The following is a 115,343-nucleotide window of genomic DNA, read 5'->3' on the forward strand; positions in this document are numbered from 1 at the left end:
CGGCACCCACAGCAGCGCGAACACGAAGAGCAGCCCGAACGGGGCGAACGGCTCCACCTGCCGGCGGACGCCGTACGACAGCCACGGTTCCAGCACGCCGTAGCCGTCCAGGCCCGGCACCGGCAGGAAGTTCAGGATCGCGGCCGTCACCTGGAGCAGCGCGAGGAAGGCCAGCGCGAACCGGAAGTCCGCCGGCACACCGTCCAGCGCGTCCAGCCAGAACGGCGCCGTGCACACCACCGCGAACGCGACGTTGGTCAGCGGGCCCGCCGCCGAGATCAGGCTGTGCCGCCAGCGGCCCCGGATCCGGTGCCGCTCGATGAACACGGCACCGCCCGGCAGACCGATCCCGCCCATGATCACGAACAGCACCGGCAGCACGATGCTCAGCAGGGCGTGCGTGTACTTCATCGGGTTCAGCGTGAGATAGCCCTTCGCGCCCACCGATATGTCGCCGCCGTGCAGGGCGGTGCGCGCGTGCGCGTACTCGTGCAGGCACAGGGAGACGATCCAGGCGGCCGTCACGAACAGGAAGACGGCGACCCCGGGCTGCGCGGCGAACCCGGTCCAGGTGGCCCATCCGGTGACCGCCGTGACGGCCAGGATCCCCAGGAAGACGGGGCTGATCCGGCGGTCGCCGTGGCGGGTGGTGGCGGTGGTCATGGGACTCCCTGGACGGTCGGGCACGCGGTGGGGCACGCGGGGGACTGCCCGACGGTACCCGGCGCACCGGGAAAACGTCTCGCGCGGGCGCCCGGTTCCGTGCAGGGTGGGACGGCCCGCCGCCCGAACCCGGGCGTCCCGGCGGCCGAACCCGGGCGTCCCGGCGGCCGAACCCCGGCGTTCCACCGGCCGAACCCGGGCGCCCCGGCGGCCGGTCGGCCGCCTCCCCGCCCGCCTCCCACCCGCAGGAAGACGCCGCCGCGCCGCCCGGCCCCTGTGACCGAGCGGACCGCCACCGGAGAGAATGGACCCCGTGCGCTACCGCATCCTCGGCACCACCCAGGCACTCCGCCCCGACGGCACCGCCGTCCCGGTGGGCGGAGCGCGACTGCGTGCGCTGCTGACCGTGCTCGCCCTGCGGCCCGGACGCACCGTGCCCGTGGCACTGCTGGTCGACGAGGTGTGGGACGGCGACCCGCCCGCCGACGCCACCGGGGCGCTCCAGGCCCTCGTCGGGCGGCTGCGCCGGGTCCTCGGCGCGGACGCGGTGGCCTCCGCCGACGGCGGCTACCGCCTGACCGCCGCCCCCGACGACATCGACCTGCACCGCTTCGAGCGGCTGGCCGGCGAGGGCCTGCGCGCCCTCGCCGACGGCGACCCCGCGAAGGCCGCCGCCGTACTGGACGACGCCCTCGCCCTGTGGCGCGGCCCCGCCCTGGCCGGCCTGCCCGACCGGACCGCCGAGGCGGCCCGCGTCGAGACCCGGCACCTGGACGTGCTGCGCGCCCGGCACGCCGCCGCCCTCGCCCTCGGCGACGCCGAACAGTGCCTGCCCGAACTGACCGCGCTCTGCGACAGCCACCCCCTCGACGAACCCCTCCAGGCACTGCGGCTGCGCGCCCTGCGCGACACCGGCCGCACCGCCGAGGCACTCGCCGCCTTCGACGACGTACGACGCCTGCTCGCGGACCGCCTCGGCTCCGACCCCGGCGCCGAACTGCGGGCCCTGCACGCCGAACTGCTGGACGGATCGGCGGCCCCCGCCGCCGACCCGCAGCCCTCCCGGCCCGGCAACCTGCGCGCCCGGCTGACCTCGTTCGTCGGCCGGGAGACGGACATCGAGACCATCCGCGCGGACCTCACCACCGCCCGGCTGGTCACCCTCCTCGGGCCCGGCGGCGCCGGCAAGACCCGCCTGTCGCAGGAGGCCGCCGAGACCGTACGGCAGACCATCCCGGACGGCGTGTGGCTCGCCGAACTCGCCCCGGTGGACGCCCCCGAGGCCGTCCCCGAGGCCGTCCTCACCGCCGTCGGCGCCCGCGAGACCGTCCTGTACGGCGCCGGCGCCGAGAGCATGCGGGCCGTCTCCGACCGGCCCGCCGACCCGGTGGAACGGCTCGCCGAGCACTTCGCCCGCCGCCGCGTCCTGCTGATCCTGGACAACTGCGAACACGTCGTCGAGGCCGCCGCCCGGCTCGTGGAGACGCTGTTGCAGCGCTGCCCCGGCCTCACCGTCCTCGCCACCAGCCGCGAACCCCTCGGAGTGCGCGGCGAGTTGCTGCGCCCGGTGGAGCCGCTGCCCGAACCGGTCGCGCTGCGCCTGCTCGCCGACCGCGGCGCCGCCGCCCGCCCCGGCTTCCGCACGGACAGCGACGAGGACACCGCGGCGGCGTGCGCGGAGATCTGCCGCCGCCTCGACGGACTGCCGCTCGCCATCGAACTCGCCGCCGCCCGGCTGCGGATGCTCACCCCGCGCCAGATCGCCGACCGGCTCGACGACCGCTTCCGCCTGCTCACCTCCGGCAGCCGCACCGTCAGGCCCCGCCAGCAGACCCTGCGCGCCGTCGTCGACTGGTCCTGGGACCTGCTCGACGCCGACGAACGCGACGTACTGGGCCGCCTGTCGGTCTTCGCCGGCGGCTGCGGCCTCGCCGCCGCCGAGGCCGTGTGCGGGCCGGTCGCGCTCGAAGCACTCGGCTCCCTGGTCGACAAGTCCCTGGTGGTGGCCGCGCCCTCGGGCGACGGCGAGATGCGCTACCGGCTCCTGGAGACCGTCGCCGAGTACGCCCGCGAACGCCTCGACGAGACCGGCCGGCGCGCCGAGGCCGAGCGCGCCCACCTCACCTACTACCGCGAACTCGCCCGCACCACCGACCCACTGCTGCGCGGCCCGGGCCAACTGGCCGCCATGGGACGGCTGGAGCGGGAGTACGAGAACCTGCGCACGGCGCTGCGGCACGCCCTCGCCCTGCGCGACGAGCAGGAGGCGCTCTGCCTCGCCCTGTCGCTGGCCTGGTACTGGCAGATGCGCGACCTGCGGATCGAGGCCCGCAACTGGTGCGCCGAGGTGATGGCCCTCGGCCCTGACCCGTTCACCGAACCGGTCCAGCCGGCCGCCCCGCTGTGGCAGCGCTGCACCGACGCCCCGCCCCCGATGACCGGCGAGGTCCTCGCCGAGGCCCGGCGCGGCGTGCACCTGGCCCACATGGCCTGCATGGACACCGAACTGGACGACTGGCAGACCCCGCAGGCCCAGCGCAAACTCCGCCTCATCGCGGCGACGTACGAGCCCGGCATGCCGCAGACCTGCCGTTCGCCCGGCATGCTCTGGACGTTCGCCGTGATGCTGACCGGCGACATGAAACGGCTGTACGCCGTCACCGAGGCCGCCGTCCGCACCTGCCGGGAGACACCCGGCTACGAGTGGGAACTCGCCGCCAACCTCCAACTGCGTGCCAACCTGCTGGCCAACCGCAGCGACTGGGCGGGCGACGCCCTGCGCGACGCCGACGAGTCGCTGCGGACCTACCGCCGCCTCGGTGACGCCTGGGGCACGGCGGAGGCGTACTCGGCGCGCGGCGAGGCCAACGAGCGCGGCGGCGCCTACGAGGCCGCCGCCGCCGACTACGAGGCGGCGATCGAGCGCGCCGAACGCCTCGGCGCCCGCTCCCAGCGGGCCGTGCTCATGGCCCGCCTGGGCAGCGCGCTGCTGGAGGCGGGCCAGGAGGAACGCGGGGAGCGGCTGCTGCGCGAGGTCATCGACAGCCGCCCGGGCGGCCACAACGAGGCGCTGCCCGCCGCCCGGCTGTTCCTGGCCGGCTGGCTCGGCACGGTCGGCCGCACCGCCGAGGCGCGGGAGCACCTGCGCCTGCTGCGCGAGGAGTTCCGCATCGCGCACTACGTCGTCTTCGACGCGTTCATCCTCGGCGCCGAGGGCTGGCTCGACGTGGTCGACGGCCACGCGGAGCGGGCCCTGGCCACCGTCCACCAGGCGCTCCGCCAGGCCGAGGACCCGGTGTCGGCCGCCATCGCGCCGCACATGCGGTCGGCGTTCGTCAGCATCGGCGCGGCCGCCCTCGCCGGACTGGACGGCGGCCGCCGCGCCCGCGACGCGGCCCGCTGCCTCGGCGCCGCCGACGCCTGGCTGCCCGCCGGCCATGTGAGCGGCCGCACCGAACGCGTGGTCCGCGACTACGTCAGGGCCCGCATCCGCGCGGTCCTCGACGACGCGGCCTACGCGAGCGCGTACGCGGAGGGCGCCGCCCTCACCGTCGAGGAGGCCGTCGCCCTCCTGTGACCGCGGCCGTCCGGCCGGTCAGCTCTTCGTACGGAACTTGTGGATGGCGACCGGCGCCATCACCGCCGTGATCCCCACCGACCAGGCCAGCGTCATCCACAGGTCGTGGGCGACCGGGCCGCCCACCATCAGCCCGCGCGCGGCGTCCGCCAGCGCGGACAGCGGGTTGACCTGGGTGAAGGACTCCAGCCAGCCCGGCATCGACTGGGTCGGGGCGAAGATCGACGAGCCGAACTGCAACGGCATCAGCACCAGGAAGCCCATCGCCTGCACCGACTGCGCGTTCTTCATCACCACACCCAGCGTGAGGAAGATCCACATCAGTGCCGAGCCGAACACCGCGGACAGTCCCACCGCCGCGAACAGCCCCGGCCAGTTGGTGATGTCGAAGCCGACCAGCACACCGACGACCATCAGGATCGCGGTGGCGATCAGCATCCGCATCATCTCGACCGAGATCTTGGCGAACAGCACCGAGCCCCGCCCGATCGGCAGCGACCGGAAGCGGTCCATCACCCCGGTGTTGAAGTCCTGGTTGAACCCGGTCCCCACCCCCTGGGCCATGTTCATGCCCATCATGGCCATCAGTCCGGGCACGATGTACTGCACGTACGCCTCCTGCCCGCCGCCCAGCGACTGCCCGATCGAGCCGCCGAAGACGTACACGAACAGCAGGGTGAAGACGATCGGGAAGAGCACGGCGTCGAACATCGACTCCGGGTCCTGCCGGATCCACAGCAGATTCCGGCGTATCAGCGCGCCGGTGTGGCGCAGATGACCGCGCAACGGGATACGGGCGTCCGCGCGCGGGCCGGCGGTGTTCAGGGTCGTGGCACTCATACGGCGACCTCCTCGCGGGTCCCGGCGGGCACGGCGTCCTGCGGCGCACTGGCGCGGTGGCCGGTGAGGGACAGGAACACCTCGTCCAGGCTGGGCAGTTCGGTGGTGAGGGAGCTGAGCGTGATGCCGCGCGCGGTGACCGCGCCGACCACGGCCGTCAGCTGCTCGTCGCTCAGCACCGGGACGAGCACCGACGCCCGCTCGGCGTCCACGGTGGTGCCCGCCAGCCCGGTGATGCCCAGTTCGTCCAGGGCCCCGGCCAGCGGCCGCAGTTCACCGGGGTCGGCCGGACGGATCCGCAGTGTGCGGCCGCCCACCTTGGCCTTCAGCTCCTCGATGCCGCCGCCGGCGATGACCTTGCCCCGGTCCACCACGGTCAGCTCGTGGGCGAGCTGCTCGGCCTCCTCCATGTACTGGGTGGTCAGCAGTACGGTCACCCCCTCGCCGACCAGCCGCTTGACCTCCTCCCACACCTCGTTGCGGGTACGGGGGTCCAGTCCCGTGGTCGGCTCGTCCAGGTACAGCACGGCCGGCCTGCCGATCATGGACGCGGCCAGGTCGAGGCGCCGCCGCATGCCGCCGGAGTACGTGGCCGCCGGGCGCCGGGCCGCCTCGGTGAGCGAGAACCGCTCCAGCAGCGCGTCGGCGCGGGCCCGCGCCTCCTTGCGGGACAGGTCCAGCAGACGCCCGATCAGATAGAGGTTCTCCCAGCCGGGCAGCTTCTCGTCCACCGAGGCGTACTGCCCGGTCAGCCCGATCACCCGGCGCAGCTGCCGCGGCTGGCGGACCACGTCGTACCCGGCGACGACCGCGTGGCCGGAGGTCGGCGCGAGCAGCGTGGACAGGATCCGGACCAGGGTCGTCTTCCCGGCCCCGTTCGGCCCGAGCACCCCCATCACGGTGCCCTCGCGCACCTCCAGGTCGACCCCGTCCAGTGCCTTGGTCGCGCCGTAGTGCTTGACCAGCCCCCGCACCGTGACGGCGCTCCCCGCGCCGCCCAGGTCCTTGTCGTTTCGTGTCATGCGTACGACGGTGACAGCCCTCACCGACAAACCGCCGACATCCCGCCGACACTCCGCCCCGCGGCACCGACAGCGAGCCGACGGTCCCCGGAAAGGGGTCGGCCCCGCCGACGGGGGAAGATCGGCGGGGCCGGCCGTGGTGCGGCAGTGGCTCGAACGGCGGCGGCGCTGCCCGGGTGGCAGCGCGTCCGCTCAGTGCACGGAGTGCTCCTCCTGCGGGAACGTTCCGCCGACGACGTCCTCGGCGAACGCCTTCGCCGCCCCGCTCATGACCTGGCGCAGGTCCGCGTACTGCTTCACGAACTTCGGCACCCGCCCGCCGGTCAGCCCGAGCATGTCGGTCCACACCAGCACCTGGGCGTCGGTCCCCGGCCCCGCGCCGATCCCGACGGTCGGGATGTGCAGCGTCCGGGTCACCTCGGCGGCCAGCTCGGCCGGCACCAGCTCCAGGACCACCGCGAAGGCGCCCGCGTCCTGCACGGCCTTGGCGTCCCGCAGCAGCTGCTGGGCCGCCTCCTCGCCGCGCCCCTGCACCCGGTAGCCCATCGCGTTCACCGACTGCGGCGTCAGCCCGATGTGGGCCATCACCGGGATCCCGGACTCCACCAGCAGCTCGATCTGCCGGTGCGACCGCTCGCCGCCCTCCAGCTTCACGGCGCCGACACCGGCCTCCTTGACCAGCCGGGTCGCCGAGCGCAGCGCCTGCACCGGACCCTCCTGGTAGGAGCCGAACGGCAGGTCGCCCACGATCAGGGCGCGGGAGGTGCCCCGGACGACCGCGGCGGACAGCATCGTCATCTCGTCGAGGGTGACGGGCACGGTGGTCTCGTACCCGAGGTGGCAGTTGCCCGCGGAGTCGCCGACGAGCATCACCGGGATGCCGGCCTCGTCGAACACGGACGCGGTCATCGCGTCGTAGGCGGTGAGCATGGGCCACTTCTCGCCGCGCTCCTTGGCGGCGGCGATGTCGCGGACGGTGATGCGCCGCGTGCCCTTGCCCCCGTACAGCGCCCTGTTGCCGCCAGAGGGACCCGACGTCCCGGTCTGGGCAGCCGAAAGCTGCGTCATTGCAACGTCTCCCAACACGTCATCTCGAGGCGCCCTGACGGCGTCCCCGGACCACGTCCATGGTGGCACCTCGGCCCGGCGAGGGCCAGAGGCCCCCCTGTGAGTTCCGCCCCGCGCCCGGCCGCGGCCCTCCGGGCAATATCCCGGCAAGGACTCGGCAAAGCACTTCCGATACGAGACGGTCTCGTATCGAAACTGGCTACGCTGGCCCCATGACTTCTCCTGCCGCCCCCGCCCGCCGGGTCCCGGAGGCCGTGCACCGGCGCCGCTGGGCGATCCTCGGCGTGCTGATGCTGAGCCTGCTGATCGTCGTCCTGGACAACTCGATCCTGAACGTCGCGATCAAGACGATCTCCACCCCGGCGCCCACCGGCCTGGGCGCCACCCAGAGCGAGCTGGAGTGGGCGATCAACTCCTACACGCTCGTCTTCGCGGGCCTGCTGTTCAGCGCGGGGCTGCTGGGGGACCGGCTCGGCCGCAAGAAGGTGCTGATCGGCGGCCTCGTCGTGTTCGGCGTCGGCTCGGCGCTCGCCGCGTTCTCCGGCTCCCCGGCGGAGCTGATCGCCTTCCGCGCGGTGATGGGTCTGGGCGCCGCCTTCGTCATGCCGGCCACCCTCGCCGTCCTGATGAACGTCTTCGAGCGCGAGGAGCAGCCCAAGGCCATCGGCATCTGGGCGGGCGGCGTGGGTCTGGCCATCGCCATCGGCCCGATCACCGGCGGACTGCTCCTGGACCACTTCTGGTGGGGCTCGGTCTTCCTCGTCAACGTGCCCATCGTCGCCCTCGCCGTCGGCCTGATGCTGTGGCTGGTCCCCGACTCCCGTGACCCCAGCCCCGGCCGGATCGACCCCGTCGGCGTCGTGCTGTCCGTCACCGGCCTGGTCCTGCTGGTCTACGGCATCATCAAGGGCGGCCAGCTCGCCGACTTCACCGACGTCACGGTGCTGTCGACCATCGGCGCCGGTCTCGCCGTGCTCGCCGCCTTCGTGTGGGCCGAGAAGCGCAGCGACCATCCCTCGATCGACATCTCCTACTTCCGCGACAAGGTCTTCTCCGCCGCGATCGCCGCGATCGCGCTGGTCTTCTTCGCGCTGATGGGCGTCACGTTCTTCGCGGTGTTCTACACCCAGAGCGTGCGCGGCTACTCGCCGCTGGAGACCGGCCTGCTGATGCTGCCGCTGGCCGTCGCGCAGCTGGTCTTCGCGCCCCGGGCCCGCCTCCTGGTGGACCGCTTCGGCAACAAGGCCACCACCACCGCAGGACTGGTGGTGCTCGCGGCGACACTGGCCGCGTTCGCCGCGCTGGACGCGGACACCCCCATCTGGATCCTGGAGGTCGTCTTCTTCCTCATGGGCGCCGGCATGGCGCACGTGATGACCCCGGTCAGCGTCGTCATCATGCAGGCCCTGCCGCGCGAGAAGGCCGGCTCGGCCTCCGCGCTCAGCAACACCTTCCGCCAGGTCGGCGGCGCCCTCGGCATCGCCGTACTGGGGTCCGTGCTGTCCACCGCCTACCGCAACGGCATCGAGGACGACCTCGGCGCGCTGCCGCCCGGCGCCCGCCACTCCGCCGGCGAGTCCATCGAGGCGACCCTGGCCGTGGCGGACCGGCTGGGCGCGCGCGGCGAGGCCCTGGCCGGCCGGGCGAACGACGCGTTCCTGCACGCGATGCACGTCACCGCGCTGTGGGGAGCGGCCGTCGCGGCCCTGTGCGCGATCGTCGTCGCCGTGTTCCTGCCCGGCCGCGACAGGACGCCCGAAGGGACGGAAGGGGACAAGGAGTTGGTGTCGGCGGGGGACTGAAAACCCACGGGCGGCGGCCCGCCGCCACCGCCCGCCGGGGAGAATCGTCCCAGCCCACCGAAAGGACCCAGCGACGTGAGCCCGGCCGACACCGAACCCCGGCAGGACGGCACCGCACGGGGCCGCCCCCGCAGCGAGGCGGTCGAACGCGCCATCATCGAAGGGGTGATGAAGCTCCTGGAGGACGGCGTGCCCCTCGCGGAACTCTCCATCGAGCGCATCGCCCGCACCGCCGGCGTCGGCAAGGCCACCATCTACCGCCGCTGGAGCGGCAAGGAGGAACTCTTCGTCGACGTCATGCGGGCCGCCGAGCCCCCGGACCCCCAACTCCCCGGCACCTCCATGCGCGACGACCTCGTCGTCCTGCTGGAGGCCCTGCGCCGGCGCGGACTGGCCGGCCGGACCTCGGCGATCCTGCACAACGTGCACGCCCAGATGAAGAGCAGCCCGAACCTGTGGGCCGCCTACCACGACACCGTCATCCTGCCGCGCCGCCGGCTCGGCCTGGACGTGCTGCGCCGGGGACGGGAGAACGGCGAACTGCGCGCCGACGTCGACCTGGAACTCCTCAACGACATCGTGGTGGGCCCCGTCCTCGTCCGCACCCTGATGCGCCCCGACGCCGACCTGCCGGACGACCTCGCCGAGCGCGTCGTCGACACCCTCCTCCAGGGCCTGCGCCCCGTCAACGGCTGATCCCCGTGTGCGCGTTTGGTCACAGAGGGCGCTTTCTCCCCGCCCGTGCGGAACTCCCCGAGCGGCCCCGTACGTCCTCGCCCCCGTACGGCCGTCGAGGGGCGGCAGGAACGGAACCGATCATCCCCTAATGTCTTACGGACACAGGGGCGACGGTGTGCACGGCAGGTTGTGAGGCGACGGTATGGCGCAGCAGGCGTACATGACGGAGACGGACGGCGGAAGCCCGGGGCCCGAGCCCCGGACCTCCGGGCTTCGGCGCCTGCTCGACCGCCTGGGCCGGGGCTGGCGCGGCGACCGCCGTATCTGGCGCCGCGGCCTGGTCCTGGCCGCGTTCGCGGCCGTGCTGGCCCTGGTGATGCTGGCCCACTCCCACATCCCGAACGCGATCGGCAACCTGGGCAGCCTGATCGAGACGTTCCTGCCCTGGCTCGGGCTGTTCGTCCCCGTCCTGCTGCTCCTCGCCCTGCTGCGCAGGTCGGCGACGGCACTGATCGCGACCGTCCTTCCGGTGGCCGTCTGGCTGAACCTCTTCGGCGGCCTGCTCACCGACAAGACCGCCGGCGGCGGCGACCTGACGGTGGCCACGCACAACGTCAACGCCGACAACCCGGACCCGTCCCGCACCGCCCGGGACGTGGCCGCCTCGGGAGCGGACGTGCTGGCCCTGGAGGAGCTGAAGGCGACCGAGGTCCCCACGTACGAGGCGGCGCTGGCGGGGACGTACCGGTACCACGAGGTGGTGGGAACCGTCGGCCTGTGGAGCAAGTACCCGCTGAGCGACGTGAAGGCCGTCGACATCCGCCTGGGCTGGAAGCGCGCCATGCGCGCCACGGTCACCGCCCCGGCCGGACAGGTCGCGGTGTACGTCGCCCACCTCCCCTCGGTCCGCGTGAAGCTGGAGGCGGGCTTCACGGCCCGCCAGCGCGACAAGAGCGCCGACGCCCTGGGCGAGGCCATCGCCGCCGAGCCCCTGCACAACGTCGTCCTGCTCGGCGACCTGAACGGCACGATGAACGACCGCGCCCTGACCGCCGTCACCTCCCAGATGCGCTCCACCCAGGGCGCCGTGGGGAGCGGCTTCGGCTTCAGCTGGCCGGCGTCGTTCCCGATGGCGCGCATCGACCAGATCCTGGTCAGGGGCGCCGAACCGGAGACCTCCTGGACCCTCCCGGCCACGGCGAGCGACCACCTCCCCATCGCCGCCCGTGTGAAGGTCACCACACCGGACGGCTGAACCCCCAGGTCAGCCCCATTTCTTCCACGGCGGGAAACCCCGGCGCAACCGGATGGAATACAGGACCTGGGACACTTTGTTCCGCAAGTGAACATACAAAGTGCGCTCCACCGTTCGAAAGGTCCCCCGTTCCATGCCCCTGGCCCTGCTCGCCCTTGCCGTGGGTGCCTTCGGCATCGGTACCACCGAGTTCGTGATGATGGGGCTGCTCCCCGACGTCGCGGACGACCTGGGCATCTCCCTCCCCAGCGCGGGCCACCTGGTCTCGGCCTACGCCCTCGGCGTGGTCATCGGCGCCCCGCTGCTCGCCGCCGCGACGGCGAGGATGCCCCGCCGCACCGTGCTGATCGCCCTCATGGTCCTCTTCGTGGCGGGCAACGCCCTCTCGGCGCTCGCCCCCGACCACGGCTGGCTCCTGGCCGCCCGCTTCCTCAGCGGCCTCCCGCACGGCGCCTTCTTCGGCGTCGGCGCGGTGGTGGCCATGACGATGGCGACCCCGGAACGCAAGGCCCGATCGGTCTCCCTGATGTTCCTGGGCCTCACGACGGCCAACGTGGTCGGCGTCCCGGCGGCCACGCTCATGGGCCAGCACTTCGGCTGGCGGGCGACCTTCCTCGGCGTGAGCGCGATCGGCCTGGCGGCCATCGCCTCCCTGGCCCTGCTGATTCCCCGCGACGACAGCCCCGCCCCGCAGCAGGGCCTGCGCGGCGAACTGGCCACCCTGCGCTCCCTCCCGGTCTGGCTGGCCCTCGGCACGACGGTCGCCGGCTTCGGCGCGCTGTTCGCGGCGTACAGCTACATCACCCCGATGCTCACCGACTCCGCGGGCTACAGCGAGGCCAGCGTCACGCTGCTGCTCGCCCTCTTCGGAGTCGGCGCCACGGCCGGCAACCTCCTGGGCGGCCGCCTGGCCGACCACTCCCTGCGCGCGACCCTGTTCGGCGGCCTGGCCTCACTGACGGCCATCCTGGCCCTCTTCCCGCTCCTGATGCGCACGGAGATCACCGCGGCGGTGGCCGTCACCCTGCTCGGCACGGCGGCCTTCGCGACGGGCTCACCCCTCCAGCTGATGGTCATGGAGAAGGCCGCCGCGGCCCCCTCCCTGGCCTCCTCCGCCAACCAGGCGGCCTTCAACCTGGCCAACGCGGGCGGCGCGTGGATCGGCGGCCTGGCCCTGGCAGCGGGCTTCGGCCCGACGTCCCCGGCGCTCGCGGGCGCGCTGCTCGCCGCACTCGGCATCGGCGTGGCGGCGGTGGCGTACGTGGTGGACCGCGGGGGGAGGCGGACAGCGGGCCGCGAGCGGGTGGTCGCCGGACACGTGCCGCGGCAGACGGACGCACTGGACGGCGTCAGCGGAACGCCGTAACGGCGCAGGGCGAGGGGGAACGCCCCCTCGCCCCGCGGCCCGACTGCCCACCGTGGGCGAGGCAGGCGATGTGCCGCGTACGGCGAGGAGGGGACGGGGCGGGGGTGCCCGCCCGCAGCGGCCGGCGCGTCCGCACCCCACGCTTCTCGAGTGACCGATTCCGCGCCGGTCCGAGGACGGACACCCCCGACCCGGCCCCGCCCCACCCCCCACCCGTGGGCGCTACCCGCACCCCCACCGAAGAGCCCCCTGCGCCGCAGGCATCCCCCCGCTCACCCCGCCGGAGGCACCTGCTCCCGCCACCCGCTCGTGATCGGCAGCCGCCGGTCCTTCCCGAACCCCTTCGGCGAGATCTTCGTCCCCGGCGGATACTGCCGCCGCTTGTACTCCGCCCGGTCCACCATCCGCAGCGTCTTCGTCACCAGCTCCGCGTCGAACCCGGCCGCGACGATCTCGTCCGCCCCCCGGTCCCGGTCCACGTACAGCTCCAGGATCGCGTCCAGCACCGGATAGTCCGGCAGCGAGTCCGTGTCGACCTGCCCCGGCCGCAACTCCGCACTCGGCGGCTTCGAGATCGAGTTCTCCGGAATCGGCGGCGTCTGCCCCCGCTCCACCGCCGCCCGGTTGCGCCACCGCGCCAGCCGGAACACCGACGTCTTGTACACGTCCTTGATCGGCCCGTACGCCCCCACGGAGTCCCCGTACAGCGTCGAGTACCCCACCGCCAGCTCCGACTTGTTCCCCGGCGCCAGCACGATGTGCCCCTCCTGGTTGGAGACCGCCATCAGCAGCGTCCCCCGCAGCCGCGACTGGAGGTTCTCCTCCGCGAGCCCCGTCAGCCCCAACGCCCCCATGTACGCGTCGAACATCGGCTCGATCGCCACGGTGCGGAAGTTCAGCCCCGTCCGCCGCGCCAGCTCCGCCGCGTCGTCCTTCGAGTGCTCGGACGAGTACTTCGACGGCATGGACACGCCGTACACGTTCTCGGCGCCCACCGCGTCACAGGCGATCGCGGCGACCAGCGCCGAGTCGATCCCCCCGGACAGTCCGATCAGCACGGACCGGAACCCATTCTTCGCGACATAGGCCCGCAACCCCACGACCAGCGCGGAGTACACCTCCTCGTCGTCGTCGAGCCGCTCGGCGTACTCCCCGGTCACCTCGGCCTCGTACGCGGGCACGGGCGCCTCCGACAGCACGACCCGCTCGATCCGCAGCCCGTCGTCCACGACCCCCGTCGGGGCCTCCTCCACCGCGGCCGGCAGCTCCAGGTCGACCACGACACACGCCTCCGCGAACTGCGGAGCACGCGTCACGACCGCGCCGTCACGGTCGACGACGATCGAGTCCCCGTCGAAGACGAGCTCGTCCTGCCCGCCCATCATGGCGAGGTAGGCGGTGGTGCACCCGGCCTCCTGGGCCCGCTTGCGCACCAGCTCCAGCCGGGTGTCGTCCTTGTCGCGCTCGTAGGGCGAGGCGTTGATCGACAGCAGCAGCCCGGCCTTCGCCGACCGGGCGGCCGGCACCCGCCCCCCGTCCTGCCACAGGTCCTCGCAGATGGCGAGGGCGACGTCGACACCGCGCACCCGCACCACCGGCATGGTGTCGCCGGGCACGAAGTACCGGAACTCGTCGAAGACGCCGTAGTTCGGCAGGTGGTGCTTGGCGTAGCTCAGCACCACCTCACCGCCGTACAGCACGGCACCGGCGTTCTGCGGCGCGCCGGCCGGCTGCCCGTACTTCGGCTGGGCGGCGGCGCTGCGGTCGAGGTAGCCGACGATCACGGGAAGCTCCCCGAAGCCCTCCTCGGCGAGCCGCGCGGCGAGGGAGCGCAGGGCCGCGCGGGAGGCCTCCACGAAGGACGACCTGAGCGCGAGGTCCTCGACGGGATACCCGGTCAGCGCCATCTCGGGGAACGCCACGAGGTGGGCCCCCTGCTCGGCGGAGTGCCGGGTCCAGCGGACGATCGTGTCGGCGTTGCCGTCGAGGTCGCCGACGCGCGAGTCGATCTGATTCAGGGCGAGACGTAGTTGAGGCACGGGCCCAGTGTAATCGTCAAACCGACACGATGTAGGCGAGGCCCCACAGCGAGACCCCACCGAAGCCCCAGCGAGGCCTCAGCAAGACCCCACCGAAGCCCCACCGAGACCCCAGCCACCCCTCCACCCGGCCCCGAAAGAACCCCTACCCCTGTCCCTCACTCGCCGCGAGGCGCGGCCCCCCGCTCCCGCAGCATCCCCGCCATCAGCCGGATCTCCGACTCCTGCCCCTCGACCATCCCCCGGGCCAGCCGCTTCTCCACCCCCACCTCGCAGGCACGGACACACGCCTGCGCCATGTGCACCCCACCCCTGTGGTGGTCCGTCATGAGCTGCAGGTAGAAGACCTCGGCCCGCTCACCACCGAGCGAGGCGAGCCGCTTCATCTCGGCGTTCGTCGCCATCCCCGGCATCAGCGCGCCGTCCTCGCCGGAGCCCGCCGCCCCGCCCATGTCCATCCATGTCATCGGTGGCTCGGCGGACACCTTCGGCAGCTCCCACAGATCGAGCCAGCCCAGCAGCATGCCCCGCTGGTTGGCCTGCGTCTGGGCGATGTCGTAGGCGAGCCGCCTGACCTCCTCGTCGTCCGTCCGGTCCCGCACGACGTACGACATCTCCACGGCCTGCTGATGGTGCACGGCCATGTCCCGGGCGAACCCGGCGTCCGCGGAGGCGGCGGACGGCACCCGGTCCGACCCCTCGTCCCCGGCCACCGCGTAGGTGATCGCACCGGCCGCGACGAGCGCCGTCACCGCGGCCCCCGCGATCAGACCCACCTGCCTCACTTGGAGAGCCCGTTGGTGCAGGCGGCCCCCGGCTCGGGGGTCTGCTGCCCCTGGACGAACTTCTCGAGGAACGCGTCCACGGCCGGGTCGTTGGCCCCGGTCACCGCACGCTGGTGCCCCCAGGCGGTGAGCATGATCGGGTCCTTCTGGCCGTCGACCGGGCTCATCAGCGTGTACGGCGTCTTCTTCACCTTCGCCGCGAGCGCGTCGACGTCGGCCTTGTCGGCCGAGGCGTTGTACGTCACCCACACCGCGCCGTGCTCCAGCGAGTGGACGGCGTTGGTGTTGTTGATCTCGTCGGTGTAGACGTCGCCGTTGCAGTTCATCCACACGGGGTTGTGGTCACCGCCGACCGGCGGCGAGACGGGGTAGCTCACGGCCTTGGTCACGTGGTTGCGGCCCAGCGTGCCCTCCCACTTCCGCACGCCGTCGTCGCCGGTGACGAACCGGCCGGAGTTCTTGGAGTCCCCCGACGCGCTGCTGCTGTCGTCGTCCGACTGCGACTGGACGAGCACCACACTGCCGACGACGAGCCCGGTGACGACGACCACGCCGGCAACGATGGTGAGGATCCGGGTACGGCGCTCGCGGGCCTTCTCGGCGCGCCGCATCTCCTCTATGCGCGCCGTGCGGGACGCGCTGCTCTTCTTGGCGGAGCCCATGGGGAGTGTCCTTCGGGAGAGAAGTGTGACGAACGGGTGAGCTGATCGTAAGGGGGAAGGTGGGGCGCGACGTAGGGGGCGACGGGAACGGCCGGATACGACCCGGCCCGCGTCCGCCCGCCTCCCCGCCGGAGGAACGTCACGGACGTCGGGGCCGGAAGTCCGCTTGAGGAGCCCGCTTGGAAGGACATCGTGAAGGTCCGGAAGGTCCGGCCGGATAATTTGCAGCTGGAATGCCGAATACCTACGCTGCCCGGTATGCGGCTGCTGCGCTCCACCGACCTGGCCCTGCGGGTCCTGATGCGCCTCGCCGTGGCCGGCGACTCCCGTCCGACGACGCGTGACGTCGCGGCGGCCGTGGACGTGCCGTACACCCACGCCGCGAAGGTCGTGGCGGAACTCCAGCATAGAGGGCTGCTCATCGCCCGGCGCGGCCGTGGCGGCGGGCTGTCCCTCACGGAGAAGGGCCGTGGTGCCTCCGTGGGCGCCCTGGTCCGCTCCTTCGAGGGAGAGGGCGACGTGGTCGAGTGCGAGGGCGGCTCCTCCGTCGCCCCCTGCCCGCTGCGCTCGGACTGCCGCCTGCGCGGCGCCCTGCGCCGGGCTCAGGAGGCGTTCTTCGCCTCGCTGGACCCGATCACGGTGGCGGACATCGCCGCGGACCCCACGGGCCCGCTCCTGCTCGGCATCCCGCGGGCCCGCTAGCAGCCTGCCCCCGCGGGCCCGTCAGCAGCCCGCATCCCGCGGGTCCGCCGGCAGCCTGCCCCCGCGGGTCCGCCGGCAGCGGGTGGCTGTCCGGCGGATCCGCCGGACAGCCACCCGCCCGGATACAGCCCGGCCCCTGGTGCCGTCGGCCTGCCCCTGGTGCCGTCGGCCGGACCAGGCTCCGGCGGGACGCCGCCGTCCACCCAGCCGCCCCCGGCCCGCCCGAAACCGGCCGCCCACGGCTCCCGGCTCCCGGCTCCCGGTCCAGCCTGTGGGGGCGTCGCTCGGGTCGTGCCGCGGGTCACGGGGTTCGGCACGCCCCTCCGCGGCGTTGCCGTTGCGCGCCGGCACTCCGCGTCGACTCCCTCCTCCGCCTCGCGGGCGCACGCACCGGACCCCGCTCGACGGGGCTGCGAGGCACCCCCCGCCCGGGACCGGTCTGATCCCAACGGAACCCCCTGGCTAGCTGGCCAGCCACAGGTCGGGGCCGAACACCTCGTAGTGGATGTGGGCCGGCGCCACGCCCTTGCCGATCAGCTGCTCGCGCACCGCCCGCATGAACGGCAGCGGACCGCACAGGTACGCGTGCGTGGCCGGCGCGACCGGCACCTGCGCGAGGTCGACGTAGCCGGTGTGGGCACCCTCGGGGGCGTCCTGCTCGTACCAGAAGCGCACGGTCGCGTCCGGCAGCTTGGCCGGGAACGCCTCATGGTCCGCGCGCAGGGCGTGGTCGGCGGGGGAGCGGTCGCCGTGCACGACGGTGACCGGGGCGCGGTGCCCGCTCTCGGCGAGGTGCGCCAGCATCGCGGTGATCGGGGTCACGCCGATCCCGGCGGAGGCCAGCAGCAGCGGGGTGTCCGCGTCGGTGTCGAGGACCAGGTCGCCGTGGGCCTCGGACAGCTCCAGAACGTCACCGGCCCGCACGCGGGCGTGCAGGTGGTGGGACACCTCGCCCTCGGGGGCCGGGTCCGCGTGCACGCGCTTGACGCTGAACTGCCGCGCGTCGGGGTCGGGGGCCCCGGAGAGGCTGTACTGCCGTATCTGCCGGGCGCCGTCCGCGAGGGTGACGCGGACGGAGACGTACTGCCCCGCGCGGAAGGCGCGCACCGGGCCGCCGTCGGCCGGGCGCAGCCGGAAGGTCACGACGTCGGCGGTCTCGGTGATCCGTTCGACGACCTCCCAGGTCCGCCACTGGTGCCCGCCGCGCTCCTCGTACAGCCGCTTCTCGATGGCGGTCAGGGCGTTCGCCATCAGCCAGTAGACCTCGTCCCAGGCGGCGGCGACCTCGGGGGTGACGGCCTCGCCCAGGACGTCGGCGATGGCGGCGAACAGGTGCTTGTGGACGATCGCGTACTGGTCCGGGGTGATGCCGAGGGAGGCGTGCTTGTGGGCGATGCGCCCCAGCATCGCGTCGGGCCGCTGGTCCGGGTGGTCCAGCAGGTGCGTGGCGAACGCCGCGATCGATCCAGCGAGGGCCTGGCGCTGGGTGCCGGAGGCCTGGTTTCCGCGGTTGAACAGGTCGCGCAGCAGCTCGGGGCGGGCGGCGAACATCCCGGTGTAGAAGCGCTCGCTGATCTCGCCGAGGGACGCGCCGACGGCGGGAAGGGTAGCGCGGACGACGGTGGCGGACTGCTCGGACAGCATCGGGTCTCCTCATGGCTGGGTACCTGTGCCCCCATTAAAACTTGCATCCGAAATTCCAATTTAGGGGGGGGTGGGTTTCGCGGAGCCGGAAGGGGAGCGGCGGGGCGGGTGGGGGTCGGGCGTTACGGATGCCTGCCCGAAAGGGCAAGATGGGCAGCGGAGCGGTACACCTGTCGTGTGCCAGGCGTTCAGGCCGCGGCCAGCCGCCCGATCAAGGTCGGCAACGCGTATGAAACGCTCGTGTGGTGGGATGCTCGGGAGCCCGACCGCCTCCCGTGGTGCGGGAGCGGACAGGCGGCCTGACCGGCAAGGATGGGGAAGCGGAAGATGGACAAGCAGCAGGAGTTCGTGCTCCGGACGTTGGAGGAGCGCGACATCCGGTTCGTGCGCCTGTGGTTCACCGACGTGCTGGGCTTCCTGAAGTCCGTGGCCGTCGCCCCCGCCGAGCTGGAGCAGGCGTTCGACGAGGGCATCGGCTTCGACGGCTCCGCCATCGAGGGCTTCGCCCGGGTGTACGAGTCCGACATGATCGCCAAGCCGGACCCGTCGACCTTCCAGATCCTCCCGTGGCGCGCCGAGGCCCCCGGTACGGCCCGCATGTTCTGCGACATCCTGATGCCGGACGGCTCCCCGTCCTTCGCGGACCCGCGCTACGTCCTCAAGCGCGCGCTGGCCCGCACCTCCGACCTGGGCTTCACCTTCTACACCCACCCGGAGATCGAGTTCTTCCTGCTGAAGAACAAGCCGGTCGACGGCAGCCGCCCGACCCCCGCGGACAACTCGGGCTACTTCGACCACACCCCGCAGAACGTGGGCATGGACTTCCGCCGCCAGGCGATCACGATGCTGGAGTCGATGGGCATCTCGGTGGAGTTCTCCCACCACGAGGGCGCCCCCGGCCAGCAGGAGATCGACCTGCGCTACGCGGACGCGCTCTCGACGGCGGACAACATCATGACGTTCCGCCTGGTCATGAAGCAGGTGGCGCTGGAGCAGGGCGTCCAGGCGACCTTCATGCCGAAGCCCTTCTCCGAGCACCCGGGCTCCGGCATGCACACCCACCTCTCCCTCTTCGAGGGCGACCGCAACGCCTTCTACGAGTCCGGCGCGGAGTACCAGCTCTCCAAGGTCGGCCGTTCCTTCATCGCGGGCCTGCTGCGGCACGCGGCGGAGATCTCGGCGGTCACCAACCAGTGGGTCAACTCCTACAAGCGCATCTGGGGCGGCACCGAGCGCACGGCCGGCGCCGGCGGCGAGGCCCCGTCGTACATCTGCTGGGGCCACAACAACCGCTCGGCCCTGGTCCGGGTGCCGATGTACAAGCCCGGCAAGACCGGCTCCGCCCGCGTGGAGGTCCGCTCCCTGGACTCCGGCGCCAACCCTTACCTGGCCTACGCGCTGCTCCTGGCGGCCGGCCTGAAGGGCATCGAGGAGGGCTACGAGCTCCCGCCGGGCGCCGAGGACGACGTGTGGGCCCTCTCCGACGCGGAGCGCCGCGCCCTCGGCATCGAGCCGCTCCCGCAGAACCTGGGCGAGGCCCTGACCCTGATGGAGCGCAGCGACCTGGTCGCCGAGACCCTCGGCGAGCACGTCTTCGACTTCTTCCTCCGCAACAAGAAGCAGGAGTGGGAGGAGTACCGCTCCGAGGTCACCGCGTTCGAGCTGCGCAAGAACCTGCCGGTGCTGTAGGCGCGCCCCGGAGCGAACGGGTGTCCCCGTCGGCGCGGCGGGGAGAGAGGGGCCGGCGGTCGTACACCGCCGGCCCCTCTCGCGTACCCCGTCCCCGCCCTCCTCAGAAGGCGAGCACGCAGGCGACGGCCACGTCGACCGTGAGGACGGGCAGGTGGACCATCATCACCGAGTCGGAGAACAGCGCGCCCGTCCACGGGACGCTCGACAGATAGGGCCGGGTGTCCATGCTGAAAAGGGGGACGCGCGGCGGCCGGTGCAGGGCGGCGTCGTCGTAGAGCCGTCGGAACATGCGCTCGCGCCGCAGGTAGAAGCCGTCGAGCGCCCAGAAGCCCAGGCCGATGAGGAGCGCCAGGGTGGCGATGCGCCACTGGTCGACCTGGACCGAGACGGCCAGGAGGACACCGGTCGCGGTGACGCTCCACCCCCGGATCAGGAAGACGTTGTTGCCGAGCCGAGCGATGGTCGCCTGGATGAACTCGAGATGCTTGATCCTTTCGTTCTCCGACCTGACGTCCGCCTCCACGTCGTCCCTTCCTTCTCCGGGTTCGTCGGGCCGCCGCCCCCGGCGTTGGGGGGAGCGGTCGCCGCACGGCCGCCGTCCCGTCCGGCGGGCCGCCGAGCGAGCCCGCGGCGGAACGGTCCGCTGTGCGTCATGGCGTCATCGTGCCCCACGTTCCGCTCGCCGTACGGCCACTCTCCGCGACCCGGGGCCCCGCGGCGGCGGTGAGCCGGGGGACGGCACGTTCCCAAGAACCGGAAGGCGACCGTCCGTAACTGCGCGGAACCTTGTCAGCCCCGAGGACGTAGCTTTACTGTCACGACAACAGAAAGCGCTTTCCCGCCGATGGGTCCGGCCCACCCCCGCCCTCCCTCATCGGTTCTACTGACATGCCCATGACATGACCGAAAGGCGAGACGACAATGAGACGATCAGTCGCAGTACGGCTCTCGGCGTTAGCGGCCACGGGAGCCGTCGCGGCCGCGACGGGGCTGGCGATGTCCACGGCCGAGGCATCCGCCGGAGCATCCGCCGGGACGTCCGCCGCGGTGGCCGCCGCCGGCGCCACCGGTTACGCGACCCAGAACGGCGGCACCACCGGAGGCGCGGGCGGCCAGACGGTCCGTGCCACCACCGGCACCGCGATCCACCAGGCGCTGTGCAGCCGCGCCAGCAGCTCCACCCCGATCGTCATCCAGGTCGAGGGCACCATCAACCACGGCAACACCAGCAAGGTGTCGGGCGGCAGCTGCAGCACCGCCGACGGCGTGATCGAGCTGAAGCAGATCAGCAACGTCACCATCGTCGGCGTGGGCAACGGCGCCGTCTTCGACCAACTGGGCATCCACATCCGGGAGTCCAGGAACATCATCATCCAGAACGTGACGATCCGGAACGTCAAGAAGTCCGGCTCGCCCACGTCGAACGGCGGTGACGCCATCGGCATGGAGAGCGGTGTGCGCAACGTGTGGGTCGACCACACCACGCTGGAGGCGTCGGGCGGCGAGTCGGAGGGCTACGACGGCCTCTTCGACATGAAGGACAACACGCAGTACGTCACCCTCTCCTACAGCACCCTGCGCAACTCCGGCCGCGGCGGCCTCATCGGCTCCAGCGAGAGCGACACCTCGAACGGCTACGTCACGTTCCACCACAACCTGTACGAGAACATCGACTCCCGTACGCCCCTGCTGCGCGGCGGCATCGCGCACATCTACAACAACCACTACAAGAGCCTGAACGAGTCCGGGATCAACTCCCGCGCCGGGGCCCGCGCCAAGGTGGACAACAACTACTTCGAGGACTCCAAGGACGTCCTCGGCACGTTCTACACGGACGCGGCCGGCTACTGGCAGGTCAGCGGCAACATCTTCGACAACGTGACCTGGTCCGAGCGGGAGGGCGACCACAACCCGGCCGGTCCGAACCCGACGTCGAACACCTCGGTGAGCATCCCGTACGCGTTCACGCCGGACGCGGCGAGCTGCGTGCCGAGCGTCGTGAGCCAGACCGCGGGCGCCAACAAGGGCCTGAAGGTGTCGGACGGCAGCTGCACCCCGCAGACCCCGGACCCGACCGAGCCGGACCCCACCGAGCCGGACCCCACGGACCCCGACCCGACCGACCCGCCGAGCGGCACCAACCTCAGCCTCGGCGCCGGCGCCGACGGCAGCAGCAAGGCCGACGGGACGAGCTACGGCAACGTCCGTGACGGCAGCATGAGCACCTACTGGTCGCCGGCCGGCTCGACCGGCTCGGTCTCGGTCAAGTGGGGCACCGCCACCACCGTCTCCAAGGTCACCATCCGCGAGGCGGCGGGCGCCGAGGGCGCCATACGGTCCTACCGGGTCGTCAACCACGACACCGGAGCGGTCCTGGCCTCCGGCAGCGGAGCGGGCGTCATCGGCTTCCCCGCGACCTCCCTGAAGAAGATCACCTTCGAGATCACCGGCTCCTCGGGCACCCCGCGGATCGCCGAGTTCGAGACGTACGCGAGCTAGCACGGGCCGGGGGCCGTCCCCTGACGGGCGGCCCCCGGCGCGCGCCGCCCCCGGCGCGCCCGTCACCCCGTGCGGTGACCGCCTTTCACCGGCACCGCCCGCCCGGTTACGCCCCCGCCAGGTCCCCCAGCACCTTGTGCAGCGGCTCCTCCGCACGGCGCCGGTACTCCTGGACGGACCAGCCGTTGCCGTCCGGGTCCTTGAAGTACATGAACGTGGCGCCGTCGGACGGGGCGTACTGGACCGGTTCGGAGACGTCCAGGCCCCGCGCGACCAGTTCGGCGTGGGCCGCCCGGATGTCGGCGACGCAGAGCTGGAGCCCCTGGTAGGAGCCGGGCTCCGGGGTGGGACCGGGGGTCATCTTCCACAGGCCGTCGCCGAGGGCGATCGAGCAGCCGGAGCCCGGCGGGGTCAGCTGGACGATGCGCAGGCCCGGCATGACCTCCTGGTCGATGTCGACGTGGAAGCCGACCTTGTCCCGGTAGAAGTCCCGGGCCCGGTCGATGTCGCTCACCGGGAGCGGGATCACTTCGAGGGTCATGTCCATGAACTGCGGCTCCTTCGTCGACTCCGGCGTCACGCGAACCGCCGCCCCGTCCGGCTCAACGGCTCCCCCCCACCGAAGCCGAAAACGGCGCCCTCCGCCACCGAAAACGGTGCCCTTCGCCACCGAAAACGGCGTCCTTCGCCACGGCCACCGAAGTCGGCCCCCACGGCCACCGAAGTCGGCCCCCACGGCCACCGAAGTCGGCGCCCTCCGCCACCGAAACCGGCCCCCTCCGCCACCGGCCACCGACGTCGGTCCCCTCCGCCACCCGAGTCGGCCCCCTCCGCCACCGAGAACACGTCGGCGGACCCCCGACCGACCCGGGCCGTGCACCGGTACTCCGGTTAGGCTCATGGCCGTACGACCCGATCCGACCCGGTGCGACTCGATCCGGGTCGAGAGGCACGAGGGAGGCCGGGGATGACGTCGGCGCCGGGGCGCAGGAGCAGTACCTTCACGCGGCTGCTGCGGCACGGCTTCACCGATCCGTCGGCCGCCGAGCGCCTGCTCGACACCGACGGGCTGACCGCCCTGCGCAACGACCCCGTGCTGCTGGAGGCCCTCGGCGCCACCGCCGACCCCGATCTCGCGCTGCTCGGGCTGGTGCGGCTGCTGGAGGCGCAGAGCGGCGCCACCGCACGGCAGGAGCTGCTGGACACGCTGATAGCGGCCAAGCCGCTGCGGGACCGGCTGCTCGGGGTGCTCGGCGCCTCCGCCGCGCTCGCCGAGCACCTGGCCCGGCACCCCAGCGACTGGCAGGCGCTCGTCACCTACGAACCCCGCGACCTGCACCCCGGGATCGAGGAGTTCGAGCGTGGCCTCGCCGGTGCCACCGACCCGGTCTCGCTGCGCGTCGCCTACCGCCGCTGTCTGCTGTCCATCGCCGCCCGCGACGTCTGCGGCACGATCGAGGTCGCCCAGACCGCCGCCGAACTCGCCGACCTGGCCACCGCGACCCTGCGCCGCGCGCTGGGGCTGGCCGCTGCCGCCGCGCCCGAGGACGCCGCCCTGTGCCGCCTCGCGGTGATCGCGATGGGCAAGTGCGGGGGACACGAGCTGAACTACGTCTCCGACGTCGACGTGATCTTCGTGGGGGAGGCCGTCGACGGGGGAGACGAAGGCAAGGCGCTGCGCGCCGCCGGCCGGCTGGCCGCGCACATGATGCGGATCTGCTCCGAGACCACCGTCGAGGGCTCCATCTGGCCCGTCGACGCCAACCTGCGGCCCGAGGGCCGCAACGGCCCGCTGGTGCGCACCCTCGCCTCCCACCTCGCCTACTACCAGCGCTGGGCCAAGACCTGGGAGTTCCAGGCGCTCCTCAAGGCCCGTCCCGTCGCCGGTGACCCCGCGCTCGGCGAGGAGTACACGACCGCGCTCCAGCCACTGGTGTGGCAGGCCGCCGAGCGGGAGAACTTCGTCGCCGACGTGCAGAAGATGCGCCGCCGCGTGGTGGAGAACATCCCCGCCGCCGAGATCGACCGCCAGCTGAAGCTCGGGCCGGGCGGCCTCAGGGACGTCGAGTTCGCGGTGCAGCTGCTCCAGCTGGTGCACGGCCGCGCCGACACCTCCCTGCGCAGCGGCACCACCCTCGACGCGCTGAAGGCGCTCGCCGCCGGCGGGTACGTCGGCCGCTCGGACGCCGCCCAGCTCGACGACGCCTACCGCTTCCTGCGCTCCATGGAGCACCGCATCCAGCTCTACCGGCTGCGCCGCACCCACCTCGTCCCCGAGGACGAGGCCGACCTGCGCCGCCTGGGCCGCTCCCTGGACCTGCGCACCGACCCGGTCGCCACCCTCCACCGCGAATGGAAGCGGCACGCCTCCGTCGTACGGCGGCTGCACGAGAAGCTGTTCTACCGGCCGCTGCTCGACGCGGTCGCCGCGCTCGCCCCCGGCGAGGCCCGGCTCAGCGCGGAGGCCGCCCGCGAGCGCCTGGTCGCCCTCGGCTACGCGGACCCCGCCGCCGCGCTGCGGCACCTGGAGGCGCTGGCGTCCGGGGTCAGCCGCAAGGCGGCCATCCAGCGCACCCTGCTGCCGGTGCTGCTGGGCTGGTTCGCGGACTCCGCCGACCCGGACGCCGGACTGCTCACCTTCCGCAAGGTCTCCGACGCGCTCGGCAAGACCCCCTGGTACCTGCGGCTGCTGCGCGACGAGGGGGCCGCCGCCGAGAACCTGGCCCGCGTGCTCTCCGCCGGGCGGCTCGCCCCCGACCTGCTGATGCGCGCCCCCGAGGCGGTCGCCCTGCTCGGCGACGGGGACGGCGGGGGACTCACCCCCCGCTCCCGCGCCCACCTGGAGCAGGAGGTCCTCGCCGCCGTCGGCCGCGCGGACAACGCCGTCCAGGGCGTCACCGCCGCCCGCGGGGTGCGCCGCCGCGAGCTGTTCCGCACGGCGGCGGCGGACATCGTCGGCTCCTACGGCACCGAGTCCCAGCCTGCCGAGGCCGACCAGGGCGCGCTGGTGGACCTGGTCGGCGGCGCCGTGTCCGACCTGACCGCCGCCACCCTCGCCGGCACGCTGCGCGCCGTGGTCCGCGAGGGCTGGGGGGACACCCTGCCCACCCGGTTCGCGGTCATCGGCATGGGCCGCTTCGGCGGGCACGAGCTGGGCTACGGCTCCGACGCGGACGTCCTGTTCGTGCACGAACCGCGCGAGGGCGTGGACGAGCGGGAGGCGTCCGAGGCGGCCAACAAGGTCGTCTCCGAGATGCGCCGGCTGCTGCAGATCCCCAGCGCCGACCCGCCGCTGCTCATCGACGCCGACCTGCGCCCGGAGGGCAGGTCCGGCCCCCTGGTGCGCACCCTGAAGTCGTACGAGGCGTACTACCGGCGCTGGTCGCTGGTGTGGGAGCGGCACGCGCTGCTGCGCGCCGAGCACGTCGCCGGGGACGAGGACCTGGGCCGCCGCTTCATCGAGCTGATCGACCCGCTGCGCTACCCGGCCGACGGGCTCGACGACGAGGCGGTGCGGGAGATCCGGCGACTGAAGGCCCGGATGGAGTCCGAGCGGCTGCCGCGCGGTGCCGACCCCAAGCTGCACGCCAAGCTCGGCCCGGGCGGGCTGTCCGACGTGGAGTGGACCGTGCAGCTGCTCCAACTGCGGCACGGCGCTCGGGAGCCGGGACTGCGCACCACCAGGACGCGCGAGGCGCTGGCCGCCGCCCGTGCCGCCGGGCTGATCTCCGAGGAGGACGCCGCCACCCTCGACGAGGCCTGGGTGCTCGCCACCCGGGTGCGCAACGCGGTGATGCTGGTCCGCGGCCGGGCGGCGGACACCTTCCCCACCGTCCCCCGGGAACTGGGGGCCGTCGGCCGCTACCTGGGCTACGGCCCCGGCCACGCGGGCGACATGCTCGACGCGTACCGGCGTACGGCGCGCAGGGCGCGGGCCGTGGTGGAGGAGCTGTTCTACGGCGGGTCGTAGCGCCCGGCGGGCGGGCCGGCCGGTCCGGACGGGCGGACCCGCCCGGCGTCTCAGCCCTGCTTCGGCACCGGGACGGTGCCCTGTTCCCGTTTCTCCCGGCCGGGCACCAGCCTCGGCAGCGAGTACGGCCGGCTGCCGTACCAGACCCGGGCGACCCCGTAGCCGAAGGCGAGGCACAGCACGCCGCCCACCGCGTCCATCCAGAAGTGGTTGGCGGTGGCGACGATGACCACCAGCGTGGCCACCGGGTACAGCGCGCCCAGGACGCGCGCCCACGGGACCGCGGCCAGCGCGAAGATCGTCAGTCCGCACCAGACCGACCAGCCGATGTGCATCGACGGCATCGCGGCGTACTGGTTGGACATGTTCTTCAGGTCGCCGGAGGCCATCGACCCCCATGTCTCGTGCACCAGGACGGTGTCGACGAAGTCCTGGCCGTTCATCAGCCGGGGCGGGGCGAGCGGATACAGGTAGTAGCCGGCCAGGGCGATGCCGGTGGTGGTGAACAGGACCGTCCGGGTCGCCGCGTACCGGCCGGGATGACTACGGTAGAGCCACACCAGGACACCCAGCGTCACCACGAAGTGCAGGGTGGCGTAGTAGTAGTTCATGCCGACGACGAGCCAAGTCACCGAGTTCACGGCGTGGTTGACGGACTGCTCGAAGGCCGTGCCGAGTTGCTGCTCCAGCCGCCAGATCCAGTCGGCGTTGCGCAGCGCCTCGGCCCGCTGTTCCGGCACCGCGTTGCGGACGAGCGAGTACGTCCAGTAACTCACCGCGATCAGCAGGATCTCGAACCACAGCCGGGGCCGGCGGGGGACGCGGGGGCGGCGCAGGAAGGTCCGCCCCGTTTCTTCCGCGACGGGATGCGGAACGGCCCTTTCCAGGCCTTCCAGCGTTGTCACGGTCGTGTCACCCATGGGCACAGAGTCTGCCAGAAAAGCCCCACCCCTCAGATCATCCCCCGGTCCCGTCCCGCCCGCATGTTCTCCCCCGACGACAGGCGGGTGCCCTCCTACCGTGGCAGTGCGCGGGACGTCGTTTCCTCCACCCTAGGGACGATTCCGGTCCCCAGGGGCCGAAGCGGTCGAACCGCGCACCACCAGTTCCGGCATGAACACGAACTCGCTGTGCGGGGCGGGCGTTCCACCGATCTCCTCCAGCAGCGTGCGCACCGCCGCCTGACCCATGGCCGGGACGGGCTTGCGGACCGTGGTGAGCGGCGGATCGGTGAAGGCGATCAGCGGGGAGTCGTCGAAGCCGACCACCGAGACGTCCTTCGGCACGTCCAGGCCGCGCTGCCGCGCCGCCCGTATGGCGCCGAGCGCCATCATGTCGCTCGCGCACACCACCGCGGTGCAGTCGCGGTCCATCAGCGCGTTGGCGGCGGCCTGGCCGCCCTCCAGGGTGTAGAGGGAGTGCTGGATCAGCTCGGTCTCGACCGTGGCGGCGCTCAGCCCCAGCTGTTCCTGCACAGTGCGCACGAACCCCTCGATCTTGCGCTGCACCGGCACGAACCGCTTCGGCCCGAGCGCCAGCCCGATCCGGGTGTGGCCGAGGGAGGCGAGGTGGGTGACCGCGAGCGCCATCGCCGCCCGGTCGTCGGGGGAGATGAACGGCGCCTGCACCTTCGGCGAGAAGCCGTCCACGAGCACGAACGGCACGCCCTGGGCGCGCAGTCGCTCGTAGCGCTGCATGTCGGCGGTGGTGTCCGCGTGCAGTCCGGAGACGTAGATGATGCCCGCCACCCCGCGGTCCACGAGCATCTCCGTCAGCTCGTCCTCCGTCGACCCGCCCGGGGTCTGGGTGGCGAGCACCGGGGTGTAGCCCTGGCGGGTCAGCGCCTGCCCGATGACCTGGGCCAGCGCCGGGAAGATCGGGTTCTCCAGCTCGGGGGTGATCAGACCGACCAGGCCCTCGCTGCGCTGCCGCAGCCGCACCGGGCGCTCGTAGCCCAGTACGTCGAGCGCGGCGAGCACGGACTGGCGGGTGGTGGAGGCGACGCCCGGCTTGCCGTTCAGGACCCGGCTGACGGTCGCCTCGCTCACCCCCGCCTGAGCAGCGATATCAGCAAGCCTTGTGGTCACAGGACTGGACTGTAGCGGCCGGGTTCCGCCTTGCACACCGACGGGACGCCTGGTGCGCGCCGTCGGACGGCCCGTTGCGGGCTGCTGGGTCATCGCGGTCCCTCACGTGGTGGTCGGCGTCCGGTCGCAAGGGATGATTCCCCCGGCGGCAACGGATGGCAAGTGCTTGCAGAGTCTTGCACAACGGTCCGAACCCCCGCCGTACGGGCGGAAACCCGGGTCGCGCGGGGGTCGAGAGCAGGTCACGGCGGCATAACTCTCGGCGCTGCTTGCAAAACTTTTCTGCAAAGTCTTTCGATTCGGTTCCATCGCTGTTACGTTCACGTCGCCCGGCGGCGTCCCCCACTCTCGAATCCAATCGAGCGGGAGGGGCCCCCATCGGCGCAGTCGGCAAGTCGGCAGGGCGGCAGACGGGGCCGCTCCCTGCACCACACGGGCTTTCACCCTCAAGGAGAACTCATGCGGCGTGGCATAGCGGCCACCGCGCTGGTGGCGTCCCTCGCCCTCGCGGCGACGGCCTGCGGCGGAGACAGCGACAGCGGCGACGAGGCCGGCGGCCCGGTCACCATCACCTGGTGGGACACCTCCAACGCGACCAACGAGGCGCCGACGTACCAGGCCCTGGTCAAGGAGTTCGAGGCCGCCAACAAGGACATCAAGGTCAAGTACGTCAACGTCCCCTTCGACCAGGCGCAGAACAAGTTCGACACCGCCGCCGGTTCCAAGGGCGCCCCCGACGTGCTGCGCTCCGAGGTCGGCTGGACCCCCGCCTTCGCCAAGAAGGGCTTCTTCGTGCCGCTGGACGGCACCGAGGCCCTCGCCGAGCAGGACAAGTTCCAGCCCAACCTGATCGAGCAGGCCAAGTACGAGGGCAAGACCTACGGCGTCCCGTTCACCACGGACACCCTGGCCTTCGTCTACAACAAGGAACTGTTCGAGAAGGCCGGCGTCGAGGCGCCCAAGACCTGGGACGACCTGAAGAAGGCCGCCGCCACCATCAAGGACAAGACCGGCGTCGACGGCTACTGGGGCTCCACCGCCGGCTACTACGCCCAGCCGTTCCTGTACGGCGAGGGCACCGACATGGTCGACGCCGACGCCAAGAAGGTCACCGTGAAGTCGCCGGAGGCCGAGAAGGCGTACGGCACCTGGCTGGACCTCTTCGACGGCAAGGGCCTGCACAAGGCCGACACCACCGCCGACGCCTACGCCCACATCCAGGACGCGTTCGTCAACGGCAAGGTCGCCTCGATCATCCAGGGCCCGTGGGAGATCACCAACTTCTACAAGGGCTCCGCGTTCAAGGACAGGAACAACCTCGGCATCGCCACCGTCCCGGCCGGCTCCACCGGCAAGGCGGGGGCCCCGACCGGCGGCCACAACCTGTCCGTCTACGCCGGCTCCACCGAGGACAAGCAGCAGGCCGCGCTGAAGTTCGTGAAGTTCATGACCTCCGCCAAGGCGCAGGAGACCATCGCGCTGAAGAACTCCACGCTGCCCACGCGCGACGACGCCTACACCGCCGAGGTCAAGACCGACCCGGGCATCGCCGGCTACCAGACGGTCCTCCCGGCCGCCCAGCCGCGCCCGGCCCTGCCCGAGTACAGCTCGCTGTGGGGGCCGATGGACGACGAGCTGCCCCAGATCGCGGGCGGCAAGGAGTCCCTGGACAAGGGCCTGGGCGACGCGGAGACCGCGATCGCCAAGCTGGTGCCGGACTTCAGCAAGTAACCCGCGTGGCCGCCGGACCCGCTTCCAGGAGGGGAGGGTCCGGCGGCCGCCGGCCTGTGTGCCGTACCCCTTGATCATCCAGAAGGTGCCGAACCATGACAGTCGCCATCGACCGCGCCACCGGCAAGCGCAGCGGTGACCGCGCGCCCCGGCCGGGGCCGGCCAGCCGCCTGAAGCGCAGTTTCGACAAGCACTGGTACGCCTACGTCATGATCGCGCCGGTGGCCGTCGTGCTCGGCGTCCTCGTGCTGTACCCCCTGGCGTACGGCTTCTACCTCACCCTCACCGACGCCAACAGCCTCAACTCGGCCCGCACCATCGGCGTCAACGAGATCGAGGCCACCTACAAGTTCATCGGCCTGGACAACTACGCCGACATCCTGTGGGGCGAGACCGCCTACGACCGCTTCTGGTCGCACTTCGTCTGGACGATCGTGTGGACGGCCGCCTGTGTCGCCCTGCACTACGGCATCGGCCTGGGCCTGGCCCTGCTGCTCAACCAGAAGCTGCGCGGCCGCACCCTGTACCGGCTGGTCCTGGTCCTGCCGTGGGCCGTGCCGACCTTCGTCACCGTCTTCGGCTGGCGCTTCATGCTCGCCGACGCCGGCATCATCAACTCCGGCCTGGACGCGCTCGGCCTGCCGACGCCGCTGTGGCTGGAGGACACCTTCTGGCAGCGGTTCGCCGCGATCATGGTCAACACCTGGTGCGGTGTGCCCTTCATGATGGTCTCCCTGCTCGGCGGCCTGCAGTCCATCGACGCCAGCCTCTACGAGGCGGCCGAGATGGACGGCGCCACCGCCTGGCAGCGGTTCCGCCACGTCACCCTGCCCGGTCTGCGCTCGGTCAGCTCCACCGTGGTCCTGCTCGGCATCATCTGGACGTTCAACCAGTTCGCCGTGATCTTCCTGCTGTTCGGCAACACCGCGCCGGACGCGCAGATCCTCGTGACCTGGGCCTACCAGCTCGGCTTCGGACAGCAGCCGCGCGACTTCGCGCAGTCCGCCGCCTACGGCATGCTGCTGCTGGCCATCCTGATCGTCTTCACCTCCTTCTACCGCCGCTGGCTGAACCGCAATGAGCAGCAGCTCGCGATCTGAGGCAGGAGTCCCCATGAGCACCACCACCGTCACCACCACTGCTCCGGCGGACCGGCCTGCCGACGACCCGCGCCCGCCCCGCGGAGTGCGCCGGCGCGGCGAGAGCAGCCCGCTGGCGAGGCTCACCTCGCACGGCGTGCTGATCACGGCCAGTCTGATCGCGTTGTTCCCGGTCGCCTGGCTGGTCTTCCTGTCCCTCGGCCCCGACAAGGACGACTATCTGCGTCCCGGCGGCATCTGGGGCAAGATGACGCTCGACAACTACACGTTCGTGCTGCAGAACACGAACTTCTTCGACTGGCTGAAGAGCTCGCTGATCGTCTCGCTCGGCACCACCGTCATCGGTGTCCTGGTCGCCGCCACCACCGGCTACGCGGTCTCCCGCATGCGCTTCCCCGGGTACAAGAAGTTCATGTGGGTGCTCCTGGTCACCCAGATGTTCCCGGTGGCCGTCCTGATGGTGCCGATGTACCAGATCCTCTCGGACCTGCGGCTCGTCGACAGCTACCTTGGACTGGTCCTCGTCTACTGCACGACGGCGGTGCCGTACTGCGCCTGGCTGATGAAGGGCTATTTCGACACCATCCCGTTCGAGATCGACGAGGCTGGACGGGTCGACGGGCTGACCCCCTTCGGCACGTTCGCGCGGCTGATCCTGCCGCTCGCCAAGCCCGGGCTGGCGGTCGCCGCGTTCTACAGCTTCATCACCGCGTTCGGAGAGGTCGCCTTCGCCACGACGTTCATGCTCGACGACGAGAAGTACACGCTCGCCGTCGGTCTGCAGAGCTTCGTCAGCGAGCACGACGCACAGCGCAACCTCATGGCCGCCACCGCGGTCCTGATCGCGATCCCGGTCTCCGCGTTCTTCTACCTGGTGCAGAAGAACCTGGTCACCGGCCTCACGGCCGGCGGTACGAAGGGCTGACCCCCTTCGCCTGAAGACTCCCGCGTGCCTCACCTCACGCGGGTAGGCGGCCGCGGTGTCCATCCGACCCCGCTGTCACCGCGGCCGCCTCGTCCTCCCGCCGCCCCACTCGCCTCCCTGACCGAACCTCGTATCAAGGACGACATGAGCCAGCAGCACTCCGCCGCCCCGGCCCCGACCCCCACCTCCGACGCGGCCGTCGCCACCGTCACCCGGCGCCGCGACTGGTGGCGGGACGCGGTGATCTACCAGGTGTACCCGCGCAGCTTCGCCGACAGCAACGGCGACGGCATGGGCGACCTGGAGGGCATCCGCTCCCGCCTGCCGTACCTGCGCGACCTCGGTGTGGACGCCGTGTGGCTCAGCCCCTTCTACGCCTCGCCGCAGGCCGACGCCGGCTACGACGTCGCCGACTACCGCGCCGTCGACCCCATGTTCGGCACCCTGCTCGACGCGGACGCGCTGATCCGCGACGCCCACGCACTGGGCCTGAGGATCATCGTCGACCTGGTGCCCAACCACTCCTCCGACCAGCACGAGTGGTTCAAGCGCGCCCTCGCCGAGGGCCCCGGCTCCCCGTCGCGGGACCGCTACCACTTCCGGCCCGGCAAGGGCGCGAACGGCGAGCTGCCGCCCAACGACTGGGAGTCGATCTTCGGCGGCCCGGCCTGGACCCGGGTCACCGAGCCCGACGGCACGCCCGGCGAGTGGTACCTGCACCTCTTCGCGCCGGAGCAGCCCGACTTCAACTGGGAGCACCCGGCGGTCGGCGACGAGTTCCGCTCCATCCTGCGGTTCTGGCTGGACATGGGCGTGGACGGCTTCCGCATCGACGTCGCCCACGGCATGGTCAAGGCCGAGGGCCTGCCCGACCTCGGCTCGCACGAGCAGCTGAAACTGCTGGGCAACGATGTCATGCCGTTCTTCGACCAGGACGGCGTGCACGACATCTACCGGCAGTGGCGGCTCATCCTCGACGAGTACAGCGATCCGATGGGGCCCGAAGGGCCTTCCGCGGAAGGGCGGGGGCGGGAGACGGGCGGGCGCATCTTCGTCGCCGAGGCCTGGACGCCGACCGTCGAGCGCACCGCCAACTACGTCCGCCCCGACGAGCTGCACCAGGCGTTCAACTTCCAGTACCTGGGCACCCACTGGGACGCCGCGGAGCTGCGCGAGGTCATCGACCGCACGCTGGACGCCATGCGCCCGGTCGGCGCCCCGGCCACCTGGGTGCTCTCCAACCACGACGTCACCCGCCACGCCACCCGCTTCGCCAACCCGGCGGGCCTCGGCACCCAGATCCGCCTGGCCGGCGACCGCGAGCTGGGTCTGCGCCGGGCCCGCGCGGCGACGCTGCTGATGCTGGCGCTGCCCGGTTCGGCGTACGTCTACCAGGGCGAGGAGCTGGGCCTGCCGGACGTCGTGGACCTGCCGGACGAGGTGCGCCAGGACCCGGCGTACTTCCGCGGCGCGGGCCAGGACGGCTTCCGCGACGGCTGCCGGGTGCCGATCCCGTGGACCCGCGAGGGCTCCTCGTACGGCTTCGGCGACGGCGGCAGCTGGCTGCCGCAGCCCGCCGGCTGGGGCGAGCTGAGCGTGGAGGCGCAGACCGGCGAGCCCGGTTCGACGCTGGAGCTGTACCGGTCCGCGCTCGCCGTGCGCCGGGAGCGGGCCGACCTGGGCGCGGGCGACGCGGTGGAGTGGCTGCGCGCGCCCGAGGGCGTGCTCGCCTTCCGGCGCGGGGAGTTCGTGTGCGTCGCCAACACCACCGGTGAGTCGGTGACGACCCCGGCGTACGGGCGGGTGCTGCTCGCCAGCGGTGCGGTGGAGGAGACGGCCGGCGAGGCGAAGGTGCCGGCCGACACCACCGTGTGGTGGACGACGGGCTGACCTTCCGGCGGTCGTGATCCTCTGACGGTCGGGGCCTTCCGGCGGTCGTGCCCTCACGACGGTCGCGACCCTCGGTCGTCCGGCCCGCAACTTTTTTCCTTCAAGTTGGTACGGCCCGCTGCCCTTTCGGGTGGCGGGCCTCTAACATCTGCGTTGCCGCAAGGTTGCTGAAGCTTTCTGCAAGAAGCTTCAACCGATCCGGGCGGTTTCCCCACACCCTTCGATGAAGAAGGAACCCCACATGGCACGCAGAACCCTCGCCGGGGCCGTCGCTCTCGCGGCCGCCTCGGTTGTCATGGCCCCGACCGGAGCGCAGGCGTCCCCGCCCGGCAGCAAGGACGTCACGGCCGTCCTGTTCGAGTGGAACTTCGCCTCGGTCGCCCGTGAGTGCACCACCACCCTCGGCCCCGCCGGCTACGGATACGTCCAGGTCTCCCCGCCCGCCGAGCACATACAGGGCTCGCAGTGGTGGACGTCGTACCAGCCGGTCAGCTACAAGATCGCCGGGCGGCTCGGTGACCGCGCCGCGTTCCAGAACATGGTGAACACCTGCCACGCGGCCGGTGTGAAGGTCGTCGCCGACGCCGTCGTCAACCACATGTCCGCGGGCAGCGGCACCGGCACCGGCGGCTCGTCGTACACGAAGTACACCTACCCCGGCCTGTACTCCTCGTACGACTTCGACAACTGCACCGCGCAGATCACCAACTACCAGGACCGCGGCAACGTCCAGAACTGCGAACTCGTCGGCCTCGCCGACCTCGACACCGGCGAGGACTACGTCCGCGGCGCCATCGCCAAGTACCTCAACGACCTGCTCTCCCTCGGCGTGGACGGCTTCCGCGTCGACGCCGCCAAGCACATGCCGGCCGCCGACCTGGCGAACATCAAGTCCCGCCTGAGCAACCCGGGCGTGTACTGGAAGCAGGAGGTCATCCACGGCGCGGGCGAGGCCGTCCAGCCCACCGAGTACACGGGCAACGGCGACGTCCAGGAGTTCCGCTACGCCTACGACCTCAAGCGGGTCTTCAACAACGAGAACCTCGCCTACCTGAAGAACTACGGCGAGGGCTGGGGCTACATGAACAGCGGTGTCTCGGGCGTCTTCGTCGACAACCACGACACCGAGCGCAACGGCTCGACCCTGAGCTACAAGGACGGCGCGAACTACACCCTGGCCAACGTCTTCATGCTGGCCTGGCCCTACGGCGCCCCCGACATCAACTCCGGCTACGAGTTCACCGACCACGACGCCGGACCGCCCAACGGGGGCCGGGTCGACGCCTGCTGGCAGAGCGGCTGGAAGTGCCAGCACGCCTGGCCGGAGATCAGGTCCATGGTCGCCTTCCGCAACGCCACCCGCGGCCAGGCGGTCACCAACTGGTGGGACAACGGCGGCGACGCGATCGCCTTCGGCCGGGGCAGCAAGGGCTTCGTGGCCATCAACCACGAGTCCGGCTCGCTGACCCGCACGTACCAGACGTCCCTCGCGGCGGGCACGTACTGCGACGTGCAGAACAACAGGACCGTGACGGTGAACGGCTCCGGCCAGCTCACCGCCACCCTCGGCGGCAACACGGCCCTCGCGGTGTACGCGGGCAAGTCGAGCTGCTGAACGCGCGCGGGCCGCGCCGCCGTTCACGGGGCGGCGGCGCGGCCCCCGCCGGATGCAAATCCTTACCGTTACTTTCAGAACCCTTGCTGTAAAGCTTTCAACGGGGATACGGTCACGCCGGCGCCCCGGTGACGTGGCCGAAACAGGTCGTGCGGCCGTGGCGCGGGGTCGGACCCAATGAGCCGTAAGCGCAAGGAGTTCACGCCTTGATACCCAGATGGCCCGCGCCCCCGGGGCGCCGCACCGCGCGCGGCAGACGTGTCGCCGCCGTCACCGTGGCCGCGCTCGCCGCCGCCCTCGTGCAGCCGCTCGCCGCCCGCGCCGTCACCCCGCCCGCGCCCCCCTCGGACGCGCGGCTGGCCGAGTCGCCGGCGCGGCACGACCTCACGCGCGAGCAGTTCTACTTCGTCCTGCCGGACCGTTTCGCCAACGGCGACCCGAAGAACGACCGCGGCGGACTGACCGGTTCGCGCCTCACCACCGGCTACGACCCCGCCGACAAGGGCTTCTACCAGGGAGGCGACCTCAAGGGCCTCACCGAGAAGCTCGACTACATCAAGGGCCTGGGCACCACCGCCATCTGGATGGCGCCCATCTTCAAGAACCAGCCGGTGCAGGGCACCGGCGACAACGCCTCGGCCGGCTACCACGGCTACTGGATCACCGACTTCACCCAGGTCGACCCGCACTTCGGCACCAACGACGACCTCGAGAAGCTCATCGACAAGGCCCACGCCAAGGGCATGAAGGTCTTCTTCGACGTCATCACCAACCACACCGCCGACGTCGTCGACTACGAGGAGAAGTCCTACGACTACCTCTCCAAGGGCGCCTTCCCGTACCTGACGAAGGACGGTGAGCCCTTCGACGACGCCGACTACGCGGACGGCTCCCGGCGATTCCCGCGCGTGGACTCCGGTTCCTTCCCGCGCACCCCGGTCGTGCCCGCCGCCAAGAAGGACACCAAGGTCCCCTCCTGGCTCAACGACCCGGAGATGTACCACAACCGCGGCGACTCCACCTTCGCCGGCGAGTCCGCCGAGTACGGCGACTTCTCCGGCCTCGACGACCTGTGGACCGAGCGTCCCGAGGTCGTCGACGGCATGGAGAGCATCTACCGGCGCTGGGTGCGGGACTTCGACATCGACGGCTTCCGGATCGACACCGTGAAGCACGTCAACATGGAGTTCTGGACCCAGTGGGCCACCGCCCTGGACGCCTACGCGGCGAAGCAGGGCCGGGACGACTTCTTCATGTTCGGCGAGGTGTACTCCGCCGACACCGACATCACCGCCCCGTACGTCACCGAGGGCCGGCTCGACGCCACGCTCGACTTCCCGTTCCAGGAGGCGGCCCGCCAGTACGCCTCCCAGGGCGGCAGCGCGAAGAGGCTCGCGGCCGTCTTCGGCGACGACCACAAGTACACGACCGGCCGGGCCAACGCCTACGAGCAGGTCACCTTCCTCGGCAACCACGACATGGGCCGCATCGGCACGTTCCTGAAGCAGGACGACCCGGACGCCTCCGACGCCGAGCTGCTGAGGAAGGACATGCTCGCCAACGAGCTGATGTTCCTCAGCCGCGGCAACCCGGTCGTCTACTACGGCGACGAGCAGGGCTTCACCGGCGCCGGCGGCGACAAGGACGCCCGCCAGACCCTGTTCGCCTCCCGCACCGCCGACTACCTCGACGACGACCTGATCGGCAGCGACCGCACCCACGCCGAGGACACCTACGACACCCGCTCCCCGCTCTACCGGCGGATCAGCGCCCTCGCGAAGCTCCGCACGGCGCACCCCGCCCTCACCGACGGCATCCAGCGGGAGCGGTACGCGGCCGACGGCGCGGGCGTCTACGCCTTCTCCCGCACCGGAACGGGCAAGGACACCACCGAGTACGTGGTCGCCTTCAACAACGCCGCCGAGCCGAGGACCGCGACCTTCGCCACGGACTCCGCCCGGATGACGTTCAAGGGCCTCCACGGCACCGACGCCACCGTCACCAGCGACGCCGACAGGAAGATCACGGTCACCGTCCCGGCCGGTTCGGCGATCGTACTGAAGGCGTCCGGCCCGCTCGCCGAGCCCGCCGCCGAGCCGACGGTCAGCCTGAAGGCCCCGGACGCCGGCGCCACCGGCACCGTCGAGGTCACCGCCGACACTGGGGGCACCTCCCGCTCGAGCGAAGCCGAGAGTGGGGGAGGCGGACAGCTCAACCGCGTCGTCTTCGCCGCCCAGACCGGCAACGGCAGGTGGCAGACGCTCGGCTCCGCCGACCACGCCCCCTACAAGGTCACCCACACCATCGGCGAGGACGTGCCCGCCGGCACCGCCCTGCGCTACAAGGCCGTCGTGATCGACTCGGCCGGCCGCACCGCGAGCGCCCTGGCCGCCTCCACCACCGGCACTCCGCAGGCCGAGGCCCCGCCCACCGCCGTCTCCCGCGACTACGCGGTCGTCCACTACAAGCGCGCCGACGGCGACTACGACGACTGGGGCCTGTACGCCTGGGGCGACCTGGCGGACGGTGAGGCCACCGAGTGGCCCAAGAGCCACCCCTTCACCGGCCGCGACGCCTACGGCGCCTTCGCCTACGTCAAGCTCAAGCCGGGCGCCTCCGACGTGGGCTTCCTGGTGATCGACAAGGACGGCACCAAGGACGTCTCCACCGACCGCACGATCGACCTCACCACGACCGGTGAGATCTGGATCGAGCAGGGCAAGGAGACCGTCACCACCGAACGGCCCGAGTACCCGGCCCAGGACACCACCAAGGCCGTGCTGCACTACCACCGCGCCGACGGCGGTTACGACGGCTGGGGCCTGCACACCTGGACCGGCGCCGCGAACCCCACCGAGTGGTCGAACCCCCTGAAGCCGGTGAGGACCGACGCCTACGGCGCGGTCTTCGAGGTGCCGCTCACCGAGGGCGCCACCAGCCTCAGCTACATCCTCCACAAGGGCGACGAGAAGGACCTCCCGTCCGACCGGTCGCTGGACCTCAGGGCCGACGGCCACGAGGTGTGGCTGCTGAGCGGCCAGGAGGCGTACCTGCTGCCGCAGCCCGCCGGTTCCGCGGCCGCCCTCGACCTGTCCACCGCCAAGGCGGTCTGGATCGACCGGGACACCGTCGTCTGGGACGGCTCCGACGCCGCCGCCTCCACCCAGCTCCTCGCCTCCCGCACCGGCTCGGTCACGGTGCGGGACGGCACGCTCGTCGGCGACGACGCGCGCTGGCTGCGCCTGGCGAGGACGTCCCTCACCGACGCCCAGAAGGCGAAGTTCCCGCACCTGGAGGACGGCACCGCCTGGACCGTCGACCCGCGCGACCGGGACCGCGTGCGCGAGGCCCTGCGCGGCCAGGTGATCGCCTCCCAGCGCGCCGCTGGGGGCACCTCCCAGGCTTCCGGCACTGGGGGAGGCGCCGTGCTCGCCGCGACCGGCGTGCAGCTCGCGGGCGTCCTCGACGACCTGTACGCCGCCGACGCCACGCGGGCGGACCTCGGCCCGGTGTTCCGCCACGGCCGGCCCACCCTCTCCGTGTGGGCGCCGACCGCCCAGCAGGTGTCCCTGGAGATCGGCGGCCGCACCGTCCCGATGCGCCGCGACGGCGACTCCGGCGTCTGGTCCGTCACCGGCCCCCGCTCCTGGAAGGGCGCGGAGTACCGGTACGCGGTGAAGGTGTGGGCGCCCGAGGCCCGCGCGGTCGTCACCAACAAGGTCACCGACCCCTACTCGGTCGCCCTGACCACCGACTCCGAGCGCAGCCTCGTCGTCGACCTCGCCGACCGGAGCCTCGCCCCCAAGGGCTGGACGTCCCTCGACAAGCCGGAGGCCGTGCCGCTGAAGGACGCCCAGATCCAGGAACTGCACATCCGCGACTTCTCCGTCGAGGACCGCACCGCGAGCGACCCGGGCACCTACCTGGCCTTCACCGACCAGGACAGCGACGGCTCGCGGCACCTGCGGGAGCTGGCCGCGGCCGGCACCTCGTACGTGCACCTGCTGCCCGCGTTCGACATCGCCACCATCCCCGAGAGGAAGTCCGACCAGGCGAGCCCCGACTGCGACCTCGCCTCCTACCCGGCCGACTCCGACCAGCAGCAGCGGTGCGTGGCGAAGACGGCCGCCAAGGACGCCTACAACTGGGGCTACGACCCGTACCACTACACGGTCCCCGAGGGTTCCTACGCCACCGACCCGGACGGCACCGCCCGCACGGTCGAGTTCCGGAAGATGGTCAAGGCGCTCAACGAGGACGGCCTGCGCGTCGTCATGGACGTCGTCTACAACCACACCGCCGCGAGCGGGCAGGCGAGGACCAGCGTCCTGGACCGGATCGTGCCCGGCTACTACCAGCGGCTGCTGGCCGACGGCTCGGTCGCCAACAGCACCTGCTGCGCCAACACGGCCACCGAGAACGCCATGATGGGCAAGCTGGTCGTGGACTCCGTGGTCACCTGGGCCAAGGAGTACAAGGTCGACGGCTTCCGCTTCGACCTCATGGGCCACCACCCCAAGGCCAACATCCTCGCCGTCCGCGCGGCCCTCGACGCGCTGACCGTCGAGAAGGACGGCGTCGACGGCAAGAGCGTCATCCTGTACGGCGAGGGCTGGAACTTCGGCGAGATCGCCGACGACGCCCGCTTCGAACAGGCCACGCAGCAGAACATGGCCGGCACCGGCATCGCCACCTTCTCCGACCGGGCCCGTGACGCCGTGCGCGGCGGCGGCCCCTTCGACGAGGACCCCGGCGTGCAGGGCTTCGCCTCCGGCCTCTACACCGACCCCAACTCCTCGAAGGCCAACGGCACCGAGGCCGAGCAGAAGGCCCGCCTGCTGCACTACCAGGACCTGATCAAGGTGGGCCTGAGCGGCAACCTCGCCGACTACACCTTCACCGACACCAGCGGCAAGGAGGTCAAGGGCTCCCAGGTCGACTACAACGGCGCCCCCGCCGGCTACGCGGCCGCCCCCGGCGACGCCCTCGCCTACGCGGACGCGCACGACAACGAGTCGCTGTTCGACGCGCTCGCCTTCAAGCTGCCGAAGGACACCTCCGCGGACGACCGGGCCCGCATGCAGGTCCTCGCCATGGCGACGGCCACCCTCTCGCAGGGCCCGGCCCTCTCCCAGGCGGGCACCGACCTGCTGCGCTCCAAGTCCCTGGACCGCAACTCCTACGACAGCGGCGACTGGTTCAACGCCATCCACTGGAACTGCGCGGACGGCAACGGCTTCGGCCGCGGCCTGCCCCCGGCCGCCGACAACGAGGACAAGTGGCCCTACGCCACGCCCCTGCTGGGCGCGGTGAAGGCCGGCTGCCCGCAGATCGAGGGCGCCTCGGCCGCGTACCGGGACCTGCTGGAGATCCGCTCCACGGAGAAGGCGTTCTCCCTGGACACGGCCGCGCAGGTGCAGTCCCGGCTCGCCTTCCCGCTGTCCGGGAAGGACGAGACGCCCGGCGTCATCACCATGAAGCTCGGTGACCTCGTCGTCGTCTTCAACGCCACACCGGAGCGGCAGGAGCAGCGCGTCGCCGCGCTCGCCGGGACGGGCCACGGCCTGCACCCGGTGCAGGCGGCGGGCGGGGACACGGTCGTGAAGACCTCGTCCTACGCCAAGGGCACCGGCACGTTCACCGTCCCGGCGCGCACGGTCGCCGTGTTCACCGCCGCCGGCTGACCCGGGGGGAGCTGCGGCTAGTGTGAGCCCTCCTGACCAGTCACAGGAGGGCTCATGCCGCAGATCACCGTCGACTACTCCGAGCGTCTGGCGGACGGCTTCGACCGGCCCGCCTTCGCGCGGGACCTGCACACCGCCGTCGTGGAGATCGCGGCCGCGAAGCCGCCCGCGTGCAAGACGCGGTTCCGGCACACCGAGGACGTCGTGGTCGGCCCCGACACCGACGGGCACGCCCTCGTGCACGTGCACATCGGCCTGCTGCCCGGCCGCACCGACGACACCAAGGCCCGGCTCACCGAGACGGTCCTGGAGCTGCTGCGGCGGTACGTCAAGGCCGAGCAGGGCGTGACGCTGCACGCCTCCGCCGAGATCCGCGACCTCGACGCGTCGTACCGGAAGTTCGAGGAGTAGCCCTCAGGGGGACGCCAGCGCGATCAGCCGGGCGGCGAGGTCGGTGAACGGCCCGTCGCCCGGCTCCTTCGCCAGCAGCCCGCGCAGCAGCGCGGCCAGCTCCGCGTCACGGGCGGCGGCCACGGCGGCCAGCGCGGCGAAGTCCTGCACCAGCTGCGTCTCCAGCTCCTCGCGCGGGATGCGCCGCCCGTCCAGCCAGATCAGCGCCGTCGACTCGACGAGCGAGATCCAGGAGCGGACCACCAGCTCCAGCCGCGCCGGCACGGGCTCCGCCACCCCCATGTGCGCCAGCACCTGCTCGTAGGCGGCCTGCCGTACGGAGTCGACGAGCGCGTTGGTGGTGGAGGAGCCGACCGCGGGACCGCCGCGCATCAGGGCGGAGAAACCGGGACCGTGTGCGTCCACGAAGTCGAAGAAGCGGCTCATCACCCGCCGCAGCCGCGACCCCAGCGGGCCCTCGTGCGGCTCCACGAACCGGGACGCGAGATCCTCCGAGGCCCGCCTCAACGCCGCCTCGTACAGGCTGAGTTTGCCGGGGAAGTAGTGGTACACCAGCGGGCGCGAGATGCCCGCGCGCGACGCTATCTCGTCGATGGAAACCTCGTCGGGCGAACGACGGCTGAACAGTTCGAGGGCCACGCCGATCAACTGCTGCCGCCGCTCCTCGACTCCCATCCTGCGACGCACCCCGGTAGTCATGCGAACACCTTACCGATCGATTCCGGCCTCGAACGGTCCGGACCGGCCGACGGTGTTCGGTCGGCAGACGCTAACGCAGCCCGGTGACCGGCTTCCCGTTCTCCAGCGTGCCCTCCAGATAGGCCCGGGCGCCCTTCCCGGCGCGCACGGTCAGCAGCCGGCCCCGCGCCGAGCCCTCGACCCCGCCCGTCGCCCTGACCGACGCGATGCCGTCGCTGCCGGCGGCCAGCAGGTACCGGGAACCGGCCCCGGACTTCCACAGCACCCCGGCCAGCACCCGCGGTTCGCGCGGGCCGCACGCCGGCACGTCCTGCGCCGTCGCCGCCACCGCGCCGAACCGCCCGCCCGGCGTGTGGAACTGCGCCAGCACCCGCGCGCCGTCGCCCCGCCAGGTCTCGGCCCGTGTGCACACCCACGTCCCCGACCCGCTGCCGTCCCGCCCGGCACCGGGCAGCGGCTGCTCGGCGAACGCCCAGGCGTTCACCGTCCGCACGCCCGCCGAGCGCAGCGCGCCCAGCGAGCAGGCGAACGGCGCCCAGGTGCGCAGCGCCCCGGCACCGGAGGCCGGCCGCGGCGCGCCGGGCGCTCCCGCGGTGAGCCGCGCCGGGACCAGCTCGCCGAGGTCGGTCACCAGCCGGGTGCCCTTCCCGTCGGTCAGTTGCAGCACGCTCCACGAGCTGCACGGCCCCGGCCGCTGGACGGGCCCGGCCAGCGGCGGGGTCACCCCGCCGGTGAGGGTGAGGCCGGTCGCGCCGGTGTCCGGGGCGCGCAGGTCCCGCCGGGCCGCCCCGCGCACCCAGGGCGCCGTCAGATAGCGCACGTTGCCGTCCGCCCGGCTCAGCACCACCGCGCCCGCGTCGTCCCGGCCGGCCCCGTCGACCCGGGCGAAGTCGAGCGCGGCGCCCGCGGTGCCGTGCACCGGCTCGGCGTAGCGGGCGATGCGCAGACCGTCGTACAGGATCACCACGCGGGCGGTGTCGACCGTCCCCGCGTACAGCAGCCGGGGCGGTCCGGCGGGGCCGCCGGTCGGGGTGCCCGGGGTCGCCGACACCTGGACCGCCCCGCCGGGCCGGGCCCAGACGGCGAGGGCACGGCGCAGCAGGGCCCGGTCACCGGTGCGGTCGCCGCGGGCCGGCCACACGGAGAAGTCGGTGCGCGCGGAAGTCCGCCAGGCGGTGGGGGAGACCCGGGTCAGCTTCGCCGGGTCCAGCGCCGCCTGCGCGGCCGGGTTGCGCGCGTACGGGGGAGCCGCGGGGCCGTCCCCGCCCCAGCCGTCGCCCGGCAGCGCGAGCAGCGTCCCGCAGACCGCCAGCGCCGCGCAGGCGACCAGCGCGGCCCGCCCGTGCCGGCGGCGGCGCAGGAGATCGGTCGGCCGGGCCTGGAGCGAGCAGGGGTCGAACTCGGGCGAGTCGAGCAGCCGGTACGCGTCGGGGACACGGTCGGCCTCGGCGAGCGCGGCGTCCGCGTCGGCGACGCCCGCGGCCGTGAGGATCCCGCGCACGTCCCCGTCCGGGAGCCGCTCCAGACCGCGCAGCGCGTGGGCGGCACGGGCGGCGCCGGACAGGGCGGACAGCCGCTGGTCCAGCGCGAGTTCGTCGGCGCCGCCCGGACGCGGGAACAGCTTCAGGCCCCACACCTGGGGCAGCAGCGGCGGCAGTTGCGCCCGCTTCGGCCACGCCCGGCGCCTCAGCGGCAGGCCGGCCTCCAGCGCCGTACGCACCACCTGGAGGCGGACCAGCGCGTACCCGGGGTCGCCCTCGGGGCCGGTCCGCTGGGCGGGGACCACCGGTGCCGGGGTGCGGCCCCGCGGGAGCGCCCGCTGGACCAGGTGGTGCGCGGTGAGCACCCGCCTGCCGCGGCTCCTGCCGGACGGCAGGACCAGGTAGGCGAGCCGCACCAGGCGGGGATAGTGCTCGACGAGCGCGGCCTCGGCCTGCTCGACGTCCACCATCGGACCGGCGGGGGAGGAGGGCGCGGAGGGCTGGGCGACGTCCGGTGACTGCACGTCCAGCTGAACGAGCGAGGCGGTGGATGGTCACCTGGCCCAGGTCCTGGCGCCGGGGTCACTCCCCGGCGGGCTCGACGAGCTGCCGCGCGTAGGCGGCCATGGAGCCCTGGCAGCGCGGCGGATGGGGGCGAGGGCGCCGAGGACCAGCGGCAGCCCTTCACGGTGCCGCCCGAGACTCGACAGGCACAGCGTCCGCCGTCCAGGGCCTGCCGGTAGAGCGGCACCGCCCGGTCGGACCGGCCCGTGGAGTCCCAGGCGCAGGCCCGCTCGAAGGGGCCCAGCGGGCTGTCCTCGGGCAGTTCGGCGACGAGTGCGTCGATCACGGCGCGGAAGGCCGGAAATTTGAGTGCTGCGGGCGGCACAGCCGTATCGAGGGCGAAGGGCCCCGCGCCGGGGCTCCGTGCGGCGTGTCGCCGTCACGACGCCGCCGTCAAGGACCGGAGGAACACACATGAGGGTCACCCGACCGATGCTCGCGCTGACCGGCGCGGTCGCGGCACTGGCGCTGGCGGGCTGCGGGTCCGGCGGCCACGAGGACGGGGTGCCGCCCACCGCGGCCGGCAGCCTGGAGCACCTGGCCGCCGAGGCGCGGTGCGAGCCGAACATGCAGACCGACGCCGACACCATCCGCCAGGCGCTGTGCGGGAAGGGCGACGAGAAGTACGTCCTCGCCACCTTCGCCACCGACCGCGGCCAGCGCGAGTGGCTCGACACGGCCAAGGACTACGGCGGTTACTACCTCGTCGGCCGCAAGTGGGTCGCCGTCGGGGAGGAGGACACCGTCACGGCGCTGCGGAGCACGCTCGGCGGGACCATGGAGGAGGGGTCCGAGCACATGAACCCCGGCGGCAGCCACAACCGGGGCGGCCACCACGGCTGACCCCGCGGACGCGCACGCGGAAGGGGCCGGTGGCGGGAGATCCCGCCACCGGCCCCTCGCGGTCACCGGACTACTGGCAGTCCCGGCCGCTGTTGATGCAGTCGACCATCTCGTTCATCAGGTCCTCGTCGAAGAAGTTGACGAAGTCGTTGTGGTCGGTGATCGGCTTGTGCAGCTGCTCGGGGAAGGAGTCCACCGCGAACGGGTTCACCACCTGCCCGTTCTCGATCCGCGGGGCCGGGAGGTCGTAGACCAGGCGGACCTGGAGCTGGGGGATGGCCTGGAAGCCGTTCGAGCAGGTGCCGTCCGCCTCGACGAAGTCGACGTGCGTGCGGTGGTTGGCGCTGTCGATGTTCTGGCCGTCCCAGCAGCTCTGGAAGGCGGAGGTGCGCACCACGCTGCTGCCCTCGGGGCAGATCGGGTACTTGTCCGTCACCTGACGGTCCTCGAAGCCGGTGCAGCTCCACGCGGTGTTGGCGTTGTTCAGGCCGTTGGTGAAGGCCTTCGCGTCACCGGTGATGATGCGCAGGGCCCGCGGCATCGCGACGACGTCGCTCGTCCGGTTGCCGACGAACTTCAGCTGGGCCTCGCTGGGCGCGACGATCCTGCCGACGTTGCCGTCCTGACCGCCACCCGGCTGACCCTGGTCGATGTCCTGCGTACCGTCCTGGATCCGGATGACCGGCCAGAAGTACGACGACCGGTCGCCCTGGTTCTGGCAGGTCGTCTCCCCGCCCGCCAGGTCCTCGTCGCTCGCGAAGGCGGTGTTGGCCTGGTTGCCGACGTAGTCGTGCTGGTGCTGCGCGCCGTTGCTGACGCCGGGAGCGACGATCACGTTGTCCGAGTTGCGCAGCGCGTTCTCGTTGGTGCCGCACTCGGTGGTGAAGCTGCCCGTCGAACCGCCGTCGCCGTTCGCGGCCAGACCGTTGGGCAGGTTGCGGGAGTTCGGCTGCACGTCCTCGATGGTGACGAAGTCGTCCGCCACCGGGCCGTTGCCGGCCTGGCCGCCGTTGCCCTGCTCCTGACCGCCGTCGTTCTGACCGCCGTCGCCCTGGTCCTGGCCGTCGTCCTGGCCGCCGTCACCCTGGTCACCGCCGCCGTTGCCCGGCTGCTCGACGGGAACGCCCTGGCACGGGGCGAACCGGCCCAGGTCGCGCGGCGCCTTGCCGCCCGCCCGGTTGATGTCGATGCCGATGCGGTCCAGGGTGGCCGTCCGCTTGGACTTCAGTGGTCCGAGGATGGCGTTGTCGACGTAGGCCGCGTCGCCCGCCTGGGCCTGGCGGGTCTCCGCGAGGCGCGTGTAGGCGTCGGTGATCTGCCGGTCGAGCCGGGCCAGTTCGCGCGCGACGCCCTTGCGCGCGCCGCGCGGCACCTTCGTCAGCTTCTGGCCGACGTCCGGGCAGTTGATCGTGGCGACCTGCGTCCCCCTCGACGTGGTCCGGTTGTGGCCTCCGTTCTCCTCGTGCGCCGAGGCGTAGAAGTTCGCCCAGATCAGCCCGCCCCCACCGAGCGCCAGGGCCGCCGCCCCGGCAACGGCCTTGGTGGCCAGTGGCGTACGGCGTTTTCTTGTGTTGCGTCCCATGGAACTCCTCTGACTTCCTTGCGGGGCATCCCATTGCGGGGCATCGAGGCGCCCGACAGGAGTGAAGCGGCGCCCTCCAGTACGGGTGCCGCCCCACGGGTGTTCAGCCGTCGCGGAAATCGACGAGAAGTCGGTACCGGCACACGGGTCTCAACAGGCCCTGGAGTACCGGGAGTTGCCGATCACCCACCCGGGGTGAGGGAGCGGGCCGGTCTCACCGGTCGCGGTCGAGGTAGGCGAGGACCGCCAGCACGCGCCGGTTGTCGTCGTCCGACACCTCCAGGCCCAGTTTGGCGAAGATGTTCGCGGTGTGCTTCGCGATCGCCCGTTCCGTCACCACCAGCCGGGCCGCGATCGCCGCGTTGGTGCGGCCCTGCGCCATCAGCTCCAGCACCTCCAGCTCGCGGGGCGTCAGCCGGGCCGGCGACCGGTCGCCGCCCGACCGCCGCGCCAGCAACTGCTGGATCACCTGCGGATCCATCGCCGTACCCCCCGCCGCCACCCGCCGTACCGCGTCCACGAACTGCTCCGCGTCGAACACCCGGTCCTTCAGCAGATACCCCACCCCGCCGCTGCCGTCCGCCAGCAGCTCCCGGGCGTACAACTGCTCCACGTGCTGCGAGAGCACCAGCACCGGCAGCCCCGGCCGCCTGCGGCGCGCCTCCAGCGCGCACTGCAGCCCCTCGTCGGTGTGCGTCGGCGGCAGCCGCACGTCGACGACGGCGACGTCGGGTTCCAGCTCGGCCAGCGCCCGGGCCAGTTCCGGCCCGGACTCCACGGCCGCCGCGATCTCGAAGCCGTGCGCCTCGAGGAGCCGGACGAGTCCGTCGCGCAGCAGGAACAGGTCTTCGGCTAGGACAACGCGCAAGGGATCTCCACGGTGACCATGGTGGGGCCGCCCGCGGGACTGCTGACGGCCAGGACGCCGTCGAATGTACCCAGCCGCCGCTCCACCCCGGTCAGTCCCGACCCGGCCCCGATCACCGCCCCGCCCCGGCCGTTGTCGGTGACACCGATCCGCAGGTGGCCGTCGGTGTGGTGCAGGTCGATCCAGACGCGGTCCGCGCCGGAGTGCTTCACCGCGTTGGTCAGCACCTCGCTCACCGCGAAGTAGGCGGCCGACTCCACCGGCGCCTGCGCCCGTCCGGGCAGGTCCACGCTCACCTCGGTCGCCACCGGCAGCCGGAGCGCCAGCGCCCGCACCGCGTCACCGAGGCCGCGCTCGGCCAGCACCGGCGGATGGATGCCGCGCACCAGCTCCCGCAGCTCCGCCAGCGCCTCCACGGAGGACCGGCGGGCCTGCGCGATCAGCTCCTTCGCCTTCGCCGGGTCCGTGTCGAGCAGGGCCTCGATGGTCCCCAGGTCCATGCCGACCGCCACCAGCCGCGCCTGCGCCCCGTCGTGCAGGTCACGCTCGATGCGGCGCAGTTCGGCGGCGGAGGTGTCGACGGCGTCCCGGCGCGTCTCGGTCAGCACCCGCACCCGCTCGGCCAGTTCGCCCCCGGGCGAGCCGAGGACGGCCCGGGTGAGCAGGAAGTGCCCGTGCAGCAGGCGCGGGACGAAGAAGTGCGCGAGGAACAGCAGGGCGAGCGCGAGTGCCCCGGCGCCGAGCGCCGACCCCTGGCCGGTGACCCGCACGAAGCCGTACCAGTAGCCCTCGGGCAGCACCCGCCACAGCCCGACGGCGATGGCGAGGCCCTCCAGCGGGTACAGCAGCAGCACGGCCGGCAGCAGCGCGGTGACGAAGCCCGCGGTCATGTCGACCGGCAGCCACCGCAGGTCCCGCCAGGTCGCCGGATCGCCCAGCATCCCGAACGTCCGCCCCCACGGATTGGCGTCCTCGGGCACCGGCCGGTACGTCGGCGGGATCCGCACCCCGCCCCACTCGGCCGCCAGCACCCGCCGCCCGTTCGCGAACGCCCGCACCCCCTGGAGCACGTACGGGGTGGTGACGATGCCGACGCCGATCGGGATCAGCGCGATGGACACGACGGACAGCACGAAGCACAGCACCGCGCCCGGCAGCGACACCAGGGACAGCGCGAGCCCCCGTACCGCCGCCAGCGCGATGCCCCGCCCCGTGCCCCGCCCGCTGCCGCTCTTCGAGTCGATGGTCATGGCGCCAGTCTGGCCGAGCGCAATCCGCGGGGCACTGGGCCGGGCCCCCCGGTCCGGGGGTGGTGCTGACTACACCCCTCCGGTGCTCGCCAGCACTCTCGCCTCCACCTCCGGATCGAGGCCCTTGCCCGTCCGGTCCGGGCGCTGCGGCGCGCTGCCGCCGATCTCCTGGAGCCAGCGCCAGGTGTCGGCGACGGTCTCCCCGGCCGGGCGGCAGCGCAGTCCCGCCGCGACCGCGCGCGAGACGTCCGCCGAGTGCAGCGCGTCGTGCAGGTCGCTGCCCGGCGGCACCCACACCGGCAGTTGCGTCCACGGCTCGATCCCCGCGGCGAGGATCACCTCCGGCGCGGTCCACCGCAGCTCGGCCCCGCCGCCGGTCACCTCGGCGCACGCCTCCAGCAGTTCACCCGTCGTGGCGTGCCCCTGCGGCGAGATCAGGTTGTACGGCCCGCTCAGCCCCCGCTCGGCGGCCCCGAGGATCCAGTCGGCGAGATCACGGACGTCGACGTACTGCAGCGGCAGCTCACGCGGACCCGGGGCGAGGACCGGGCCGCCGCGCGCCATCCGGTTCAGCCACCAGGGCAGCCGGCCCACGTTCTCGTACGGGCCGAGGATCAGCCCGGCCCGCACCAGCACCGACCGGTCCGCGCCGAAGGCGTCCACGGCGGCCAGCTCACCGCCCCGCTTGTCCCGCGCGTAGTCGGTGCCGCCGGCGTCCGCAGAGGCGCCCCCCACCACCGGGGCCCGCTCGGTGTACCCGGCGGGCGGGGCCCACTCGTACACCGAGCAGCTCGACACGTACACGTACCGCCCGGCGCGGTCCCGCAGCAGCCGTGCCGCGTCCCGCACCGCGCGCGGGGCGGCCGACCAGGTGTCGACGACGGCGTCCCACTCCCCGGGGTCCTCGTCGAGCGCGACCAGGCCGTCGGGCGCGGTGCGGTCGCCCAGCAGCGTCCGCACGCCCGGCGGTGCCCCGTGCCGCCCCCGGTGGAAGACGGTCACCTCCCATCCCCGCCCGAGGGCCGCCTCGACGACGGCCCGGCCCACGAACTCCGTACCACCCAGCACCAGAAGTCTCATACCGGCGACTCTGCCCGCCCGGACGGCGTGGGGGAACGCCGATCTGCTGACGGCAGACCGGCGGTACGGGACCGGCGCCCGGACGACGCGGAGGGGCGCCCACCCTCACGGCGGACGCCCCTCGCGCGGACTGCGGGACGGATCAGACCTGGCCGGCCTTCTCCAGCGCGGTGCAGCACGTGTCGACCAGCAGACGGGTCACCACGTACGGGTCGACGTTGGCGTTGGGACGGCGGTCCTCGATGTAGCCCTTGCCGTCCTTCTCGACCTGCCACGGGATGCGGACCGAGGCGCCGCGGTTCGAGACGCCGTAGGAGTACTCGTTCCACGGGGCGGTCTCGTGCAGACCGGTGAGGCGGTCGTCGATGCCGGCGCCGTAGTTCTTGACGTGGTCCAGCGGCTTGGAGCCCTCGCCGAGCGACTCGCAGGCGGTGATGATCGCGTCGTAGCCCTCGCGCATCGCCTTGGTGGAGAAGTTGGTGTGCGCGCCCGCGCCGTTCCAGTCGCCCTTGACCGGCTTGGGGTCGAGGGTGGCGGAGACCTCGAAGTCCTCGGCGGTGCGGTAGAGCAGCCAGCGGGCCACCCACAGCTGGTCGGAGACCTCCAGCGGGGCCAGCGGGCCGACCTGGAACTCCCACTGGCCGGGCATGACCTCGGCGTTGATGCCGGAGATGCCGAGACCCGCCTTCAGGCAGTTCTCCAGGTGCGCCTCGACGACGTCACGGCCGAAGATCTCGTCCGAGCCGACACCGCAGTAGTAGCCGCCCTGCGCGGCCGGGAAGCCGCCCTCGGGGAAGCCGAGCGGGCGGGCGCCCTTGAAGAAGGTGTACTCCTGCTCGATGCCGAAGATCGGCTCCTGGTCGGTGAACTTCCCGGCGACCTCGGCCAGCGCGGCACGGGTGTTGGTCTCGTGCGGCGTCATGTCCGTGTTCAGGACCTCGCACAGCACCAGCACGTCGTCACCGCCGCGGATCGGGTCCGGGCAGACGAAGACCGGCTGGAGCACGCAGTCGGAGGCGTGCCCCTTGGCCTGGTTGGTGGAGGACCCGTCGAAGCCCCAGATCGGCAGGTCCGCGCCCTTGGCGTCATCGCCCAGGATCTTCGTCTTGGACCGCAGCTTGGCGGTCGGCTCGGTGCCGTCGATCCAGATGTACTCGGCCTTGAAGCTCACGGTCCACATCCTTCGGGGTGGGGCTGGGCGCTGGTGCGGGTGCTGCGGCGCTGCGGCACTGGGGCGCCGCCGTAGATGCCACGCAGCTTGTCAACAGGCGATTTCCCGGCCATTGCCCGAATGTGAACCCCGTGTTACCTGGCACTGCTGTGGCCCGCCTCACCCTGTGAGCACGCGGGGGGACGGGGCCGCTTGTATGCGAGGGGACGCGGAGGGCCCGCCCGGCCGCGCCGGGCGGGCCCCGGCGTCACCCCACCTTCTCGATCACCGCCCTGCGGATCAGGAACTTCCCGGCCTCCCGCACCTGCGCGAACGCCGCGTTGTTGAGCAGCACACAACTGCCGGACACCGAGGTCACCTCCACCGTCGTGGACTTGCCGTTGTCCAGGTTGGTGACCTTCAGCCGGGTGCCGGCCGGGAACCGGTTGCTGGAGGCGGCCGGTGCGCCGTCCTCGCCGGAGAGGGTGACGGTGGACCCGGCGCACACCTGCTCGCCGGAGGCCGCGGCGTCCTCCCCGCCGGGCTGCGAGGGGGCGGCCGGCTGCTCCGGCTGCGCCGTGGGAGAGCCCTGAGCCGACTCCCCGACCGCGCACCCGGACGCCTCCTGCTGGAGCCGGATCTGGGCGATGACCGCCTCACGGTTGGCGATCCGCGCCTCCGACTGCGCGTCGGGGGCGGCCCGTTGGCCCTCGATGAACCGCTGGTTGTTGCCGAGCGCCGTGGCCAGCCCCTGGCAGACGGTGGAGCCGGCCGCCGACTTGGTGACCGGCGGCGGCGCGGCGTTCGAGGTGTTCGCCATGACGAAGGCCCCGCCACCCGCCACCGTGGCCGCGCTCAGCAGCAGCGCGAGCTTCTTCTTCGGACCGAGGGTTCTCCTGCGCGGCATGCGCGCCTCCTGAAGAGGTAGGGGAGCGTACGCCGCTAGGTACGAGATACCGAACGCAGTTGCTCAGTGACCGCGCCCGCCACCCAAGTGGCCTGCGTCACACGGCAGTCGTGCCGTCCGCGATCAACGGGACAGGGCGTCCCGTACCGCCTCGTCGGTGCGCGCCACGACCGCCGTACCGTCCTCCGCCGTGATGATCGGCCGCTGGATCAGCCGGGGGTGCGCGGCGAGCGCCGCGATCCAGCGGTCCCGCGCACCGGCGTCCCGAGCCCAGTCCTTGAGCCCGAGCTCCTTCGCGGCGGCCTCCTGGGTACGGGTGATGTCCCACGGCTCCAGCCCGAGCCGCTCCAGGACGGCGCGGATCTCGTCCTCGCTCGGCACGTCCTCCAGATAGCGGCGGACGGTGTACTCGGCTCCCTCGGCGTCGAGCAGGCTGATGGCGCTCCGGCACTTGGAACAGGCCGGGTTGATCCAGATCTCCATGCGGCCCACGGTACGCCCCGTGCCCCACCACCCGCCCCCGCCCACCGCCGACGCGCGGCGCGCCTTCTTCCCATCGAGAAAGACATTTCCTCACCCTCTCGTGACTTCTTTCTTTCTTTAAGTGCTGTCGACTGATTCTTTTATGTGTGAGGGGTGTGAGGGAGTGACCGATTGGTTCCCGGTGAGGGGCGTTGCTAGTGTTCGCCGCCATGGAAATCAAGGAGGCGGTACTCTGGGCTCTCCTGGGGGGCGGCGCAGCGGAAATGACCCTGTTCTTGGGTGCCGTCAAACCGTCATCGCCGAAAAAGCAATGGGTGTGGCCGTGGACGCCGTCCGAGATGCGCGTCTACGGAGTGTGGATGGCCGTCAGGGTCACCGTCAGCGGTGCGCTGGCGGCGCCGTTCGCCGCCACCGGGAAGGTCTCCGACGCGCTGACGGCCTTCCTGGTGGGGGTGGTGGCCCCACTCCTCATGGCCAAACTCGCGGCGACGGCACAGCAGTTCGTCGGAAGGACAATGCTGGATCCACCGCAGCAAGATCAAATCTATCCCTCGGACGGCCCTGCGGCAAATGGGCAGGGCGGAACCATAATGGGGCAGTCCACGTCTCAAGTTGAGCACCCGGTCGTCCCCGAGGCGCGTACCGCAGGGGATGCCGACTTGGGCAATGTTGGTACCACGGGGGTAGGAAATGCCGAGCAGTAGTCGCCTGTTGATTCGAGCCCTTGAAGGAATCGGAAAGCCGGAGACGATCGCCGAACCGGTGCATCCGCAGCGCTACACGCATCTTGCCGCCCTGGCCGCCCAGCCGCCCCGGCCGGACGCGGACGCGGCGACCTGGCGCGCCGACCGGTCCGCGGGGCCCGGGAAGCCCTCCCGCCTCCGCGCGCGCACCGTGTCCGTCCTGGTCTTACTCGGAGGTCTGACCGCGGGCACGACGGCCGGGTTCTGGGCGGGCTGGACCAGCCGGCCCGACACCCCCTACGGCGAGTCGGCCGCCCCCGCCCAGGTGGAGCAGGTGTTCGACGTCGGCAGTGCCGCGACCGGAGCCGCCTTCGGCCCGGACGGCACGCTGGCGGTGGGCACCGCCAGTGGAAGCGTGACCGTCCTCGACGCGCACCGGCCCGAGAGCAGGACCCAGCTCCCCGGCGGGGACTCCGGACCCATCACCCGGACGGTGTTCAGCCCCGAGGGAGGCGTCCTGGCCGCGGGCAGTGAGGACGGCACGGTGCGGCTGTGGGACCGGCCGACCCGGGGACCCGAACACCCCATCGCCGTCCTGCCCATGAGGGAGGACGGCGAGTACGGCGGTGCCGTCAACGACCTCGCCTACAGCCCCGACGGCAGGATCCTCGCCGTCGCCAGTTCCACCTCGACGGTGCGCATCTGGGACGTCTCCGACCCGGAGAACCCGGAGCCCCTGGCCACCCCCAGCCGCGACCACGCCGTCACCCGGCTGGCCTTCAGCCCGCGCGGCACCATCCTGGCGGTGGGCAGCACCGACGGAACCGTGCAGCTGTGGGACATCAAGGAACCCGACGACCCGCGGATCATCGAGGGCGGCCGGGCCGTCACCGACGCCTCCGTGACCGCGCTCACCTTCAGCGCCGACCGGAAGTCCCTGGCGGTCGGCAACTCCCGGGGGTCGGTGCAGCTCTGGGACGTCTCCGACCCGCGCAGTCCACGCAAGGTCAACGCGGCCCGTGCCGTCGGGTACACCAACGAACTGAGCTTCAACGCGCCGGGGTACGTGCTGGCGGCCAGCAACTCCGACGGGACCGTCCGCCTGTGGGAGGACCTGGACGACCTGATGAACCCCCGCGTGCTGACACGGGAGACGGATCAGGGAGAGCTCAGCAGCGTCGCCTTCGCCACCGGTGACGACGAGAACACCCTCGTCGTCACCGGCACCGACGGCTCGGTCCAGCTGTGGAAGGCGTGAGCGGTCCGTACGGGGGCCGACGGGACCCGCGCGGCACCTGGCTGTTCGAATTTCAGCCGCCTCACGCGCACCCCGCGGAGCTGGTGTGACAGAGCGACAACTTCCCCGCTGACCAGGGGCTTCGGGCGCTTTCCGAGCCTCCCGGATGTCAGTGCCGGGCGGTAGACTGTAAGCAGTGTTCGAGGGAATCGCCGGGGTCGTCGTGGACCTCGGCGGGCGCCCCGACCGCGACAGGAGGATGCCCGTGCCCGCTGCCGCACTCAAGTCGAAGCCCCTGCCCACCCAGTCCACCGCGAAGCGTCCCGTGCTGCTCGACCTGCCGTGCGCCCCGGTGGAGAAGCGCCCGCTGCCGCCGGGCCGCCCGCGCGACTGGTACGTCACGCACAACCGCCGGCTCAAGGCGATGCGCCTCGCCATCGCCCTGCTCGACTCCGGCGTCTACCTGCCCCAGCAGGCCCGCAACGCGACGATCCGGAGCACGGCGGAGCTGATCGGCGTACACCCGCCGTCGGACACCACGTGCCACATGGTGCGCGCGTTCATGCGCTACAACCGCTGAGGCGGGGACCGGTGCCGGGCGCCCCGACCGCGGGGCGCCCGGTTTCCGCGTCACGGGGTCCGGCGGCTCGTCCGCCTCCGGGCCCCCGGACTCCGCCCCGGCGCCGGATGGCCGTGCCGGGCGGTGTACCGCGCCGCGGGCCCGGGCGACCGAGGCCCGTCCAGGTTGCACCGGTTTGTCCGGGTGTCTTCTTTTGAAGGGCAAAATAGCGGTAATTTTTCATGAAGAGGTACATATCGCACGCACATGAGGGGGTCCTGCCCCATGTCAACAGGGACACTTCTGGCGATCATCATCCCCGTCGTGGTGGTGATCGCCGTGGCGGCCGTGGCGGTCTCGCTGCTCATGCGCCGCCGGAAGCTGCGCGAGCGCTTCGGCCCGGAGTACGAACGGACGGTGGAGGACGCCGACAGCCGCATGGCCGGCGAGCGGGAGCTCAGGGCCCGCGAGAAACGGCATGACTCGCTCGACATCAAGCCGCTGGAGGACAGCGCCAGGGATCGGTACACACGGGACTGGACCAGCGTGCAGGAAGAGTTCGTGGACCGCCCGGAGGACGCCGTGCACCACGCCGACCGCCTGGTGACCTCCTTGATGCACGAGCGCGGCTACCCGACCCAGGACTTCGAGCAACAGCTCAAGGACCTCTCGGTCGAGCACGGCCGCACGCTCGAGCACTATCGGGCCGCCCACGACGTCGACGTGCTCAGCACCCGGCACGAGGCGACCACCGAACAATTGCGGGGTGCCATGGTGCACTACCGGGCCCTGTTCGACGAGCTGCTCTCCGACGGCGGCGAACCCCGCCGCGCCCCGGCCTGAGACGGCTCGGCGAACGGCCCGCCGCCCCGATCGGGAAAGCCCAGGACCTCCGGAGCGGAGGAGACATGCAACACAAGGACATACCGGACACCGCCGCCGCGAGCGGCCTGTCCACCGACGACCTCGCCCAGCCCCGCGACACCTCCACGGGGGAGGGCGCGGAGAGCACACCGGCCGAGGTGCCGACCTTCCCCGGCGAGAGCACGAGCACGCCGGGCAGGCCCGCCGAGGACGAGGCGGTGGGAGCCGGTTCCGGCACCGGGCCGCACGCCGCGGACCGGGACGCCCACGCCGAGGACGAGGCCCCCCAGCTCCTCACCCCCGAGGACGAGGAAGGGTTCCGCACACGCTGGCAGGAGGTACAGAACAAGTTCGTGGACGACCCGCGCGACGCCGTGCACACCGCCGACGCCCTCGTCGCCGACGTGATGCAGAGGCTGGCCGCCACCTTCGCCGACCACAAGCAGGAACTGGAAGGACAGTGGAACCGGGGCGAACAGGCGGACACCGAGGACCTGCGTCTGGCCCTGCGCCACTACCGCGCGTTCTTCAACCGCCTGCTCGTCACCTGACACGACGCGACGGCGCGGCGGTGGACGCGCCGGGCCGGGGCCGGACCCGCCCAGTACCGGCGGGTCCGGCCCCGCACGGCCTCGGCCCCCTGCCGGACGACCCCGATCAGTACGGTCGGGAGTTGATGTACCCGAGCAGCACGATCACCGCGACGACACAGCCCAGCACCACGACCGTCGACACCCAGGACGAGCGGCGGGACGACCCCCGGTGCTCCGGGTCGGCGCGGAACGGGACCGGGCCGGGAGGGTTGTCCTTCCAGCGCGCGGCGAGCATCCGGGCCCGCGCGGAGGGCTCCTTGTGTTCGGCGCCGTCCGCCCACGTGAGGTCGAACTCCCGCTCCTCGTCGTCCCTCTCGGACATCCCCGTGACCTTCCTCGAACAACAGTGTCAGCGTCTATGATCCCGCGCCGCGCCCACCGACGGAAGCGTTCCGGACACGACGGCGCCCCCGCCCCGGAGAACCGGGAACGGGGGCGGGAGCGGGGGCGCCGTACGAGCTCACGTGACACACACGCAGCAGCCGATCACACGTCGAAGTACAGCTCGAACTCGTGCGGGTGCGGGCGGAGCTGGAGCGGGGCGATCTCGTTCTGGCGCTTGAAGTCGATCCACGTCTCGATCAGGTCCGGCGTGAAGACGTCGCCCTGGAGGAGGAACTCGTGGTCGGCCTCCAGGCGGTCGAGGACCGCGCCGAGGGAGGTCGGGACCTGGGCCACGCCCGCGTGCTCCTCGGGAGCCAGCTCGTAGAGGTCCTTGTCGATCGGCTCGGCCGGCTCGATCTTGTTCTTGATGCCGTCCAGGCCCGCGAGGAGCAGCGCCGAGAAGGCCAGGTACGGGTTGCCGGAGGCGTCCGGGGCGCGGAACTCGACGCGCTTGGCCTTCGGGTTGGAACCGGTGATCGGGATGCGCATCGCGGCGGAACGGTTGCGCTGCGAGTACACCAGGTTCACCGGGGCCTCGAAGCCCGGCACCAGGCGGTGGTACGAGTTCACCGTCGGGTTGGTGAAGGCCAGCAGCGACGGGGCGTGCTTGAGGATGCCGCCGATGTAGTAGCGGGCCATGTCCGACAGCCCGGCGTAGCCCTGCTCGTCGTAGAAGAGGGGCTCGCCGCCCGCCCACAGCGACTGGTGGACGTGCATGCCCGAGCCGTTGTCACCGAAGATCGGCTTCGGCATGAAGGTCGCGGTCTTGCCGTTGCGCCAGGCGACGTTCTTCACGATGTACTTGAAGAGCTGCAGGTCGTCGGCGGCGGCGAGCAGCGTGTTGAACTTGTAGTTGATCTCGGCCTGGCCGGCGGTGCCCACCTCGTGGTGCTGGCGCTCGACCTTCAGGCCGGCCCGGTCCAGCTCCAGGGAGATCTCGGCGCGCAGGTCGGCGAAGTGGTCGACCGGCGGGACCGGGAAGTAGCCGCCCTTGTAGCGGACCTTGTAGCCGCGGTTGTCCTCCAGCGCACCGGTGTTCCAGGCGCCCGCCTCGGAGTCGATGTGGTAGAAGGACTCGTTCTCCGACGTCTTGAAGCGCACGCTGTCGAAGACGTAGAACTCGGCCTCGGGACCGAAGAACGCGGTGTCCGCGATGCCGGTGGAGGCCAGGTACGCCTCGGCCTTCTTGGCCACGTTGCGCGGGTCACGGGAGTACTGCTCGCCCGTGATCGGGTCGTGGATGAAGAAGTTGATGTTCAGCGTCTTGTCGCGGCGGAACGGGTCGACACGGGCGGTGGTCAGGTCCGCGCGCAGCGCCATGTCGGACTCGTGAATGGCCTGGAATCCACGGATCGAGGATCCGTCGAAGGCCAGCTCCTCGTCCGGGTCGAACGCGTCGACAGGCACCGTGAAGTGCTGCATGACACCCGGGAGGTCGCAGAAGCGGACGTCGACGAACTTGACGTCCTCGTCCGCGATGAACTTCTTGGCCTCGTCGGCGTTCTGGAACATCCAGCTCCTCCTACTCCCGACCGTCCCGCCGGGGTGGTAGATCGTTCGTGCGGCCAGTGCGGGTGGCACACGCTGCACTCGACCCTAGGGACGGGTCATTTCTCGGGCGTGACCCATTTGTTTCGCACAAGTTAACCGGGCCCTCTCCCACGGTAGCCCCGGCGCACCCCGCCGTCTCCCGGTCATATACGGGCGCAGTACCGTGGACGGGTGGACAACAGGCAAGCAATCGGATCATGGCTCTCCGGACCGCGCGCGGCCCTGGAGGACGCCGGTGCCGAGTTCGGCTACCGGGGTGAGCAGCTGGGGCTGCCGGAGGACGGACCGGGCTCGATCGCACGGCCCGGCCGCAGGCTCGGCGCCCTCGCCGTGGACTGGGGCCTGTGCGTCCTGATCGCATACGGTCTGATCACCGACGGCTACGACGGGCAGACGACCGGCAACTGGGCGCTGCTGGTGTTCCTGGTGATGAGCGTCCTCACCGTGGGCACCGTCGGCTTCACGCCGGGCAAGCGGCTGTTCGGCCTGCGGGTGATGTCCCTCGACACGGGCCGGGTCCAGCCGCTGCGCGGCCTGCTGCGCTCGGTGCTGCTGTGCCTCGCCGTCCCCGCCCTGGTCTGGGACCGCGACGGCCGGGGGCTGCACGACCGCCTGGCCCGCACGGTCGAGGTGCGCGTCTGACGGCCGGGGCGGCACGGCCCTGACGGCCGCGCGGTACGACGACGGGGGCGCCGGACGATGTCCGGCGCCCCCGTCGTCGTCAGCGGAGCGGGTCTCAGCGGCCCCTCGGACCGCTGCCCTTCGGCAGCTTCATGCCCTTGGGCATCGGGCCCTTGGGGAGCGGCATGTTGCTCATCAGGTCGCCCAGGGCGCGCAGCCGGTCGTTGGTCGCGGTGACCTGCGGGCCAGTGAGCACGCGGGGCAGCTTGAGCATCGTGGTGCGCAGCTTCTTCAGCTCGACCTGCCCGTCGCCGGTGCCCACGATCAGGTCGTGCACCGGGACGTCGGCGACGATGCGGTTCATCCGCTTCTTCTCGGCGGCGAGCAGGCTCTTCACCCGGTTCGGGTTGCCCTCCGCGATCAGCACGATGCCGGCCTTGCCGACCGCGCGGTGCACCACGTCCTGGTTGCGGTTCATCGCCACCGCCGGGGTCGTCGTCCAGCCCCGGCCGATGTTGTCCAGCACGGCCGCGGCGGCGCCCGGCTGTCCCTCCATCTGCCCGAAGGCCGCTCGCTCGGCCCGGCGCCCGAACACGATCGCTGTCGCGAGCAAGGCGAGCAGGAGGCCCAGGATGCCGGCATAAATGGGGTGACCGATCAAGAAACCGATCGCGAGGAAGACACCGAAGGTGACGATTCCGACAGCCGCGAGTACAAGACCGATCTTCTTGTCGGCCCTGCGGGTCATCTTGTAGGTCAGGGCGATCTGCTTCAGTCGCCCGGGGTTCGCAGCGTCCGCTGCGGTTTCCTTCCTCGCCATGCCATGAAGTCTACGTGTCCCCGTGCGCGCCTTCGACGGCAGTGCCGGGGAGGACGGTTCAGGGGCGGGCGACCGGCGTCTCGTCGAGGACGCGCTGCGCCTCGACGCGGTCCTTGGCGCGGCGGCGGTCCTCCAGCACCGACGTCCACGCGTTGCGGCGGGCGGTGCGCTGGCCGCCGCTCATCAGCAGCGACTCGACGGCGCGCAGTGCGGTGGTGAAGGACGGGATGGCGGTGGCGCGGACGGGCGCGGCCTGCATGGTGGAGGTCCCCCTCGGTGTTCCGGTGCGGGTGTACGTGGCGTGATGCCAGGCTCACTGACTGGTGTTACCAGGGCGTGACCGACCGGTCAAACGGGCATGAAGCCTCGGTGGGCCGCCCCCGGAATGCCGACGCGGCCCCGACCTGTGCCCTCATCTGCGAGGACGGTCGGGACCGCGTCGTCTCGGCCATTACTGGCGGGTAGTGCCTTGTGCGTGAATTCACACGCTGCTCTCGTCCCGTACGGGACGAGGCCGGTGAGGGTGTGTCAGACGGCCTGGGAGGCCACGAACGCGCCCCGCTTCTCGATCGCCATCTGATACAGCCGGCCGGCCCGGTAGGAGGAGCGGACCAGCGGGCCGGACATCACGCCGGAGAAGCCGATCTGCTCGGCCTCCTCCTTCAGCTCCACGAACTCGTGCGGCTTCACCCAGCGCTCGACGGGGTGGTGGCGCACGGACGGGCGCAGGTACTGCGTGATGGTGACCAGCTCGCAGCCCGCGTCGTGCAGCTGCTTCAGCGCCTCGCTGACCTCCTCGCGGGTCTCGCCCATGCCGAGGATCAGGTTCGACTTGGTGACCAGGCCGTAGTCACGGGCCTCGGTGATCACCTTCAGGGAGCGCTCGTAGCGGAAGCCGGGGCGGATCCGCTTGAAGATCCGGGGCACCGTCTCGACGTTGTGCGCGAAGACCTCGGGGCGGGAGGAGAAGACCTCCGCCAGCTGCTCGGGGACGGCGTTGAAGTCGGGGGCGAGCAGCTCGACCTTGGTGCGGCCGGCCTCGCGCTCCGCCGTCTGCGCGTGGATCTGGCGCACGGTCTCGGCGTACAGCCAGGCGCCGCCGTCCTCCAGGTCGTCGCGCGCGACGCCGGTGATGGTGGCGTAGTTCAGGTCCATGGTGACGACGGACTCGCCGACGCGGCGCGGCTCGTCACGGTCGAGCGCCTCCGGCTTGCCGGTGTCGATCTGGCAGAAGTCGCAGCGCCGGGTGCACTGGTCACCGCCGATGAGGAAGGTGGCCTCGCGGTCCTCCCAGCACTCGTAGATGTTCGGACAGCCCGCTTCCTGGCAGACCGTGTGCAGGCCCTCGCTCTTGACCAGGTTCTGCATCTTCGAGTACTCGGGGCCCATTTTCGCCCGGGTCTTGATCCACTCGGGCTTGCGCTCGATGGGGGTCTGGCTGTTGCGGACCTCCAGGCGCAGCATCTTGCGTCCGTCGGGTGCGACTGCGGACACGACCGGCTCCCTAGCGATTGATTCTTCGGCGTGGTCAAGCGTACGCCCGTTGTTCCGAATGCCCGGCGGGGTGTCCGCCTGCTGACGGCCGCCGTCCGGGCTCCCGGGTCCGGTCCGGACCGTCATGGCGGAGAACGCCGGACGGGCCGGATTCATGCCGCCGGTGTCCTCTCGATCTCCCGCGGCCTCAGGTCCGCGTTCTCCAGGACGTCCCGCAGGTGCCGCTCCACGACCGGCAGCACCTCGTCGATGGTCACGTCCCGGCCCAGCTCCGCGGCGAGCGAGGCGACGCCCGCGTCGCGGATCCCGCACGGGATGATCCGGTCGAACCACTTGTTGTCGGGGTTCACGTTGAGCGCGAAGCCGTGCATCGTGACCCCCTTGGCCACGCGGATGCCGATCGCCGCGATCTTGCGGTCCTCGCGGCGCTGGCCGGCGTTGGAGGGGGCGTACTCCGGGCCGTTGAGGCGGGGGTCGAACTCCTCGTCGGCCAGCCGGGGATCGAAGTCCAGGGAGAGACCGCCGAGCGCGGGGCGCTGCTCGACCGGGTCGCCCAGCACCCACACGCCGCTGCGGCCCTCGATCCGGGTGGTCTCCAGGCCGAACTCGGCGCAGGTGCGGATCAGGGCCTCCTCCAGGCGCCGGACGTGGGCGACCACGTCCACCGGGCGGGGCAGCTTCTGGATCGGGTAGCCCACGAGCTGGCCGGGGCCGTGCCAGGTGATCTTGCCGCCGCGGTCCACGTCGATGACCGGGGTGCCGTCGAGGGGGCGCTCGCTCTCCGCGGTGCGCCGGCCGGCCGTGTAGACCGGGGGGTGCTCCAGGAGGATCACGGTGTCGGGCACCTCGTCGGCGAACCGTGCCGCGTGCACCCGGCGCTGCTCGTCCCAGGCCAGCTGATAGTCGACGGCCTCGGCACCGAAGCCCATCCGGACGAACCGCAGGTCACTCACGGCAAGCGCCTCCCTAGAAGGTCGTAAGGCACGAAACGCGCCCAAGCCACTGTACGACCGTAGGGCCGGCGCCCGACCGGCAGCCGTCCGTTCGCCGCCCGGACCTGCCCCGACGGCCACCCGTCAGCTTCCCGGTAAATCCTCACACGATCGGATGAATGCCGAATCGAAATGTGCGATCGGGTGCTTACTCTCCGCTACATTCACGCCGTCCATAAGGCCATAAGGGCTGCTCACAGGCAATCCGGGCACATCGTTGGCCGGAAGGCAGGAGACCGCACCGCAGATGACGGAACGACCCGCGCAGCGCACCCCCAACCGACAGCTCGCCGCGCTCATCGCAGAAGCGGGGTTCTCCAACGCGGGACTCGCCCGTCGCGTGGACCAGCTGGGTCTCGAGCACGGGCTCGACCTCAGATACGACAAGACCTCCGTCACCCGCTGGCTGCGCGGGCAGCAGCCCCGCGGCACCACCCCGGCGCTGATCGCCGAGGTCTTCACGCGCCGCCTCGGCCGCCGGCTCACTGCCCAGGACCTGGGCCTGGACGCCTGCGCCCCGGTCTACGCCGGCCTGGAGTTCGCCGCCACCCCCGAGGAGGCGGTCGACATCGTCAGCGGGCTGTGGCGCAAGGACTCCGGCAGCCATGCCGAACTGCGCAAGATCGCCTTCACCTCGGCGGGGCTGGTCGTGCCGAGCCGGGACTGGCTCATCGGGCGCGCCGACGAGAAGGTGGCCCGCGTGGAGCCCCCGTTCCGGGTCCCCGCCCAGGGCCGCCCCGCACCCCGCCCGGCCGGCCCTGCCGAACTCGCCGCCCGCCGGCGCCCCACCGCCGAACGCGGCCCCGGCCACCGGGTCACCGGCGGCGACATCGCGGCGCTGCGCTCGGTCGGCGAACTCTTCCGCACCCTCGACGACGCCTACGGCGGCGGCCACGCCCGCCAGGCCCTCGTGCGCTACCTGGAGCACGAGTGCGAGCCCATGCTGCGCGGCACGTACGGCGAGCAGACCGGCCGCCGCCTGTTCGCGGCCGCCGCGGAGCTGACCCGGCTGGCCGGCTGGACCTCGTACGACATCGCCGCGCACGGACTCGCGCAGCGGTACTTCGTGCAGGCGCTGCGTCTCGCCCAGGCGGCGGGGGACCGGCCCTACGGCGCGTACGTGCTGGTCACCATGAGCCGGCAGGCCGTCTACCTCGGCCACGGGCGGGAGGCCGTGCAGCTCGCGCGGGTCGCGCAGCAGGGTGCGGGGGGCTCCGCGCCGCCGGTCGTGCAGGCGCTGCTGCACGCGGCCGAGGCGCGGGGGCACGGGGTGCTCGGCGAGGTGCGGGCCTGTACGGCCGCGCTGGTGCGCGCCGAGCGCGCGCTGGAGGGCGCGCGGACCGGTGACGAGGTTCCGTACTGGGCGCGGTTCTTCGACGAGGCGCAGCTCGCCGACGAGTTCGGCCACTGCCACCGGGACCTCCAGCAGTTCCGGGCCGCCGCGCAGCACGCCGAGCGTTCGCTGCAACTGCGGGCCCCCGGCTACGCCCGCAGCCGGCTGTTCTGCCGGATCGTCCTGGCCACCGCGCGCCTCGGGCTCGGTGAGCTGGACCAGGCCTGCCACCTGGCGGCCGAGGCGGCGGCGCAGGCCGCCGAGATGCGCTCCGTGCGGGCGGTGGAGTACGTCCGTGACTTCGAACGCAGGCTGGAGCCGTACCGTGACGCGGCGCCGGTCCGCACGTACCGCGACAAGGTGGCGGCCTACGGGTGACGCGTGCGGGCTCGCCCACGGCCCGGTGGGTGGGCCGGGGCCGGGGTGTCCGTCCTCGGACCGGCGCGGAATCGGCCACTTGAGCAGTGGCTGGTGCGGACGCGCCGGCCGCCGCCGGCGGACACCCCCGCCCCGTGCCCTCCGCGCCCTACGCGACCATCCGCCTGCCGCACCCACCGCGGGCGGTCGGGCCGCGGGGCGGTGGGGGAGGGTGGGCGCCGGACCGTGGGTCAGGCCGCGCGGGCCGTGGGGAGCGGGTCCGCCGAGTGGAGGGGGCGGTCCAGGCCCAGGTCCGCGAGGATCGCCGCCGACGCCCGGTGCGCCGAGTGCAACGCCCCCTGCACCGTCCCGGTGTCCCGGTGGTCGCCGCACACGTACAGCCCCGCGAGCAGCCGCACCGGACGGCGCAGATCGTGCGGCGGCCGCATCGCGGGCACCGCCTCCGCCGTGTGGTGCACGCCCAGGGTCTCCCAGCGCGTGGTCGGCACGCCGTACAGCCGGGCCAGGTGCATGCGTACGGCGGTGTCGATCCCCGGTGTCGGCGGTCCGAGGACCGTCGACGTCACCAGGGTGCGGCCGGCCGGGGCGCGGGAGGGGTCGACCCGGCTGACGACCGCCGTGTGCGCCACCGGCCCGCCGCGGTCGGCGTCGAGCAGCAGCGAGGCACCGGTCGCCGGGGGCTCGTCGGTCGTGTGGTGGACCACCGTCACCGGGTGGAAGCCCGGCACCCGCAGGCCGGGCAGCAGCTCGGCGGCGGCCCGTGCCCCGGTCGCGATCAGTACCGCGCCGCACCGGAACTCGCCGTGCTCCGCGGTGGTCACCGAGGTCGTCGACACGGAGGTGACCCGCACCCCGGTGCGCACCGTGCCCGGCGGCAGCGTCCGCGCCAGCCGCTGCGGCAGCGCCTCGGCGCCGCCCTCCGGCAGACACAGCCGCCCGCAGGCGAACGCCCGCAGCGCCAGGTCCGCGCACCGGCTGGAGGTGGTGAGGTCCGGGTCGCACAGCAGGGCGGCGAGCAGCGGACGCAGGAAGCCGTCGATGGTGCGGGCGGGCAGGCCCCGGGCCACCAGCGCCTCGGCCGCGGGCAGTTCGGGCCGGGCCAGCAGCCGCTCCACGGGCGTGCCCGCGAGCCGGGTGAACGCGGCGCCCAGGCGGGCCTGGTCGACCGCCGTGCCCAGCGGGGCGCCGGTGCGGCTGCGGGGCGCCGACACCTGCCGTCCCGGCACGGCCACCGGCCTCCTGGGGCCCGCCCCAGGCCGCGGAGTGCTCGCCAGGGCGCGCACCACATGGAGTGCGCCCCGTGCGCCCCGCGCACCCCTCGAACCCGGCTGCACGCCCGCCCGGTGGTGCCGTCCGTCGCTGTGCAGCAGGACACCGGGGGCGAAGGTGCTCAGGGCGAGTCCGTCGAGGCCGGGCGTCAGCCGTAGTTCGGGGTAGGACGTGGACAGCAGCCGCCCGATCCTGTCGAGCCGGAAGCCGTCGACCTTCTCGGTCGTCATGCGGCCGCCCACCTCATGGGCGGCTTCGAGGACCATGGTGGTGACTCCTGCGCCGGTCAGTCGTCGCGCCGCGGAGAGTCCGGCGATCCCGGCTCCCACGATGACGACGTCCGCCTGGTACGTGGGCTCAAGCACGTGCCCCTCCTCGAGGTTGCGCGGGCGCTGGAGACGTCATGCCCTCAACAGGCCCCAGGGATACCCGAGTTCTGGTCGAGGTTAGGACCGTGCCCGGGGCCGGGGTCAGTCGCGCATGGACAGAGCACGGGCGCACGACGGTCGCATACGCACGCCGGATGGGCACGAGGCGGTCGCAAGGGGCTCGGGTCGATGGGTGATGCGGTCACGGGTGGTCGCACGTGGTCGTGCGGGCGGACGCCGCCTCACCGGGCCGCCCTGATCGCCCCCTCGATCCGGGGGAACGCGAACCGGAAGCCCGACTCCAGCAGCCGCGCCGGCACCACCCGGGCGCTGCCCAGCACGTCACCGGCCAGCTCCCCGAGCACCGCCCGCAGCACGGGCGCCGGCACCGCGAGGACCGCCGGCCGGCGCAGCACACGGGACATCGCCTCGGTGACCTCACGATTGGTCACCGGGTGCGGAGCCGTCAGATTGAACGGACCCGACAGCCCCTCGGTGTCCAGGAGATGGCGCAGCGCGGCCACCTCGTCGTGCAGCGCGACGAACGACCAGTACTGGCCGCCGTCGCCCAGCCGGCCGCCCAGACCCGCCCGGAACAGCGGGAAGAGCCGCCCCCACGCCCCGCCCCCGCGGGCCACCACCAGCCCGGTCCGCGCGAACACGGTCCGCACCCCGGCCTCCCGGGCCGGCGCCGCCGCGCCCTCCCACTCCACGCACAGCTCCGGCAGGAACCCCTCGCCCGGCGGCGCGCCCTCGTCGACCGTCCGGTCACCGGTCTCGCCGTAGTAGCCGATCGCGCTGCCGTTCACGAACACCCGCGGCCGCACCTCCTCGGGCAGCCCGGCCATCGCCTCGGCGAGCGCCGCCGTGCCCCGTACCCGGCCCGCCCGGATCCGCGCCTTGTACGCCGCCGTCCAGCGCCGGTTGCCGACCCCCGCGCCCGCCAGGTTGACCACGGCGTCACAGCCCGCCAGCCCGTCCGCGTCCACGGACCCCCGCTCCGGGTCCCACCGCACCTCGCCGGCCGCCCGGGGGGCACCCCGCACCAGCCGGACCACCTCGTGGCCGTCCGCCGCCAGGGACCGCGCCAGGGCGCCACCGATCAGCCCGGACGCACCGGCCACCGCGATTCGGGAACGTTCCATGGCGTCCATCCTGCCCCGGCCTGCCCGTAAATCACCGGGGACGACCCCGCCCCGGCCGTACAGTGACCCTCATGCCCGCACCACTCATACGCATCGCCCGTCCCGACGACGAGGGCGAACTGGCCCGTCTCGACCACGAGACCTGGTCCCCGCTGCACGCCGTGACCCCGCCGCCGCAGCCGCCGTACGACTCCTTCTTCTCGGCGCACGCCGGTCCCGGGGACCACCGCGTCGCCGAGCACGAGGGCCGGCTCGTCGGCTACGTCCGCCTCGGCTTCCCCACGGAGCTGGCCTCCAACGCGCACGTGCGGCAGATCCGCGGCCTCGCCGTCGCGCCGGAGGCGCGCGGACTGGGCGTGGGCCGGGCCCTGGTGCGGGCCGCGATCGAGGAGGCGCGGGAGCGCGGCGCCCGCCGGATCACCCTGCGGGTGCTCGGCCACAACACCACCGCCCGCACGCTGTACGAGTCCGAGGGCTTCGTGGTGGAGGGCGTGCAGCCGGAGGAGTTCTTCCTCGACGGCGCCTACGTCGACGACGTCCTGATGGGCCGCTCCCTGCTCTGACCCGGCCCTACGAGGTCACCAGCTCCCCGGTGTCCACCGGCGCCGTCGCCCGCGCCGCGCGCGCGGCGTCGTCCGCCACCTCGTCCGCCGTCAGCACGTAACCGGTCTCGGTGTCCGAGGTCGAGCGCGCGAACACCACGCCGTACACCCGGCCGTCGGTGGTCAGCAGCGGCCCGCCGGAGTTGCCCGGGCGGACGGTGGAGCGGATCGCGTAGATCTCGCGGGTGACGGTCTCGTCGTTGTAGATGTTCCACCCCCTGGCCTGCACGCGGCTCGCCACCGTCGCCGCCCGGAGGTCCAGGTCGCCGTTCTGCGGGTAGCCCGCGACGACCGCCGCCTCGCCGCGCCCGGCGTCGTCGTCGAAGCGCAGCACCGGAGCCCGCAGGTCCGGCACGTACAGCACGGCCACGTCCTTGCGCGGGTCGAACAGCACCACCCGGGCCTCGTACGCCCGCCCCACCCCGCCCACGCGCACCGTCGGCTCGTCGATGCCGGCCACCACGTGGGCGTTGGTCATCACGTGCTCCCGCGCGTACACGAACCCGCTGCCCTCGCGGCCCTGGCTGCCCGCGGCGCCCTCGACCTTCACGGTGCTGCGCTGGGCGGCCCGGGTGGCGGCCGCCGTGACGCTGTCCCCGGACGGCTCGGCGACCTCGGCCGTCGACTCGTTCTCGAACGGGTTGAACACCTGCGGGAAACCCGCCTCCGTCAGCGCCGACGTGGCCCCGGAGAACCAGCCCGGCGTGGTGTCCGGCATCACGTCCTGCACCGTGCCCAGCAGCCGTGAGTCCCGGATCGCCGACGTCACCAGCGGCGACGAGGACGCGCCCAGCACGCTCGCCGCCACCCACGCCACGATCAGCACCGCCACCGCGTTGGCCGCGGCGCCGCCGATCCCGTCCGCCACCCTCAGCGGCCCCCGGTCCAGCTCCCGCCGCAGCCGCAGCGCCAGCCGCCCCGCCAGCTCGTGGCCCGCCACCGCCGGCAGCAGCACCGTGAACACCGCCGTCACCGTGGCCCGGCCGGTCCCCGGCGTCACCAGGTCCATCACCCACGGCAGGATCCACACGCCGACGGCCGCACCGCCCACGAAACCGGCCAGCGAGACACAGCCGGCCAGCAGCCCGCGCCGGTAACCGGACGCCGCGTAGGCCAGGACGACCAGCAACAGCAGGATGTCGAGCAGGTCCACGCACGCCGCCTTTCTCTCGGACCCACACATACGTGGGGGAGGGGCCCGGTGATCAGCCACGCGCGCGACGGCCGCCCCGTGCGGCCACGCGCGCGTGTACCGGGGAAAACGCCGCGGACCGGGACGATGGTTCCACCGGGTGGCACAGCACATGTCGCGGACCGGCCGGACCGGACCCACAGTGGGACCATGCGTGTCCCCAGGAGACCGCGCGGAGCGCGGAAGCGCCGCTCCCCCCGGATACCCGGCGGGCCCGGCACCCCGGGCCTGCCCAGGCCCGCCACGGCGTCGCTCGGCTGTCTGCCGGGCCTGGCCGCCGCGCTCGCCCTGGTGCTGTGCGCCCACGGCGTCGAGCACGCCGCCGAGTCCGCCGGCCCCGCCGCCCGGCCGGCGGCCGCCCACCAGGCGCCCCGGCCGCCCGTCGTGCCGCGCTCCGTCTGGCTGGGTGACGGCGCCCGCGACCAGCCGCCCCCGCGCTACGACGACGCGGTGGTCGCCGTCTTCGTCCACCACACCGACTCGCCCAACGGCTACGACTGCGCCGACGCGCCCGGGATCATCCGGGGCCTGTACGAGGGCCAGACCCTCGGCCGCCACTGGGACGACCTCGGCTACAACTTCGTCGTCGACCGCTGCGGCACCGTCTACGAGGGCCGCGCGGGCGGCACCGACCGCGCCGTCACCGGCGCCCACACCCAGGGCTTCAACCACCGCACCACCGGGATCGCCGCCCTCGGCACCTTCACCGAGGGCACCGAGGTGCCGGAGGAGATGCTGAGGGCGATCGCCGCGGTGTCCGCCTGGAAACTCGGCACCTCCGGCACCGACCCGCGCGCCGACGTCCGGCTGGTCTCCAGCAACGGCGGCAGCCGCTACGCGGCCGGCGTCACCGCCACCCTGCCCGCGCTCGCGGGCCACAGCGACGGCTACATGACCGACTGCCCGGGCGCCGCCCTCCAGGCGCGCCTCCCGTACCTCAGGACCCTCGCGGCCCGCCTCCAGGGCCGCGACACCCGGACCCAGAACCGCGAGGACCCCACCCCCGTACGGAACAGCGACACACACAGCGACACACGGAACGAAGAGCAGGACCGATGAACGACACCCCCGACCGAAGTACCACCTGGGCGGAGGCACTGCGCCGCCCCTGGACCGCCCTGTGCGCCGCCGCGGCCGTCGTCCTCGGCCCCGCCGCCCACACCGCCGCCGCCCTCATGCAGGCCAACGCCGCACCCCTGCGCCACGCACCGGGCCCGCCGCACCGCCGGCTGTGACCGGACGGGGACGCCGGGGCACGCCGCCCGCCGCTCAGCCGCGGAACCGCTCCCAGAGCCGCGGGTAGCGCTCGGCGAGCAGGGCCTCGTTCTCGAAGTCGAGCGGCGTGCCCTCCGGCTCCGCCGGGGCCGGGGGCAGGGCGAGGTCGGGCGCCACCGTGCCGGTGAGCTGCTCGTACGCCTCGTCCGCCGCGTAACCGAGATCCTCGCCGTCGCCGTCGATCTCCTCGTCGAAGTCGTCCAGCAGGCCGGCGAGCGCGTCCGGGTCGTGCACCGCGCCCTCGAACACCTCCCGGCCCTGGCCGATCAGCCAGCACCGGAAGTAGTCGAAGGCGTCGTCGCTCGCCCCGTCGAGGAGCACCCACGCGGCGCCCCACAGATCCCAGCGGTAGGCGCGGTGGTAGCGGGACTCGAAGTGACGGGCGAAGTCCAGGACCGCCTCCGGGTCCAGCCGCACGAGCCGCTCCACGAGCAGGTCGGCCTGCTCCTCCGGGTCGCCCTCGGCGTCCTCCCGGGTGGCGTCCACCAGCTCCCAGAACTCCGTCTCGTCCATCACGCGTCCAGCATCGGCCCTGGGGCCGGGCGACGCACCCGGAGTGCGCGCCCTACCGCGGCCGGTACAGCTCCGCCAGCCGCGCCGCCTGCGCCGCGAACCGCTCCCGCAGGCTCCGCGGCGCCAGCACCTCCACCTCCGCCCCCAGCGCCGTCAGCTGCGTGTGCGCGACCTCCTCGGACTCCACCGGCAGGGTCACCGTCACCCACCCGTCCCCGTCCGGCCCGCCCGCCCCGTCCAGCGCCTCCCGCGCCGACAGCGGATCCACGGCGTGCGGCAGCCGGCGCGCGCCCTCCGCCGTCAGCCGCACCACGACCTCCGCCCGCAGGAGGGACCGCGCGAACTGCTCCGCCCGCTCCTCCCAGAACGCCGGCAGCTCGAAGTCCGCCGCCCGCTCGAAGCGCTCCCCGCCGGCCTCCACGGCCGTGAACCGGTCGATCCGGTACACCCGGAAGGCCCCGCCGTCCGCCACCCGCGCGCACAGGTACCAGACGCCCGCCTTCAGCACGAGCCCGTACGGCTCCAACTCCCGCTCCACCAGGGCGTCGTCGCGCCGGTAGCGGGCGGTGATCCGCCGGTCGTCCCACACCGCGTCCGCGACCTCGGGCAGCAGCGCGGGCGTCTCCGGCGCGCGGAACCAGTTCGGGGCGTCCAGGTGGAAGCGCTGCGCCGCCGTGCGGGAGGCGTCCCGCAGGGACGGCAGCAGCGCCGCCGACACCTTCAGCCGGGCCGCCGAGGCCGCGTCCTCCAGTCCCATCTCGCGCAGCGCGCCCGGCACCCCCGACAGGAACAGCGCCTCCGCCTCGCCGCGCGCCAGCCCCGTCAGCCGCGTGCGGTACCCGCCGACCAGCCGGTAGCCGCCGATCCGCCCCCGCTCCGCGTACACCGGCACCCCGGCCTCCGACAGGGCCTGCGCGTCCCGGGTGACCGTCCGCTCCGACACCTCCAGCTCCCGCGCCAGCTCGGCGGCGGTCATGGAGGGCCGGGACTGCAGCAGCAGCACCATCTTGATCAACCGGGCGGCACGCATGGGCCCATCATGCAGGAGGCCCCCGCCGGGTGGGCGGGGGCCTCCTGTCGTGATCCGGGCCCTACAGGCCGTACTTCTCGCGCGCTTCCTTCACGGACGCCGCCTGGACCTCGCCGCGCCGGGCGAGCTGCGCCAGGGCCGCGACGACGATGGACTCGGCGTCGACACCGAAGTGGCGGCGGGCCGCGTCACGGGTGTCCGACAGACCGAAGCCGTCGGCGCCCAGCGACGAGTAGTCCTGCTCGACCCACTGCGCGATCTGGTCCGGGACCTGGCGCATGTAGTCGGAGACCGCCAGCACCGGACCCTCGGCGCCCTGGAGCGCCTGCCGGACGAACGGCACCCGGTCCTCGCCGCGCAGCAGCGCCTCGTCCGCCTCCATGGCGTCCCGGCGCAGCTCCGTCCACGAGGTGGCGGACCACACGTCGGCGGCCACGCCCCACTCCTCGGACAGCATCCGCTGCGCCTTCAGCGCCCAGTGGATCGCCGTGCCGGAGCCCAGCAGCTGGATCCGCGGCGCGTTCGCCACCGGGGTCAGGCCCGCCGACTCCGCCGTGTTGAAGCGGTACAGGCCCTTGACGATGCCCTCGTCGACACCGGCCGCCGACGGCTTGGCGGGCTGCGGCAGCGGCTCGTTGTAGACCGTCAGGTAGTAGAAGACGTTCTGGTCCTCGTCCGGCTTCGCCTCGCCGAACATCCGGCGCAGACCCTCCTTGACGATGACGCCGATCTCGTACGCGAACGCCGGGTCGTACGTCAGGGCCGCCGGGTTGGTCGCGGCGATGACCGGCGAGTGGCCGTCGGCGTGCTGCAGGCCCTCGCCCGTCAGCGTGGTGCGGCCGGCCGTGGCGCCGACCAGGAAGCCGCGGCCGAGCTGGTCGCCGAGCTGCCACATCTGGTCGCCGGTGCGCTGCCAGCCGAACATCGAGTAGTAGATGTAGAACGGGATCATCGTCTCGCCGTGCGTCGCGTACGACGTCGAGGCGGCGATGAACTCGGCCATGGCGCCGGCCTCGGTGATCCCCTCGTTGAAGATCTGACCGTTCTTGGCTTCCTTGTAGTACATCAGCTGGTCGCGGTCGACCGGCTCGTACGTCTGGCCCATCGGCGAGTAGATGCCGAGGGACGGGAAGAGGCTCTCCATGCCGAAGGTGCGCGCCTCGTCGGGGACGATCGGCACCCAGCGCTTCCCGGTCTCCTTGTCGCGGACCAGATCCTTGACCAGGCGGACGAACGCCATGGTGGTCGCCACGTTCTGCGAGCCGGAGCCCTTGTCGAAGGCGGCGAACGCCTTGTCGGCGGGCTGCGGCAGCGGCGCGACCGGGTGGACGCGGCGGGCCGGGGCCGGACCGCCCAGGGCGGCGCGGCGCTCCTGGAGGTAGCGGACCTCGGGGGAGTCGGCGCCCGGGTGGCCGTAGGGGACCACGCCGTCGACGAAGTCGCTGTCCTTGATCGGCAGGCCCAGGCGGTCGCGCATCGCCTTGAACTCGTCCACCGTCAGCTTCTTCATCTGGTGGTTGGCGTTCTTCGAGGCAAAACCCTCACCGAGGGTGTGGCCCTTGACGGTCTGCGCGAGGATCACGGTCGGCGCGCCCTTGTGGGCGAGCGCGGCCTTGTAGGCGGCGTAGACCTTGCGGGCCTCGTGGCCGCCGCGCGAGACGTGGAAGCACTCGAGGATCTTGTCGTCGCTCAGCAGCTTCGCCATCTCGACGAGCGCCGGGTCCTTGCCGAAGAAGTCCTCGCGGATGTAGGCGGCGTCGCGCGTCTGGTACGTCTGCACCTGCGCGTCCGGTACCTCGCGCAGCCGGCGGACCAGCGCGCCCGTGGTGTCGAGCTGGAACAGCTCGTCCCAGGCGGTGCCCCACAGGGTCTTGACGACGTTCCAGCCGGCGCCGCGGAACTGGGCCTCCAGCTCCTGCACGATCTTGAAGTTGGCGCGGACCGGACCGTCGAGGCGCTGCAGGTTGCAGTTGATGACGAAGGTCAGGTTGTCCAGCTGCTCGCGGGAGGCGAGGGTGAGCGCGGTCGTCGACTCGGGCTCGTCCATCTCGCCGTCGCCGAGGAACGCCCACACGTGCGACTCGGAGACGTCCTTGATGCCGCGGCTGGTCAGGTAGCGGTTGAAGCGCGCCTGGTAGATCGCGGAGATCGGGCCGAGGCCCATGGAGACGGTCGGGAACTCCCACAGCCAGGGCAGGCGCCGCGGGTGCGGGTACGACGGCAGGCCGTTGCCGCCCGCCTCGCGGCGGAAGTTGTCCAGGTGCTGCTCGCTGATCCGGCCGTCGAGGAAGGCGCGGGCGTAGATGCCGGGGGAGGCGTGGCCCTGGATGTAGAGCTGGTCGCCGGAGCCGTCACGCTCCTTGCCGCGGAAGAAGTGGTTGAAGCCGGTCTCGTACAGCCAGGCGGCGGAGGCGAAGGTGGCGATGTGGCCGCCGACGCCGTATTTGCTGCCGCGGGTCACCATGGCCGCCGCGTTCCAGCGGTTCCAGGCGGTGATCCGGTGTTCCATCTCCTCGTCGCCGTCCACGACGGGCTCGGCGGGGGTGGGGATGGTGTTGACGTAGTCGGTCTCGAGGAGCTTCGGCAGCGCGATGCCGGCGCCCTCGGCGCGCTCCAGCGTGCGGCGCATCAGGTACGCGGCACGGTGCGGCCCGGCCGCCTTGGTGACGGCGTCCAGGGAGGCCTGCCACTCGGCGGTCTCCTCGGGGTCGCGGTCCGGGAGCTGGTCGAGCTCGCTCGGCTGGATGGCGTTGGGGTCGGTCATGTCGCCGCCTTCCTCAGTCGAAGGGGGTTCCCTCATCGGTAAGGGTTCGGGGTGCCCTTGGTCTTTGGCAGGACAGGGCGTGGGCTCCGGTGGAAGCCCGCTGGCGACTGTAACTCGCTGATCGATGATCGATCAAAGGGTTGAGGGGCAAAATCTCTTGATCACGAGAAAGTAGGCACGGGGTGCCTCCGGCGATGGCACCGGGTGACTGCCCGGAGGGGGTGTTTGCGCAGGTGAGGCGGTGTGTGCGCAGAAGAGTCCGGACGAGCGCACCGGCGGGGGAACCCGCTACGCCCGCGGCGCGCACCCCAGCACATGCGCCTTCACCAGTTCCGCGATCCGCGGGTCCCGCCGGCGGAACGCCGCCACCAGCTCCTCGTGCTCCTCGGCGTACGACTGCTGCACCGTCCCCAGCCACCGTATCGACAGGGCCGTGAACACCTCGATCCCCAGCCCCTCCCAGGTGTGCAGCAGCACCGAGTTGCCGGCCGCCCGCACCAGCTCCCGGTGGAACGCCACGGTGTGCCGCACCTGGCCCGTCCCGTCGGACAGCCGGTCCGCCTCGTACAGCGCCGCGACGTGCGGTTCCAGGGCCGAGCAGTCCTCCGCCAGCCGCGCCGCCGCCAGCTCCGCCGCGATCGCCTCCAGGCCCGCCCGGACCGGGTAGCTCTCCTCCAGGTCGGCGGCCGTCAGGTTCCGCACCCGTACGCCCTTGTTGGGCGCCGACTCGATCAGCCGCAGCGACTCCAGCTCGCGCAGCGCCTCCCGCACCGGCGTCTGGCTGACCTCCAGCTCGGTCGCGATCCGCCGCTCCACGATCCGCTCGCCCGGCTTCCAGCGTCCGCTGATGATCCCTTCCAGGATGTGCTCGCGGATCTGTTCGCGCAGCGAGTGGACGACGGGCGCGGTCATGATGGCTCCTTAGACAGGGGCTCACCGGCCCCCCAGAGGGCGTTGACGCTTAGACAATACGGCCGTGGGCCCGCCCGGGAGGCGCGCACGGGGGCGCTTTCGCCCAGGTGAGACGAGACTTACATGTTCCCTACAGCCGCGGCGCGGCGGCATCGCCGCCGCCCAACGCCGGTGCCCCCGCCCGGAAAGCTCCGTGAGCTTCCGGACGGGGGCACCGTACGACCGTGTCAGTGACCGCGGGTCACAGGCCGAGCTCGACCTCGAACTCGCCCGCCTCCAGGATCGCCTTGACCGCCGTCAGGTAACGGGCCGCGTCGGCACCGTCCACCAGGCGGTGGTCGTAGGAGAGGGTCAGGTAGGTCATGTCGCGGACGCCGATGACCGTGCCCTCCTCGGTCTCGATGACGGCCGGACGCTTGACCGTGGCACCGATGCCGAGGATCGCGACCTGGCCCGGGGGCACGATGATCGTGTCGAACAGCGCGCCGCGCGAACCGGTGTTGCTGATGGTGAACGTGCCACCCGCCAGCTCGTCCGGCGTGATCTTGTTGCCGCGCACCTTGGCCGCGAGGTCGGCCGTGGCCTTGGCGATACCGGCGATGTTGAGGTCACCGGCGTTCTTGATGACCGGGGTCATCAGGCCCTTCTCGGAGTCCACCGCGATACCGATGTGCTCGGTGTCGAAGTAGGTGATGGTCCCCTCGGCCTCGTTGATCTTGGCGTTGACGGCCGGGTGGGCCTTCAGCGCCTGGGCCGCGGCCTTGACGAAGAACGGCATCGGGGAGAGCTTGACGCCCTCGCGCGCCGCGAACGCGTCCTTGGCCCGGGTGCGCAGCTTCATCAGACGGGTGACGTCGACCTCGACCACCGAGGACAGCTGGGCCTGCTCGTGCAGGGCCTTGACCATGTTGTCGCCGATGACCTTGCGGATCCGCGGCATCTTCACGGTCTGACCGCGCAGCGGGGAGGCCTCGAGGACCGGGGCCTTCTTCGCGGGGGCGGCCGGAGCCGCGGCGGCCGGGGCCGGGGCGGCGGTGGCGGCCTTCGCGGCCTCGGCGGCGGCGACGACGTCCTGCTTGCGGATGCGGCCGCCGACGCCGGTGCCCTTGACGGTGGACAGGTCGACGCCGTTCTCGGCGGCGAGCTTGCGCACCAGCGGGGTGACGTAGGCGCCCTCGTCCGTCGGCTGGGCGGCGGCGGGAGCGGCCGGAGCGGCGGCCGGAGCGGCCGGGGCCGCAGCGGGGGCCGGGGCGGCCGGCTGCGGAGCCGGAGCCGCGGGAGCCTGCGGGGCGGGCGCCGGGGCCGGGGCGGCCGGAGCGGGGGCGGCCGGCGCCGCCTGCTGCGGGGCCGGGGCGGGCTCGGGCTGCGCCGGGGCGGGCTCGGGCTGCGCCGGGGCCTCGGGGGCGGCCGGGGCCGGGGCGGCGGCGGGCGCGGCACCGGCCTCGCCGATGACGGCGAGCTTGGCGCCGACCTCGGCCGTCTCGTCCTCGCCGACCACGATCTCCAGCAGGGTGCCGGAGGCGGGGGCGGGGATCTCGGTGTCGACCTTGTCCGTCGACACCTCCAGCAGCGGCTCGTCGGCCTCGACGGTGTCGCCGACCGACTTCAGCCAGCGGGTGACGGTGCCCTCGGTGACGGACTCGCCGAGCGCGGGCAGGACCACGTCCGTGCCCTGGGCGGAGCCGCCGCCGGCCGCGGCCTCGGCGGTGGGCGCCGGGGCGGGAGCGGCCTGCTCGGTGGACGGCTGCGCGGCCGGGGCCGGCGCGGGGGCGGGCGGGGCGGCCTGCTCGGCGGCGGGCGCCTGCTCGGCGGCCGGGGCCGGAGCGGCCTCCGGGGCGCCGCTGCCGTCGTCGATCAGCGCCAGCTCGGCGCCGACCTCGACGGTCTCGTCCTCGGCGACCTTGATGGAGGACAGCACGCCGGAGGCGGGAGCGGGGATCTCGGTGTCGACCTTGTCGGTGGAGACCTCGAGCAGCGGCTCGTCGGCCTCGACGCGCTCGCCCTCGGCCTTCAGCCAGCGGGTGACAGTGCCCTCGGTGACGCTCTCGCCGAGCGCGGGAAGGGTTACGGAAACCGCCATGGTTTCGGTTGCTCCTTTAAAAGTGCGGAAGTCTGTGTCGTCGCGCCCGATGGACTGGGGGCGTCAGTCGTGGGCGTGGAGGGGCTTTCCGGCCAGGGCCAGGTGGGCCTCGCCGAGCGCCTCGTTCTGCGTCGGGTGGGCGTGCACGAGCTGGGCCACCTCGGCCGGCAGGGCCTCCCAGTTGTAGATCAGCTGGGCCTCGCCGACCTGCTCGCCCATGCGGTCGCCGACCATGTGGACGCCGACCACCGCACCGTCCTTGACCTGGACGAGCTTGATCTCGCCCGCGGTCTTGAGGATCTTGCTCTTGCCGTTGCCCGCCAGGTTGTACTTGAGAGCGACGACCTTGTCCGCGCCGTAGATCTCCTTGGCCTTGGCCTCGGTGATGCCGACGGAGGCGACCTCCGGGTGGCAGTACGTCACCCGCGGGACACCGTCGTAGTCGACCGGGACGGTCTTCAGGCCGGCCAGACGCTCCGCCACCAGGATGCCCTCGGCGAAGCCGACGTGCGCGAGCTGGAGGGTCGGGACGAGGTCACCGACGGCGGAGATGGTCGGAACGTTGGTGCGCATGTACTCGTCGACCAGGACGTAGCCGCGGTCCATGGCGACCCCGGCCTCCTCGTAGCCCAGGCCCTGGGAGACCGGGCCGCGGCCGACGGCGACGAGCAGGACCTCGGCCTCGAACTCCTTGCCGTCCGCCAGGGTGACCTTGACGCCGTCCTGGGTGTACTCGGCCTTCTGGAAGAACGTGCCCAGGTTGAACTTGATGCCGCGCTTGCGGAAGGCGCGCTCCAGCAGCTTGGAGGAGTTCTCGTCCTCGACCGGCACCAGGTGCTTCAGGCCCTCGATGATGGTGACGTCGGAGCCGAACGACTTCCACGCGGAGGCGAACTCGACACCGATCACGCCGCCGCCCAGGACGATCGCGGACTTCGGCACGCGGTCCAGGACCAGGGCGTGGTCGGAGGAGATGATGCGGTCGCCGTCGATCTCCAGGCCCGGCAGCGACTTCGGCACGGAGCCGGTCGCCAGCAGGATGTGGCGGCCCTGGATCCGCTGGCCGTTCACGTCGACGGAGGTGGGGGAGGACAGCCGGCCCGCACCCTCGATGTAGGTCACCTTGCGGGAGGCGATGAGTCCCTGCAGGCCCTTGTAGAGCCCGGAGACGACATCGTCCTTGTACTTGTGGACGGCCGGTACGTCGATGCCCTCGAAGGTGGCCTTCACGCCGAACTGCTCGCTCTCGCGGGCCTGGTCGGCGATCTCGCCCGCGTGCAGCAGGGCCTTGGTGGGGATGCATCCCCGGTGCAGGCAGGTACCGCCGACCTTGTCCTTCTCGATCAGGGCGACGTCCAGGCCCAGCTGAGCCCCGCGCAGGGCCGCGGCGTAACCACCGCTGCCACCGCCGAGGATCACTAGGTCGAAAACGGTGCTGGCGTCGTTCGCCACGTCACGTCCTCCATGCATGTGCGCCACGCCGGTCTCCAGTGACCGGTCGGCGGCTGGTGTGCGGCCGCTTGTTGCCTCGGCCCTTCGGTGGGGGCCCTGTCCTGCCGAGCCCCATCTTCGCACTTGTCGGCACGGAACGAGACGCCGGGCAGGCATGTGAGACGCCCCACGTCTTCGGCCGGGTGAGCGGCCGGGGCCCCGCCGCTTCCGCGTGCGGGGCCCCGTCACCCGGAGAAGGTCAGCTCAGGTCGCCGGCGGCGGCCCGCTCGGCGAGCCGGACCAGCGTGCGCACCGCCGAACCCGTACCGCCCTTGGGGGTGTAGCCGAAGGGGCCGCCCTCGTTGAAGGCCGGGCCCGCGATGTCGAGGTGGGCCCAGGTGATGCCCTCGCCGACGAACTCGCGCAGGAACAGGCCGGCGACCAGTCCGCCGCCCATCCGCTCGCCCATGTTGGCGATGTCGGCCGTGGCCGAGTCCATGCCCTTGCGCAGGTGCTCCGGCAGCGGCATCGGCCACGCCGGCTCGCCCACCTCCTCGGCGACCTCGTGCACGGCGGCGCGGAAGGCGTCGTCGTTGGCCATGACGCCGAACGTGCGGCTGCCCAGGGCCAGCACCATCGCGCCGGTCAGGGTGGCCACGTCCACGATCGCGTCCGGCTTCTCCTGGGAGGCGGCCCACAGCGCGTCCGCGAGCACGAGCCGGCCCTCGGCGTCGGTGTTGAGCACCTCCACGGTCTTGCCGCTGTACATGCGCAGCACGTCACCCGGACGGGTCGCCGAGCCCGAGGGCATGTTCTCGGCCAGCGCCAGCCAGCCGGTCACGTTGACCTCCAGGCCGAGGCGGGCGGCGGCGACGACCGCGGCGAACACGGCGGCGGCACCGCTCATGTCGCACTTCATCGTCTCGTTGTGGCCGGCCGGCTTCAGCGAGATGCCGCCCGAGTCGTAGGTGATGCCCTTGCCGACCAGGGCGAGGTGCTTCTTCGCCTTGGACGAGGTGTACGACAGCTTCACCAGGCGCGGACCGGACGCGGAGCCGGCGCCGACGCCGAGGATGCCGCCGTAGCCGCCCTTGGCCAGGGCCTTCTCGTCGAGCACCTGCACCTTGATGCCGTGCTCCTTGGCCGCCGCCTGGGCGACGGCGGCGAACGCCTCCGGGTTGAGGTCGTTCGGCGGGGTGTTGATCAGGTCGCGGGCGCGGTTCAGCTCCTCGGCGACGGCGGTCGCGCGCTCGACGGCGGCCTTGAACGCCTTGTCGCGGGGCTTGCCGCCGACCAGCGCGGCCTCGGCGAGCGGCGCCTTGCCGTTCTTCTTGCCGCCGTTGCCGTTGTCCTTGTAGGCGTCGAAGGAGTACGCGCCCAGCAGCACGCCCTCGGCGACCGCGCCGGCGTCGGCGGCGTCCGTCAGGGGCAGGGCGAACGCGGCCTTCTTGGTGCCGGTGAGGGTGCGGGCGGCCACGCCGGCCGCCTTGCGCAGGGCCTCGGTGCCGTAGCCGGAGTCCTTCCCGGGCTGGGGGCCGAGGCCGACCGCCACCACGAGCGGCGCCTTGAAGCCGGCCGGCGCGGGGAGCTTCGTCACCTCGCCCTCGGCACCCGACGCGCCGAGCGTCTCCAGGACGGCGGCGAGCCGGCCGTCGTACGCCTGGTCCACGGCCTCGGCGCCCGGTGCGACGACCGGGGCCCCGGGCTTCGACGCGGAGCCCTTGGCGACACCGATCACGATCGCGTCGGCCCGCAGGCCGGGGACCGCGGCGGTGCTGAGAGTGAGAGCAGTCACGGTGGTGAAATCTCGCTTCCGATGTGAAGTTGCGGTGGCCGAAAGGTGTGGGTCGACCGGGCCCGGCAGCCGACCCTAATCGCCATGTCTGGGTGCGGTCCCGTCGGGGCCTTCCCCGGTGCGGCGAACACTCGGGAACGAGACTACGCGCGTGTGCGCGCCCGCTCCCGCACACGGGTGTTCACCGGGCGGCCCCCTCCGGGGCCCCGCCGTCGGGCCGCCGGGCGACGACGATCATCCTTGAGGTTCCTGTGTGCCCCCCGTGGCGCCGACCACGCCGCCCCGTCCTGGAGACCCCGGTGAGACGACCCTCCCTGCTTGTCGCGCTGCTCGCCCTCTTGCTCGCCGCCTGCACCACCGCGCCCGGGCCCGACGCGAAGGCGCCCGGCGACCGCTGGCAGCCACGGCCCGGCACGGACTGGCAGTGGCAGCTCAGCGGGCGCCTGGACACCTCCGTCGACGTCCCGGTGTACGACATCGACGGCTTCGACCACTCCCGGGAGACCGTCGAGGCGCTGCACCGCGACGGCCGCAAGGTGATCTGCTACCTGTCCACCGGGGCCTGGGAGGACTTCCGCCCGGACGCCGGCGACTTCCCCACGTCGGTGATCGGCCGGGGCAACGGCTGGGAGGGCGAGCGCTGGCTCGACATCCGCCGCACCGACGTGCTGGAGCCGCTCATGGCGGAGCGCATCGACATGTGCCGCGACAAGGGCTTCGACGCGGTGGAGCCGGACAACATGGACGGCTACCGCAACCGCACCGGCTTCCCGCTCACCGCCGGCGACCAGCTCCGCTACAACCGTCTCGTGGCCCGGCTCGCCCACGAGCGCGGCATGGCCGTCGGCCTGAAGAACGACCTGGACCAGATCCCGGAGCTGGTCGGCGACTTCGACTTCGCGGTCAACGAGCAGTGCGCGCAGTACGGCGAGTGCGACGAGCTGACGCCGTTCGTCGAGGCGGGCAAGGCCGTCTTCCACGCCGAGTACGAGCTGCCCACCGAACGCTTCTGCGCCGACTCCCGCCGTCTGAAGCTCAGTTCGCTGCTGAAGGAGTACGAACTCGGCGCATGGCGCCGGGCATGCTGAGGCTCACCCCGGTCACGGCCGTGCCCGCCACCCGGTCGGCGAGGGAGCGGCGGGCGGGGCCGAGCACGGGCAGCGCGTTGAACAGGAACAGCGCCACCGCGACCGCCCACACCAGCACCGACAGCGCGACCTGTCCCTCGACCAGCAGCACACAGGCCACGGCGTACACGGCGACGTCCGCCACCGTGGTCACCGCCGCCCGCAGCGCGGCCCGGCCGGGCATCCGCGGGGTGACCTTCAGCCCGGCCAGTCCCTTGCCGACGGTGCGCCCGGCCAGGGCGAGGCACGCCCACTGGTAGAGGAACGTGGCGACGACCAGCAGCCCGAAGGCCTGTTCCACGTACAGCACGGACTTGTTCCACAGGGACAGGCCGAGGTCCCCGGAGGCGTCGACCACGTCACCGCGCGAGGTCAGCAGGTCGAAGGCGCCCCGGGCGGCCAGGCCGGGCACGTCGGTGACGAGCGTGGAGATCCGCTGGAAGGTGAGCGCCGCGAGCGCCGACGCCAGCGCCACCACGAGCGCGAAGTCGACGGCCCAGGCCGTGGCACGACGGATTGCCGGCATCAACGTCCCCCGTTGTCCGATGAGTTGAGCGCACCAGGCTAACCATGGAGCCCACGGGACCGCAGGGGGAGGCGGGGATCGTTTCAGCCCAGTGACATGACGACGAGCGCGGTCGTCGCGGCGGTCTCCGCGAGCCCCCCGAACACATCACCGGTGACCCCGCCGAAACGGCGGACGCAGTGCCGCAGCAGGAGTTCCGCGCCCACGAGGGCCACCGCCACCGCGACCACGGCACGGACGACGTCGTACGCCCCGACGAGCGCGCCCCCGGCCGCCGCGACCCCGGTGACGGCGAGCGCGACACCGGCCGCGCCCGCCCCCGGCACCACCCCCGCGACCGCCGCGCCCAGCCCCTCGGGGCGGGCGGGCGGCACCCCGGCGCGGGCGGCCAGGGTGAGCGCCAGCCGCGCCACGACCGCCGACAGCACGGCGGCCAGCGCGCCGCGCGCCCAGGACCCGTCGTACGCCCGGGCCAGCGCGGCCACCTGGGCCAGCAGGACGAGGACGAGCGTGAGCACCCCGAACGGTCCGATGTCCGACTGCTTCATGATCCGCAGGGCGTCCTCGGCCGGCTTGGCGCTGCCGAGCCCGTCCGCGGTGTCGGCGAGCCCGTCGAGGTGCAGCCCCCGGGTCAGGGCGGCCGGCACGGCCACCGTGGCCACGGCGGCGAGCGGCGCACCGGCGCCGAGGAACAGCAGCAGGAGGCCCGCGGAGGCGGCCGCGACACCGATCGCCAGCCCGGCCAGCGGGGCGCACAGCATGCCGGCGCGTGCGGCCGGACGGTCCCAGCGGGTGACCCGCACGGGGAGCGCGGTGAGGGTGCCGAAGGCGAAACGGAGGCCGTCGGCCGGGGGAGCGGTGAAGGGCTCGGGCATCGGCGCAGATTACCGGGCGGTCACCGGGGCGCCCGTGGCAGCTGTGGATAAAGTGCTCATATGGGACATTGGTGGGAGCGGAACATCCTGGAGCCGGGCAAGCTTCCGCTGCTCCTCGCCCTCGCGGCCTTCGTCCTCACCTTCCTGATCACCCGGGTCGTCACCCGGCTGATCCGGGCCGGGAAGGGCCCCTTCGGCAACGTGACGGCCGGCGAGGTGCACATCCATCACGTCGTGCCCGGCGTCATCCTCACCGTGATCGGCGGCTTCGGCGCGGTGGCGGGCGGCGGACGCGGCTTCGGGGCGGCGCTCAGCGCGGTCCTGTTCGGGATGGGCGCGGGGCTCGTCCTGGACGAGTTCGCCCTGATCCTCCACCTCGACGACGTCTACTGGAGCGAGGCGGGCCGCAAGAGCGTGGAGATGGTCGTCCTCACCGCCGCCCTGGTCGGCCTCCTGTTGGTCGGGTTCGCGCCGTTCGGCGTCAACGACCTCTCCGAGGACGAACTCCAGAACCGGGCGAGCGTCGCCGCGAACGTCGCGGTGAACTTCCTCTTCGCGCTCATCGCCCTGAGCAAGGGCAAGACGCGCATCGCCGTCTTCGGCGTGATCGTCCCCGTGGTGGCCCTGATCGGCTGCCTGCGGCTGGCCCGCCCCGACTCCCCGTGGGCCAAGCGCTTCTACCGGCGCCGGCCCCGCGCCCGGGCGAGGGCGACCCTGCGCGCCTACCACCACGACCGCCGCTGGTCCGGCCCCCGCCGAGCCCTCCAGGACTGGCTCGGCGGCAAACCCGACCCGTCCCCCTAGGGACACGGGGAACCGCGCACACCAGGGACACGGGGAACCGCGCACACCAGGGGCGCGGGGAACCGCGCACACCAGGGGCGCGGGGAACTGCGCACATCAGGGGCGCGGGGAACTGCGCGACGGGGGTCCGGGGGCGGAGCCCCCGGGGACGGGACGGGAAGGGGCGGCGGGGGCGCCCACCAGCCCGAACCCCCGCCCCCCGCTCCTCGCCCCACGCCCCTCGTCACTCGCGCCCGGCGAGCCCCTCCGGCCCCACCGAAACGTCCGGCCCCGCCGCAACACCCGGTTCCGCCGAAACGTCCGGCTCCGCCGATTCCCCCGCCCCCTCCTCCGGCAACTCCGCCGCCAGCGCCGCGGCCGCCTGCACCAGAGGCAGAGCCAGCAACCCTCCCGTCCCCTCGCCCACCCTGATGCCGTGGGAGAGGACCGGCTCCAGGGCCATCCGGTCCAGCGCCTTCGCCTGCCCCGGCTCACCGCTGTCGTGCGCGGCCAGCCACCAGTCCGGCGCCCGGAACGCGACCCGCTGGGCCACCAGCGCGCACGCCGCCGTCACCACCCCGTCCAGGACGACCGGCAGCTTCCGCACCGCCGCCTGCAACAGGAAACCCGTCATCGCGGTCAGATCGGCCCCGCCGACCGTCGCGAGCAACTGCAACTGGTCGCCCAGCACCGGCCGGGCCCGGCGCAGCGCGTCACGGATCGCCGCACACTTGCGCATCCACGCCAGATCGTCGATCGCCCGGCCGCCGCGCCCGGTCACCACCGACGCGTCCGTCCCGCACAGCGCGGCCACCAGCACGCCCGCCGCCGTGGTCCCGCCCACGCTCACATCGCCGAGCACCACCAGGTCCGTACCGGAGTCGGCCTCCTCGTCGGCCACGGCCATTCCCGCCCGGAACGCCGCCTCGGCCTCCTCCGGGGTCAACGCGTCCTCGATGTCGATGCGTCCGCTGCCCCGCCGCACCCGGTGCCGTACGACGTCCTCGGGCAGCGACTCCGGGTCGCAATCCAGCGCCATGTCGACCACCCGCACCGGCACCCCCAGCCGCCGGGCCAGCACGGACACCGGACGGCCGCCGTCCAGCACCTCCCGCACCAGGCCGGCCGCGGTGCCCGCGGCGCGCGCCGAGACGTCCAGCTCGGCGATCCCGTGATCACCGGCGAACAGCACCACCCGCGGGCGTTCGACCGGCCGCACCGGCACCGAGGACTGCGCCGCCGCCAGCCACTCACCCAGGTCGTCGAGGCGGCCCAGCGACCCGGGCGGCACGATCCGGCGCTCCCGGTGCGCCTCCGCGTCGCGGCGCACCCCGCCGTCCGGACGCTCGATCAGATCGGTGAAGTCGTCGAGATTAAGCGAGCTCATTCGCCGAACAGTACCGGCCCCGCTCGAACACGAGGGCGTGCCGGCCGACACCGCGCGCACCGCCTCACCCGCACCACGCCACCCCGGCGCCGGTCCACCCCGGAACCTCTCCCCGTACGTAACGTTTTGCAAGGGAATGCCGGACATCCGACCGTCCGCCCCCTCCCTCCGCCGTCCGCCCCGTCTGACCCGTCCGACCGTCGCCGTGCCCCACCTCCGACCCGCCCGTCCCGCCCGTCGCGTCACTCCGTGCCGCACGCCCTCACGCCGGGAGCCGCCCATGTCCGCGCTCACCCCCGACACCGCGCCCCCCGTGCCGCACGGTTCCGCCCGGGTGCACGAACCGCGCCGCGCGGACTGCCCCTGGTGCGGCTCCGCGCGGCTGCGCAACCGGCTGCGCACCGGCGACCTGCGCCGGCACCGCCCTGGCCTGTTCACCGTGGACGTCTGCCGGGACTGCGGCCACACCTTCCAGAACCCCCGCCTCACCGCCGAGGGGCTCGCCTTCTACCGGCGGGCCGTGCGCGGCGCCCCCCGGGACCCCGCCACCGAACGCGTCCTGGCGTTGCACGCCGCCCGGCACCGGCGCCGCGCCGCCGCCCGCGCGATGCTCCCCTTCGGCGAACCGGAGAGCTGGCTGGACGTCGGCACCGGACTCGCCCGCTTCCCGCTCTCCGCGCGGGAGTTCTTCCCGTACACCTCCTTCGACGGCACCGACCTCACCGCGCGGGTCGAGAGAGCCCGCACGCTCGGCCGCGTCGAGGAGGCCCACATCGGGCCCCTGACGGACCCGGGCGTCATGGCGCGGCTGGCCGGCCGCTACGACGTGGTCAGCCTGCTGCACCACCTGGAACACACCACCGACCCCCGCGCGGAACTCCACGCCGCCCTCGATGCCCTGCGCCCCGGCGGCCACCTGCTCGTCGAGACCCTCGACCCGCGCTGCGCCTACGCCGCCCTGTTCGGCCGCTGGTGGCTGCCCTACGACCAGCCCCGCCGGCTGCACCTGCTGCCCCCGCGCAACCTCCGCGCGGAACTCGAACTCCTGGGCTGCACCGTCGTCACCGCCGGACACCGCGCGGCGCACGTGCCGCACGACCTGGCCGGGCTCACCGCCCTCGCCCTCTCGCACGCGCTGCCCGCCCCGGACACCCCCTGGCGGGCCATCCCGCCGACCCCCTTCCGGCGGCACCTGCGCACGGTCCTGCTGCGCGCCGGCACCCCGCTGGTGGTCGCGGCCGCGGTGACGGACCTGGCCCTCGCACCCCTGGTCCGCCACACGCCGTTCGCCAACGCCTACCGGATCGTCGCGCGCAAGCCGGAGAGCTGACCCGCCGGGGCGTCACCCCCGCAGGACGACCGCCTGCCCCGCCACCACCAGCAGCACCTGCTCGCACTCCCGCGCGAACGCGGCGTTCAGCCGCCCGAGTTCGTCCCGGTAGCGGCGGCCGGACGCGGTGGCGGGCACGATGCCCGAGCCCACCTCGTTGGAGACGGCGACCACCGTCCGCCGGGTCGCGCGCACCGCGTCCGTCAGCTCCCGCACCCGCGCCCGCAGCGCCCGCTCCCCGCCGTCCGCCCACTCCGCGTCGTCCCACGCCCCCACGGCGTCCATCGCGTCCGTCAGCCACAGCGACAGGCAGTCCACGAGCAGCGGCGGCCCGTCGTCCTTCAGCAGCGGCACCAGGTCGCAGGTCTCCACCGTCCGCCACGACCCCGGCCGCCGCTCCTGGTGCGCCGACACCCGCGCCGCCCACTCGGTGTCCCCGTTGCGCGACCCGCCGGTCGCCACGTACAGCACCTCGGGGAACGACTCCAGCCGGCGCTCGGCCTCCACCGACTTGCCCGAGCGCGCCCCGCCCAGCACCAGCGTCCGCCGCGGCACGTCGGGCACGTCCTCGTAGGCGCCCACCTCCAGGGTCGTCCCGTCGGGCACGGCACGCGCCCCGGCCGCCGCGAGCCGGCGCCGCAGCTCCGCGCCCGGCGGCACGTCGTGGTCCAGGTGGACGGCGACGACGTCCGTGGTCGGGCCCACCGCCCCCGTCTCCCGCAGCCGCGCCAGCGCGTCCGGCCGCCCCACGACGTCCAGCAGCACCATCGCGTACGTCTCGGCCGCCGCCTCCAGCCCGGCCGGCGCCCCGCCCGGCGGCAGGTACAGCAGCCGCTGCCCGTCCGGCCCGGTCACCGCGTATCCGGTGCCCGGCGCGTCCAGGGCCACCGCCCGCACCCGATGGCCCGTCAGCAGCGCCAGCTCCCGCCCGTCCGGCACCCGTCCGGGTTGCGGCAGCCCGGCCGGCAGCTCGACGGCGGGCCCGTCGTGCGGGTGCGACAGCAGCACCTGGCGTACGCCGCCCAGGGAACGCCCCGCGCGGGCGGCGGCGAACGCCGCACCCGGCGTGAGGTCGAGCAGCAGCGCCCCGTCCACGAGCAGCGAGGCGGCCGCCCGCGCGTCCGCGCCGAGCGCGGACGCGCACGCGGCGCAGGGACAGTCGGGGCGGGGGAGTCCCGCGGGGGCACCGGTGCCGAGCAGAGTCAGTTCCACGCCCCCGATTTTCGCCCCTCCCCACGGTCGCTGCCCGTCCGACTAGGCTCTTGGGCAGGAGCCGGACGCGATCCGGCTCCTGCTGTGCAGTGTGCTCACACCTATGGGAGGCGTACATGGCGGCATGGACGTGGCGGTTCGAGAAGGCCGACGGGACGCAGGTCGAGCCCGCGGTGCCGCCGGAGGAGTTCCCCACACAGGGGGACGCCGAGTCCTGGATCGGGGAGAACTGGAAGGCCCTCGCGGAGGGCGGCGCCGACCAGGTGCGCCTGCTGGAGGACAGCACGGAGATCTACGGCCCGATGAGCCTCCACGCGGAGACGGAAACCGCGGCGGAAGAGGCGTGAGCAACGGGGCGGGGGCCACGACGGCCCTCGCCCCTCGCACCGCGCCCGTGACAGCCCTCCGCGCGGCGCCCGTGAGGATCCCTCACGCGGCCCCAACCCCTCGCGCGGCGACCCCGGGGAGCCGTGGCCCGGGACCCCGTAAGGGTGATCTCAGCCCCGGACCCCGCACAGGTGCAGCAGCGCCGCCACCCCGCGGTAGGGGTCCGTGCGGGCGGCCCGGTCCTCGACCGCGAGCAGCGTCTCCAAGTCGTCCGGGAGGCACGCGTCGTCCGGGACCGTGTCCGTGAACACCCGTACGCCGTACCAGGTGTGCAGCGGCGCGCCGATCCCCGCGAGGGTCGCCGTCAGCCACTTCAGCCCGTAGGACGCCGCGCCGAAACCCGCCAGCGTCCCGGCCCAGTCGCCCGCCAGACCCGGCCGCATCGCGGCCGCGTCGCCGTTGCGCACCAGCAGGGACAGCATGCCGCCGGGCGCGAGCATCCGGGCCAGCCCGGCCAGCAGCGCGTCCGGCTCCTCGACCCGCATGAGCACGCCGTGACACAGCACCACGTCGAAGCTGCCCGGCAGGAAGTGCACCCCGGTGTCCCGGCCGTCACCCTGGACGATCCGCATCCGCTCCCGGATGCCCTCCGGTTCCCCGGCGAGCTCCTCCCGCGCGGCGGCGATCAACGCCGGGTCCTGCTCGACGCCGGTCACCTGGTGCCCGGCCCGGGCCAGCCGCAGCGCCTGCGCCCCCCGGCCCATGCCCACGTCGAGCACGCGAAGCCGCCGCCCGACCGGGAAGCGCCCCACTATCTGCTCCTCCAGCTGGCGGGCCACCAGCTCCTGCCGGACGACGTCCCGCAGACCGCCGAGCCCGCTCAGCCGGTCCTGCGCCGCGCCGTCGGCACACGGCGTGGTGCTCAGGGCCGCTCCCCGCGCTTCACCTGGGGCTTGGGCAGCCGCAGCCGGCGCATCTGGAGCGAGCGCATCAGCGCGTAGGCCACCGCGCCGCGCCGGTTGTCGTCGGGGAAGCGCTCCGCCAGCCGCTTCTTCAGCCGGAACCCGGTGACGACCGAGTCGAGCACGATCATCACGATCACCACCAGCCACAGCAGCAGCGCCGCGTTCTGCAACTGGGGCACCTGGATCATGCTCAGCACCAGGATGATCACGGCCATCGGCAGGAAGTACTCCGCGATGTTGAACCGCGAGTCCACGAAGTCGCGCGCGAACCGGCGCACCGGACCCTTGTCACGGGCGGGCAGGTAGCGCTCGTCACCACTGGCCAGCGCCTGGCGCTGACGCTCCAGCGCGGCACGGCGCTCCTCACGCTGCCGCTTGGCGGCCTCCTTGCGCGACATCGTCGTATTGGCCACGCTGCGCCGCTGGCTCTGGGCCTGGCTGCGCTTGGGCGTGGGACGGCCCTTGGGGGCCTCCGGGTGGCGGGTCTGCTGGGAGTCGGTCACGGTCGCCTTGTCGGCGGCCGACGCCTTCTCTTCCTTGGCACGGCTACGGAACACAAAACCCAAGGGTACGGGGTGCCCGGGGTTGGACCCCAGCCCCGGGGGGAACGATCCGGCAACGCCGGACGTCTCCAAAAGGACAGAGGGGACGTTGTGACGGCGTCCGGATGTCCGGGTGGTCCGGCGGGCCCCGGGGATCACCTACTCCCTACGCCGGAGCCGGAGGGCGGTCAGTCGTCCTTGGGGATGAGCGCATCCGTCCCCGGACAGTGCGGTAATGGATGCAGGGCCCGTACTGTGGGTTCTGTCGCAGGAGCTGGAGCTGGAGTCCGTCAGAAGGGGGCGCGCGAAGCCCATGAGCGGTGTCATGAAGCGTATGGGGATGATCTTCCGCGCGAAGGCGAACAAGGCCCTTGACCGGGCCGAGGACCCGCGCGAAACCCTCGATTACTCGTACCAGAAGCAGCTGGAGCTGCTCCAGAAGGTCCGCCGCGGTGTCGCCGACGTGGCCACCTCGCGCAAGCGCCTGGAACTCCAGCTCAACCAGCTCCAGTCCCAGTCGGGCAAGCTGGAGGACCAGGGCCGCAAGGCGCTCGCGCTGGGCCGGGAGGACCTGGCCCGCGAGGCGCTGTCCCGCCGCGCCGCCCTCCAGCAGCAGGTGACGGACCTGGAGACCCAGCACGCCACCCTCCAGGGCGAGGAGGAGAAGCTCACCCTCGCGGCCCAGCGCCTCCAGGCCAAGGTGGACGCCTTCCGCACGAAGAAGGAGACCATCAAGGCCACGTACACCGCCGCCCAGGCGCAGACCCGGATCGGCGAGGCCTTCTCCGGCATCTCCGAGGAGATGGGCGACGTCGGGCTGGCCATCCAGCGGGCCGAGGACAAGACCGCACAGCTCCAGGCGCGGGCCGGCGCGATCGACGAACTGCTCGCCTCCGGCGCCCTCGACGACCAGTCCGGCATGCACAAGGACGACATCCAGGCCGAGCTGGACCGGCTCTCCGGTGGTACGGATGTAGAGCTGGAACTGCAGCGCATGAAGGCCGAGCTGGCCGGGGGCACCTCCGGCGGGCAGCAGGCCATCGAGGGCGGCAACGGTCAGCAGCAGTCCCAGCAGCAGCCGCAGGACACCCCCCGCTTCGACAAGCAGTAGGCACCGACGGCGGCAGGGGCCCACGCCGAGGAGGGCGACATGATCGTACGGATCATGGGGGAGGGGCAGGTGACGCTGGCCGAGGACCGGCTCGCCGACCTGAACACGCTGGACGAGGAACTGCTCGCCGAGATGGAGAACGGCGACGGGCCGGGCTTCCGCGCGACGTTGAAGGCGCTGCTGGCCAAGGTCCACGAGCTCGGCGAGCCCCTGCCCGACGACTCCCTGGAGCCCTCCGACCTGATCCTGCCGTCCCCGGACGCCACGCTCGAGGAGGTCCGGGCCCTGCTGAGCGACGACGGCCTGATCCCCGGCACCTGACGGCACCGGCCGCCCCCGTCCCGCCCCGCGGGTGGGGGCGAGGCCCGGGGAGGCGTTCCCCGGGAGGGTCACACCCACCCGGTCCCGTGGGAACGGCCGCGCGCCCCGGCTACCGTAAACACCCGTGACCCCCTTCGACCGCGCCCGGTGCCGACTGAGCGCACACCCCTTCGCACTGGACGCGGCCCTCGCCGCCGGCGTCCTGGCGTGCATGGTGGCCGGTTCCTTCGTCGAACCGCACGGCCCCGAGGGCATCGACTGGGGACTGCGCACCCCGGACCCCCTCAGCCTGGTCCTGATGACCCTCGGCGCCGCCGCGCTCGTCCTCCGCCGCCGCGCCCCCCGTACGGTGCTCGCCCTGGCCGGCGGCGTCTCGGTCGCGGAGTCCGTCACCGGCGACCCCCGCGCCCCCGTCGCCATGTGCGCGGTCGTCGCGCTCTACACCGTCGCCTCCACCACCGACCGCCCCACCACCTGGCGGATCGGCCTGCTCACCATGACGGTCCTCACCGGCACCGCCATGGTCGCCGGCCCCCTGCCCTGGTACGCCCAGGAGAACCTGGCGATCTTCGCCTGGACCGGTATCGGCGCCACCGCCGGGGACGCCGTGCGCAGCCGCCGCGCCTTCGTCCAGGCCATCCGCGAACGGGCGGAGCGCGCCGAACGCACCCGCGAGGAGGAGGCCCGCCGCAGGGTCGCCGAGGAGCGCCTGCGCATCGCCCGCGACCTGCACGACGTCGTCGCCCACCACATCGCCCTGGTCAACGTGCAGGCCGGGGTCGCCGCCCACGTCATGGACAAGCGGCCCGACCAGGCCAAGGAGGCCCTCGCCCACGTGCGCGAGGCCAGCCGCTCCGCGCTGGGCGAACTGCGGGCCACCGTCGGCCTGCTGCGCCAGTCCGGCGACCCCGAGGCCCCCACCGAGCCGGCCCCCGGCCTCGACCGCCTCGACGAACTCGCGGGAACCTTCCGCAACGCCGGGCTGCGCGTCGAGGTCGCCCGCACCGACCAGGGCACCGGCCTCCCCGCCGCCGTGGACCTGGCCGCCTACCGGGTCATCCAGGAGGCCCTGACCAACGTCCAGAAGCACGCCGGCACCGAGGCGCGCGCCGAGGTCAGCGTCGTCCGCGTCGGACCCCACATCGAGATCACCGTGCTCGACGACGGCAGCGGCGAGGACCAGGACGACACCCCCGGCGGCGGACACGGACTGCTCGGCATGCGCGAACGCGTCACCGCCCTGCGCGGCACCCTCACCACCGGCCCCCGCTACGGCGGCGGTTTCCGCGTCCATGCGATCCTGCCCGTCGAGCCCCGCACCTCCGCCGCCCAGGACAGCCGCCCGTGACCACCGTCCCGCTGGAGCCCGTATGACGATCCGTGTCCTGCTCGCCGACGACCAGGCACTGCTGCGCAGCGCCTTCCGCGTGCTCGTCGACTCCGAGCCGGACATGGAGGTGGTGGGCGAGGCGTCCGACGGCGCGGAGGCGGTCCGGCTGGCCCGCGAGCAGCGCGCCGACGTCGTCCTCATGGACATCCGGATGCCCGGCACCGACGGACTCGCCGCCACCCGCATGATCAGCGCGGACCCCGCACTCGCCGGGGTCCGGGTGGTGATCCTGACGACCTTCGAGGTCGACGACTACGTGGTGCAGTCCCTGCGGGCCGGCGCCTCCGGGTTCCTCGGCAAGGGCTCCGAGCCGGAGGAGATGCTGAACGCCATCCGGATCGCCGCCGGGGGAGAGGCGCTGCTGTCCCCGCTCGCCACCAAGGGCCTGATCGCCCGCTTCCTCGCCCAGGAGGGCACGGCCGGCGACGCCGACCGGGACCCCGCCCGCGCCGAACGGCTCGACTCGCTGACCGTGCGCGAGCGCGAGGTGCTGGTCCAGGTGGCCGGCGGGCATTCCAACGACGAGATCGCCGAACGCCTCCAGGTCAGTCCGCTGACCGTGAAGACCCACGTCAACCGGGCCATGGCCAAGCTGGGCGCCCGCGACCGGGCCCAGCTGGTGGTCACCGCCTACGAGTCGGGGCTGGTCCGTCCAAGGGTGGACTGAGCTCCGCCGGGCGTACTGCGGCCGGAGTACGCCCCCGTACCGGAGACTGGACCTCGGGTCTACGGATCGGCCCCCGTGGATGGCTCAGGGTGTAGAGCGGGCGCTCACCTGTGCGCTGCCGCCCACCGGACTTCTGCCGTTCCTCCACGGAAAAGAGACCCTGACCATGTCCTGGCTGTCCAGATTCAGCCTCGCGCAACGGGCGCTGATCGGACTGATGTCGATCATCGCGCTCGTGTTCGGGGCGATCGCGATACCCCAGCTCAAGCAGCAGCTGCTGCCGACCATCGAACTGCCCATGGTGTCCGTGATCGCCCCGTACCAGGGCGCCTCCCCGGACGTGGTGGAGAAGCAGGTCGTCGAACCCATCGAGGACAACCTGGAGGCCGTCGACGGCATCTCCGGCGTCACCTCGACGGCGAGCGAGGGCAACGCCGTGATCATGGCGTCCTTCGACTACGGCAACGACACCCAGCAGCTCGTCGCCGACGTCCAGCAGGCCGTCAACCGGGCCGGCGCCCGCCTCCCGGACGACGTCGACCCGCAGGTCGTCGCCGGTTCCACGGACGACCTCCCGGCCGTCGTCCTCGCCGTCACCTCCGGCAAGGACCAGCAGGCGCTCGCCGACCAGCTCGACCGGACCGTGGTGCCCGCGCTGGAGGGCATCGACGGCGTCGGCCAGGTCACCGTGGACGGCGTGCGCGACGTCCAGGTCACCGTCACCCCCGACACCGCGAAGCTGGCGAAGGCCGGCCTCACCGCCCAGTCGCTGTCCACGGCCCTCCAGGCCGGCGGGGCGACCGTCCCGGCCGGCTCCTTCGACGAGGACGGCGCCAACCGCACCGTGCAGGTCGGCGGCGGCTTCACCTCGCTGCGGCAGATCGAGGACCTGATGGTCACCGGCGAGCCCGGCGAGGGCGAGCCGGTCCGTCTCGGCGACGTCGCCGCGGTGAAGCAGGAGGAGGCCGCGGCCGACTCCCTCACCCGCACCAACGGCCGGCCCAGCCTCGCCGTCATGGCCACCATGGACCACGACGGCAGCGCGGTCGCCATCTCGGAGGCCGTCGAGGAGAAGCTGCCGGAGCTGCGCGAGGACCTCGGCGACGGGGCCACCCTCACCGTCGTCAGCGACCAGGGCCCGGCGGTCTCCCAGGCCATCGAGGGCCTGACCACCGAGGGCGCGCTCGGTCTGCTCTTCGCCGTCCTGGTGATCCTGGTCTTCCTCGCGTCGGTCCGCTCGACCCTCGTCACGGCGGTGTCCATCCCGCTGTCCGTCGTGCTCGCCCTGATCGTGCTGTGGACCCGCGACCTGTCGCTGAACATGCTGACGCTGGGCGCGCTGACCATCGCCGTCGGCCGCGTCGTGGACGACTCCATCGTCGTCCTGGAGAACATCAAGCGGCACCTCGGCTACGGCGAGGAGCGCCAGTCGGCGATCATGAACGCGGTGCGCGAGGTGGCGGGCGCGGTGACGTCCTCCACGCTCACCACGGTCGCCGTGTTCCTGCCGATCGGCCTGGTCGGCGGCATGGTGGGCGAGCTGTTCGGCTCCTTCAGCCTCACCGTCACGGCGGCGCTGCTGGCGTCCCTGCTGGTGTCGCTGACGGTCGTGCCGGTGCTGTCCTACTGGTTCCTGCGCCCGCCGAAGGGCACCCCGGAGGACGCCGAGGAGGCGCGCCGGCTCGCGGAGGAGAAGGAGGCGAAGAGCCGCCTGCAGCGCCTCTACGTCCCCGTGCTGCGCTTCGCCACCCGGCGCCGTCTGACCAGCGTGGCCATCGCGGTCGTCGTACTGATCGCCACCTTCGCCATGGCGCCGCTGCTGAAGACCAACTTCTTCGACCCCGGCGAGCAGCAGGTCCTCACCGTCCAGCAGGAGCTGGAGCCCGGCACCAGCCTGGCCGCCACCGACGCCCAGGCCAAGAAGGTCGAGAAGCTCCTCGGCGACACCGAGGGCGTCAAGGACTACCAGGTGACGATCGGCTCGTCCGGCTTCTTGGCGGCCTTCGGCGGCGGTACGGACACCAACCGGGCGACCTACCAGGTGATGCTGGAGGACGACGCGTCCTTCGAGGACGTGCAGGACGGCATCGAGAAGGGCCTGGACGGGCTCGACGGCATCGGCACCACCACCATCGCGGCCGGTGACGGCTTCGGCAGCCAGGACCTGAGCGTGGTCGTCAAGGCGTCCGACGCGAAGGCGCTGCGCGAGGCGGCGGACCGGGTCCGTGACGCGGTGGCCTCCCTGGACGACGTCACCGACGTCACCAGCGACCTGGCGCAGAGCGTGCCCCGCGTCTCGGTGAAGGCCAACGACCGGGCCGCCGCGGCCGGGTTCGACGACCGGACCCTCGGCGCGGCCGTCGCCCAGGCGGTCAGGGGGACCCCGGCGGCCACGGCGGTCCTGGACGACACCGAGCGCGACGTCGTCATCCGCTCGGCGAAGCCGGCCACCACCGTGGACGAGCTGAAGAACCTGCGCCTCGGCCCGGTGAAGCTGAGCGACGTCGCCACCGTGAAGGTCGTGGACGGTCCCGTCTCCATGACCCGGATCGACGGCCAGCGCGCGGCCACCGTCACCGCCAAGCCGGACGGCGACAACACCGGCGCGGTGAGCGCGGACCTCCAGTCGAAGATCGACGCGCTGAAGCTCCCGGCGGGGGCGACGGCGGAGATCGGCGGTGTCTCGCAGGACCAGGACGAGGCGTTCGCCAACCTGGGCCTGGCGATGCTGGCCGCGATCGCCATCGTCTTCATGCTGCTGGTCGGCACCTTCCGCTCGCTCGCCCAGCCGCTGATCCTGCTGGTCTCCATCCCGTTCGCGGCGACGGGCGCCATCGGCCTGCTGCTGGTCACCGGCACCCCGATGGGCGTCCCGGCGATGATCGGCATGCTGATGCTGATCGGCATCGTTGTCACCAACGCGATCGTGCTGATCGACCTGATCAACCAGTACCGCGAGCAGGGCCACGGCGTCGTCGAGGCGGTGCTGGAGGGCGGCCGCCACCGCCTGCGGCCGATCCTGATGACGGCCCTGGCGACCATCTTCGCCCTGCTCCCGATGGCGCTGGGCGTCACCGGTGAGGGCGGCTTCATCGCCCAGCCGCTGGCCGTGGTGGTGATCGGCGGTCTGATCACGTCGACCCTGCTCACCCTCCTGCTGGTCCCGACGCTCTACGCGATGCTGGAGCTCCGCAAGGAGCGGCGCGCGAGGAAGCGGGCCGCGAAGAAGGGCGCGCCGGCGCCGACGCGGGCACCGGAGGAGCCGGCCCAGGTCTGACGTCCGGCCGTACGCCGAAGGGGCGCCCCGTGACCGCACGGGGCGCCCCTTCACGTGCGGGTCCTACGGCAGCGCCAGCATCCGCTCCAGCGCCAGCTTCGCGAACGCCTCCGTCTCCCGGTCCACCTCGATGCGGTTGACCAGGTTGCCCTCGGCGAGGGACTCCAGGGCCCACACCAGGTGGGGGAGGTCGATGCGGTTCATGGTGGAGCAGAAGCAGACCGTCTTGTCGAGGAAGACGATCTCCTTGCCCTCGGACGCGAAACGATTCGCCAGACGGCGGACCAGGTTCAGCTCGGTGCCGATGGCCCACTTGGAGCCGGCCGGGGCCGCCTCCAGCGTCCTGATGATGTACTCCGTCGAGCCGACGTGGTCCGCCGCGGCCACGACCTCGTGCCGGCACTCGGGGTGCACCAGCACGTTGACGCCCGGGATGCGCTCGCGCACGTCGTTCACCGAGTCCAGGCTGAAGCGGCCGTGCACCGAGCAGTGGCCGCGCCACAGGATCATCTTCGCGGCGCGCAGCTCGTCCGCCGTCAGCCCGCCGTTCGGCTTGTGCGGGTTGTAGACGACGCAGTCCTCCAGGGACATCCCCATGTCCCGCACCGCCGTGTTGCGGCCCAGGTGCTGGTCGGGGAGGAAGAGGACCTTCTCCCCCTGCTCGAAGGCCCAGTCCAGGGCCCGCTTGGCGTTGGAGGAGGTGCAGATGGTGCCGCCGTGCTTGCCCGTGAACGCCTTGATGTCGGCGGAGGAGTTCATGTACGAGACGGGCACGACCTGGTCGGCTATGCCGGCCTCCGTCAGCACGTCCCAGCACTCGGCGACCTGCTCGGCGGTGGCCATGTCGGCCATGGAGCAGCCGGCCGCCAGATCGGGCAGGACCACCTTCTGGTCGTCGCCGGTGAGGATGTCCGCGGACTCCGCCATGAAGTGCACACCGCAGAAGACGATGTACTCGGCCTGCGGGCGCGCGGCCGCGTCCCGGGCCAGCTTGAAGGAGTCGCCCGTGACGTCGGCGAACTGGATGACCTCGTCGCGCTGGTAGTGGTGGCCGAGCACGAAGACCTTGTCCCCGAGCTTCTCCTTGGCCGCGCGGGCGCGCTCCACCAGGTCCGGGTCGGACGGCGAGGGCAGGTCGCCGGGACACTCCACACCGCGCTCGCTCCTGGGGTCGGCCTCACGGCCGAGGAGCAGCAGGGCGAGGGGCGACGGCTGGACGTCGAGCTCCTGGGTCTGGGCGGTGGTCACGACACGCACCCTTTCTGTTCTGGCGACTTTTCGTCGAAATGACGCTATCTATCATAACCGGTTCACGTCACTTTGACGATGCCCATAGCGTCCATGTGACGTGAATCCCGACGGGTGCCGGTTCATTCCCGGAACGCCCCTCAAGGGCCGGTTTCCGTGCCGCACGGCGTGTGCGAGCATGAAGAGGGAGCCGAAGAAACACGCGCCCGGCCCGGAATGAATCCGCGGTCCCGCCGGTTGCAACCGTCGGCAAGCAGTCTCCGTACAACCCGGGAGAGATGTAGATGTCCGTATCGGACGAGACCAGCACCGTCACCGACGGCATCATCGTGACCGAAGCCGCCGCGGCCAAGGTCAAGGCGCTGCTCGACCAGGAAGGCCGTGACGACCTCGCGCTGCGCGTCGCCGTCCAGCCCGGCGGCTGCTCCGGCCTGCGCTACCAGCTCTTCTTCGACGAGCGTTCCCTCGACGGCGACGTCGAGAAGGACTTCGACGGGGTCAAGGTCGTCACCGACCGGATGAGCGCCCCGTACCTGGGCGGTGCCACCATCGACTTCGTCGACACCATCGAGAAGCAGGGCTTCACGATCGACAACCCGAACGCCACCGGCTCCTGCGCCTGCGGCGACTCCTTCAGCTGAGCCGGGTTCCGACCCAGGCGGCGCATGACGAAGGCGGCGGCCCCCTCCGACGGGGCCGCCGCCTTCGGGCTTTCCCCGCCCGCGTTACCGGGTGGGCGGCGCCGGCAGCCGCGCGCCGTCCTTGTGCAGCGGAACCGGCTCGCCGTGCCGGTCCACGACCTCACGGTCACCGAGCGGCGCGTCCAGCGGCACCGTCTGCCGGTACTGCTTGGCGATCAGGATGCACACCTTGTCCGGCCAGGGCGTCTCGGTCACCCGCACCGTCACCCGGCCGCCGCTCTCGCTCGCCGTCGCCTCGTAGTCGGCGCACACGCCGCCCGTGAAGGTCACGGTCAGCTCCCTGCCCTCGGCGGTGTAGCCCTCGACGTCCACCTCCCGGGTGGACGGCGCCGCGGTGGGTTCGTCACCCGGCCCGGAGGGCGTGGGAGTGGCCTGGCCGGACGGTGTCGTGGGAGCGATGTACCGCGGGTCCACCGCCGGGTGCGTCACGGTGAGCGTGCCCCGCGCGTTCGCCGGGATCACCTCGAACAGCCAGGACGGCACCAGCGCCGGACGGCCGTCCACGGAGTGCGCCGCCAGCCCGAACACCGCCTTCTCGACCGTGATCGTGTCCTGGGCCGGCAGGGTCTTCGAGGGCCCGTCGCAGGGGTTGCGCTCCTGCTCCCCGTCCAGCGGTACGGCAGTGGCGCAGCCGCCGATGCCGCCGCGCGGGCCGGGATCCGGCGTCGCGTTCATCAGGTCCAGCACCTCGCGCGCGCCCACCACCGGATAGCTGTCCCCCTTCACCGGCTCCGCGAGCCGGCCGCTGCCGCCGACCACCTGTCCCGCGGCACCGACGACCACTCCGGTCGTCCAGCCGTACGTCGGCAGCCCGCCGACCTCCGGGTCCGCGTTCACCACCCGGTTGGCGCCCCTGACCTGCCGCGCGTCGAGCTTCGCGTCGTCCTGGCCCACCGCCTTCAGCACGGGCGCGGCGGCCTTCTTCGCGGCGGCCTCGCTCACCACCGGACCGCCGGTGGGCGGAGCCGAACACGTCCCGCCCTTGCAGGTGTCGGTGCCGGGCGCGTACCGGCTGAACGTCCAGGTGCCGGGGGCGTCCCGGTCCACCCGCAGCGTGGGCCCGGACCCGTCCTGGCCGCCGATCCGCCAGGACCCGCCTTCGGCCACCGGCTTCCCGTCGATCCCCAGCGCCTTCGCCAGCGCGACCACCCGGTCCTGGGCGACCTGTCCGCGCACCCGGTACACCGGCGCCGCGTCCGGCCCCTCCGGCAGCGTGCCGTCGGCGCGGTAGGTGGCGCCGTACGGGTTGGGCTCACCGGGGGCGATGCCGTTCGCACCGTCCTCGGAGGCGCCGTCGAGGGCGAGCGGCGGGGGAGTGGCGTCGCCGTTCGCCCCGGGAGCCGTACCGCCCCCGGAACCGCCGGAGGCGTTCGCGGCGAGACAGGCCCCGCCGCCCCCGACCAGCAGCACGGCCGCGGCGACCGAGGCGATCAGCGCGGGCGAACGCCGCCGTCCGGCCCCCTCACCGTCGTCGTGCTCCGCCCCGGCGACGCTCCCGCCCGCACCGGACCCCGGCCTCTCCGCCGCCGCTGCCGCCGCATCCGTCCCGGGCGTCGCGGTGCCGGAGGGCTCGGAGGCGGCGGCGTCCGGCCGTGCCGTCCCCGGCTCGGCGTCGTCGTGGTCGGGTCGCTCGGTGTTCACCGCATCGCTCCTTCGGCTGCACAGCTGTCCCTGGAGACCCTTCCCGGTCCCGCCGGGACTGCTGGTGGGTCGTATCCCGCATCCCCTTTACGGGGGACAGCGATGGGACGCGGCGGGGGAGCGCGCGGTTCCCCGGGGGCTCCCTCAGTCGCCGTACTCCGCCATGGCGTCGAGCAGCCGCGCGGACGCCGGCGGCACGCTCACCCCGTGGATCAGGGACGGAGGCACCGGCCGGGCGGCGGCCCGGTCCGGCACCGTCCAGTGGGGAGCCATCCGGGCGCAGTCGCCGCGCAGCGACGCCAGGTCCCCCTCCGGGTCAGCCGGAACATGCAACTGCGACTCGCGGTTCGTCATGTCTGCACCGTATGCACGCCGAAGGTCACGAAGAAAGATCTACTATCGGGTAGTTTCGGCTGCTTCTGCGGCTGGTCCGCACCCGGTAGCGTGAAGTGTCAACCCGCCTCCCTCAGGAGAGTCCACGCCGTGCGCATCGCAGTCACCGGCTCCATCGCCACCGACCACCTCATGACCTTCCCCGGGCGCTTCGCCGACCAGTTCGTCGCGGACCAGCTGCACACGGTCTCGCTGTCGTTCCTGGTCGACAACCTCGACGTCCGCCGGGGCGGCGTGGCCGCGAACATCGCCTTCGGGATGGGGCAGCTCGGCACCCGCCCGATCCTCGTCGGAGCCGCCGGCTTCGACTTCGACGAGTACCGGGCCTGGCTGGACCGGCACGGCGTCGACACCGAATCCGTCCGCATCTCCGACACCCTGCACACCGCCCGCTTCGTGTGCACCACGGACGCCGACCACAACCAGATCGGCTCCTTCTACACGGGCGCGATGAGCGAGGCCCGGCTGATCGAGCTGAAGACCGTCGCCGATCGCGTGGGCGGCCTCGACCTGGTCACCATCGGCGCCGACGACCCGGAGGCGATGCTCCGGCACACCGAGGAGTGCCGCTCCCGGAACATCCCGTTCGCCGCCGACTTCTCCCAGCAGATCGCCCGCATGGACGGCGAGGAGATCCGGATACTGCTGGACGGGGCGACCTACCTCTTCTCCAACGAGTACGAGAAGGGGCTCATCGAGACCAAGACCGGCTGGAGCGACGCCGAGATCCTCGGCCGGGTCGGCCACCGCGTCACCACCCTCGGCGCCCGCGGCGTCCGCATCGAGCGGGCCGGCGGGGAGACCATCGAGGTCGGCTGCCCCGACGAGGAGCGCAAGGCCGACCCGACCGGCGTCGGCGACGCGTTCCGCGCCGGGTTCCTCTCGGGCCTGGCCTGGGGCGTCTCCCTGGAGCGCGCGGCGCAGGTCGGCTGCATGCTGGCGACCCTGGTCATCGAGACCGTCGGCACGCAGGAGTACCAGCTGCGCCGCGGCCACTTCATGGAGCGCTTCACCAAGGCGTACGGCGACGAGGCGGCGACCGAGGTGCAGCACCACCTCGTCTGAGCGGAGCGTCAGGAGACCCGGCGGACCAGGTAGGCCGTCCCCCGTTCCGCCGGCTCCTCGCCCACGTACTCCTGGCCGCGCATCGCGCACCACGCCGGGATGTCCAGCCGGGCCGCCTCGTCGTCCGAGAGGACCCGCACCGTGCCGCCCACCGGCACGTCCCCGATCACCTTGGCCAGCTCGATCACCGGGATCGGGCACCGCCGCCCCAACGCGTCCACGACCAGGGCCTCGTCCCCCTCCCGCGTCAGGACCTCCCCGGCGGACACAGGGGCGCCCAGCTTCTCCCGCACCCCCGCCACCACTCCCGGCAGGGCGGCCAGGAACCGCTCGACGTCCTCCTCCCGCGTCCCCGGCGGCAGCGAGAGGCGGACGTTGCCCTCGCTGAGCACGCCCATCGCCTTCAGCACATGGCTCGGCGTCAGCGTGCTGCTGGTGCAGGACGACCCGGAGGAGACGGAGAAGTCCGCGCGGTCCAGCTCGTGCAGCAGTGTCTCCCCGTCGACATAGAGACAGGAGAAGGTGACGATGCCCGGCAGCCGCCGCTCCGGATCGCCGACCACCTCCACGTCCGGCACCAGGCGCGGCACCCGCGCCCGGATCCGCTCCGTCAACTCCCGCAGCCGTACCGCCTCCTCGGCCGCCTCCGCGCGCACCGCCCGCAGCGACGCCGCCGCGGCCACGATCGCCGGCAGGTTCTCGAACCCGGCCGCCCGGCCCGACTCCCGCTCGTCGCGCGGCCCCTGGGGAGCGAACCGCACCCCCTTGCGCACGGCCAGCAGCCCCACCCCCGGAGGGCCGCCCCACTTGTGCGCGCTCGCCGCGAGCAGCGACCAGCCGCCCCCGACCGGCCCCCAGCCCAGCGACTGGGCCGCGTCCACCAGCAGCGGCACCCCGGCCGCCCGGCACGCCTCGGCCACCTCCGCCACCGGCTGCACGGTCCCCACCTCGTGGTTGGCCGACTGAAGACAGGCCAGCGCGGTGCCCGGCCGCAGCGCCTCGGCGAACTCCCGCGCGTCCACCGCGCCCACGCGGTCCACCGCGACCTGCGTGACCGTCCCGCCGTCCGCCTCGTGCGCGTCAGCCGCATGGAGTACGGAGGAGTGTTCGACCGCGGACACGATCAGGTGACGTCCGGTCCGTCGCCGTCCCGCCAGCGCACCCGCGATCCCGGAGTGCACCGCCCGGGTCCCGGACGGGGTGAACACCAGCTCGTCCGGCCGGCACCCCACGGCTTCCGCGGCGGCCTCCCGCGCGGCGTCCAGCAGCAGCCGGGCCCGCCGCCCCTCCTTGTAGAGCCGGGCGGGATCCGCCCAGCCCTCGTCGAGCGAGGCCATCAGGGCTTGACGGGCGACGGGATGAAGAGGAGCGGCCGAAGCGGCGTCGAAGTAGGACACACCCCCACGCTAAGCGCCCGCGCGGACGCGGGGAACCGGAGGGCCGACCCCGGCCGGGCGGCGGCCGCGGGACGGCCCGCACCCCCGGCCGGTGAGGCGCCCGGTGTAACCCGCGGCGCGTACGGCACCCCTCCCCGCGACCCCCCGGAAGGCGTCGGCTAGGGTTTGGTCCGCATAAACATCCAAACCCCTGCCCGACGCAGGGCGGCGACCGACCAGCGAGAAGGCCAGGCCGCAGCCGTACAGCGCGGGCGAGACTCTCGGGAAGGCGCTACGTGAGTCCCAACGGCTCCGACCTCCCCCACGGCCTGGAAGGCGTGGGCGGTACCCCCAAGCCGCGGCGCCCGATGCGGCGGAAGCTGCTGCAGGCACTGACCGCGGGCCTGGTCCTGGCGACCGCCACCGGTTGCACATGGGAGGACTTCCCCCGCCTCGGTATGCCCACCCCCACCACGGAAGAGGCTCCGCGGATCCTCTCCCTCTGGCAGGGGTCCTGGGCAGCCGCGCTCGCCGTCGGCGTGCTGGTGTGGGGCCTGATCCTGTGGAGTGCTTTCTTCCACCGGCGCAGCCGGACCAAGGTCGAAGTTCCTCCGCAGACCCGGTACAACATGCCCATCGAGGCGCTGTACACGGTGGTCCCGCTCATCATCGTCTCGGTGTTCTTCTACTTCACCGCCCGCGACGAATCCGAGCTGCTCAGGCTCGAGAAGAAGCCCGACGTCACGGTCAACGTGGTCGGCTTCCAGTGGAGCTGGTGCTTCAACTACGTCGAGAACGTCGAGGGTTCCACGGGCGACGCCAAGAAGTCCAAGGAACTCGCGGCGATTCCGGACCGCTACCAGGAGGCCTTCCCGGCGGACGCCGGCGGTGTCTACGACTGCGGTACCCCCGGTACGCGGAACCCGCAGACGAACAACCCGGGCCCCACCCTGTGGCTGCCCGAGGGCAAGCGGGTCCGCTTCGTGCTGACCTCGCGCGACGTCATCCACTCCTTCTGGGTGGTGCCGTTCCTGATGAAGCAGGACGTCATCCCGGGCCACCCCAACGCCTTCGAGGTGACCCCCAACCGTGAGGGCACCTTCCTGGGCAAGTGCGCCGAGCTGTGCGGCGTCGACCACTCCCGGATGCTGTTCAACGTGAAGGTCGTCTCCCAGGAGCGCTACGAACAGCACCTGAAGGACCTCGTGAAGAAGGGGCAGACCGGTTACGTGCCCGCTGGCATCTCCCAGACGGAGCACGAGAAGAACCGGGAGGCGAACATCCTGTGAGCATCCTCAACGAACCCCAGGGTGCCGCGGCAGCGGAGGACTCGTACGAGAACGAGCTGCCGGTACGGCGCAGGCATCCCGGCAACGTCGTGGTCAAGTGGCTGACGACCACGGACCACAAGACGATCGGCACGCTGTACTTGGTGACGTCGTTCGCGTTCTTCTGCATCGGTGGCGTCATGGCTCTGGTCATGCGCGCCGAGCTGGCCCGGCCGGGCCTGCAGATCATGTCGAACGAGCAGTTCAACCAGGCGTTCACGATGCACGGCACGATCATGCTGCTGATGTTCGCGACGCCGCTGTTCGCCGGATTCGCCAACTGGATCATGCCGCTGCAGATCGGCGCGCCCGACGTGGCGTTCCCGCGGCTGAACATGTTCGCCTACTGGCTGTACCTGTTCGGCTCGCTCATCGCGGTCGGTGGCTTCCTCACCCCGGACGGCGCGGCCGACTTCGGCTGGTTCGCCTACTCCCCGCTGTCGGACGCGGTCCGCTCGCCGGGCATCGGCGCCGACATGTGGATCATGGGTCTGGCCTTCTCCGGCTTCGGCACGATCCTCGGCTCGGTCAACTTCATCACCACGATCATCTGCATGCGCGCCCCGGGCATGACGATGTTCCGCATGCCGATCTTCACCTGGAACGTGCTGCTGACCGGTGTGCTGGTCCTGCTCGCCTTCCCCGTCCTGGCCGCGGCGCTGTTCGCGCTCGAGGCGGACCGCAAGTTCGGCGCGCACATCTTCGACTCGGCCAACGGAGGGGCGCTGCTGTGGCAGCACCTGTTCTGGTTCTTCGGCCATCCCGAGGTGTACATCATCGCGCTGCCGTTCTTCGGCATCATCAGTGAGGTCATCCCGGTCTTCTCCCGCAAGCCGATCTTCGGCTACATGGGTCTGATCGGCGCGACGATCGCGATCGCGGGTCTGTCGGTGACGGTGTGGGCCCACCACATGTACGTGACCGGCGGTGTGCTGCTGCCGTTCTTCTCCTTCATGACCTTCCTGATCGCGGTCCCCACTGGTGTGAAGTTCTTCAACTGGCTCGGCACCATGTGGAAGGGGTCCCTGTCCTTCGAGACCCCGATGCTGTGGTCGATGGGCTTCCTGATCACCTTCCTCTTCGGTGGTCTGACGGGCGTCATCCTGGCCTCGCCGCCGCTGGACTTCCACGTGTCCGACAGCTACTTCGTGGTGGCGCACTTCCACTACGTGGTGTTCGGCACCGTGGTCTTCGCGATGTTCGCCGGCTTCCACTTCTGGTGGCCGAAGTTCACCGGCAAGATGCTCGACGAGCGCCTGGGCAAGATCACCTTCTGGACGCTGTTCATCGGCTTCCACGGCACCTTCCTCGTCCAGCACTGGCTGGGTGCCGAGGGCATGCCGCGCCGGTACGCGGACTACCTCGCGGCCGACGGCTTCACCGCGCTGAACACCGTCTCCACGATCGCCTCGTTCCTGCTCGGCCTGTCGATCCTGCCGTTCTTCTACAACATCTGGAAGACGGCCAAGTACGGCAAGCCGGTCGGCGTCGACGACCCGTGGGGCTACGGCCGCTCCCTGGAGTGGGCGACCTCCTGCCCGCCGCCGCGGCACAACTTCCTCACCCTGCCGCGGATCCGCAGTGAATCCCCGGCGTTCGACCTGCACCACCCGGAGATCGCCGCGCTCGACGAGCTCGAGAACGCCGGTCACGGCGAGAAGGCCCTCGCTGGGGGCAAGGAGGCCGGCAAGTGAAGATCCAGGGCAAGATGTTCATGTGGCTGAGCGTCTTCCTCCTCGCCATGGCGGTCGTCTATGGCGTGTGGTCGAAGGAGCCGGCCGGCACCACCGCCCTCTTCCTGGCCTTCGGCCTGGCCATCATGATCGGCTTCTACCTGGGCTTCACGGCCAAGCGGGTGGACGTCGGGGCGCAGGACGACAAGGAGGCGGACGTCGCCGACGACGCCGGCGAGGTCGGGTTCTTCAGCCCGCACAGCTGGCAGCCGCTCTCCCTGGCCGTCGGCGGTGCCTTCGCCTTCATGGCCGTCGCGATCGGCTGGTGGCTGATGTACTTCTCGGCGCCGCTGCTCCTGATCGGCATCTGGGGCTGGGTCTTCGAGTACTACCGCGGTGAGAACCGCACCCAGTAGCACACGGCACCGCACTCAGGGGCCCGGACACTCCGTCAGGAGCGTCCGGGCCCCTCGCGTCGTCCGCCCGCCTCACCCGTTCGGGCCGCCCAGGCAGCCGTGGCCGGTACGGCTTCCTAGCGTGAGGCCATGAGACACACAGAGTCCCCTCGCGGCGCGTCCGCCGGCCGCCCGAGCCGCGTCGCCGGCTGCGCGCTGCTGGTGATCGCCCTCGGCGCGGGCGCCACCGGCTGCGCCTCGGACGGCAACCCGCTGTCCGCGGAGCCGTACGACGCGGCGGACCGGATCTCCTTCAGCGGGTCCGTCGAGGCGGGCGGGCGGGCCGACCCCGACCAGCCCCTGGAAGTCGTCGCCGAGGACTCCGGCGGCCGCATCACGGACGTCACCGCCGTGGACGCCTCCGGGCGCCACGTGGCGGGCGAACTGGCCGCCGACGGCAGCCGCTGGCACAGCACCTCCCCGCTCGCCGCCGACGCCCGGTACACGGTCCGGGTGAGCACCGAGGACGAGGACGGGGCGCCCGGCCGCAAGGTCCTCACCTTCACCACCGGCAAGCCCGCCACCACCCCGCGCCTGGACGTCACCTTCGGCCCCGGCACGGGCACCTACGGCGTCGGCCAGCCCGTCACCGCCGAGCTGAGCGCACCCGTGAAGGACCCCGCCCAGCGGGCCGTCGTCGAACGCGCCCTGAAGGTCGAGTCCACGCCCGCCGTGATCGGCTCCTGGCACTGGGTGGACGACAGGAAGCTCCACTACCGCCCGCACGACTTCTGGCCCGCCCACGCCACGATCAGCGTGCGCGGCGCCCTCGACGGCATCAAGATCAACGACCGGCTCCGGGGCGGCCCGGCCGAGCCCCTGACCTTCCGCACCGGCGACCGGGTGATAGCCGTCACCGACGCCGCCGCCCACCAGCTGACGGTCTACAAGAACGACCAGGAGCTCAGGAAGATCCCGGTCACCACCGGCAAGCCCGGCTTCGAGACCCGCAACGGCGTCAAGGTCGTCCTGGGCAAGGAACGCTTCGTACGTATGCGCAGCACCACCGTCGGCATCGCCGAGGGCTCCGCGGAGTCGTACGACCTGGACGTCCACTTCGCCACCCGGGTGACCTGGAGCGGCGAGTACGTGCACGCCGCCCCGTGGTCCGTCGGCTCCCAGGGCTACGCCAACGTCAGCCACGGCTGCGTCGGCATGAACACCGACAACGCCCAGTGGTTCTTCGACACCGTCCGGGAGGGCGACGTCGTCAAGGTGGTGAACTCGGCCGGCGACAGCATGGAGCCCTTCGGCAACGGCTACGGCGACTGGAACCTGGACTGGCCCGCGTGGCAGGCGGGCAGCGCCCTGACCCCCGGCACGACCCGCAGCCCCCAGGAGACGGCCCGTCTCAGGCCCACGGCCGCATGACCCCAGCCGCGGGCTAGAGGGCGCCCTGCAAGGACGTCCGACGCAGCAGCGACGCCAGCGCCGAGGCGAACTCCACCGGCTCCACCGGCAGCGTCACCGCGGCCTCCGCGCGGCTCCACGTCGCCAGCCAGGCGTCCTGCGGCCGCCCGATGAGGAGCAGCACCGGCGGGCAGTTGAAGATCTCGTCCTTGATCTGCCGGCACATCCCCATGCCGCCCATCGGCACGGCCTCGCCGTCCAGCACGCACACGTCGATGCCGCCCCGGTCCAGCTCCGCCAGCACGGCCGCCGGGGTGGCGCACTCCACGAACTCCACGACGGGCACGTCCGGCGCCGGCCGCCGCCCGGTCGCGAGCCGCACCTGCTCCCGGGTGTTGGCGTCGTCGCTGTAGACCAGCACCGTGGCGGTCGCCTGCATTGTTCCTCCACGCGTAAGAGAGAGGGCACGGCTCTGTCGGGAACTTCGGGTACCGATGGCGCGGATGCTACCCCTTCCCGCCCCTTGTCAACACTGGTTCGGACACGGCTTCGAAGGGGCGTCCGGTGGGCCATCCGGGCAGTACAGGACGGGCGAACACACCGAACGGCACCCCCGGGAGTGAGGGCGGGATAAGCGACCGACATAATGTCGGCGTGGCGACAGCAACGACAGTAGATACCGGGCACGCGCACCCGTCGGTCAACCGGCCGAACCTCACCAGCGTCGGAACCATCATCTGGCTGAGTTCCGAGCTGATGTTCTTCGCGGCCCTCTTCGCGATGTACTTCACCCTGCGATCGGTGACCGGTCCGGAGTTCTGGGCCGAGAAGGCCGACACCCTGAACTTCCCGTTCTCGGCGACGAACACCACGATCCTGGTGCTCTCCTCGCTCACCTGCCAGCTCGGCGTCTTCGCCGCCGAGCGCGGTGACGTGAAGAAGCTCCGGATGTGGTTCATCGTCACCTTCATCATGGGTGCGATCTTCATCGGCGGTCAGGTCTTCGAGTACACCGAGCTGGTCAAGCACGAGGGCCTGTCCCTCTCCTCCGACCCGTACGGCTCGGTCTTCTACCTGACGACCGGCTTCCACGGCCTGCACGTGACGGGCGGTCTCATCGCCTTCCTGCTGGTCCTGGGCCGGACCTACGCGGCGCGGAGGTTCACCCACGAGCAGGCGACCGCGGCCATCGTCGTGTCCTACTACTGGCACTTCGTCGATGTCGTCTGGATCGGCCTCTTCGCCACGATCTACATGATCAAGTAGCCGGGCCCACATCCGCGCGCGCCGAACCGGCGCACCCACCAGAAGCATCGACGCAGAAGATCCTGACACCGGGGTAATCCGTGAAAAAGCTCTCCGCACGACGACGCCACCCGCTGGCGGCGCTCGTCGTCCTACTCCTCGCGCTGGCATGCACCGGGGGGCTGTACGCCGTGTTCGCACCCGCGGACAAGGCGCAGGCCGACGAAACCGCCCAGTCCCTCACCATCGAGGAGGGCAAGAAGCTCTACTCGGTCGGCTGCGCCAGCTGCCACGGCACCGGAGGTCAGGGCACGTCCGACGGCCCGAGCCTGGTGGGCGTGGGCGCCGCGGCCGTCGACTTCCAGGTGAGCACCGGCCGCATGCCGGCCGCCACCTCGCAGGCCGCGCAGATCCCGGACAAGCCGGCCGTCTACACGCAGGCCGAGATCGACCAGCTGGCGGCCTACATCGCCTCCCTGGGCGCCGGGCCGGCCATCCCGACCGCCGAGCAGTACGGCCCCGAGGGTGCCGACATCGCCAAGGGCGGTGAGCTGTTCCGCAACAACTGCGCCCAGTGCCACAACTTCACGGGCAAGGGCGGCGCGCTCACGCACGGCAAGTACGCCCCCTCCCTGGAGGGCGTCGCTCCCAAGCACATCTACGAGGCCATGCTCACCGGCCCGCAGAACATGCCCTCCTTCCCCGACAGCACGCTGTCGGAGCAGAACAAGAAGGACGTCATCGCGTACCTGCACGCGGTCAACGGCGAGGAGACCGAGAGCCCCGGCGGCCTGGAGCTGGGCGGTCTCGGCCCGGTCTCCGAGGGTCTGTTCGCGTGGATCTTCGGACTCGGCGCGCTGATCGCGGTCGCCGTCTGGGTCGCCGCTCGGACCGCAAAGGCCAAGAAGTCATGAGTAGCCAAGACATTCCTGAAGAGAACCTGCCCGCTGCGCAGGACACCACCCACGGTGCGGTGAAGCTCGCGGACGAGAAGAACCCGTTCGCCGACCCGGGCCTGCCGCCCCACGAGCACCGAGTGCAGGACATCGACGAGCGGGCCGCCAAGCGGTCCGAGCGCACGGTCGCCCTGCTGTTCACGCTGTCGATGGTGGCCACCGTCGCCTTCATCGTCGCCTACGTGACGATCCCGGTCGACCGGTCGGTCTACATCTTCCCGCTCGGTCACCTGAGCGCGCTGAACTTCGCGCTCGGCATGACCCTCGGTGTGGCCCTGTTCGCCATCGGCGCCGGCGCGGTCCACTGGGCCCGCACGCTGATGTCGGACCAGGAGCTCACCGACGAGCGGCACCCGATCGAGGCCGCCCCGGAGGTCCGGGCGAAGGTCATGGACGACTTCCGCCAGGGTGCCAAGGAGTCGGCGCTCGGCCGCCGCAAGCTGATCCGCAACACGATGTTCGGCGCGCTCGCCCTGTTCCCGCTCTCCGGCGTGGTGCTGCTGCGCGACCTCGGGCCGCTGCCCGGGACCAAGCTGCGCCACACCCTGTGGTCCAAGGGCAAGCTGCTCGTCAACATGAACACGAACGAGCCGCTGCGGCCGTCCGACATCATCGTGGGCTCGCTGACCTTCGCCAAGCCCGAGGGCCTGGAGGAGCACGACCACGGCTTCCAGACGGAGATCGCCAAGGCCGCCCTGATGCTGGTCCGCATCCAGCCGGACGACATCAAGGACAAGCGGTCGCTCGAGTGGTCGCACGAGGGGATCCTCGCGTACTCGAAGATCTGCACCCACGTCGGTTGCCCGATCTCCCTGTACGAGCAGCAGACGCACCACGCGCTGTGCCCCTGTCACCAGTCCACCTTCGACCTCGCCGACGGTGCCCGGGTGATCTTCGGCCCCGCCGGTCACGCCCTGCCGCAGCTGCGCATCGACGTGAACGAAGACGGCTACCTCGAAGCGCGCGGCGACTTCGACGAGCCCGTCGGTCCTGCCTTCTGGGAGCGCGGATGAGTACTACGACGACCCCCGAGTCCCGCTCCCGCGGGAAGGCTCCGGCCGGCGAGCGCGTCGCCGACTGGGCCGACGGCCGGCTGGGGATCTACTCCCTGGCCAAGGCCAACATGCGCAAGATCTTCCCCGACCACTGGTCGTTCATGCTGGGTGAGATCTGCCTCTACAGCTTCCTCATCATCATCCTCACGGGTGTGTACCTGACGCTGTTCTTCCACCCGTCGATGAACGAGGTGGAGTACCACGGCAGCTACGTCCCGCTGCAGGGCCAGCTGATGAGCGAGGCCTACAAGTCGACGCTGGACATCAGCTTCGACGTCCGCGGCGGTCTGCTGATCCGGCAGATCCACCACTGGGCGGCGCTGGTCTTCCTGGCCGGCATGTTCGTGCACATGATGCGCGTGTTCTTCACCGGCGCGTTCCGCAAGCCGCGTGAGATCAACTGGCTGTTCGGCTTCCTGCTGTTCGTCCTGGGCATGTTCACCGGTTTCACCGGCTACTCGCTCCCGGACGACCTGCTCTCCGGCACCGGTATCCGCTTCATGGAGGGCGCGATCCTGTCCGTGCCGATCGTCGGCACGTACATCTCGTTCTTCCTCTTCGGCGGCGAGTTCCCCGGCGACGACTTCGTGGCCCGGTTCTTCTCGATCCACGTCCTGCTGTTGCCGGGCATCATGCTCGGTCTCGTGGTGGCCCACCTGATCCTGGTCTTCTACCACAAGCACACGCAGTTCGCGGGCCCCGGCAAGACCAACAACAACGTCGTCGGCATGCCGCTGCTGCCGGTCTACATGGCCAAGGCCGGAGGCTTCTTCTTCCTGGTCTTCGGTGTCCTCGCGGCCGTCTCGGCGATCGCCACGATCAACCCGATCTGGGCGCTCGGCCCGTACCGGCCGGACATGGTCTCCACCGGCGCCCAGCCCGACTGGTACATGGGCTTCTCCGAGGGCCTGATCCGTGTCATGCCGGGCTGGGAGATCAACTTCTGGGGCCACACGCTCGTCCTGGGCGTGTTCATCCCGCTGCTGATCTTCCCGCTGGTCCTGGTCGCCATCGCGGTGTACCCGTTCATCGAGTCCTGGGTCACCGGCGACAAGCGCGAGCACCACATCCTGGACCGCCCGCGCAACGCCCCGACGCGCACCGCCTTCGGCGTCGCCTGGATCACGCTGTACTTCGTGCTCCTGGTCGGTGGTGGCAACGACATCTGGGCCACCCACTTCCACCTGTCGATCAACGCCATCACCTGGTTCGTCCGGGTCGCGTTCTTCGTCGCCCCGGTCCTGGCGTTCATCGTCACCAAGCGGATCTGCCTCGGCCTCCAGCGCCGGGACAAGGACAAGGTGCTGCACGGCCGCGAGTCGGGCATCATCAAGCGCCTGCCGCACGGCGAGTTCATCGAGGTCCACGAGCCGCTCAGCCAGGAGCAGCTGCACACCCTCACCGCGCACGAGCAGTACAAGCCGGTCGAGATCGGCCCGACGGTCGACGAGAACGGCGTCCGGCGCAAGGTGAAGGCGAGCGAGAAGCTGCGCGCCAAGCTGAGCAAGGGCTACTACGGCGAGGAAGCGCAGATCGCGAAGCCCACCGTCGAGGAGTACAAGGAGATCACCAGCGGCCACGGCCACCACTGATCCCCACCGCTCCACCGGCGTCGCCACACGACGGCGAAGGGCCCCCGTCCGTTCTGCGGACGGGGGCCCTTCGCCGTCCCCGGACCTGGATAGGGTGGTCCCTGGAACCCCTACGACCATCAGGAGCGGCCATGAGCGCTGTGACCCCCGCTGGAGGCGACAACGCGGCGGGCCGCTCCTGGCCCGCCCTGCTGAACGGACTGCTGGACGGCCGCGACCTGTCCGCCGACGACACCGCCTGGGCGATGGACCTGATCATGCGCGGGGAGGCGACCGACGCGCAGATCGCCGGGTTCGCGGTCTCCCTGCGGGCCAAGGGCGAGACCGTCGAGGAGATCAGCGGCTGCGTACGGGCGCTGTACGACCACGCCAACGTGATCGAGGTGCCCGGGGCCACCGTCGACATCGTCGGCACCGGCGGCGACGGCGCGAAGACGGTGAACATCTCCACCATGTCCTCGATCGTCGTGGCCGGCACCGGCGCGAAGGTCGTCAAGCACGGCAACCGGGCCGCGTCCTCCGCGTCCGGCGCCTCCGACGTCCTGGAGAAACTCGGCGTCAACCTGGAGCTGACCCCGCGGCGGGTCGCCGAGGTCGCCGAGGAGGCCGGCATCACCTTCTGCTTCGCGGTGAAGTTCCACCCGGCGCTGCGCCACGTGGCCGCCGCGCGCGGCCAGCTCGGCATCCGCACGGTGTTCAACTTCCTCGGCCCGCTGGCCAACCCGGCCCGCGTCAGGGCCCAGGCGGTCGGCGTGGCCGACCCGCGGATGGCCCCGATCATGGCCGGTGTCTTCGCCGAGCGCGGCAACTCCACGCTGGTGTTCCGCGGTGACGACGGCCTGGACGAGCTGACCACCACCGCCACCTCCCGGGTGTGGGTGGTCCGGGACGGCAAGGTCGAGGAGCAGACCTTCGACCCGCGCGAGGTCGGCATCGAGCTGGTGCCCGTGGAGGCCCTGCGCGGCGCCGACGCCTCCTACAACGCGGAGGTCGCCCGGCGGCTGCTGGACGGCGAGCCGGGCCCCGTGCGGGACGCGGTGCTGCTGAACTCGGCGGCGGCGCTGGTCGCCCTGGAGCCGGGCTCCGGCTCCCTGGCGGAGCAGATCCGCGCCGGCATGGCGCAGGCGGCCGAGGCGATCGACTCGGGAGCCGCCCGGCGGGTCCTGGAGCGCTGGGTGGCCGTCAGCAACGCGTAGCCCCCCGCCGGGAGTCGTCCCGCGAAGTCTCGCGATGATGTCCCGCGATCCGGACACGGGTTGCGGGACATCGATCATTTCGCGTACGTTCCTGCCCAGGTCATGAGTGACAGCCATCAGGCCCCGGCCGGCTGTCCGGCAACCCTCCGTCCGTGGCGGGGTGCCCCGGGTGAAGACAAGGCCGTGCGCAGCAAGGCGCACGGCAAGCGCGGACCCCTCGTGAGCCAGGGGTCCTGGTCGTCGAGGAGCCTTCCGTGAGCAAGCGAATGCGCTAGGGCCGCAGAGCCCCGCCTCCGCACACCCTTTTCTCCTTCCCCACCGTGCTTGAGCGCCCAGCGCTCGCGCGGGGATTCCGCCTGCCTCACCGGGAGTTCCGCCATGTCCGTCGCCACCGCTGCCGCCGACCAGTCCGTTTGTGCCCCGCTGCCCGTTCTGGGGCGGGATGTCACCGTCCCGCTGGTCACCGGCGGCGAGGTCACCTACGCCGCCCTCGACTACGCGGCCAGCGCGCCCGCCCTCCAGCGCGTCTGGGACGACGTGGCCGCGTACGCGCCGTACTACGGCAGCGTCCACCGGGGCGCCGGATACCTCTCGCAGCTCTCCACCGACCTGTTCGAGAACGCCCGCCGGACCGTCGGCGAGTTCCTCGGCTGCCGCACCGGAGACCAGGTCGTCTTCACCCGGTCCACCACCGACTCCCTCAACCTGCTCGCCGGCGCCCTCCCGGAGGGCTGCGAGGTCTTCGTCTTCGAGACCGAGCACCACGCCTCCCTGCTGCCCTGGCGCGGTGCCCGCGTCACCTGCCTCGACGCCCCGGACAGCCCGCGCCGGGCCGTGGAGACCCTGGAGCGCGCCCTCGCCGGCCGCGATCCGCACGGGCCCGCCCTGGTCTGCGTCACCGGCGCCTCCAACGTCACCGGCGAGCTGTGGCCGGTACGGGAACTGGCCGCCGCCGCCCACGCGCACGGCGCCCGGATTGTGCTGGACGCCGCCCAGCTCGCCCCGCACCACCCGGTGAGCGTCCGCGAACTCGACGTCGACTGGGTGGCGTTCAGCGGGCACAAGCTGTACGCGCCCTTCGGCTCCGGTGTGCTGGCCGGCCGCGCCGACTGGCTGCGCCGGGCCGAGCCCTACCTCGCGGGCGGCGGCGCGAGCCGCAGCGTCACCCGGCGCGCGGACGGGGGAGTGGACGTGGAGTGGCACGACGGCGCCGCCCGCCACGAGGCCGGCTCGCCCAACGTCATCGGTGCGTACGCCATCGCCTCCGCCTGCAAGGCGCTCACCGAGGCCGGGTTCGACACCCTGACCGCCCGCGAGGAGCAGCTGATCCGCACCGTGCGCGAGGGGCTGGCGGACGTGCCCGAGGTGCGGTTCCTGTCGCTGTTCGGGGACGACGCCCCGCGGGTGGGCGTGCTCTCCTTCGTCGTCGAGGGCTGGAACAGCTCCCACTTCGCCGCCGCGCTGTCCGCCGAGTACGGCATCGGCGTGCGGGACGGGCTGTTCTGCGCGCACCCGCTGGTGCGCACGCTGCTCGGCAGCGACCCGCAGAGCCAGGGCGAGTGCGGGGCCCCCGAGGCGGCGCCCGGTGAGAAGTCCCTGAACGCGATCCGGGTCAGCTTCGGCGCGGGCACGCCGGACGAGCATGTCGAACGGTTCGTCCGGGCGGTGCGCGAGCTGGTGGCCGAGGGCGCCCGCTGGACCTACCGCACGGAGGACGGGCGCTGCGTGCC

The 115,343-nt window shown here is 72.3% G+C and carries 96 protein-coding genes, 1 pseudogene and 1 riboswitch (2 of these 98 running past the window's edge); of the genes and pseudogenes, 48 read left to right on the top strand and 49 right to left on the bottom strand.

Annotation, left to right across the window (positions count from 1 at the left end):
• Positions 1-663: the 5' portion of a site-2 protease family protein gene (locus FHX78_RS25200; RefSeq protein ID WP_145869678.1), read on the bottom strand. It extends 138 nt beyond the left edge of the window; 663 of the gene's 801 nt are visible here — the first part of the coding sequence; it begins with the start codon at positions 661-663; its stop codon lies off the left edge, out of view.
• A gap of 304 nt (positions 664-967) precedes the next feature.
• Here FHX78_RS25200 and FHX78_RS25205 point away from each other — a divergent pair, with 304 nt between their 5' ends.
• Positions 968-4,240, top strand: a complete 3,273-nt coding sequence (locus FHX78_RS25205; protein WP_145869679.1) for an AfsR/SARP family transcriptional regulator — start codon at positions 968-970, stop codon at positions 4,238-4,240.
• 18 nt (positions 4,241-4,258) lie between these two features.
• Here the strand turns inward: FHX78_RS25205 and FHX78_RS25210 are convergent, their stop codons facing one another.
• The 3 genes from FHX78_RS25210 to panB form a co-directional block, all read right to left on the bottom strand.
• Positions 4,259-5,080, bottom strand: a complete 822-nt coding sequence (locus FHX78_RS25210) for an ABC transporter permease (RefSeq protein WP_145869680.1) — start codon at positions 5,078-5,080, stop codon at positions 4,259-4,261.
• The gene (locus FHX78_RS25215) at positions 5,077-6,102 is read right to left on the bottom strand and encodes an ATP-binding cassette domain-containing protein (protein WP_145869681.1); all 1,026 of its coding nucleotides are present in this window, start codon (positions 6,100-6,102) and stop codon (positions 5,077-5,079) included. Before FHX78_RS25215 ends, FHX78_RS25210 begins: the two co-directional genes overlap by 4 nt.
• A gap of 192 nt (positions 6,103-6,294) precedes the next feature.
• The gene (panB, locus tag FHX78_RS25220; protein ID WP_145869682.1) at positions 6,295-7,170 is read right to left on the bottom strand and encodes a 3-methyl-2-oxobutanoate hydroxymethyltransferase; all 876 of its coding nucleotides are present in this window, start codon (positions 7,168-7,170) and stop codon (positions 6,295-6,297) included.
• A 212-nt stretch (positions 7,171-7,382) separates the two neighbouring features.
• Between panB and FHX78_RS25225 the strand changes: the two genes are divergently transcribed.
• From FHX78_RS25225 to FHX78_RS25240, 4 genes are all read left to right on the top strand, one after another.
• Positions 7,383-8,972 (top strand): MFS transporter, encoded by a 1,590-nt coding sequence (locus tag FHX78_RS25225; RefSeq protein WP_145869683.1) that lies wholly within the window; start codon positions 7,383-7,385, stop codon positions 8,970-8,972.
• A 75-nt stretch (positions 8,973-9,047) separates the two neighbouring features.
• Complete coding sequence (locus tag FHX78_RS25230) at positions 9,048-9,668, top strand: TetR/AcrR family transcriptional regulator (protein WP_145869684.1); 621 nt, start codon at positions 9,048-9,050, stop codon at positions 9,666-9,668.
• Between the two features lie 184 nt (positions 9,669-9,852).
• Positions 9,853-10,905 (top strand): endonuclease/exonuclease/phosphatase family protein, encoded by a 1,053-nt coding sequence (locus FHX78_RS25235; RefSeq protein WP_145869685.1) that lies wholly within the window; start codon positions 9,853-9,855, stop codon positions 10,903-10,905.
• Positions 10,906-11,038: 133 nt separating this feature from the next.
• A complete protein-coding gene (locus tag FHX78_RS25240) occupies positions 11,039-12,271 on the top strand; it encodes an MFS transporter (RefSeq protein WP_145869686.1) in 1,233 nt (410 codons plus the stop codon).
• Between the two features lie 272 nt (positions 12,272-12,543).
• On the opposite strand, the gene FHX78_RS25245 is transcribed toward FHX78_RS25240, so the two are convergent.
• From FHX78_RS25245 to FHX78_RS25255, 3 genes are all read right to left on the bottom strand, one after another.
• Entirely contained in the window at positions 12,544-14,310 is a 1,767-nt protein-coding gene (locus FHX78_RS25245; protein WP_145869687.1) for an NAD+ synthase, read from the bottom strand.
• Between the two features lie 158 nt (positions 14,311-14,468).
• Complete coding sequence (locus FHX78_RS25250; protein ID WP_145869688.1) at positions 14,469-15,095, bottom strand: DUF305 domain-containing protein; 627 nt, start codon at positions 15,093-15,095, stop codon at positions 14,469-14,471.
• Positions 15,092-15,757 (bottom strand): DUF3105 domain-containing protein, encoded by a 666-nt coding sequence (locus tag FHX78_RS25255; RefSeq protein ID WP_145869689.1) that lies wholly within the window; start codon positions 15,755-15,757, stop codon positions 15,092-15,094. The genes FHX78_RS25250 and FHX78_RS25255 overlap by 4 nt, the downstream gene beginning before the upstream one ends.
• A gap of 258 nt (positions 15,758-16,015) precedes the next feature.
• Between FHX78_RS25255 and FHX78_RS25260 the strand changes: the two genes are divergently transcribed.
• Positions 16,016-16,459 carry an RrF2 family transcriptional regulator gene (locus FHX78_RS25260; RefSeq protein WP_145869690.1) on the top strand — a complete coding sequence of 148 codons (444 nt, stop codon included), beginning with the start codon at positions 16,016-16,018 and terminating at the stop codon, positions 16,457-16,459.
• Positions 16,460-16,921: 462 nt separating this feature from the next.
• On the opposite strand, the gene FHX78_RS25265 is transcribed toward FHX78_RS25260, so the two are convergent.
• Entirely contained in the window at positions 16,922-18,103 is a 1,182-nt protein-coding gene (locus FHX78_RS25265; protein ID WP_145869691.1) for a globin domain-containing protein, read from the bottom strand.
• Positions 18,104-18,430: 327 nt separating this feature from the next.
• Here FHX78_RS25265 and glnA (FHX78_RS25275) point away from each other — a divergent pair, with 327 nt between their 5' ends.
• Complete coding sequence (glnA, locus tag FHX78_RS25275) at positions 18,431-19,792, top strand: type I glutamate--ammonia ligase (RefSeq protein ID WP_145869693.1); 1,362 nt, start codon at positions 18,431-18,433, stop codon at positions 19,790-19,792.
• A gap of 103 nt (positions 19,793-19,895) precedes the next feature.
• On the opposite strand, the gene FHX78_RS25280 is transcribed toward glnA (FHX78_RS25275), so the two are convergent.
• Positions 19,896-20,318 carry a hypothetical protein gene (locus tag FHX78_RS25280; RefSeq protein ID WP_145869694.1) on the bottom strand — a complete coding sequence of 141 codons (423 nt, stop codon included), beginning with the start codon at positions 20,316-20,318 and terminating at the stop codon, positions 19,896-19,898.
• Positions 20,319-20,716: 398 nt separating this feature from the next.
• Between FHX78_RS25280 and FHX78_RS25285 the strand changes: the two genes are divergently transcribed.
• The gene (locus FHX78_RS25285; protein WP_145869695.1) at positions 20,717-22,294 is read left to right on the top strand and encodes a pectate lyase family protein; all 1,578 of its coding nucleotides are present in this window, start codon (positions 20,717-20,719) and stop codon (positions 22,292-22,294) included.
• Between the two features lie 106 nt (positions 22,295-22,400).
• Here FHX78_RS25285 and FHX78_RS25290 read toward each other — a convergent pair whose 3' ends face one another.
• A complete protein-coding gene (locus FHX78_RS25290) occupies positions 22,401-22,841 on the bottom strand; it encodes a VOC family protein (protein WP_145869696.1) in 441 nt (146 codons plus the stop codon).
• A gap of 420 nt (positions 22,842-23,261) precedes the next feature.
• Here FHX78_RS25290 and FHX78_RS25295 point away from each other — a divergent pair, with 420 nt between their 5' ends.
• Positions 23,262-26,264 (top strand): bifunctional [glutamine synthetase] adenylyltransferase/[glutamine synthetase]-adenylyl-L-tyrosine phosphorylase, encoded by a 3,003-nt coding sequence (locus tag FHX78_RS25295; protein WP_145869697.1) that lies wholly within the window; start codon positions 23,262-23,264, stop codon positions 26,262-26,264.
• 50 nt (positions 26,265-26,314) lie between these two features.
• On the opposite strand, the gene FHX78_RS25300 is transcribed toward FHX78_RS25295, so the two are convergent.
• Together FHX78_RS25300 and FHX78_RS25305 are read right to left on the bottom strand one after the other, a co-directional pair.
• Entirely contained in the window at positions 26,315-27,184 is an 870-nt protein-coding gene (locus tag FHX78_RS25300) for a phosphatase PAP2 family protein (RefSeq protein ID WP_145869698.1), read from the bottom strand.
• 132 nt (positions 27,185-27,316) lie between these two features.
• Positions 27,317-28,351, bottom strand: a complete 1,035-nt coding sequence (locus tag FHX78_RS25305) for a LacI family DNA-binding transcriptional regulator (protein ID WP_145869699.1) — start codon at positions 28,349-28,351, stop codon at positions 27,317-27,319.
• 459 nt (positions 28,352-28,810) lie between these two features.
• Between FHX78_RS25305 and FHX78_RS25310 the strand changes: the two genes are divergently transcribed.
• The 7 genes from FHX78_RS25310 (at position 28,811) to FHX78_RS25340 (ending at position 41,707) form a co-directional block, all read left to right on the top strand.
• Positions 28,811-30,082, top strand: a complete 1,272-nt coding sequence (locus FHX78_RS25310; protein ID WP_145869700.1) for an extracellular solute-binding protein — start codon at positions 28,811-28,813, stop codon at positions 30,080-30,082.
• Positions 30,083-30,177: 95 nt separating this feature from the next.
• Positions 30,178-31,182, top strand: a complete 1,005-nt coding sequence (locus FHX78_RS25315; RefSeq protein WP_145869701.1) for a carbohydrate ABC transporter permease — start codon at positions 30,178-30,180, stop codon at positions 31,180-31,182.
• A 13-nt stretch (positions 31,183-31,195) separates the two neighbouring features.
• Entirely contained in the window at positions 31,196-32,107 is a 912-nt protein-coding gene (locus FHX78_RS25320) for a sugar ABC transporter permease (protein ID WP_145869702.1), read from the top strand.
• A gap of 144 nt (positions 32,108-32,251) precedes the next feature.
• Positions 32,252-33,997, top strand: a complete 1,746-nt coding sequence (locus tag FHX78_RS25325) for a glycoside hydrolase family 13 protein (protein ID WP_145869703.1) — start codon at positions 32,252-32,254, stop codon at positions 33,995-33,997.
• Between the two features lie 241 nt (positions 33,998-34,238).
• Positions 34,239-35,612, top strand: a complete 1,374-nt coding sequence (locus tag FHX78_RS25330) for an alpha-amylase (protein ID WP_145869704.1) — start codon at positions 34,239-34,241, stop codon at positions 35,610-35,612.
• 206 nt (positions 35,613-35,818) lie between these two features.
• Entirely contained in the window at positions 35,819-41,296 is a 5,478-nt protein-coding gene (gene pulA / locus FHX78_RS25335; RefSeq protein WP_145869705.1) for a pullulanase-type alpha-1,6-glucosidase, read from the top strand.
• 54 nt (positions 41,297-41,350) lie between these two features.
• A complete protein-coding gene (locus FHX78_RS25340) occupies positions 41,351-41,707 on the top strand; it encodes a 5-carboxymethyl-2-hydroxymuconate Delta-isomerase (RefSeq protein ID WP_145869706.1) in 357 nt (118 codons plus the stop codon).
• 3 nt (positions 41,708-41,710) lie between these two features.
• Here FHX78_RS25340 and FHX78_RS25345 read toward each other — a convergent pair whose 3' ends face one another.
• From FHX78_RS25345 to FHX78_RS25355, 3 genes and pseudogenes are all read right to left on the bottom strand, one after another.
• Complete coding sequence (locus FHX78_RS25345; protein ID WP_145869707.1) at positions 41,711-42,406, bottom strand: TetR/AcrR family transcriptional regulator; 696 nt, start codon at positions 42,404-42,406, stop codon at positions 41,711-41,713.
• A 70-nt stretch (positions 42,407-42,476) separates the two neighbouring features.
• The gene (locus tag FHX78_RS25350) at positions 42,477-44,411 is read right to left on the bottom strand and encodes a hypothetical protein (protein WP_145869708.1); all 1,935 of its coding nucleotides are present in this window, start codon (positions 44,409-44,411) and stop codon (positions 42,477-42,479) included.
• A gap of 58 nt (positions 44,412-44,469) precedes the next feature.
• Positions 44,470-44,776 (bottom strand): annotated as a pseudogene (locus FHX78_RS25355) (tetratricopeptide repeat protein).
• An 89-nt stretch (positions 44,777-44,865) separates the two neighbouring features.
• Here FHX78_RS25355 and FHX78_RS25360 point away from each other — a divergent pair.
• Positions 44,866-45,294 (top strand): hypothetical protein, encoded by a 429-nt coding sequence (locus tag FHX78_RS25360; RefSeq protein ID WP_145869709.1) that lies wholly within the window; start codon positions 44,866-44,868, stop codon positions 45,292-45,294.
• A gap of 70 nt (positions 45,295-45,364) precedes the next feature.
• Here the strand turns inward: FHX78_RS25360 and FHX78_RS25365 are convergent, their stop codons facing one another.
• The 7 genes from FHX78_RS25365 to FHX78_RS25395 all read right to left on the bottom strand — a co-directional run bounded on the left by FHX78_RS25365 (position 45,365) and on the right by FHX78_RS25395 (position 52,614).
• On the bottom strand, positions 45,365-46,876 hold the full coding sequence (locus FHX78_RS25365) for a DUF1996 domain-containing protein (protein ID WP_145869710.1): 1,512 nt from the start codon (positions 46,874-46,876) through the stop codon (positions 45,365-45,367).
• A 214-nt stretch (positions 46,877-47,090) separates the two neighbouring features.
• The gene (locus FHX78_RS25370) at positions 47,091-47,744 is read right to left on the bottom strand and encodes a response regulator (RefSeq protein WP_145869711.1); all 654 of its coding nucleotides are present in this window, start codon (positions 47,742-47,744) and stop codon (positions 47,091-47,093) included.
• Positions 47,729-48,994, bottom strand: a complete 1,266-nt coding sequence (locus FHX78_RS25375; protein WP_145869712.1) for a sensor histidine kinase — start codon at positions 48,992-48,994, stop codon at positions 47,729-47,731. The genes FHX78_RS25370 and FHX78_RS25375 overlap by 16 nt, the downstream gene beginning before the upstream one ends.
• 69 nt (positions 48,995-49,063) lie before the next feature.
• Positions 49,064-50,074, bottom strand: coding sequence for an SDR family oxidoreductase (locus FHX78_RS25380; RefSeq protein WP_145869713.1), 1,011 nt, complete (start codon positions 50,072-50,074; stop codon positions 49,064-49,066).
• Positions 50,075-50,216: 142 nt separating this feature from the next.
• Positions 50,217-51,245, bottom strand: coding sequence for a glutamine synthetase (gene glnII, locus FHX78_RS25385; protein ID WP_145869714.1), 1,029 nt, complete (start codon positions 51,243-51,245; stop codon positions 50,217-50,219).
• A gap of 247 nt (positions 51,246-51,492) precedes the next feature.
• Positions 51,493-52,131 (bottom strand): RlpA-like double-psi beta-barrel domain-containing protein, encoded by a 639-nt coding sequence (locus FHX78_RS25390; RefSeq protein ID WP_145869715.1) that lies wholly within the window; start codon positions 52,129-52,131, stop codon positions 51,493-51,495.
• Between the two features lie 123 nt (positions 52,132-52,254).
• On the bottom strand, positions 52,255-52,614 hold the full coding sequence (locus FHX78_RS25395) for an arsenate reductase family protein (protein ID WP_167531852.1): 360 nt from the start codon (positions 52,612-52,614) through the stop codon (positions 52,255-52,257).
• A gap of 209 nt (positions 52,615-52,823) precedes the next feature.
• On the opposite strand from FHX78_RS25395, the gene FHX78_RS25400 reads away from it, so the two are divergent.
• The 5 genes from FHX78_RS25400 to FHX78_RS25420 all read left to right on the top strand — a co-directional run bounded on the left by FHX78_RS25400 (position 52,824) and on the right by FHX78_RS25420 (position 56,508).
• A complete protein-coding gene (locus FHX78_RS25400; RefSeq protein WP_145869717.1) occupies positions 52,824-53,318 on the top strand; it encodes a hypothetical protein in 495 nt (164 codons plus the stop codon).
• 7 nt (positions 53,319-53,325) lie between these two features.
• A complete protein-coding gene (locus FHX78_RS25405) occupies positions 53,326-54,555 on the top strand; it encodes a WD40 repeat domain-containing protein (protein ID WP_167531853.1) in 1,230 nt (409 codons plus the stop codon).
• Between the two features lie 244 nt (positions 54,556-54,799).
• Positions 54,800-55,114 carry a hypothetical protein gene (locus FHX78_RS25410; RefSeq protein ID WP_145872151.1) on the top strand — a complete coding sequence of 105 codons (315 nt, stop codon included), beginning with the start codon at positions 54,800-54,802 and terminating at the stop codon, positions 55,112-55,114.
• A 264-nt stretch (positions 55,115-55,378) separates the two neighbouring features.
• Entirely contained in the window at positions 55,379-55,936 is a 558-nt protein-coding gene (locus tag FHX78_RS25415) for a hypothetical protein (protein WP_145869719.1), read from the top strand.
• Between the two features lie 65 nt (positions 55,937-56,001).
• The gene (locus FHX78_RS25420) at positions 56,002-56,508 is read left to right on the top strand and encodes a hypothetical protein (protein ID WP_145869720.1); all 507 of its coding nucleotides are present in this window, start codon (positions 56,002-56,004) and stop codon (positions 56,506-56,508) included.
• A gap of 106 nt (positions 56,509-56,614) precedes the next feature.
• Here FHX78_RS25420 and FHX78_RS25425 read toward each other — a convergent pair whose 3' ends face one another.
• Together FHX78_RS25425 and glnA (FHX78_RS25430) are read right to left on the bottom strand one after the other, a co-directional pair.
• Positions 56,615-56,872, bottom strand: a complete 258-nt coding sequence (locus FHX78_RS25425) for an SCO2583/SCO2584 N-terminal domain-containing protein (protein WP_145869721.1) — start codon at positions 56,870-56,872, stop codon at positions 56,615-56,617.
• 164 nt (positions 56,873-57,036) lie between these two features.
• Entirely contained in the window at positions 57,037-58,446 is a 1,410-nt protein-coding gene (gene glnA, locus FHX78_RS25430; protein ID WP_145869722.1) for a type I glutamate--ammonia ligase, read from the bottom strand.
• Between the two features lie 210 nt (positions 58,447-58,656).
• Between glnA (FHX78_RS25430) and FHX78_RS25435 the strand changes: the two genes are divergently transcribed.
• On the top strand, positions 58,657-59,127 hold the full coding sequence (locus FHX78_RS25435) for an RDD family protein (RefSeq protein ID WP_145869723.1): 471 nt from the start codon (positions 58,657-58,659) through the stop codon (positions 59,125-59,127).
• 94 nt (positions 59,128-59,221) lie between these two features.
• Here FHX78_RS25435 and FHX78_RS25440 read toward each other — a convergent pair whose 3' ends face one another.
• The 4 genes from FHX78_RS25440 to lipB all read right to left on the bottom strand — a co-directional run bounded on the left by FHX78_RS25440 (position 59,222) and on the right by lipB (position 62,373).
• Positions 59,222-59,926, bottom strand: coding sequence for a DUF4191 domain-containing protein (locus FHX78_RS25440; protein ID WP_145869724.1), 705 nt, complete (start codon positions 59,924-59,926; stop codon positions 59,222-59,224).
• 58 nt (positions 59,927-59,984) lie between these two features.
• Positions 59,985-60,185, bottom strand: a complete 201-nt coding sequence (locus FHX78_RS25445) for an SCO2195 family GlnR-regulated protein (RefSeq protein ID WP_145869725.1) — start codon at positions 60,183-60,185, stop codon at positions 59,985-59,987.
• Positions 60,186-60,454: 269 nt separating this feature from the next.
• Positions 60,455-61,420, bottom strand: coding sequence for a lipoyl synthase (gene lipA / locus FHX78_RS25450; protein ID WP_145869726.1), 966 nt, complete (start codon positions 61,418-61,420; stop codon positions 60,455-60,457).
• Between the two features lie 152 nt (positions 61,421-61,572).
• Positions 61,573-62,373 (bottom strand): lipoyl(octanoyl) transferase LipB, encoded by an 801-nt coding sequence (gene lipB, locus FHX78_RS25455; protein WP_145869727.1) that lies wholly within the window; start codon positions 62,371-62,373, stop codon positions 61,573-61,575.
• Positions 62,374-62,659: 286 nt separating this feature from the next.
• Between lipB and FHX78_RS25460 the strand changes: the two genes are divergently transcribed.
• Positions 62,660-64,123: an NsdA family TPR-like regulatory protein gene (locus FHX78_RS25460; protein ID WP_145869728.1), complete on the top strand. Its 1,464-nt coding sequence runs from the start codon at positions 62,660-62,662 to the stop codon at positions 64,121-64,123.
• Positions 64,124-64,353: 230 nt separating this feature from the next.
• Here FHX78_RS25460 and FHX78_RS25465 read toward each other — a convergent pair whose 3' ends face one another.
• Both FHX78_RS25465 and FHX78_RS25470 read right to left on the bottom strand, forming a co-directional pair.
• Positions 64,354-65,757: an NAD(P)/FAD-dependent oxidoreductase gene (locus tag FHX78_RS25465; protein ID WP_145869729.1), complete on the bottom strand. Its 1,404-nt coding sequence runs from the start codon at positions 65,755-65,757 to the stop codon at positions 64,354-64,356.
• Between the two features lie 245 nt (positions 65,758-66,002).
• Positions 66,003-66,905 (bottom strand): TIGR01777 family oxidoreductase, encoded by a 903-nt coding sequence (locus tag FHX78_RS25470; RefSeq protein ID WP_145869730.1) that lies wholly within the window; start codon positions 66,903-66,905, stop codon positions 66,003-66,005.
• 71 nt (positions 66,906-66,976) lie between these two features.
• Between FHX78_RS25470 and FHX78_RS25475 the strand changes: the two genes are divergently transcribed.
• The gene (locus tag FHX78_RS25475; RefSeq protein ID WP_145869731.1) at positions 66,977-67,468 is read left to right on the top strand and encodes a GNAT family N-acetyltransferase; all 492 of its coding nucleotides are present in this window, start codon (positions 66,977-66,979) and stop codon (positions 67,466-67,468) included.
• A gap of 7 nt (positions 67,469-67,475) precedes the next feature.
• On the opposite strand, the gene FHX78_RS25480 is transcribed toward FHX78_RS25475, so the two are convergent.
• On the bottom strand, positions 67,476-68,660 hold the full coding sequence (locus FHX78_RS25480) for a MarP family serine protease (protein WP_145869732.1): 1,185 nt from the start codon (positions 68,658-68,660) through the stop codon (positions 67,476-67,478).
• A gap of 189 nt (positions 68,661-68,849) precedes the next feature.
• Here FHX78_RS25480 and FHX78_RS25485 point away from each other — a divergent pair, with 189 nt between their 5' ends.
• Complete coding sequence (locus FHX78_RS25485; RefSeq protein ID WP_229924097.1) at positions 68,850-69,758, top strand: peptidoglycan recognition protein family protein; 909 nt, start codon at positions 68,850-68,852, stop codon at positions 69,756-69,758.
• Positions 69,755-69,934 (top strand): hypothetical protein, encoded by a 180-nt coding sequence (locus FHX78_RS37965; RefSeq protein ID WP_145869734.1) that lies wholly within the window; start codon positions 69,755-69,757, stop codon positions 69,932-69,934. Before FHX78_RS25485 ends, FHX78_RS37965 begins: the two co-directional genes overlap by 4 nt.
• A gap of 34 nt (positions 69,935-69,968) precedes the next feature.
• Here the strand turns inward: FHX78_RS37965 and FHX78_RS25495 are convergent, their stop codons facing one another.
• The 7 genes from FHX78_RS25495 to FHX78_RS25525 form a co-directional block, all read right to left on the bottom strand.
• On the bottom strand, positions 69,969-70,487 hold the full coding sequence (locus FHX78_RS25495) for a DUF4240 domain-containing protein (protein WP_145872152.1): 519 nt from the start codon (positions 70,485-70,487) through the stop codon (positions 69,969-69,971).
• A 52-nt stretch (positions 70,488-70,539) separates the two neighbouring features.
• Positions 70,540-71,517 carry a helix-turn-helix transcriptional regulator gene (locus FHX78_RS25500; RefSeq protein ID WP_145869735.1) on the bottom strand — a complete coding sequence of 326 codons (978 nt, stop codon included), beginning with the start codon at positions 71,515-71,517 and terminating at the stop codon, positions 70,540-70,542.
• A 61-nt stretch (positions 71,518-71,578) separates the two neighbouring features.
• Entirely contained in the window at positions 71,579-74,281 is a 2,703-nt protein-coding gene (gene aceE, locus FHX78_RS25505; RefSeq protein ID WP_145869736.1) for a pyruvate dehydrogenase (acetyl-transferring), homodimeric type, read from the bottom strand.
• A gap of 288 nt (positions 74,282-74,569) precedes the next feature.
• Positions 74,570-75,193: a GntR family transcriptional regulator gene (locus FHX78_RS25510; RefSeq protein WP_145869737.1), complete on the bottom strand. Its 624-nt coding sequence runs from the start codon at positions 75,191-75,193 to the stop codon at positions 74,570-74,572.
• Positions 75,194-75,434: 241 nt separating this feature from the next.
• On the bottom strand, positions 75,435-77,273 hold the full coding sequence (sucB, locus tag FHX78_RS25515) for a 2-oxoglutarate dehydrogenase, E2 component, dihydrolipoamide succinyltransferase (RefSeq protein WP_145869738.1): 1,839 nt from the start codon (positions 77,271-77,273) through the stop codon (positions 75,435-75,437).
• Between the two features lie 63 nt (positions 77,274-77,336).
• Positions 77,337-78,725, bottom strand: coding sequence for a dihydrolipoyl dehydrogenase (gene lpdA, locus FHX78_RS25520; RefSeq protein WP_145869739.1), 1,389 nt, complete (start codon positions 78,723-78,725; stop codon positions 77,337-77,339).
• Between the two features lie 238 nt (positions 78,726-78,963).
• Positions 78,964-80,499, bottom strand: a complete 1,536-nt coding sequence (locus FHX78_RS25525; protein ID WP_145869740.1) for a leucyl aminopeptidase — start codon at positions 80,497-80,499, stop codon at positions 78,964-78,966.
• Between the two features lie 299 nt (positions 80,500-80,798).
• Between FHX78_RS25525 and FHX78_RS25530 the strand changes: the two genes are divergently transcribed.
• Positions 80,799-81,587 (top strand): endo alpha-1,4 polygalactosaminidase, encoded by a 789-nt coding sequence (locus FHX78_RS25530; RefSeq protein ID WP_145869741.1) that lies wholly within the window; start codon positions 80,799-80,801, stop codon positions 81,585-81,587.
• Here FHX78_RS25530 and FHX78_RS25535 read toward each other — a convergent pair.
• Complete coding sequence (locus tag FHX78_RS25535) at positions 81,535-82,152, bottom strand: RDD family protein (protein WP_145869742.1); 618 nt, start codon at positions 82,150-82,152, stop codon at positions 81,535-81,537. The genes FHX78_RS25530 and FHX78_RS25535 overlap by 53 nt on opposite strands.
• A gap of 83 nt (positions 82,153-82,235) precedes the next feature.
• Entirely contained in the window at positions 82,236-83,027 is a 792-nt protein-coding gene (locus FHX78_RS25540) for an adenosylcobinamide-GDP ribazoletransferase (protein ID WP_145869743.1), read from the bottom strand.
• A 60-nt stretch (positions 83,028-83,087) separates the two neighbouring features.
• On the opposite strand from FHX78_RS25540, the gene FHX78_RS25545 reads away from it, so the two are divergent.
• Positions 83,088-83,831: a hypothetical protein gene (locus FHX78_RS25545; RefSeq protein ID WP_145869744.1), complete on the top strand. Its 744-nt coding sequence runs from the start codon at positions 83,088-83,090 to the stop codon at positions 83,829-83,831.
• Positions 83,832-84,054: 223 nt separating this feature from the next.
• Here the strand turns inward: FHX78_RS25545 and cobT are convergent, their stop codons facing one another.
• Positions 84,055-85,197 carry a nicotinate-nucleotide--dimethylbenzimidazole phosphoribosyltransferase gene (gene cobT / locus FHX78_RS25550; protein WP_145869745.1) on the bottom strand — a complete coding sequence of 381 codons (1,143 nt, stop codon included), beginning with the start codon at positions 85,195-85,197 and terminating at the stop codon, positions 84,055-84,057.
• Positions 85,198-85,477: 280 nt separating this feature from the next.
• On the opposite strand from cobT, the gene FHX78_RS25555 reads away from it, so the two are divergent.
• On the top strand, positions 85,478-86,527 hold the full coding sequence (locus FHX78_RS25555) for a class I SAM-dependent methyltransferase (protein ID WP_145869746.1): 1,050 nt from the start codon (positions 85,478-85,480) through the stop codon (positions 86,525-86,527).
• Positions 86,528-86,539: 12 nt separating this feature from the next.
• On the opposite strand, the gene FHX78_RS25560 is transcribed toward FHX78_RS25555, so the two are convergent.
• The gene (locus tag FHX78_RS25560; protein ID WP_145869747.1) at positions 86,540-87,739 is read right to left on the bottom strand and encodes a bifunctional adenosylcobinamide kinase/adenosylcobinamide-phosphate guanylyltransferase; all 1,200 of its coding nucleotides are present in this window, start codon (positions 87,737-87,739) and stop codon (positions 86,540-86,542) included.
• A 116-nt stretch (positions 87,740-87,855) separates the two neighbouring features.
• On the opposite strand from FHX78_RS25560, the gene FHX78_RS25565 reads away from it, so the two are divergent.
• Positions 87,856-88,086, top strand: a complete 231-nt coding sequence (locus FHX78_RS25565; RefSeq protein WP_145869748.1) for a hypothetical protein — start codon at positions 87,856-87,858, stop codon at positions 88,084-88,086.
• A gap of 150 nt (positions 88,087-88,236) precedes the next feature.
• Here FHX78_RS25565 and FHX78_RS25570 read toward each other — a convergent pair whose 3' ends face one another.
• Both FHX78_RS25570 and FHX78_RS25575 read right to left on the bottom strand, forming a co-directional pair.
• Positions 88,237-88,905 carry a methyltransferase domain-containing protein gene (locus tag FHX78_RS25570; protein ID WP_145869749.1) on the bottom strand — a complete coding sequence of 223 codons (669 nt, stop codon included), beginning with the start codon at positions 88,903-88,905 and terminating at the stop codon, positions 88,237-88,239.
• 83 nt (positions 88,906-88,988) lie between these two features.
• Complete coding sequence (locus tag FHX78_RS25575) at positions 88,989-89,666, bottom strand: DUF3043 domain-containing protein (RefSeq protein WP_145869750.1); 678 nt, start codon at positions 89,664-89,666, stop codon at positions 88,989-88,991.
• Positions 89,667-89,898: 232 nt separating this feature from the next.
• On the opposite strand from FHX78_RS25575, the gene FHX78_RS25580 reads away from it, so the two are divergent.
• From FHX78_RS25580 to FHX78_RS25600, 5 genes are all read left to right on the top strand, one after another.
• Positions 89,899-90,684 (top strand): PspA/IM30 family protein, encoded by a 786-nt coding sequence (locus FHX78_RS25580; protein WP_268257227.1) that lies wholly within the window; start codon positions 89,899-89,901, stop codon positions 90,682-90,684.
• Positions 90,685-90,723: 39 nt separating this feature from the next.
• Positions 90,724-91,005, top strand: a complete 282-nt coding sequence (pspAA, locus tag FHX78_RS25585; RefSeq protein ID WP_145869751.1) for a PspA-associated protein PspAA — start codon at positions 90,724-90,726, stop codon at positions 91,003-91,005.
• 124 nt (positions 91,006-91,129) lie between these two features.
• Complete coding sequence (locus tag FHX78_RS25590; protein ID WP_145869752.1) at positions 91,130-92,353, top strand: sensor histidine kinase; 1,224 nt, start codon at positions 91,130-91,132, stop codon at positions 92,351-92,353.
• Between the two features lie 22 nt (positions 92,354-92,375).
• Positions 92,376-93,062: a response regulator gene (locus FHX78_RS25595; RefSeq protein WP_145869753.1), complete on the top strand. Its 687-nt coding sequence runs from the start codon at positions 92,376-92,378 to the stop codon at positions 93,060-93,062.
• A 166-nt stretch (positions 93,063-93,228) separates the two neighbouring features.
• Positions 93,229-96,339, top strand: coding sequence for an efflux RND transporter permease subunit (locus FHX78_RS25600; protein ID WP_145872154.1), 3,111 nt, complete (start codon positions 93,229-93,231; stop codon positions 96,337-96,339).
• A 63-nt stretch (positions 96,340-96,402) separates the two neighbouring features.
• On the opposite strand, the gene nadA is transcribed toward FHX78_RS25600, so the two are convergent.
• On the bottom strand, positions 96,403-97,587 hold the full coding sequence (gene nadA, locus FHX78_RS25605) for a quinolinate synthase NadA (protein WP_145869754.1): 1,185 nt from the start codon (positions 97,585-97,587) through the stop codon (positions 96,403-96,405).
• 284 nt (positions 97,588-97,871) lie between these two features.
• Between nadA and FHX78_RS25615 the strand changes: the two genes are divergently transcribed.
• A complete protein-coding gene (locus FHX78_RS25615) occupies positions 97,872-98,228 on the top strand; it encodes a HesB/IscA family protein (protein ID WP_145869756.1) in 357 nt (118 codons plus the stop codon).
• Between the two features lie 84 nt (positions 98,229-98,312).
• Here FHX78_RS25615 and FHX78_RS25620 read toward each other — a convergent pair whose 3' ends face one another.
• Positions 98,313-99,929 (bottom strand): hypothetical protein, encoded by a 1,617-nt coding sequence (locus FHX78_RS25620; RefSeq protein ID WP_145869757.1) that lies wholly within the window; start codon positions 99,927-99,929, stop codon positions 98,313-98,315.
• Positions 99,930-100,073: 144 nt separating this feature from the next.
• Positions 100,074-100,283, bottom strand: coding sequence for a hypothetical protein (locus FHX78_RS25625; RefSeq protein ID WP_145869758.1), 210 nt, complete (start codon positions 100,281-100,283; stop codon positions 100,074-100,076).
• 129 nt (positions 100,284-100,412) lie between these two features.
• On the opposite strand from FHX78_RS25625, the gene FHX78_RS25630 reads away from it, so the two are divergent.
• Positions 100,413-101,387 (top strand): carbohydrate kinase family protein, encoded by a 975-nt coding sequence (locus FHX78_RS25630; protein WP_145869759.1) that lies wholly within the window; start codon positions 100,413-100,415, stop codon positions 101,385-101,387.
• Positions 101,388-101,395: 8 nt separating this feature from the next.
• Here FHX78_RS25630 and FHX78_RS25635 read toward each other — a convergent pair whose 3' ends face one another.
• A complete protein-coding gene (locus FHX78_RS25635; protein ID WP_145869760.1) occupies positions 101,396-102,784 on the bottom strand; it encodes a cysteine desulfurase/sulfurtransferase TusA family protein in 1,389 nt (462 codons plus the stop codon).
• Between the two features lie 275 nt (positions 102,785-103,059).
• On the opposite strand from FHX78_RS25635, the gene ctaC reads away from it, so the two are divergent.
• The 4 genes from ctaC (at position 103,060) to FHX78_RS25655 (ending at position 107,590) form a co-directional block, all read left to right on the top strand.
• The gene (gene ctaC / locus FHX78_RS25640) at positions 103,060-104,052 is read left to right on the top strand and encodes an aa3-type cytochrome oxidase subunit II (RefSeq protein ID WP_373313091.1); all 993 of its coding nucleotides are present in this window, start codon (positions 103,060-103,062) and stop codon (positions 104,050-104,052) included.
• Positions 104,049-105,785, top strand: a complete 1,737-nt coding sequence (gene ctaD / locus FHX78_RS25645) for an aa3-type cytochrome oxidase subunit I (RefSeq protein ID WP_145869761.1) — start codon at positions 104,049-104,051, stop codon at positions 105,783-105,785. The genes ctaC and ctaD overlap by 4 nt, the downstream gene beginning before the upstream one ends.
• Positions 105,782-106,180 (top strand): cytochrome c oxidase subunit 4, encoded by a 399-nt coding sequence (locus tag FHX78_RS25650; RefSeq protein WP_145869762.1) that lies wholly within the window; start codon positions 105,782-105,784, stop codon positions 106,178-106,180. The genes ctaD and FHX78_RS25650 overlap by 4 nt, the downstream gene beginning before the upstream one ends.
• 129 nt (positions 106,181-106,309) lie before the next feature.
• Positions 106,310-107,590, top strand: a complete 1,281-nt coding sequence (locus FHX78_RS25655) for a L,D-transpeptidase (protein ID WP_145869763.1) — start codon at positions 106,310-106,312, stop codon at positions 107,588-107,590.
• Between the two features lie 13 nt (positions 107,591-107,603).
• On the opposite strand, the gene FHX78_RS25660 is transcribed toward FHX78_RS25655, so the two are convergent.
• Positions 107,604-108,008, bottom strand: coding sequence for a response regulator (locus tag FHX78_RS25660; RefSeq protein ID WP_145869764.1), 405 nt, complete (start codon positions 108,006-108,008; stop codon positions 107,604-107,606).
• Between the two features lie 215 nt (positions 108,009-108,223).
• Between FHX78_RS25660 and ctaE the strand changes: the two genes are divergently transcribed.
• The 6 genes from ctaE to FHX78_RS25690 form a co-directional block, all read left to right on the top strand.
• The gene (ctaE, locus tag FHX78_RS25665; RefSeq protein WP_142195845.1) at positions 108,224-108,835 is read left to right on the top strand and encodes an aa3-type cytochrome oxidase subunit III; all 612 of its coding nucleotides are present in this window, start codon (positions 108,224-108,226) and stop codon (positions 108,833-108,835) included.
• Positions 108,836-108,915: 80 nt separating this feature from the next.
• The gene (gene qcrC, locus FHX78_RS25670; protein WP_145869765.1) at positions 108,916-109,728 is read left to right on the top strand and encodes a cytochrome bc1 complex diheme cytochrome c subunit; all 813 of its coding nucleotides are present in this window, start codon (positions 108,916-108,918) and stop codon (positions 109,726-109,728) included.
• The gene (gene qcrA, locus FHX78_RS25675) at positions 109,725-110,783 is read left to right on the top strand and encodes a cytochrome bc1 complex Rieske iron-sulfur subunit (RefSeq protein WP_145869766.1); all 1,059 of its coding nucleotides are present in this window, start codon (positions 109,725-109,727) and stop codon (positions 110,781-110,783) included. The genes qcrC and qcrA overlap by 4 nt, the downstream gene beginning before the upstream one ends.
• Positions 110,780-112,417 (top strand): cytochrome bc1 complex cytochrome b subunit, encoded by a 1,638-nt coding sequence (gene qcrB, locus FHX78_RS25680; protein WP_145869767.1) that lies wholly within the window; start codon positions 110,780-110,782, stop codon positions 112,415-112,417. The genes qcrA and qcrB overlap by 4 nt, the downstream gene beginning before the upstream one ends.
• Positions 112,418-112,548: 131 nt before the next feature.
• Entirely contained in the window at positions 112,549-113,613 is a 1,065-nt protein-coding gene (gene trpD, locus FHX78_RS25685; protein ID WP_145869768.1) for an anthranilate phosphoribosyltransferase, read from the top strand.
• A gap of 98 nt (positions 113,614-113,711) precedes the next feature.
• Positions 113,712-113,828, top strand: a riboswitch (SAM riboswitch).
• 163 nt (positions 113,829-113,991) lie between these two features.
• Positions 113,992-115,343: the 5' portion of an aminotransferase class V-fold PLP-dependent enzyme gene (locus FHX78_RS25690; RefSeq protein WP_145869769.1), read on the top strand. The gene runs 22 nt beyond the window's last position; the window shows 1,352 of its 1,374 coding nt (coding positions 1-1,352); its start codon is at positions 113,992-113,994; the stop codon falls past the right edge of the window.

This window comes from Streptomyces capillispiralis, from assembly GCF_007829875.1.
Classification (GTDB): domain Bacteria; phylum Actinomycetota; class Actinomycetes; order Streptomycetales; family Streptomycetaceae; genus Streptomyces; species Streptomyces capillispiralis.

Coding starts and splice junctions, on each gene's coding strand:
- FHX78_RS25210 (WP_145869680.1), bottom strand. CDS start 5,080: ATGAGTGCCACGACCCTGAACACCGCCGGCCCGCGCGCGGACGCCCGT.
- FHX78_RS25400 (WP_145869717.1), top strand. CDS start 52,824: ATGGAAATCAAGGAGGCGGTACTCTGGGCTCTCCTGGGGGGCGGCGCA.
- FHX78_RS25260 (WP_145869690.1), top strand. CDS start 16,016: ATGCGGCTGCTGCGCTCCACCGACCTGGCCCTGCGGGTCCTGATGCGC.
- FHX78_RS37965 (WP_145869734.1), top strand. CDS start 69,755: ATGAACGACACCCCCGACCGAAGTACCACCTGGGCGGAGGCACTGCGC.
- FHX78_RS25600 (WP_145872154.1), top strand. CDS start 93,229: ATGTCCTGGCTGTCCAGATTCAGCCTCGCGCAACGGGCGCTGATCGGA.
- FHX78_RS25345 (WP_145869707.1), bottom strand. CDS start 42,406: ATGACTACCGGGGTGCGTCGCAGGATGGGAGTCGAGGAGCGGCGGCAG.
- FHX78_RS25540 (WP_145869743.1), bottom strand. CDS start 83,027: ATGCCCGAGCCCTTCACCGCTCCCCCGGCCGACGGCCTCCGTTTCGCC.
- FHX78_RS25625 (WP_145869758.1), bottom strand. CDS start 100,283: ATGACGAACCGCGAGTCGCAGTTGCATGTTCCGGCTGACCCGGAGGGG.
- FHX78_RS25485 (WP_229924097.1), top strand. CDS start 68,850: ATGCGTGTCCCCAGGAGACCGCGCGGAGCGCGGAAGCGCCGCTCCCCC.
- FHX78_RS25375 (WP_145869712.1), bottom strand. CDS start 48,994: ATGACCATCGACTCGAAGAGCGGCAGCGGGCGGGGCACGGGGCGGGGC.
- FHX78_RS25340 (WP_145869706.1), top strand. CDS start 41,351: ATGCCGCAGATCACCGTCGACTACTCCGAGCGTCTGGCGGACGGCTTC.
- qcrB (WP_145869767.1), top strand. CDS start 110,780: ATGAGTACTACGACGACCCCCGAGTCCCGCTCCCGCGGGAAGGCTCCG.
- FHX78_RS25660 (WP_145869764.1), bottom strand. CDS start 108,008: ATGCAGGCGACCGCCACGGTGCTGGTCTACAGCGACGACGCCAACACC.
- panB (WP_145869682.1), bottom strand. CDS start 7,170: ATGACGCAGCTTTCGGCTGCCCAGACCGGGACGTCGGGTCCCTCTGGC.
- FHX78_RS25225 (WP_145869683.1), top strand. CDS start 7,383: ATGACTTCTCCTGCCGCCCCCGCCCGCCGGGTCCCGGAGGCCGTGCAC.
- FHX78_RS25330 (WP_145869704.1), top strand. CDS start 34,239: ATGGCACGCAGAACCCTCGCCGGGGCCGTCGCTCTCGCGGCCGCCTCG.
- FHX78_RS25295 (WP_145869697.1), top strand. CDS start 23,262: ATGACGTCGGCGCCGGGGCGCAGGAGCAGTACCTTCACGCGGCTGCTG.
- FHX78_RS25565 (WP_145869748.1), top strand. CDS start 87,856: ATGGCGGCATGGACGTGGCGGTTCGAGAAGGCCGACGGGACGCAGGTC.
- FHX78_RS25475 (WP_145869731.1), top strand. CDS start 66,977: ATGCCCGCACCACTCATACGCATCGCCCGTCCCGACGACGAGGGCGAA.
- FHX78_RS25300 (WP_145869698.1), bottom strand. CDS start 27,184: ATGGGTGACACGACCGTGACAACGCTGGAAGGCCTGGAAAGGGCCGTT.
- FHX78_RS25240 (WP_145869686.1), top strand. CDS start 11,039: ATGCCCCTGGCCCTGCTCGCCCTTGCCGTGGGTGCCTTCGGCATCGGT.
- FHX78_RS25655 (WP_145869763.1), top strand. CDS start 106,310: ATGAGACACACAGAGTCCCCTCGCGGCGCGTCCGCCGGCCGCCCGAGC.
- FHX78_RS25290 (WP_145869696.1), bottom strand. CDS start 22,841: ATGGACATGACCCTCGAAGTGATCCCGCTCCCGGTGAGCGACATCGAC.
- sucB (WP_145869738.1), bottom strand. CDS start 77,273: ATGGCGGTTTCCGTAACCCTTCCCGCGCTCGGCGAGAGCGTCACCGAG.
- FHX78_RS25495 (WP_145872152.1), bottom strand. CDS start 70,487: ATGGACGAGACGGAGTTCTGGGAGCTGGTGGACGCCACCCGGGAGGAC.
- FHX78_RS25325 (WP_145869703.1), top strand. CDS start 32,252: ATGAGCCAGCAGCACTCCGCCGCCCCGGCCCCGACCCCCACCTCCGAC.
- FHX78_RS25500 (WP_145869735.1), bottom strand. CDS start 71,517: ATGCGTGCCGCCCGGTTGATCAAGATGGTGCTGCTGCTGCAGTCCCGG.
- FHX78_RS25460 (WP_145869728.1), top strand. CDS start 62,660: ATGACGGAACGACCCGCGCAGCGCACCCCCAACCGACAGCTCGCCGCG.
- FHX78_RS25310 (WP_145869700.1), top strand. CDS start 28,811: ATGCGGCGTGGCATAGCGGCCACCGCGCTGGTGGCGTCCCTCGCCCTC.
- FHX78_RS25415 (WP_145869719.1), top strand. CDS start 55,379: ATGTCAACAGGGACACTTCTGGCGATCATCATCCCCGTCGTGGTGGTG.
- FHX78_RS25255 (WP_145869689.1), bottom strand. CDS start 15,757: ATGGGCTCCGCCAAGAAGAGCAGCGCGTCCCGCACGGCGCGCATAGAG.
- FHX78_RS25205 (WP_145869679.1), top strand. CDS start 968: ATGGACCCCGTGCGCTACCGCATCCTCGGCACCACCCAGGCACTCCGC.
- FHX78_RS25420 (WP_145869720.1), top strand. CDS start 56,002: ATGCAACACAAGGACATACCGGACACCGCCGCCGCGAGCGGCCTGTCC.
- FHX78_RS25545 (WP_145869744.1), top strand. CDS start 83,088: ATGGGACATTGGTGGGAGCGGAACATCCTGGAGCCGGGCAAGCTTCCG.
- FHX78_RS25445 (WP_145869725.1), bottom strand. CDS start 60,185: ATGCAGGCCGCGCCCGTCCGCGCCACCGCCATCCCGTCCTTCACCACC.
- FHX78_RS25365 (WP_145869710.1), bottom strand. CDS start 46,876: ATGGGACGCAACACAAGAAAACGCCGTACGCCACTGGCCACCAAGGCC.
- pspAA (WP_145869751.1), top strand. CDS start 90,724: ATGATCGTACGGATCATGGGGGAGGGGCAGGTGACGCTGGCCGAGGAC.
- FHX78_RS25215 (WP_145869681.1), bottom strand. CDS start 6,102: ATGACACGAAACGACAAGGACCTGGGCGGCGCGGGGAGCGCCGTCACG.
- FHX78_RS25285 (WP_145869695.1), top strand. CDS start 20,717: ATGAGACGATCAGTCGCAGTACGGCTCTCGGCGTTAGCGGCCACGGGA.
- FHX78_RS25425 (WP_145869721.1), bottom strand. CDS start 56,872: ATGTCCGAGAGGGACGACGAGGAGCGGGAGTTCGACCTCACGTGGGCG.
- FHX78_RS25535 (WP_145869742.1), bottom strand. CDS start 82,152: ATGCCGGCAATCCGTCGTGCCACGGCCTGGGCCGTCGACTTCGCGCTC.
- glnA (WP_145869693.1), top strand. CDS start 18,431: ATGGACAAGCAGCAGGAGTTCGTGCTCCGGACGTTGGAGGAGCGCGAC.
- FHX78_RS25320 (WP_145869702.1), top strand. CDS start 31,196: ATGAGCACCACCACCGTCACCACCACTGCTCCGGCGGACCGGCCTGCC.
- FHX78_RS25595 (WP_145869753.1), top strand. CDS start 92,376: ATGACGATCCGTGTCCTGCTCGCCGACGACCAGGCACTGCTGCGCAGC.
- FHX78_RS25315 (WP_145869701.1), top strand. CDS start 30,178: ATGACAGTCGCCATCGACCGCGCCACCGGCAAGCGCAGCGGTGACCGC.
- FHX78_RS25265 (WP_145869691.1), bottom strand. CDS start 18,103: ATGCTGTCCGAGCAGTCCGCCACCGTCGTCCGCGCTACCCTTCCCGCC.
- FHX78_RS25615 (WP_145869756.1), top strand. CDS start 97,872: ATGTCCGTATCGGACGAGACCAGCACCGTCACCGACGGCATCATCGTG.
- FHX78_RS25580 (WP_268257227.1), top strand. CDS start 89,899: ATGAAGCGTATGGGGATGATCTTCCGCGCGAAGGCGAACAAGGCCCTT.
- FHX78_RS25395 (WP_167531852.1), bottom strand. CDS start 52,614: ATGGAGATCTGGATCAACCCGGCCTGTTCCAAGTGCCGGAGCGCCATC.
- FHX78_RS25235 (WP_145869685.1), top strand. CDS start 9,853: ATGGCGCAGCAGGCGTACATGACGGAGACGGACGGCGGAAGCCCGGGG.
- FHX78_RS25360 (WP_145869709.1), top strand. CDS start 44,866: ATGAGGGTCACCCGACCGATGCTCGCGCTGACCGGCGCGGTCGCGGCA.
- FHX78_RS25470 (WP_145869730.1), bottom strand. CDS start 66,905: ATGGAACGTTCCCGAATCGCGGTGGCCGGTGCGTCCGGGCTGATCGGT.
- cobT (WP_145869745.1), bottom strand. CDS start 85,197: ATGAGCTCGCTTAATCTCGACGACTTCACCGATCTGATCGAGCGTCCG.
- FHX78_RS25390 (WP_145869715.1), bottom strand. CDS start 52,131: ATGCCGCGCAGGAGAACCCTCGGTCCGAAGAAGAAGCTCGCGCTGCTG.
- aceE (WP_145869736.1), bottom strand. CDS start 74,281: ATGACCGACCCCAACGCCATCCAGCCGAGCGAGCTCGACCAGCTCCCG.
- glnA (WP_145869722.1), bottom strand. CDS start 58,446: ATGTTCCAGAACGCCGACGAGGCCAAGAAGTTCATCGCGGACGAGGAC.
- trpD (WP_145869768.1), top strand. CDS start 112,549: ATGAGCGCTGTGACCCCCGCTGGAGGCGACAACGCGGCGGGCCGCTCC.
- FHX78_RS25440 (WP_145869724.1), bottom strand. CDS start 59,926: ATGGCGAGGAAGGAAACCGCAGCGGACGCTGCGAACCCCGGGCGACTG.
- qcrA (WP_145869766.1), top strand. CDS start 109,725: ATGAGTAGCCAAGACATTCCTGAAGAGAACCTGCCCGCTGCGCAGGAC.
- FHX78_RS25555 (WP_145869746.1), top strand. CDS start 85,478: ATGTCCGCGCTCACCCCCGACACCGCGCCCCCCGTGCCGCACGGTTCC.
- FHX78_RS25380 (WP_145869713.1), bottom strand. CDS start 50,074: ATGAGACTTCTGGTGCTGGGTGGTACGGAGTTCGTGGGCCGGGCCGTC.
- FHX78_RS25510 (WP_145869737.1), bottom strand. CDS start 75,193: ATGACCGCGCCCGTCGTCCACTCGCTGCGCGAACAGATCCGCGAGCAC.